At 37.4% G+C, this 115,343-nt stretch carries 113 protein-coding genes, 1 other RNA gene, 1 pseudogene, 2 riboswitches and 1 other annotated feature (2 of these 118 only partly in view); of the genes and pseudogenes, 26 read left to right on the top strand and 89 right to left on the bottom strand.

The window, feature by feature from the left end; translation table 11 throughout:
• The 3 genes from CBF30_RS07370 to CBF30_RS07360 form a co-directional block, all read right to left on the bottom strand.
• Window positions 1–853 carry the 5' portion of a heavy metal translocating P-type ATPase gene (locus CBF30_RS07370; RefSeq protein WP_126824513.1) on the bottom strand. The gene continues 1,037 nt to the left of window position 1, outside the view, so 853 of the gene's 1,890 nt are visible here — the first part of the coding sequence; it begins with the start codon at window positions 851–853; its stop codon lies beyond the left edge, outside the window.
• 168 nt (window positions 854–1,021) lie between these two features.
• Window positions 1,022–2,452: a 6-phospho-beta-glucosidase gene (locus CBF30_RS07365; RefSeq protein ID WP_126824510.1), complete on the bottom strand. Its 1,431-nt coding sequence runs from the start codon at window positions 2,450–2,452 to the stop codon at window positions 1,022–1,024.
• Between the two features lie 20 nt (window positions 2,453–2,472).
• Window positions 2,473–4,347 carry a beta-glucoside-specific PTS transporter subunit IIABC gene (locus CBF30_RS07360; RefSeq protein ID WP_126824507.1) on the bottom strand — a complete coding sequence of 625 codons (1,875 nt, stop codon included), beginning with the start codon at window positions 4,345–4,347 and terminating at the stop codon, window positions 2,473–2,475.
• A gap of 136 nt (window positions 4,348–4,483) precedes the next feature.
• On the opposite strand from CBF30_RS07360, the gene CBF30_RS07355 reads away from it, so the two are divergent.
• Window positions 4,484–5,191, top strand: a complete 708-nt coding sequence (locus tag CBF30_RS07355; RefSeq protein ID WP_126824504.1) for a GntR family transcriptional regulator — start codon at window positions 4,484–4,486, stop codon at window positions 5,189–5,191.
• Between the two features lie 74 nt (window positions 5,192–5,265).
• Here CBF30_RS07355 and CBF30_RS07350 read toward each other — a convergent pair whose 3' ends face one another.
• The 5 genes from CBF30_RS07350 to CBF30_RS07330 form a co-directional block, all read right to left on the bottom strand.
• Window positions 5,266–5,571 (bottom strand): hypothetical protein, encoded by a 306-nt coding sequence (locus tag CBF30_RS07350; protein ID WP_126824501.1) that lies wholly within the window; start codon window positions 5,569–5,571, stop codon window positions 5,266–5,268.
• A 37-nt stretch (window positions 5,572–5,608) separates the two neighbouring features.
• Window positions 5,609–6,130 carry a hypothetical protein gene (locus CBF30_RS07345; RefSeq protein WP_126824498.1) on the bottom strand — a complete coding sequence of 174 codons (522 nt, stop codon included), beginning with the start codon at window positions 6,128–6,130 and terminating at the stop codon, window positions 5,609–5,611.
• Between the two features lie 114 nt (window positions 6,131–6,244).
• Entirely contained in the window at window positions 6,245–7,312 is a 1,068-nt protein-coding gene (locus CBF30_RS07340; RefSeq protein WP_126824495.1) for a HAMP domain-containing sensor histidine kinase, read from the bottom strand.
• Entirely contained in the window at window positions 7,309–7,980 is a 672-nt protein-coding gene (locus CBF30_RS07335; RefSeq protein WP_126824491.1) for a response regulator transcription factor, read from the bottom strand. Before CBF30_RS07335 ends, CBF30_RS07340 begins: the two co-directional genes overlap by 4 nt.
• 219 nt (window positions 7,981–8,199) lie before the next feature.
• On the bottom strand, window positions 8,200–9,507 hold the full coding sequence (locus CBF30_RS07330; RefSeq protein WP_126824488.1) for a hypothetical protein: 1,308 nt from the start codon (window positions 9,505–9,507) through the stop codon (window positions 8,200–8,202).
• Window positions 9,508–10,058: 551 nt separating this feature from the next.
• Here CBF30_RS07330 and CBF30_RS07325 point away from each other — a divergent pair.
• Entirely contained in the window at window positions 10,059–10,937 is an 879-nt protein-coding gene (locus tag CBF30_RS07325; protein WP_126824485.1) for a CHAP domain-containing protein, read from the top strand.
• Window positions 10,938–11,358: 421 nt separating this feature from the next.
• Here CBF30_RS07325 and CBF30_RS07320 read toward each other — a convergent pair whose 3' ends face one another.
• From CBF30_RS07320 to CBF30_RS07290, 7 genes are all read right to left on the bottom strand, one after another.
• Window positions 11,359–12,003 (bottom strand): hypothetical protein, encoded by a 645-nt coding sequence (locus CBF30_RS07320; protein WP_126824482.1) that lies wholly within the window; start codon window positions 12,001–12,003, stop codon window positions 11,359–11,361.
• Between the two features lie 121 nt (window positions 12,004–12,124).
• Window positions 12,125–12,826 (bottom strand): hypothetical protein, encoded by a 702-nt coding sequence (locus CBF30_RS07315; protein WP_126824479.1) that lies wholly within the window; start codon window positions 12,824–12,826, stop codon window positions 12,125–12,127.
• Window positions 12,823–14,226, bottom strand: coding sequence for a HAMP domain-containing sensor histidine kinase (locus CBF30_RS07310; protein ID WP_126824476.1), 1,404 nt, complete (start codon window positions 14,224–14,226; stop codon window positions 12,823–12,825). Before CBF30_RS07310 ends, CBF30_RS07315 begins: the two co-directional genes overlap by 4 nt.
• On the bottom strand, window positions 14,223–14,882 hold the full coding sequence (locus CBF30_RS07305) for a response regulator transcription factor (protein ID WP_126824473.1): 660 nt from the start codon (window positions 14,880–14,882) through the stop codon (window positions 14,223–14,225). Before CBF30_RS07305 ends, CBF30_RS07310 begins: the two co-directional genes overlap by 4 nt.
• The gene (locus CBF30_RS07300) at window positions 14,882–15,985 is read right to left on the bottom strand and encodes an LCP family protein (RefSeq protein ID WP_126824470.1); all 1,104 of its coding nucleotides are present in this window, start codon (window positions 15,983–15,985) and stop codon (window positions 14,882–14,884) included. The genes CBF30_RS07305 and CBF30_RS07300 overlap by 1 nt, the downstream gene beginning before the upstream one ends.
• 27 nt (window positions 15,986–16,012) lie before the next feature.
• The gene (locus tag CBF30_RS07295; RefSeq protein WP_126824467.1) at window positions 16,013–16,666 is read right to left on the bottom strand and encodes an SGNH/GDSL hydrolase family protein; all 654 of its coding nucleotides are present in this window, start codon (window positions 16,664–16,666) and stop codon (window positions 16,013–16,015) included.
• The gene (locus CBF30_RS07290) at window positions 16,650–17,753 is read right to left on the bottom strand and encodes an acyltransferase family protein (RefSeq protein WP_170168973.1); all 1,104 of its coding nucleotides are present in this window, start codon (window positions 17,751–17,753) and stop codon (window positions 16,650–16,652) included. Before CBF30_RS07290 ends, CBF30_RS07295 begins: the two co-directional genes overlap by 17 nt.
• Window positions 17,754–17,980: 227 nt before the next feature.
• Between CBF30_RS07290 and CBF30_RS07285 the strand changes: the two genes are divergently transcribed.
• Window positions 17,981–18,502 carry a GNAT family N-acetyltransferase gene (locus CBF30_RS07285; protein WP_126824461.1) on the top strand — a complete coding sequence of 174 codons (522 nt, stop codon included), beginning with the start codon at window positions 17,981–17,983 and terminating at the stop codon, window positions 18,500–18,502.
• Between the two features lie 120 nt (window positions 18,503–18,622).
• Here CBF30_RS07285 and CBF30_RS07280 read toward each other — a convergent pair whose 3' ends face one another.
• From CBF30_RS07280 to CBF30_RS07245, 8 genes are all read right to left on the bottom strand, one after another.
• Window positions 18,623–20,959: an ABC transporter ATP-binding protein/permease gene (locus CBF30_RS07280; RefSeq protein WP_126824459.1), complete on the bottom strand. Its 2,337-nt coding sequence runs from the start codon at window positions 20,957–20,959 to the stop codon at window positions 18,623–18,625.
• A gap of 307 nt (window positions 20,960–21,266) precedes the next feature.
• The gene (locus CBF30_RS07275) at window positions 21,267–23,939 is read right to left on the bottom strand and encodes a SpaA isopeptide-forming pilin-related protein (RefSeq protein WP_126824455.1); all 2,673 of its coding nucleotides are present in this window, start codon (window positions 23,937–23,939) and stop codon (window positions 21,267–21,269) included.
• Between the two features lie 31 nt (window positions 23,940–23,970).
• A complete protein-coding gene (locus CBF30_RS07270; RefSeq protein ID WP_126824452.1) occupies window positions 23,971–24,336 on the bottom strand; it encodes a hypothetical protein in 366 nt (121 codons plus the stop codon).
• On the bottom strand, window positions 24,333–25,787 hold the full coding sequence (locus CBF30_RS07265; RefSeq protein ID WP_126824449.1) for a helix-turn-helix domain-containing protein: 1,455 nt from the start codon (window positions 25,785–25,787) through the stop codon (window positions 24,333–24,335). Before CBF30_RS07265 ends, CBF30_RS07270 begins: the two co-directional genes overlap by 4 nt.
• Window positions 25,788–25,808: 21 nt before the next feature.
• The gene (locus tag CBF30_RS07260) at window positions 25,809–26,042 is read right to left on the bottom strand and encodes a hypothetical protein (protein ID WP_126824446.1); all 234 of its coding nucleotides are present in this window, start codon (window positions 26,040–26,042) and stop codon (window positions 25,809–25,811) included.
• 215 nt (window positions 26,043–26,257) lie between these two features.
• Window positions 26,258–27,103, bottom strand: coding sequence for a VOC family protein (locus CBF30_RS07255; protein WP_126824443.1), 846 nt, complete (start codon window positions 27,101–27,103; stop codon window positions 26,258–26,260).
• A gap of 22 nt (window positions 27,104–27,125) precedes the next feature.
• Window positions 27,126–27,722: a nitroreductase family protein gene (locus CBF30_RS07250; protein WP_126824439.1), complete on the bottom strand. Its 597-nt coding sequence runs from the start codon at window positions 27,720–27,722 to the stop codon at window positions 27,126–27,128.
• 96 nt (window positions 27,723–27,818) lie between these two features.
• A complete protein-coding gene (locus tag CBF30_RS07245; protein WP_170168972.1) occupies window positions 27,819–29,003 on the bottom strand; it encodes an MFS transporter in 1,185 nt (394 codons plus the stop codon).
• Window positions 29,004–29,076: 73 nt separating this feature from the next.
• Between CBF30_RS07245 and CBF30_RS07240 the strand changes: the two genes are divergently transcribed.
• On the top strand, window positions 29,077–29,448 hold the full coding sequence (locus CBF30_RS07240; protein WP_126824433.1) for a MerR family transcriptional regulator: 372 nt from the start codon (window positions 29,077–29,079) through the stop codon (window positions 29,446–29,448).
• A gap of 44 nt (window positions 29,449–29,492) precedes the next feature.
• On the opposite strand, the gene CBF30_RS07235 is transcribed toward CBF30_RS07240, so the two are convergent.
• A complete protein-coding gene (locus CBF30_RS07235) occupies window positions 29,493–30,908 on the bottom strand; it encodes a cryptochrome/photolyase family protein (protein WP_126824430.1) in 1,416 nt (471 codons plus the stop codon).
• A 136-nt stretch (window positions 30,909–31,044) separates the two neighbouring features.
• Here CBF30_RS07235 and CBF30_RS07230 point away from each other — a divergent pair, with 136 nt between their 5' ends.
• Complete coding sequence (locus CBF30_RS07230) at window positions 31,045–31,416, top strand: YxeA family protein (protein ID WP_126824427.1); 372 nt, start codon at window positions 31,045–31,047, stop codon at window positions 31,414–31,416.
• 56 nt (window positions 31,417–31,472) lie between these two features.
• On the opposite strand, the gene CBF30_RS07225 is transcribed toward CBF30_RS07230, so the two are convergent.
• Genes CBF30_RS07225 through CBF30_RS07215 form a run of 3 tightly spaced genes read right to left on the bottom strand, consistent with a single transcriptional unit; the run spans window position 31,473 to window position 33,105 of the window.
• The gene (locus CBF30_RS07225) at window positions 31,473–31,835 is read right to left on the bottom strand and encodes a DUF6176 family protein (RefSeq protein ID WP_126824424.1); all 363 of its coding nucleotides are present in this window, start codon (window positions 31,833–31,835) and stop codon (window positions 31,473–31,475) included.
• A 3-nt stretch (window positions 31,836–31,838) separates the two neighbouring features.
• Window positions 31,839–32,576 (bottom strand): YebC/PmpR family DNA-binding transcriptional regulator, encoded by a 738-nt coding sequence (locus CBF30_RS07220; protein ID WP_126824421.1) that lies wholly within the window; start codon window positions 32,574–32,576, stop codon window positions 31,839–31,841.
• Between the two features lie 19 nt (window positions 32,577–32,595).
• Window positions 32,596–33,105: a VanZ family protein gene (locus CBF30_RS07215; protein WP_126824418.1), complete on the bottom strand. Its 510-nt coding sequence runs from the start codon at window positions 33,103–33,105 to the stop codon at window positions 32,596–32,598.
• 125 nt (window positions 33,106–33,230) lie between these two features.
• Between CBF30_RS07215 and CBF30_RS07210 the strand changes: the two genes are divergently transcribed.
• A complete protein-coding gene (locus CBF30_RS07210; RefSeq protein WP_126824415.1) occupies window positions 33,231–35,045 on the top strand; it encodes a M3 family oligoendopeptidase in 1,815 nt (604 codons plus the stop codon).
• A gap of 263 nt (window positions 35,046–35,308) precedes the next feature.
• Here CBF30_RS07210 and CBF30_RS07205 read toward each other — a convergent pair whose 3' ends face one another.
• From CBF30_RS07205 to hisS, 11 genes are all read right to left on the bottom strand, one after another.
• Window positions 35,309–36,667 (bottom strand): C40 family peptidase, encoded by a 1,359-nt coding sequence (locus CBF30_RS07205; RefSeq protein ID WP_126824412.1) that lies wholly within the window; start codon window positions 36,665–36,667, stop codon window positions 35,309–35,311.
• Window positions 36,668–36,845: 178 nt separating this feature from the next.
• On the bottom strand, window positions 36,846–37,355 hold the full coding sequence (gene mreD / locus CBF30_RS07200) for a rod shape-determining protein MreD (protein ID WP_126824409.1): 510 nt from the start codon (window positions 37,353–37,355) through the stop codon (window positions 36,846–36,848).
• A 3-nt stretch (window positions 37,356–37,358) separates the two neighbouring features.
• Complete coding sequence (gene mreC, locus CBF30_RS07195) at window positions 37,359–38,219, bottom strand: rod shape-determining protein MreC (RefSeq protein WP_126824405.1); 861 nt, start codon at window positions 38,217–38,219, stop codon at window positions 37,359–37,361.
• A 190-nt stretch (window positions 38,220–38,409) separates the two neighbouring features.
• Window positions 38,410–40,998, bottom strand: coding sequence for a bifunctional acetaldehyde-CoA/alcohol dehydrogenase (gene adhE / locus CBF30_RS07190; RefSeq protein WP_126824402.1), 2,589 nt, complete (start codon window positions 40,996–40,998; stop codon window positions 38,410–38,412).
• Between the two features lie 189 nt (window positions 40,999–41,187).
• Window positions 41,188–41,472 carry a post-transcriptional regulator gene (locus CBF30_RS07185; protein ID WP_126824399.1) on the bottom strand — a complete coding sequence of 95 codons (285 nt, stop codon included), beginning with the start codon at window positions 41,470–41,472 and terminating at the stop codon, window positions 41,188–41,190.
• Window positions 41,473–41,511: 39 nt separating this feature from the next.
• Window positions 41,512–41,835 carry a preprotein translocase subunit YajC gene (gene yajC / locus CBF30_RS07180; RefSeq protein WP_126824395.1) on the bottom strand — a complete coding sequence of 108 codons (324 nt, stop codon included), beginning with the start codon at window positions 41,833–41,835 and terminating at the stop codon, window positions 41,512–41,514.
• Window positions 41,836–41,905: 70 nt separating this feature from the next.
• Window positions 41,906–43,051: a tRNA guanosine(34) transglycosylase Tgt gene (gene tgt, locus CBF30_RS07175; RefSeq protein ID WP_126824392.1), complete on the bottom strand. Its 1,146-nt coding sequence runs from the start codon at window positions 43,049–43,051 to the stop codon at window positions 41,906–41,908.
• Window positions 43,052–43,139: 88 nt separating this feature from the next.
• The gene (locus CBF30_RS07170) at window positions 43,140–45,779 is read right to left on the bottom strand and encodes a calcium-translocating P-type ATPase, PMCA-type (RefSeq protein WP_126824389.1); all 2,640 of its coding nucleotides are present in this window, start codon (window positions 45,777–45,779) and stop codon (window positions 43,140–43,142) included.
• Window positions 45,780–45,985: 206 nt separating this feature from the next.
• On the bottom strand, window positions 45,986–46,861 hold the full coding sequence (locus CBF30_RS07165) for a YitT family protein (protein WP_126824385.1): 876 nt from the start codon (window positions 46,859–46,861) through the stop codon (window positions 45,986–45,988).
• Between the two features lie 382 nt (window positions 46,862–47,243).
• Window positions 47,244–49,013 (bottom strand): aspartate--tRNA ligase, encoded by a 1,770-nt coding sequence (gene aspS, locus CBF30_RS07160; protein WP_126824382.1) that lies wholly within the window; start codon window positions 49,011–49,013, stop codon window positions 47,244–47,246.
• 16 nt (window positions 49,014–49,029) lie between these two features.
• The gene (gene hisS, locus CBF30_RS07155; protein ID WP_126824380.1) at window positions 49,030–50,322 is read right to left on the bottom strand and encodes a histidine--tRNA ligase; all 1,293 of its coding nucleotides are present in this window, start codon (window positions 50,320–50,322) and stop codon (window positions 49,030–49,032) included.
• 46 nt (window positions 50,323–50,368) lie between these two features.
• Window positions 50,369–50,576 (bottom strand) — a binding site (T-box leader).
• A 134-nt stretch (window positions 50,577–50,710) separates the two neighbouring features.
• Here hisS and CBF30_RS07150 point away from each other — a divergent pair.
• Window positions 50,711–51,790 carry an N-acetylmuramoyl-L-alanine amidase family protein gene (locus CBF30_RS07150; protein ID WP_126824375.1) on the top strand — a complete coding sequence of 360 codons (1,080 nt, stop codon included), beginning with the start codon at window positions 50,711–50,713 and terminating at the stop codon, window positions 51,788–51,790.
• A gap of 45 nt (window positions 51,791–51,835) precedes the next feature.
• On the opposite strand, the gene CBF30_RS07145 is transcribed toward CBF30_RS07150, so the two are convergent.
• Entirely contained in the window at window positions 51,836–52,729 is an 894-nt protein-coding gene (locus CBF30_RS07145) for an alpha/beta hydrolase (protein WP_126824372.1), read from the bottom strand.
• Between the two features lie 135 nt (window positions 52,730–52,864).
• On the opposite strand from CBF30_RS07145, the gene CBF30_RS07140 reads away from it, so the two are divergent.
• Window positions 52,865–53,230 carry a winged helix-turn-helix transcriptional regulator gene (locus CBF30_RS07140; protein ID WP_126824369.1) on the top strand — a complete coding sequence of 122 codons (366 nt, stop codon included), beginning with the start codon at window positions 52,865–52,867 and terminating at the stop codon, window positions 53,228–53,230.
• A 157-nt stretch (window positions 53,231–53,387) separates the two neighbouring features.
• On the opposite strand, the gene dtd is transcribed toward CBF30_RS07140, so the two are convergent.
• The 5 genes from dtd to CBF30_RS07115 form a co-directional block, all read right to left on the bottom strand.
• The gene (gene dtd, locus CBF30_RS07135) at window positions 53,388–53,834 is read right to left on the bottom strand and encodes a D-aminoacyl-tRNA deacylase (RefSeq protein ID WP_126824366.1); all 447 of its coding nucleotides are present in this window, start codon (window positions 53,832–53,834) and stop codon (window positions 53,388–53,390) included.
• 4 nt (window positions 53,835–53,838) lie between these two features.
• Entirely contained in the window at window positions 53,839–56,061 is a 2,223-nt protein-coding gene (locus CBF30_RS07130) for a RelA/SpoT family protein (protein WP_126824363.1), read from the bottom strand.
• 123 nt (window positions 56,062–56,184) lie between these two features.
• Window positions 56,185–56,940 carry a 16S rRNA (uracil(1498)-N(3))-methyltransferase gene (locus CBF30_RS07125; protein WP_126824359.1) on the bottom strand — a complete coding sequence of 252 codons (756 nt, stop codon included), beginning with the start codon at window positions 56,938–56,940 and terminating at the stop codon, window positions 56,185–56,187.
• A gap of 7 nt (window positions 56,941–56,947) precedes the next feature.
• The gene (gene prmA, locus CBF30_RS07120; RefSeq protein ID WP_126824356.1) at window positions 56,948–57,898 is read right to left on the bottom strand and encodes a 50S ribosomal protein L11 methyltransferase; all 951 of its coding nucleotides are present in this window, start codon (window positions 57,896–57,898) and stop codon (window positions 56,948–56,950) included.
• Window positions 57,899–57,908: 10 nt separating this feature from the next.
• Window positions 57,909–58,391 (bottom strand): DUF3013 family protein, encoded by a 483-nt coding sequence (locus CBF30_RS07115; RefSeq protein ID WP_126824353.1) that lies wholly within the window; start codon window positions 58,389–58,391, stop codon window positions 57,909–57,911.
• A gap of 223 nt (window positions 58,392–58,614) precedes the next feature.
• On the opposite strand from CBF30_RS07115, the gene CBF30_RS07110 reads away from it, so the two are divergent.
• The 4 genes from CBF30_RS07110 to CBF30_RS07095 all read left to right on the top strand — a co-directional run bounded on the left by CBF30_RS07110 (window position 58,615) and on the right by CBF30_RS07095 (window position 60,937).
• Complete coding sequence (locus tag CBF30_RS07110) at window positions 58,615–59,889, top strand: replication-associated recombination protein A (protein ID WP_126824350.1); 1,275 nt, start codon at window positions 58,615–58,617, stop codon at window positions 59,887–59,889.
• 60 nt (window positions 59,890–59,949) lie between these two features.
• Window positions 59,950–60,137: non-coding RNA, 6S RNA (gene ssrS, locus CBF30_RS07105), on the top strand.
• Between the two features lie 33 nt (window positions 60,138–60,170).
• The gene (locus CBF30_RS07100) at window positions 60,171–60,449 is read left to right on the top strand and encodes a hypothetical protein (protein WP_126824347.1); all 279 of its coding nucleotides are present in this window, start codon (window positions 60,171–60,173) and stop codon (window positions 60,447–60,449) included.
• Between the two features lie 32 nt (window positions 60,450–60,481).
• Window positions 60,482–60,937 carry a universal stress protein gene (locus CBF30_RS07095; protein ID WP_126824344.1) on the top strand — a complete coding sequence of 152 codons (456 nt, stop codon included), beginning with the start codon at window positions 60,482–60,484 and terminating at the stop codon, window positions 60,935–60,937.
• 129 nt (window positions 60,938–61,066) lie between these two features.
• Here the strand turns inward: CBF30_RS07095 and CBF30_RS07090 are convergent, their stop codons facing one another.
• From CBF30_RS07090 to comGA, 9 genes are all read right to left on the bottom strand, one after another.
• Window positions 61,067–62,251 carry an acetate/propionate family kinase gene (locus CBF30_RS07090; protein ID WP_126824341.1) on the bottom strand — a complete coding sequence of 395 codons (1,185 nt, stop codon included), beginning with the start codon at window positions 62,249–62,251 and terminating at the stop codon, window positions 61,067–61,069.
• An 18-nt stretch (window positions 62,252–62,269) separates the two neighbouring features.
• A complete protein-coding gene (locus tag CBF30_RS07085) occupies window positions 62,270–63,280 on the bottom strand; it encodes a class I SAM-dependent methyltransferase (RefSeq protein WP_126824338.1) in 1,011 nt (336 codons plus the stop codon).
• A 96-nt stretch (window positions 63,281–63,376) separates the two neighbouring features.
• A complete protein-coding gene (locus CBF30_RS07080) occupies window positions 63,377–63,730 on the bottom strand; it encodes a hypothetical protein (protein ID WP_126824335.1) in 354 nt (117 codons plus the stop codon).
• Window positions 63,717–64,175 carry a competence type IV pilus minor pilin ComGF gene (comGF, locus tag CBF30_RS07075; protein ID WP_126825526.1) on the bottom strand — a complete coding sequence of 153 codons (459 nt, stop codon included), beginning with the start codon at window positions 64,173–64,175 and terminating at the stop codon, window positions 63,717–63,719. The genes CBF30_RS07080 and comGF overlap by 14 nt, the downstream gene beginning before the upstream one ends.
• Window positions 64,132–64,461 (bottom strand): hypothetical protein, encoded by a 330-nt coding sequence (locus tag CBF30_RS07070; RefSeq protein WP_126824332.1) that lies wholly within the window; start codon window positions 64,459–64,461, stop codon window positions 64,132–64,134. The genes comGF and CBF30_RS07070 overlap by 44 nt, the downstream gene beginning before the upstream one ends.
• Window positions 64,427–64,900 carry a competence type IV pilus minor pilin ComGD gene (gene comGD / locus CBF30_RS07065; RefSeq protein WP_126824329.1) on the bottom strand — a complete coding sequence of 158 codons (474 nt, stop codon included), beginning with the start codon at window positions 64,898–64,900 and terminating at the stop codon, window positions 64,427–64,429. The genes CBF30_RS07070 and comGD overlap by 35 nt, the downstream gene beginning before the upstream one ends.
• The gene (gene comGC / locus CBF30_RS07060; protein ID WP_126824326.1) at window positions 64,897–65,193 is read right to left on the bottom strand and encodes a competence type IV pilus major pilin ComGC; all 297 of its coding nucleotides are present in this window, start codon (window positions 65,191–65,193) and stop codon (window positions 64,897–64,899) included. Before comGC ends, comGD begins: the two co-directional genes overlap by 4 nt.
• Window positions 65,190–66,275: a competence type IV pilus assembly protein ComGB gene (gene comGB, locus CBF30_RS07055; protein WP_170168971.1), complete on the bottom strand. Its 1,086-nt coding sequence runs from the start codon at window positions 66,273–66,275 to the stop codon at window positions 65,190–65,192. Before comGB ends, comGC begins: the two co-directional genes overlap by 4 nt.
• Window positions 66,175–67,203 carry a competence type IV pilus ATPase ComGA gene (comGA, locus tag CBF30_RS07050; RefSeq protein WP_126824320.1) on the bottom strand — a complete coding sequence of 343 codons (1,029 nt, stop codon included), beginning with the start codon at window positions 67,201–67,203 and terminating at the stop codon, window positions 66,175–66,177. The genes comGB and comGA overlap by 101 nt, the downstream gene beginning before the upstream one ends.
• A 204-nt stretch (window positions 67,204–67,407) precedes the next feature.
• Between comGA and CBF30_RS07045 the strand changes: the two genes are divergently transcribed.
• A complete protein-coding gene (locus CBF30_RS07045) occupies window positions 67,408–67,980 on the top strand; it encodes a recombinase family protein (RefSeq protein WP_126824316.1) in 573 nt (190 codons plus the stop codon).
• An 84-nt stretch (window positions 67,981–68,064) separates the two neighbouring features.
• On the top strand, window positions 68,065–68,253 hold the full coding sequence (locus CBF30_RS07040; protein ID WP_126824313.1) for a hypothetical protein: 189 nt from the start codon (window positions 68,065–68,067) through the stop codon (window positions 68,251–68,253).
• An 808-nt stretch (window positions 68,254–69,061) separates the two neighbouring features.
• Here the strand turns inward: CBF30_RS07040 and thiT are convergent.
• Window positions 69,062–69,625 (bottom strand): energy-coupled thiamine transporter ThiT, encoded by a 564-nt coding sequence (gene thiT, locus CBF30_RS07035; RefSeq protein WP_390221185.1) that lies wholly within the window; start codon window positions 69,623–69,625, stop codon window positions 69,062–69,064.
• Between the two features lie 76 nt (window positions 69,626–69,701).
• Window positions 69,702–69,805: riboswitch (TPP riboswitch) on the bottom strand.
• A gap of 231 nt (window positions 69,806–70,036) precedes the next feature.
• On the opposite strand from thiT, the gene CBF30_RS07030 reads away from it, so the two are divergent.
• Window positions 70,037–70,693 carry a DUF2238 domain-containing protein gene (locus tag CBF30_RS07030; RefSeq protein ID WP_126824310.1) on the top strand — a complete coding sequence of 219 codons (657 nt, stop codon included), beginning with the start codon at window positions 70,037–70,039 and terminating at the stop codon, window positions 70,691–70,693.
• A gap of 63 nt (window positions 70,694–70,756) precedes the next feature.
• Here CBF30_RS07030 and CBF30_RS07025 read toward each other — a convergent pair whose 3' ends face one another.
• The 4 genes from CBF30_RS07025 to rpsN all read right to left on the bottom strand — a co-directional run bounded on the left by CBF30_RS07025 (window position 70,757) and on the right by rpsN (window position 74,384).
• Window positions 70,757–71,896: a 5-methyltetrahydropteroyltriglutamate--homocysteine S-methyltransferase gene (locus tag CBF30_RS07025; RefSeq protein ID WP_126824307.1), complete on the bottom strand. Its 1,140-nt coding sequence runs from the start codon at window positions 71,894–71,896 to the stop codon at window positions 70,757–70,759.
• A gap of 121 nt (window positions 71,897–72,017) precedes the next feature.
• Window positions 72,018–72,950: a LysR family transcriptional regulator gene (locus tag CBF30_RS07020; RefSeq protein ID WP_126824304.1), complete on the bottom strand. Its 933-nt coding sequence runs from the start codon at window positions 72,948–72,950 to the stop codon at window positions 72,018–72,020.
• 109 nt (window positions 72,951–73,059) lie between these two features.
• A complete protein-coding gene (trhO, locus tag CBF30_RS07015; RefSeq protein WP_126824301.1) occupies window positions 73,060–74,028 on the bottom strand; it encodes an oxygen-dependent tRNA uridine(34) hydroxylase TrhO in 969 nt (322 codons plus the stop codon).
• Window positions 74,029–74,114: 86 nt separating this feature from the next.
• On the bottom strand, window positions 74,115–74,384 hold the full coding sequence (rpsN, locus tag CBF30_RS07010) for a 30S ribosomal protein S14 (protein ID WP_126824298.1): 270 nt from the start codon (window positions 74,382–74,384) through the stop codon (window positions 74,115–74,117).
• A gap of 137 nt (window positions 74,385–74,521) precedes the next feature.
• Here rpsN and CBF30_RS11825 point away from each other — a divergent pair, with 137 nt between their 5' ends.
• Window positions 74,522–74,644, top strand: coding sequence for a putative metal homeostasis protein (locus CBF30_RS11825; RefSeq protein ID WP_170168970.1), 123 nt, complete (start codon window positions 74,522–74,524; stop codon window positions 74,642–74,644).
• 79 nt (window positions 74,645–74,723) lie between these two features.
• Here the strand turns inward: CBF30_RS11825 and trxA are convergent, their stop codons facing one another.
• From trxA to CBF30_RS06990, 4 genes are all read right to left on the bottom strand, one after another.
• Window positions 74,724–75,035, bottom strand: a complete 312-nt coding sequence (gene trxA, locus CBF30_RS07005; RefSeq protein ID WP_126824295.1) for a thioredoxin — start codon at window positions 75,033–75,035, stop codon at window positions 74,724–74,726.
• Window positions 75,036–75,116: 81 nt separating this feature from the next.
• Window positions 75,117–77,486 (bottom strand): endonuclease MutS2, encoded by a 2,370-nt coding sequence (locus tag CBF30_RS07000; RefSeq protein ID WP_126824293.1) that lies wholly within the window; start codon window positions 77,484–77,486, stop codon window positions 75,117–75,119.
• Between the two features lie 32 nt (window positions 77,487–77,518).
• Complete coding sequence (locus CBF30_RS06995) at window positions 77,519–78,067, bottom strand: CvpA family protein (RefSeq protein ID WP_126824290.1); 549 nt, start codon at window positions 78,065–78,067, stop codon at window positions 77,519–77,521.
• A gap of 19 nt (window positions 78,068–78,086) precedes the next feature.
• A complete protein-coding gene (locus tag CBF30_RS06990; protein ID WP_126824287.1) occupies window positions 78,087–78,527 on the bottom strand; it encodes a cell division protein ZapA in 441 nt (146 codons plus the stop codon).
• Between the two features lie 249 nt (window positions 78,528–78,776).
• On the opposite strand from CBF30_RS06990, the gene rnhC reads away from it, so the two are divergent.
• Window positions 78,777–79,703, top strand: coding sequence for a ribonuclease HIII (gene rnhC / locus CBF30_RS06985; RefSeq protein ID WP_126824284.1), 927 nt, complete (start codon window positions 78,777–78,779; stop codon window positions 79,701–79,703).
• 250 nt (window positions 79,704–79,953) lie between these two features.
• Here rnhC and CBF30_RS06980 read toward each other — a convergent pair whose 3' ends face one another.
• Window positions 79,954–80,496 carry an isochorismatase family protein gene (locus CBF30_RS06980; protein WP_126824281.1) on the bottom strand — a complete coding sequence of 181 codons (543 nt, stop codon included), beginning with the start codon at window positions 80,494–80,496 and terminating at the stop codon, window positions 79,954–79,956.
• A 119-nt stretch (window positions 80,497–80,615) separates the two neighbouring features.
• Between CBF30_RS06980 and CBF30_RS06975 the strand changes: the two genes are divergently transcribed.
• Window positions 80,616–81,023: an Lrp/AsnC family transcriptional regulator gene (locus CBF30_RS06975; RefSeq protein ID WP_126824278.1), complete on the top strand. Its 408-nt coding sequence runs from the start codon at window positions 80,616–80,618 to the stop codon at window positions 81,021–81,023.
• A 174-nt stretch (window positions 81,024–81,197) separates the two neighbouring features.
• Here CBF30_RS06975 and CBF30_RS06970 read toward each other — a convergent pair.
• The 5 genes and pseudogenes from CBF30_RS06970 to CBF30_RS06950 all read right to left on the bottom strand — a co-directional run bounded on the left by CBF30_RS06970 (window position 81,198) and on the right by CBF30_RS06950 (window position 85,369).
• Window positions 81,198–81,819, bottom strand: a pseudogene (locus tag CBF30_RS06970) (ABC transporter ATP-binding protein).
• A 10-nt stretch (window positions 81,820–81,829) separates the two neighbouring features.
• Window positions 81,830–83,989 (bottom strand): hypothetical protein, encoded by a 2,160-nt coding sequence (locus CBF30_RS06965; protein ID WP_126824275.1) that lies wholly within the window; start codon window positions 83,987–83,989, stop codon window positions 81,830–81,832.
• A 321-nt stretch (window positions 83,990–84,310) separates the two neighbouring features.
• Window positions 84,311–84,619 carry a DUF1292 domain-containing protein gene (locus tag CBF30_RS06960; RefSeq protein WP_126824272.1) on the bottom strand — a complete coding sequence of 103 codons (309 nt, stop codon included), beginning with the start codon at window positions 84,617–84,619 and terminating at the stop codon, window positions 84,311–84,313.
• A 61-nt stretch (window positions 84,620–84,680) separates the two neighbouring features.
• Window positions 84,681–85,103 carry a Holliday junction resolvase RuvX gene (gene ruvX, locus CBF30_RS06955; protein WP_126824268.1) on the bottom strand — a complete coding sequence of 141 codons (423 nt, stop codon included), beginning with the start codon at window positions 85,101–85,103 and terminating at the stop codon, window positions 84,681–84,683.
• The gene (locus tag CBF30_RS06950) at window positions 85,100–85,369 is read right to left on the bottom strand and encodes an IreB family regulatory phosphoprotein (RefSeq protein WP_126824265.1); all 270 of its coding nucleotides are present in this window, start codon (window positions 85,367–85,369) and stop codon (window positions 85,100–85,102) included. The genes ruvX and CBF30_RS06950 overlap by 4 nt, the downstream gene beginning before the upstream one ends.
• A 153-nt stretch (window positions 85,370–85,522) precedes the next feature.
• Here CBF30_RS06950 and treR point away from each other — a divergent pair, with 153 nt between their 5' ends.
• Window positions 85,523–86,239, top strand: a complete 717-nt coding sequence (gene treR / locus CBF30_RS06945) for a trehalose operon repressor (protein ID WP_126824262.1) — start codon at window positions 85,523–85,525, stop codon at window positions 86,237–86,239.
• Between the two features lie 38 nt (window positions 86,240–86,277).
• Here the strand turns inward: treR and treC are convergent, their stop codons facing one another.
• Window positions 86,278–87,927, bottom strand: a complete 1,650-nt coding sequence (gene treC / locus CBF30_RS06940; protein WP_126824259.1) for an alpha,alpha-phosphotrehalase — start codon at window positions 87,925–87,927, stop codon at window positions 86,278–86,280.
• 21 nt (window positions 87,928–87,948) lie between these two features.
• A complete protein-coding gene (gene treP, locus CBF30_RS06935; protein WP_126824256.1) occupies window positions 87,949–89,409 on the bottom strand; it encodes a PTS system trehalose-specific EIIBC component in 1,461 nt (486 codons plus the stop codon).
• 180 nt (window positions 89,410–89,589) lie between these two features.
• Here treP and CBF30_RS06930 point away from each other — a divergent pair, with 180 nt between their 5' ends.
• A complete protein-coding gene (locus CBF30_RS06930; RefSeq protein ID WP_126824253.1) occupies window positions 89,590–91,332 on the top strand; it encodes a YfhO family protein in 1,743 nt (580 codons plus the stop codon).
• 94 nt (window positions 91,333–91,426) lie between these two features.
• Here CBF30_RS06930 and CBF30_RS06925 read toward each other — a convergent pair whose 3' ends face one another.
• The 3 genes from CBF30_RS06925 to CBF30_RS11820 form a co-directional block, all read right to left on the bottom strand.
• Window positions 91,427–92,566, bottom strand: a complete 1,140-nt coding sequence (locus CBF30_RS06925) for a cystathionine gamma-synthase (RefSeq protein ID WP_126824250.1) — start codon at window positions 92,564–92,566, stop codon at window positions 91,427–91,429.
• Between the two features lie 22 nt (window positions 92,567–92,588).
• Window positions 92,589–93,500, bottom strand: a complete 912-nt coding sequence (locus CBF30_RS06920) for a cysteine synthase family protein (protein WP_126824246.1) — start codon at window positions 93,498–93,500, stop codon at window positions 92,589–92,591.
• A gap of 89 nt (window positions 93,501–93,589) precedes the next feature.
• The gene (locus CBF30_RS11820; RefSeq protein WP_170168969.1) at window positions 93,590–93,733 is read right to left on the bottom strand and encodes a hypothetical protein; all 144 of its coding nucleotides are present in this window, start codon (window positions 93,731–93,733) and stop codon (window positions 93,590–93,592) included.
• 354 nt (window positions 93,734–94,087) lie between these two features.
• On the opposite strand from CBF30_RS11820, the gene CBF30_RS06915 reads away from it, so the two are divergent.
• The 3 genes from CBF30_RS06915 to CBF30_RS06905 are packed head-to-tail and all read left to right on the top strand — an operon-like array spanning window position 94,088 to window position 97,049.
• Window positions 94,088–94,846 (top strand): (Fe-S)-binding protein, encoded by a 759-nt coding sequence (locus CBF30_RS06915; RefSeq protein WP_126824243.1) that lies wholly within the window; start codon window positions 94,088–94,090, stop codon window positions 94,844–94,846.
• An 18-nt stretch (window positions 94,847–94,864) separates the two neighbouring features.
• A complete protein-coding gene (locus tag CBF30_RS06910; protein ID WP_126824240.1) occupies window positions 94,865–96,340 on the top strand; it encodes a LutB/LldF family L-lactate oxidation iron-sulfur protein in 1,476 nt (491 codons plus the stop codon).
• A 1-nt stretch (window position 96,341) separates the two neighbouring features.
• On the top strand, window positions 96,342–97,049 hold the full coding sequence (locus CBF30_RS06905; protein WP_126824237.1) for a LutC/YkgG family protein: 708 nt from the start codon (window positions 96,342–96,344) through the stop codon (window positions 97,047–97,049).
• A gap of 308 nt (window positions 97,050–97,357) precedes the next feature.
• Here the strand turns inward: CBF30_RS06905 and CBF30_RS06900 are convergent, their stop codons facing one another.
• The 10 genes from CBF30_RS06900 to CBF30_RS06855 form a co-directional block, all read right to left on the bottom strand.
• Window positions 97,358–98,467 carry an ABC transporter ATP-binding protein gene (locus tag CBF30_RS06900; protein ID WP_126824234.1) on the bottom strand — a complete coding sequence of 370 codons (1,110 nt, stop codon included), beginning with the start codon at window positions 98,465–98,467 and terminating at the stop codon, window positions 97,358–97,360.
• A 104-nt stretch (window positions 98,468–98,571) separates the two neighbouring features.
• Window positions 98,572–99,435 carry a helix-turn-helix domain-containing protein gene (locus tag CBF30_RS06895; RefSeq protein ID WP_126824231.1) on the bottom strand — a complete coding sequence of 288 codons (864 nt, stop codon included), beginning with the start codon at window positions 99,433–99,435 and terminating at the stop codon, window positions 98,572–98,574.
• A 230-nt stretch (window positions 99,436–99,665) separates the two neighbouring features.
• Window positions 99,666–100,058: an effector binding domain-containing protein gene (locus tag CBF30_RS06890; RefSeq protein ID WP_126824228.1), complete on the bottom strand. Its 393-nt coding sequence runs from the start codon at window positions 100,056–100,058 to the stop codon at window positions 99,666–99,668.
• 63 nt (window positions 100,059–100,121) lie between these two features.
• Window positions 100,122–101,060 (bottom strand): ornithine carbamoyltransferase, encoded by a 939-nt coding sequence (gene argF / locus CBF30_RS06885; RefSeq protein WP_126824225.1) that lies wholly within the window; start codon window positions 101,058–101,060, stop codon window positions 100,122–100,124.
• On the bottom strand, window positions 101,057–102,211 hold the full coding sequence (locus CBF30_RS06880) for an acetylornithine transaminase (protein WP_126824222.1): 1,155 nt from the start codon (window positions 102,209–102,211) through the stop codon (window positions 101,057–101,059). The genes argF and CBF30_RS06880 overlap by 4 nt, the downstream gene beginning before the upstream one ends.
• The gene (argB, locus tag CBF30_RS06875) at window positions 102,208–102,960 is read right to left on the bottom strand and encodes an acetylglutamate kinase (RefSeq protein ID WP_126824219.1); all 753 of its coding nucleotides are present in this window, start codon (window positions 102,958–102,960) and stop codon (window positions 102,208–102,210) included. The genes CBF30_RS06880 and argB overlap by 4 nt, the downstream gene beginning before the upstream one ends.
• A gap of 14 nt (window positions 102,961–102,974) precedes the next feature.
• The gene (argJ, locus tag CBF30_RS06870; protein WP_126824217.1) at window positions 102,975–104,171 is read right to left on the bottom strand and encodes a bifunctional ornithine acetyltransferase/N-acetylglutamate synthase; all 1,197 of its coding nucleotides are present in this window, start codon (window positions 104,169–104,171) and stop codon (window positions 102,975–102,977) included.
• Window positions 104,172–104,190: 19 nt separating this feature from the next.
• On the bottom strand, window positions 104,191–105,222 hold the full coding sequence (argC, locus tag CBF30_RS06865) for an N-acetyl-gamma-glutamyl-phosphate reductase (RefSeq protein ID WP_126824214.1): 1,032 nt from the start codon (window positions 105,220–105,222) through the stop codon (window positions 104,191–104,193).
• Window positions 105,223–105,399: 177 nt separating this feature from the next.
• Complete coding sequence (locus tag CBF30_RS06860; RefSeq protein ID WP_170168968.1) at window positions 105,400–105,663, bottom strand: chorismate mutase; 264 nt, start codon at window positions 105,661–105,663, stop codon at window positions 105,400–105,402.
• Window positions 105,664–105,688: 25 nt separating this feature from the next.
• Window positions 105,689–106,399, bottom strand: a complete 711-nt coding sequence (locus tag CBF30_RS06855) for an NAD-dependent protein deacylase (protein ID WP_245975039.1) — start codon at window positions 106,397–106,399, stop codon at window positions 105,689–105,691.
• Between the two features lie 160 nt (window positions 106,400–106,559).
• A riboswitch (Lysine riboswitch) is annotated at window positions 106,560–106,734 on the top strand.
• 77 nt (window positions 106,735–106,811) lie between these two features.
• Between CBF30_RS06855 and CBF30_RS06850 the strand changes: the two genes are divergently transcribed.
• Entirely contained in the window at window positions 106,812–108,371 is a 1,560-nt protein-coding gene (locus CBF30_RS06850) for an ABC transporter permease subunit (RefSeq protein WP_390221186.1), read from the top strand.
• Between the two features lie 26 nt (window positions 108,372–108,397).
• Window positions 108,398–109,135 (top strand): amino acid ABC transporter ATP-binding protein, encoded by a 738-nt coding sequence (locus CBF30_RS06845; protein ID WP_126824202.1) that lies wholly within the window; start codon window positions 108,398–108,400, stop codon window positions 109,133–109,135.
• Between the two features lie 56 nt (window positions 109,136–109,191).
• Here CBF30_RS06845 and CBF30_RS06840 read toward each other — a convergent pair whose 3' ends face one another.
• The 3 genes from CBF30_RS06840 to CBF30_RS06830 form a co-directional block, all read right to left on the bottom strand.
• Entirely contained in the window at window positions 109,192–110,697 is a 1,506-nt protein-coding gene (locus tag CBF30_RS06840) for a peptide MFS transporter (RefSeq protein WP_126824199.1), read from the bottom strand.
• A gap of 424 nt (window positions 110,698–111,121) precedes the next feature.
• A complete protein-coding gene (locus CBF30_RS06835; RefSeq protein ID WP_126824197.1) occupies window positions 111,122–111,733 on the bottom strand; it encodes a 50S ribosomal protein L25/general stress protein Ctc in 612 nt (203 codons plus the stop codon).
• 216 nt (window positions 111,734–111,949) lie between these two features.
• A complete protein-coding gene (locus tag CBF30_RS06830) occupies window positions 111,950–112,834 on the bottom strand; it encodes a DUF3114 domain-containing protein (RefSeq protein ID WP_126824194.1) in 885 nt (294 codons plus the stop codon).
• A gap of 129 nt (window positions 112,835–112,963) precedes the next feature.
• Between CBF30_RS06830 and CBF30_RS06825 the strand changes: the two genes are divergently transcribed.
• Entirely contained in the window at window positions 112,964–113,260 is a 297-nt protein-coding gene (locus CBF30_RS06825; protein WP_126824192.1) for a Dabb family protein, read from the top strand.
• 38 nt (window positions 113,261–113,298) lie between these two features.
• On the opposite strand, the gene ytpR is transcribed toward CBF30_RS06825, so the two are convergent.
• The 3 genes in view from ytpR to pepA are tightly spaced (at most 48 nt apart) and all read right to left on the bottom strand, a layout consistent with a single transcriptional unit that may run on beyond the window.
• The gene (ytpR, locus tag CBF30_RS06820) at window positions 113,299–113,910 is read right to left on the bottom strand and encodes a YtpR family tRNA-binding protein (protein WP_126824189.1); all 612 of its coding nucleotides are present in this window, start codon (window positions 113,908–113,910) and stop codon (window positions 113,299–113,301) included.
• A gap of 48 nt (window positions 113,911–113,958) precedes the next feature.
• Window positions 113,959–114,270 carry a thioredoxin family protein gene (locus tag CBF30_RS06815; protein WP_126824186.1) on the bottom strand — a complete coding sequence of 104 codons (312 nt, stop codon included), beginning with the start codon at window positions 114,268–114,270 and terminating at the stop codon, window positions 113,959–113,961.
• Between the two features lie 7 nt (window positions 114,271–114,277).
• Window positions 114,278–115,343: the 3' portion of a glutamyl aminopeptidase gene (gene pepA, locus CBF30_RS06810; protein WP_126824183.1), read on the bottom strand. The gene runs 11 nt beyond the window's last position; only the last 1,066 of its 1,077 coding nucleotides appear in the window; its start codon lies beyond the right edge, outside the window — the gene reads right to left on this strand; the stop codon is at window positions 114,278–114,280.

Raw genomic sequence — 115,343 nt, 5'->3', positions numbered from 1 at the left:
TTGCTGCAAGCGCACATGGTGAAGCAGAAATCAAAAATACTAATCCTCGATAAAAACTTTGGGCAAGTGGCAATTGCGAAACAAAGAAACTAAATAAGACAACTAAAGGAAATGCTATTAAAACCGCTTTAACATATTTTGGTTCAAACCGTTTGATTTTACTTGCAATCTCTGATTGGTTTTCTTGAGACTGCTTAACTAATTGAATAATCTTGGCAAATACTGTTTCACTACTGTCTTTTGTTACTTCCACCACAATTGTTCCCGTACCATTGATCGTGCTACCAAAAACAAGATCCCCTTGTTTTTTTTCTTTAGGCACGCTTTCTCCGTTGATTGAAGACTCATCCACTGAGGTGCTTCCTTCTAATATTGCCCCATCAGTTGGAATTTGGTCCCCATTTAATACCTGAATCCGATCACCAATTTTAAGCTCTTCTACGGGGACAATCTTTATTTGGTTCCCTACTACCAAACGGGCTTGCGTTGGATTCAAATTTAGCAGTTTGGTAATTTCTCTTTGGCTTTTTCCTTGTGCATAATCTTCTAAAAAATGGGCAGCTGCAAATATTAAAATAAGTAACGCGGCCTCTTCAAAGCTTCCAATTAACGCCGAGCCCAATGCAGCTAAAGTCATTAGTAAGTGAATATTAGGCGTGAACTTTCGATTTCTTTTGGTATCTTGATAGGTATCCTCAAACCCTTCTCCAATAATATGATATCCAGCTAATAGACCGGAAATTACAAAGAAAATACTACTTATTAGTTGACTGTTCCCTTGTAAGATTCCCATTATAAAAAGTACAAACCCTGAAAAAAATAATACCACCGAAATATTTAGTTTTTTTTTCATTTTTCCTCGCCACCTGTCATTTATTCACCATTCATATGAATGTATGTTCATATTATAATATAAAGTGGAGTATTTGTAAACCGCTACTGGCTAAATCGTTTCTAAAAAAGATAAAAACCAACCTGTGTTAGCGTTGGTCTTTATCTTTTTGGTTATTTTCCTTCTTATTTATACCGATTCCCCATTACTCTCAATTACTTGTTGATACCAATCAAAGGAATCTTTTTTGTATCTCTTCATCGAACCTTTGCCTTCATTGTCTCGATCAACATAAATCATCCCATACCTTTTTTTCATTTCGCCAGTTGTAAAGGATACTAAATCAATAATCCCCCAAGGTGTGTACCCCATCAACTCTACACCGTCATAATCGACCGCTTTCATGAAGGATTCAATATGTTTGCTCAAATAATCGATCCGATTTTGATCGTGAATTTGATGATTTTCTTCTAAAACATCGATTGCACCAAACCCATTTTCAACAATAAACAAAGGAAGCTGATAGCGATCATACAAGCGATTCAGCGCATAACGCAAGCCTTCTGGATCAATCGCCCAACCCCAGTCACTTGTTTCAATGTAAGGATTGTCTACACTATTAGAAAGACCTCCATTTACCACATCTCCCAGGTTATCTTGCTCCTTATCTGCTTTGACAACCGTTGACATGTAGTAGCTAAACCCAATATAATCAACAGTACCTTGTTTTAAAATCTGTAAATCCTCCTCTTGAATCTCTAGTTGATATCCTTCGCGCTCAAATTCTTTGAGCGCATAATTCGGATAAACACCTCTCACGTGAATATCCGCAAAGAAAAAACGCTGATGCATAGCTTCTTCAGCTGCCATAATATCTTTAGGATTGCAAGAATAAGGATAAATTGGGACATGCGAAACCATACAACCAATTTGAAAATCAGGATTGATTTTCTTCCCAATGATGACTGCTTTAGCACTAGCCACCAACTCATTATGGGCAACTTGATACATGACTTCTTTAGGACGCTCTCCCTCTTTTACGAGCACGCCAGAGTTGGTCCACAAGAAAATGGGATTATTCGTATCCATTTGATTGTTGATTTCATTAAAAGTCATCCAATATTTCACTTTGTCCTTGTAACGCATAAAGCACGTTTCAGCAAACTTCGCAAAGAAATCAATGACTTTGCGATTTCTAAAACCTCCATACTCCTTTGCCAAGTGCAATGGCATCTCAAAGTGAGACAGGGTAATGACAGGTTCGATTCCATGCGTCAACAGTTCATCAAATAAATCATCATAAAACTGAAGTCCAGCTTCATTAGGTGTCGCCTCATCACCGTTTGGAAAGATGCGTGTCCAAGCAATTGATGTACGCAAACATTTAAGCCCCATTTCTGCAAACAAAGCAACATCTTCCTTGTAACGGTGATAAAAGTCAATTGCTTCTTGGTTGGGATAAAATTTATCTTTTTCGATAGTTTCTGTAATTTCTCTTGGAACCCCGTGCGCACCTGCGGTCATCACATCAATCACACTTGGTCCTTTTCCATCTGCATTCCATCCACCTTCAAATTGGTGAGCAGCTAATGCGCCTCCCCATAAAAAGTCCTTTTTCATCTTTTTTTCCTCCTTACATTTTAATTGATTTTGATAATCGGATTTCCTTGCATCACATGTCGACTTTCTACTGTTTTTACAGATGAGTACGCAGCGCTATTTAAGACAATAACGGGCGTATAAGTCGCACATCCTGCTTTTTTTATGGCCTCTAAATCAACTTCCATTAGCAAATCTCCTTGTTTTACGGTTTGTTCTTGCTCCACAAAGTAGGTAAAAGGTTCACCTGCTAATTTTACTGTGTCCAATCCAATATGGATCAAAAGTTCTACTCCCTTAGTAGATGTCAAACCAATCGCATGCTTCGACTCTACTAAAGTGGTCACTACACCATCGAAAGGCGCATAAACTTTATTAGCTTCCGGTAAGATAGCTAGCCCATTTCCCATCGCACCACTGGCAAATACTTCATCCGGCACTTCATTTAACGGCACAACTTCTCCTTGAATCGGTGCAACAATTTCTGTCGCTTCTTGACTGGGCGCAGAAATTTCTCCACCCAATTCTTTTTTAATTTCATGGTCTTCTGTTGGTGTTTCGCCAAATCCAAAAATTTGAACAAGAGTAACGGAGCCAATAATCGCAATCGCACAGCCAATGACTAGTCCGATAAAAGAAGTTGGAACTTTATCACTGATTCCGTTTACAATTGTAAGTAAACTTGGCAAACCTGCGTAAGCAAAATAATATGGTTGGAAAAAGCTAGCCACGACCGCTCCGATTGCACCTGAAATGCAGCCGAATATAAAAGGCTTTTTAAAGCGTAAAGTTACACCATAAATCGCTGGTTCTGTAATTCCAAAAATTCCCGTAATAAATGCCGACATGGAAACACCCTTGAGCTCTTTACTTTTCGCTTTTAAAAATACGCCTAGAACAGCTCCGACTTGTGCAACGACCGCGATTGTTTGAAAGGCTTGGAATGAATCACGACCATACATTTCAAAATTAGCAAGTACGACTGGCGTAATGCCCCAATGAACACCAAAGATAACCACTACTTGCCAAAATCCACCAATCAAAGCGCCTGCCAAAGGAGGTGCGACTTTCACTAGTGCATTGTATCCGTTTGCAATCGCACTCGCAGCGATAGATGAAACCGGTCCTAAAATAAGAATTGTCAACGGAACCATCACTACAATACAAATAAGTGGTGTAAGTAATGGTTTAATCACACCTGGTAGTCTTTTTGAGACAAATTTCTCTAGGTAAGAAAGGAGCCAAACCAAAATAAGTGGTGGCAACACTGTCGAAGTATACGTTGTTTGCGTCAACGGGATACCAAAAAAGTTCATGCCCTGGCCAGAGGCAATTTTTCCTGCCATCGTTGCCCAGTCTGGTGATACTAGTGCAGCACAACAGGCAACGGCGATATACGTATTAACCTTGAAATACTTCGAAGCAGTTATTGCAATAAAAATTGGTAAAAAAGTAAACGGAGCCCAAGAGATAAAGCTAAACACTTGATACGTGTCCGTCGCTGAAAAGGTTGGATTAACCAGATTAATTAAAATTAAAATTCCTTGTAGAATCCCAGAAGCTGCTAATATATAGACAAACGGAGCAAAAACCGCAGACATAGTCGCAATAATTCGATTTGCAATGCTCCCTTTTGGCTCTTTGTCTTCCCCATCTGTCCTTACATTTGCAAGTCCAATGAAAGACTCATACACTTCCCCAACATGTGGGCCAATCACAATTTGAAATTGTCCATTATTTTCCACAACTGTGATTACTCCGGCCATTGCAGAAATTTTTGTTTTCGCATCTTTTGGCGTTTCTTTTAACACTAAACGAAGCCTTGTGGCACATCGGGTAACGCTTACAATATTTTCCTCACCAATAACGGATAATATATCTTTTGATAATTGCGTGTAATCTCTTACTTTACTCATGCGAACCCTCCTAATTTTTCTAAATTATTTATTGTATACACTCATTATAATTGTGCATTCACAATTTGTCAATAGCGCTTACATTTTTATTTTTTTGTGCTACAATAGGGGTAACTTAAGCCTAGGAGGGATTAACGTGCTAAAATATAACGAAATTGCCACTGAAATCGAACAGGATATCCTTCAAAGAAATTTAAAACAAGGAACCAAACTCCCGAAATTTGAGGAGCTGATTGCACGCTATAAAGTTAGTAAAAGCACCATTGTTAAAGCTTTAGCCATTTTAGAAAGCCGTGGCGTTATTTATCAAGTACAAGGAAGCGGAGTATTTGTCCGTAGAAGAAAAAAATATGGTTACATTAATATGCTTGAAAATCAAGGATTCACTTCTGATTTAGAAGAATTCAAAATTACTACCAAAGTGCTTGGAGTGGAAAAAATCTTTCCCACAGAAGAAATTGCTGAATACCTCAATTGTGCGCCGGGCGATTCTCTCTTCCATGTTCAACGAATTCGGTATATCAATGCACAGGCCTTGTGCATCGAAGAATCTTTTTTTAAAAGTAGTATTGTCCCCTATTTAAATGAAGAAATTGCGAATGAATCGATTTTTAATTACTTGAAATCGGCCTTAAAATTAAAAATTGGTTTCTCTGACAAATACTTGCACGTCATAAAAATGAAAGAAGCTGAAAGCAAACTACTTGAAATTGAGACTGGCTCTCCTGGCCTTTTTGTTGAAGAACTTTTTTATTTAAATTCTGGAGAACCCTTTGATTTTTCTAAAACCACCTATCATCACGAACACTCACAGTTTTTCCTTCAAAGTAGCAATTTGAAATGAAAAAGCACACTAGCAGACGGCGACCAATACAAATTGGACAAACCTTTTTCTGCTAGGTGCTTTTATTTTTTACGTTAGACCATAAAGACCTCTTGAACAAGCAAACTGTGGGGGAGTTCTATCAGATAATGCTCCTTACCTTGTTTTGATATCAAGAAACGCTCCACCTGATGGGTCAAATTGCACCAGATATTCTTTTCTCCTGCTGCAAGGGTTTCGCGATCAATGAATGTATAGGAACGGCAGTACCGACTATCTTCTTGATCACCTAAGCGTAACAAAATTTTTTTACAACCTTGAGGAATTTTGATGACAAACTGGTTAAGTTTTTTGACTTTTTGAATGGCTTCTTTGCCCTCGATTTTTTTTAATAGCTGCATCCTTTATGTCCCCTTTCTTTTCGTCACACATTTTCGCTTAATCCGTTAGTAATCGATTCCCTTGTTCTGTAATTTCATACAATTCATCGTACTTTTGATCAATAAGCGGGGTGATTTGCTTCGTTTTGTCTGCTTCTACTTTTTTAAAAGTAAAATACGGAAGAATCCAGCCAATGAATCCCGGTATCGCAAGCAATACCATCAAAAAGTGATTACCTGCCTCTACAGCAAATACGGATCCAGCAATAAACGCGGTCCCTAAAACGCCAATTGAGAACGCCACAATCATCGCTAAACTTTGCTTCTTATTTTCCAGCTTTTGAATTTCTTCCACAATTGCATCAAATTGACGTTGTAATCTTGTTAATTCTGCCTTATTACGTATTTTCCGATTTCTTTTAAACTTCATTTCAACGGAATCTACTGGATGCGCAGGCGTATGACTGCTATCCAGTTTCCAGCCAAAATTTTCATATCCATCGATAATCATAGAGGACACTCTCTTTTGAACTTTCTTGTCCTTATATTCGTAACCGATAAATTGATCTTTTGGGGTCATTTCATTTCCTCCTCTATTTTATTTGTTTCAGTTTACTAAAATAATATTTTAAAATCTTTGCCAAAATGTTGCTACTCTATGAAAATTTTCGTCTCTCAGTTAGCAAACAAAAAATTAATTCAAATACGCATTCAAACAAACAGTAAAAGTTGTCCCTTGATCCAACTTACTTTCGACTTTTAGGGTTCCATCCATCATATCTACAACACGTGCTACCAACGCCATCCCTAATCCATTACCATCTTTGGAATGTGATGTATCTCCCTGGTAAAATTTTTCGAAAATTCTCTTTCTAGTTGCTTCGTCCATACCCATGCCGCTATCTTTGACTTCAACAATGATTTGGTTGTCCGTTGAGTACTGTTTTATGGCAATGCTTCCTTCCTCGGGGGTAAACTTCACCGCATTACTTAACAGATTGCGCCAGATGATTTCAATCAAGTGCTCATCCGCTCGAATAAATGCGCAATCCTCTATTTCAGCTTCAATAGTCAACTTTTTCTTAGTAAACAACGAGTCAAATGAGAGAATACATTCTGTCAATTGTTCACATACATTATATGGCTCAGCAGGTAAAATAATCCCTTGATTTTCAAGCTTATTTAAACTTAAAATGTTGGTGACTAGACTGCTTAAGTTTTGAGAAGCTTGAATAATGGTTTGAAGATATTCTTGTTTCATTTTTTCATCTACTTGAGTACTTTGTAAGGCAGTCGCATAATTTTGGATAATTGATAATGGCGTTTTAATTTCATGAGATACATTCGATACAAAATCTGTTTTCAGCGTTTCCAGTGAGCCCAATTCTTTGACCATCCGATTAAAATCAGCAAACATTTGATCGATATAATCTGCCTTGTCAATTGTATGAACAGGTTTTAAGTAAACTGAAAAATCGCCTTCTGCTACTTTTTTTGTTGCATCACTTAATTGGTTCAGTGGCTTGTCAAACGTACGATACTTCTCAAAAGCTGTATAAGCACAAAAAAGTGCTGTCATAATAGCCCAGTACAGCAAATACCACCCTAAATACTTGCCAGCAATCTCAAAAATGCCTGTATCGTAGCCATACATTATAGCTGGTAGTGCGGAAAAAATCACAAGACAGGTAAAAAATAAGATAAACTCTACCCAAGAAAAACGGCTAATTTTCCGGTTTTTCTTGCGCTTCTTAAGACTCACTGGATCACCGCCTTGTAGCCTAAACCATGCACAGTTACAATACTAAATTCTTCTACTTGAGAGAATTTATCTCTTAGTTTCGTAATGTAGACGTCTACTGCCCTCAAGCTTGCAGTACTATCTAAGTCCCAAAATTCATCCATCAACTGTGCTCTTGAAAAGGCATGATTGGGATGGGCTAATAATTTATACAAAATATTAAATTCTCGCACCGTAACAGATATGTCAGTTCCATTCCAAGTAGCAGATATGGCTTCTGCATCTAAAACCAATTTCCCAAGCTCAATCTTTTTTTCGTTCACAATATTCGCTCTACGAATGAGTGCTTCAATCCTTAATGTTAATTCTTCCAAATCTACTGGTTTTACCATGTAGTCATCAATCCCTGCTTGATAGCCTTTTTGTTTGGCAGAAATATCATCTCGAGCAGACATAAATAAAATGGGGATACTTGGGTTGATCTTCCGCACCGTTTTGGCAAATTCAAAACCGTCTATATTGGGCATCATGATATCTGAAATGATGAGATCGTAGTGTTCATTATACATTGCTTCATAAGCATCGTTAGCCTGTGTACATCCTTTAGACTGATAGCCTTGCATACTCAAGAATGCTGTCACAATTTGATTGAGCGCAATATCATCTTCTAAAACTAATAGTTTAATCATCTCGTATTCTCCTTTTAGGCTTTCACTTTCAAAAAACATCTAGTTTAATTGCCCATAGTGTAGCATCTTTCCGATGTTCGTTCAAACCTTAGTTGTCAGCATACTCGCCCAATATTGATAGAATACTTTCAAAGTATTGCTAAAATGTTAATAGATAAAAATGAAAGAGGGCTTTTTTAGTTTTGGACAGGAGGAATACTGCTAGTTGTTCGGTGCCTTTTACTCATTACTAGCTATTTTTTGAATGTCATCTTTAGGTGTTTTGACTTTTCTTGTTGATTCAATTGTATATTCAATGGCGTACTTTTCTAACTGATCAAAAAAAGCCTGTATGTACTCTTGCTGCTCAAAACTTTGCATAATGTCTAAATAAAATTCCTTTTCTACGGCAAGCATCTCGATGGAGACGCCTCTAGTTCCACTGCTATACGTATGAATACTCTCAATATATGGTTCTGCCTCTTTCAGTTCCATCCGTCCAACATAACTTAAGATAAAGGTATCTGTAAGTAAGGTATCAAAAAAAGATAGTGCTTCTTGCTTTTGCTTGAAGCTTGGCAATTTATCTAATTGATCACTCAAAGAACGAACTTTTTTTAATTCATTCCGCAAGTTTTCTGGCTGTTTAAATGCCTGTAATTTTTCTCTGCTTTTTTGTGCATACTGCTTAGGCGCACAATTTTTTCCATTATAGGGCAACTGTAAGCTGCTGACACAGTTGCGGTGCGTTCGTTCAAGTACCGGAGAGGCCCCTCTTAAGTCTGAAACCAAGTTACAAACTACCGCCAAATCTTCCTCATCGACTAACTTTTGTGCCCAAATTGCTTTTGAAAACAGATAACTCATACTAATCGCAGGTGTTGCCCCAATCTGTTTTCCAAATGACAATAGGGAATCGGCATTAATCCTTACTTTCGTCAAGCAACTCTCCTTAACACGCTCTTTTTGAGCACGTGCTTCTGGCAATGAATAGCCTTTTTTTGTAATCGTAGGTAATTGATTGTTCGTTGTTGCCAAAAGTTCGATATTTCCTGGCTCTAATGTTTCAAATTCTGCTTTTTGGTCGTTCGATCTTTCCCTTAAAATTTGCTCGACATCTTGCGTACAAAGACCGATGTAATAGCGGGTTAGTCCCCTAATAAACGGAAGAATTCCCCGTCCATCACACAAGCCATGATGAAAGTCGACATAAATCGTCTGCTCTTGGTAGTGTACATCTAATAAATGTCCCCCTGTAGCGGATCCACCAAGCGGTAAGCAAGCTGCACTATTTCGAATCCAAAACGGAACGGTATTTTCCACCAAATAAAAGTCTCCTTGCCTTTCGACAAATTTTTGGGTCAAATACGGATACCACGCTATCACTTGGGCAAAAGCTTGCTGAAGTAATACGCCACTAATTTTTTGCTTCAAATTAATCTCAAACACCATACTTTCAAACCCATCTTTTCGGTAAAGAAACGATTGTCCGGTTCTTATCTTTTCGCTTTTTATTTTTTCATTTGTTACTTTATTTAAATTGGCCATTTTCTCCACTCCATTTCGTTGTCTTTAGGACCTTATCTTATCCAATATCTGTTACTGAACTACTGTTAAAATGTTGCCATTTGATTAATAGTCACTATTATGCTTATAAGTCGAAAAATAAAGTTGGACAAGCAAAAAAACAGCAAACTTTCCTCTTAAGAATAAGTCATTCTCGCTTAAAGTGAAATGTTGCTGTTTTAATTTATTTAATACTCTATATGACTTTGAGATAGAGCTAGCTGGTTTGTCCAACTAACTTTCTCTTTTTTGAGCTTTTAAGAAGATTTCATCCACTATGAATCGCTCTGACACTTTTTTTTGGATAAAGACTATCTTTTGAATCTAAGGAGAAAAATTGCGTACTGATTGCTGTTAAATCGTACAACTTTGCAAAATGCATAAAAGGATTAGTAGCACAGAATCTAATCAAACATTTAACATTAAAAATAAAAGAGAAATTCATGTGGAATTAAATAAAACGCTTGTTTTGTATACGCTTTCAAGTATAATTAGGGTTGTTCACAATAATAAAAATCGAAGAGGTGTTCACTATGTTAAAGAGGAAATTATTACTATTTACCGCTTTTATCGTCACATTGTTCATTCCACTAGCATTTATTCACACAAATCAAGCTTTTGCCCAGTCTATTGATCCCCTCTCAAATAAAAAAATGAGTTTCATTTCAAGCAAACAAACCGCTCATATCAATGGGGTTTATAATGTGAGTAGTTTAGAGCAACAATCGAATGGAAATTGGTATGTGGTGGATAACAGCATTGCAATTGCACCAATCGACTATAATAATTATATCCCAGTGGGTCCGTTAACAACAACTGACAAAACGGGCAAACCGTTAGCTGATCAAACATTACATAAAGGTTCTTATTTTATTTTTGGGAAAAGCGAATTTGCAGTTACTTATCTTGATGATACTAACGTTTGCTTAACCATTGGTGGGGAACCAGTTTGGCTTAGTCGAAAAGCTTTGGGTAATAGATTGGTGATTTCTGATACTCCAACACCAGACCCAGATCCAGACTTAGCAAAAATCAAAGAAGCAGGTATTAATGGCTTTAATACTGGTGGTTGGAGCTATCCAGCACAGCAATGTACAAGTTTTGTTGCTGGAATTTTAGCTTACAAAGGCATTAGCATTGACCAATTCAACTATTTAGGAAACGGTTCAGATTGGGCTGCAAATGCTAAGGCACGGGGGATCAAAGTGGATATGACTCCGGTAGCTGGAGCTGTCGTTTCGTTCAAAGGAGTTCCTCCTTACTATACTCCTCCATATGGTCATGTCGCTTACATAACTGCTGTTAATTCAAATGGAACTTTCCATATTTATGAAGGAAACTGGTCAGGAACTTCATTCCACGAACGAGATGTTTCTATGGATGATGCGGTTGCTGGAATTGTTCATTTCTAACTATTAAACAAATTTTTTACTTAGATGGCATCCGCTAAAATTAAAGACAAAATTTCGTGTTATTGAAATTTTGTCTTTTTTATTGCTCAATTCATAGTATCTCTTCAACCTTCTAGATTCATAAAGAAGGCTTACGTTCATCATAATAAAAAGGAGCATTACTACTTGGTATACTTTCAATTATTCTACCTGGCCTCTTAAGACAAGTTGAAATAGACTCAGCTTTTTTCTTTTTCCCAGATAGCTTACCTCCTTATCATAACAAAATAGTTAAATTATAATGTTAACTATCATTTTCATCAATTTTTTTTGTACTTCATTTTACATAACAATGATGAGAAATAAAAAAAGCCGTGGCGATTCACGACTTTCTTCAAAGTTTATTTTTTATTACCAAAACCAGACTCCTGCCAGTCTAGTGCTATTGACTTTTGTGCTGTTGTTGGCTCGTTAGAGGTTTCGGTTCTGGCTTGTGTTCTGGTTCTTCTTTACGTTTTTCGCACATCATCCACAGTCCAATTCCTAGCGTTATTCCTCCAAATAAAAAGCCAGATATAGCGTTATATCCATTGTAAGGCTTCGTTTCTGCAAAAGAGAGAATAGCAGCTTGTGTTAAAACAAGTCCTACAAGTGCAGAGGACAAATTCAATAACTTAACAGCCTTCATTAGTAAATCATTCTTTTTTCGTGCTTTAATAATACCGTAAATGCTTACGCCAATTTCCCCAAATGTAATCGTGGCGATAGTGATGGCACTGATATTAGTGTAACGTACGGTTTGGTTGAGAAAAAACAATTTAAACGTGTATGCGAGGTATAGAAGACTCGCTAAAAATATCAGTCCACCAATCCTTTTATAATAATACTGTGCCCCATGTTTTTTTTTATCCATCATCCCAATAACGCTCTGATGCTTTCCTATTCCTACAACGACTGTATACAATGCATTAATCCCTAGAAAGATGGAAAAAGAAAAGAATGCCACACCCATTTTTACCGCTGCCATAGCGTAACTTCCGACAGATGACCATTTTAATCTTACCATTTGATTTCGGAAATCTAACAATTCTGCCTCCTCCTCGTTGCACATTGCTACAAACTGTTTGTACTAATTGTTCTTAGTCTAACCATACACTGTTTTATAGATGTTAGCACGATATTGCGAAATTGTTAATTTCAAATACGTTCTATTCGTCATTTTCTAGTTGAGCTGCTATGGAGGTATAGTTCGTATCCTTAATAATTTTATAGATGACAGCATGCTTTTTTTCTTTATAAAAATAAATATTTTGTAAATCAGTTTCCTCCCACTTCTGCTCAGTAGTTTGCTGATTTTTAAGCTTAAAACCCAAGTAGTTCCCAAAGTTTTCAGCAACTTGTTGTGCTGTCAAGCTAGAATGCTGAATGGTTTCATACTCACTCAACATAATAACTTTTTCAGAAGCGTCCTCAATCTCGACAACTCCTGTTATTCCTTCCGCTGAAAAATCAACTAACCAAAATAATGCAGTTTTATTAAATTTTCCATCTTCCATATAAAAAGCATTGCTCCAAGAATAGACATTGACTTTAATGTCTATTCCTTTTACTTCTTTTAAAAATTCATTCACTTTTCTTTCTAACTGTTCTTTTAAAACTTTGTCTTGTTTTTTTATGTTTTGTGAAACATTTGTATTGAGTGTATTTTTATATTTTAACTGAATGGAAATTTTCTCGCTTAGGCTCAACATTTGACTTTGATTTTCTTCATGAATGGTCATTTTCCCAACCGATACCTCATTGAGTTTTTTCCAGGAATACCACTTGAAAACTTCTGTTGGCAAAATTAACCCCACTACTATTACAACGACTAAAAATAAAAGAGCGAGCCCATAATAAATTTTCTTCATATTTTTTTTCCTTCAAAAAATCGAATCACAACCGTCGTTCCCTGCCCTTCTTGACTGATAATCTGCCACTTTGCTTGATGAATTTCTGTGATTTTTTGGACAATTGAAAGCCCCAATCCAACATTCTTCCCTTCCCGAGATTTTTCCACTCGATAAAATGGTTCTCTGATTTTTTCCAACTCAACTGCAGGAATGCCACAGCCATTGTCTATTATTTCTATTTCATATCCCTTTTCCAATACTTTTCCATTGATTGTGATGTTGCCCGTTTCAACAGGTAAGAATTTCAAACTATTTGAGAGAACATTGGTCAATAAAATCTTGAGCAAATCATGATCTGCATAGATTTTTCCAGCTTCTAACGCAATTTGATATGAAGCCTTTTGTTGAAACATTCCTTTTAAAAAATTTTCTATATCTTCTTGTATCACAGCTGTACTCAATTCTTCTAATACCAATTTATTTTTTTCAAGCAATATCAACTCCAATAGCTTGTTGGACAAGCGATTAATCCGTCTTCCTTCTGATAAAATATAAAATAAAGCTTTTTCTGATTCCGCTTTATTCATCTTATTAATTTGAAGCATTTGCGCATATCCAATGACAGACGTAAGCGGTGTTCTTACCTCATGGGCAAAGCTGGCCATAAATTCTTCTTGTCTTTCTTTTGCTTGCTTCACATCATCGATTTTTTGTTCGAGCTTATCCGTCATTTCGTTAAAATCTTTGGCGAGTTGCCCAATTTCATCATTTGTTTTTACCTCGACCCGCTCATGAAATTTCCCACTAATAATACTTCGTGAAGTTTTTGAAAGACTACTGATTGTTCTTGTAAGTATCATGGAGCTTAAACCAATCAAGATTGCCCCTAGGCAAATAATGACCAAAAGTAATCTGTAATATCCGTTTATCAGCACTGCTTTACTTTTGAAAGTTTCTTCAACCGGATGATAGTTTTCAATGTAAAGCGATTCCTCTCGAAACTTAATCCGTGAAGCAACTACTACATAATGCACGGTTTGAACAACTAATTTTATTTTTTGCTCATCATAATTTTTGTCATACAAGGCTTTTTGGTTAGGGATATTCCTCACTTCTGTTGAAGCATATAGTAATTGTCCATTTTCATCTACAATCTTAAAAAGATAACCTGAAGATTGATTGATTACTTTTGCTACTTCTTTTATATTTCCATCAAAATTAAAGGAACTAAAGAGCGTATTACTTTGAAACTGGTTATTGATGAGTGAAATCAATGCCTTATTTTCATCTTGTGCTTTTTTCTTTTCACTTTGATAATTTTGATTGAAGACATAGACTAGTGCAATTGAACAGCTAATTGAAAAAATTAGCAGAATAATTGTAAAGGTCGACAAAAAAATCTTAAATGATAACCTCACCCGTCCCACTCCATTCGGTACCCGTACTTCGAAATTGTCACAATATATTTTTCCAAATGTGCTTTTTTTCGAAGCCTTTGAACGTGTAAATCTACCGTTCTAGAATCATCCAACTCTTCTTTTCCCCAAATTTTTTGATACAGATACTCCCTAGACAAGGCTATATTTTTGTTAATCATTAATATTTCTAAGAGATTAAATTCTTTGGGAGACAACCTAATTCTCTCCCCTTTAACAAAAACGGTATGCGCGCTCGCACTTAGCTCAATCTCTCCAAAAATCAGATGTTTTCTCGTCCCCTTTAATCTTCTAAGGACTGCCTCCACTCTTGCAAGTAACTCTACAATTTCAAAAGGTTTCGCAATATAATCATCTGCTCCTAGTTGAAGCCCTTTCACTTTATCTTGTAAACTGTCTTTTGCAGTTAAGAAGATGACTGGCAACTGAAACTCCTGAAAGTAGCGAATTAATTCATACCCATCTATTTTCGGTAACATAATATCTACAATCGCTAGATCAAATGCTTCCTGCTCGACTAAATCAGCAGCAACTTCACCATCAGCAGCAGGAATACACGTATATCCTACTGCTTCCAAACTTGATTTTACCAAATAATTAATTGATTCATTATCCTCCACTAATAAAATCCGGTCCATCAATAATTCCCTCCCCAATTATTATCGATCTTCGGTGTTTTTTCTGAGACAGTCCCATCTTCATTCGGTTCATAATTTTTTTGATCACGCTGATCAGACTTTTCCAAATCCAAATTAACTAATAGTTTGTGTCGAACATAGTCTAAACTATTTTTGTATAAATAAACCACGCTTTCCTGTTGTCCAAACATGGTATCTGCATTGCCTCCTTCCCATTTAAAGACTAAAGGCTCTAAGCTAATTTTTTTGTCAAATGTCATTTTAAACAAACTCATGATTTCGTTTGTTTTAATATTTGTCTTAAAGTGTCCATTTAATGAACTAAGTATTCGATCCATCTTGGGAATATTTTTTATATTGGCTACTTTTGCAATAATAGCTTGAACGATTTGTTGCTGTCTTTCTCCTCTTTTGATATCATCATCAACTTTTCTGATTCTTGAAAATACCAAAGCTTGCGCACCATTTAAATGTTGCGAGCCTTTTGGAATCAACAAATCTCCAGAATTTGGATCCTCTGAGCTAGCATAATTCGCGTAAATATCAAACGGTACATCAACTGTTATTCCACCTAACTCATCTACTAATTTAACCAATACATGAAAATCAACGGTCAAAAAATAGTCAATTGGCGTGTCGAGTAACTGATTGACCGTTTTAACCGCTAATTCATTGCCTCCTAACATGTACGCACTATTAATTTTAGCATACCCTTCCTTTTTTGTACTGTTAATATGCAAATAGGTATCTCTTGGAATCGAAACCGTTGTAATATCCACTTTACCCTCAGATTTTGTTGGATTCACGGAAGCCAAAATCATTGAATCTGTTCGACTTGAGCCAAGTCCTCGTTCATCTTTTTCATCGTCATCCAATCCCATAATCAGAACAGAGAACGCTTTTTTTTGCATACTAGATGCTTCTTTTTGATTGATTTGTTTTCCTACATTTAACTTAGTATATGATTTTTTTAAAACCTTATCCATTTCCTGATACGTATGCATGGCATAGCCAGTCCCTGCAACAAGTAAGCTTAATAAAATGAACAAAAATACTTTTTTACCTCTTTTTCTTTTTCGTTTCTGGTTTACACGTCTTCCCATACTCTCACTCCTCAATCTACTAATCTTTTATTGATCGATACTTTTTTTGATAAATGCTGCATAGCCTTTTCGTCCTTCCATATTTAAATGAATTTGATCTTCATAAAACCACTTGGGGTGCTTGCTGCCTTCACTTTTCCAGTCAATAATCGTCAAATTGTTATATTTTTTTCCCATTTCACTGATTGTTTCGTTGATACTTGTTTCCCATGTAGTAGTAGGGGCACAAAGATTAATCCAATAAACTTTTTTATCTTTTAATAAATCCATTTCTTCTACAAAAGTATCTTCGTCAAAAACCCCATTGGTTCCAAGACCGATAATAACTTTTTCCCCAACTTTCCCCTTCTTTAAAATCGCCTCAATACTAAACAGCTGTCTGGACTCTTTCGCATCTACTGTAATGCCAGGCATTTGGTCCATCATATCTTTTGCGGCACCTAGCATGACAGAATCCCCGATTGCTACCAAATGCTTATAAGACTTAGTGGAGTCATGATCTCCCCCAGTTTTATCATTGATATACTTCTCGTTGTCGTTTAGCGCCTGTTGGATTTTTGCTTGATCTCCTCCAAGTATATTACGTGGCGCACCAAAAATACCGTATATAAAAACTCCTGCTATGAAAATAACGATCACAAAGAATAACCTATTTTTTTTTCTTTTATTTTTGTATCTCATCAAAAAAAACTTCCTTTCTATTGCCATACCACTTTACTTGGGTCAAAATAGGTTCTTCCATATACTTATATGAATATGCCGCGCTGACTAGAATCAAGCATACTAATGGAACCGCCTCTAAAACCGTAATCTTCATTCCAAAAAAAGCTTTCCACAAAATTAAAATAGGGAAATGATACATGTACACCCCATAACTTCTTTTTCCTATCCATTTTAAGAAAGACTGATTCAATAAGCGATATGTGAAACTTTTGACATCTACTGCAAACAAAATGACGACTGCAAACAAGATACTGGTCAAAAATAAACCAATTCTGTAGGTCCATGGTGAGTTCTCGTTTGTAAAGAAAAATGCGACTAGCCCCAAAAAGAGCAAGGCAACTTGAAGATATTTTTCTTCCTTACTTTCCTTTGAAAAGCCACCTGTGTATAATTGATAATTTTCACCCATTAAACAACCTAATAAAATCGAAAAAATACGGGTATCTGTCCCGTAATATACTCTACTGGGATCTTCCCCCGGCTGATAAAGCATGAATAATAACGCAGCAGAAATTCCAATACCAATCCATACAATTCGATTGAATAAAAATCTTTCTCCCAAAATTTTCTTATACCCTAAAAAAAATATGGGCCATAAACAATAAAATTGCACTTCAATCGACAACGACCACAAATGCTTAAACGGTGAACTCAAGCCATTCGTTTGAAAGTAGGATACATTGTGCATAATTTGCCACCAGTTATTATATCCTAGAAAAAAACTAATTCCCTCAGAGCGGATGCCACCTAATAACTGCTTATCCACAAAAGTAAAAATACATACATTTGCAACAAAGAGTACCACCAGAACCGGATAAATTCTGCGGATACGTTTGGAATAAAAATCAGTAATCGTAAATGTACTTCTCGTCCAAGAAGCTTCACTTGTTAATGTAATCAAAAAACCAGACAAAACAAAAAATAAAGAGACTCCCAAAAATCCTCCTTTCACAAACTCTGGGTATAAATGATAGCCAATCACCATCAAAACAGCGATTCCTCTTAGTGAATCCAACGCTTCTAATTTTTTCCTTTTTTCTTTCATTTCCTCTTTTAAGTTCCTTTCTTCGTTTGCTAAATGAAGTATAAAAAAAAAATGCATCAAAAATGTAACGTCAAACACAGTCTTTTGATGCAGAAATAGCTACACGCTTATTTGCTGTATGATTAATCAAAGTCTAGGAAAAGGCTCGACAAAATATTTTTAGCCCCTATTTCTTGCCACTTTTATTTTATCTATAGTAAACTATAAAAAATAAAGGAGGGATTGCTTTGACAACCATCTATTTTCGGCAAGCACAACCACAAGATATCCCCGCTATGATGCATATCATCGACGAAGCAAAAGTTTTACTTGCAAAAGACAACAGCCCCCAGTGGCAAAACGGCTATCCTAATGAACAGGTTCTCGCTCAGGATATTAAGCAGGGGTTCGGCTATGTCTTAATTGTAGACAAACAGATTGTCGCAACAGCGGCCTTACAACAAACACCTGATGAAAATTATCAACACATCGAAGAGGGAAGTTGGCTAAAAGAGGAACAACCCTTTACAACTATTCACCGCATTGCACTTTCTTCTAATTATCGTGGTATGAGTCTCGCCACATTTTTTCTCTCGCACTTGATTAGTGAAAGTTATCGATTGGGTTTTCGGCAAGTACGCGCAGATACACATAGGATTAATCAGCGTATGAAACATCTCTTGGAGAAGAATGGCTTTCAATATCGTGGCATTATCTATGTCAAAGACTATGTCGATAATGCACGTGATGCCTATCAACTCTGCTTATAAAAAAAAGCCTAGGACATAACTGTTTCGTTATGTCCTAGGCTTTTTTATCTGAATAAACGCAGTGAGAAGAGGCTACTTCTTATTTCTCGGAGCGAAACATTGCTCCCTCCAACCTCTGTTTTATTCTGCTCTTAGTGCAATTGCAGCATCTTTCTTTGCAGCCATTCTTGCTGGAATATGCCCACCAAGCATTGTCAGAACTGTACTAACAAGAATCAAAATGAGTGCACTTGATAGTTCCAAATGTGCTACATTTTTTAAGTTGGTCATACTGTATAATATACTGTTGATTGGGAACGTTGCAAGCCAAGCAATTACGACACCTAGTGTCCCTGAGCTAACACCCAAAATACATGTTTCGGCGTCAAACACACGTGTAATATCTTTTTTCCTTGCTCCAAGTGCTTTAAGTACACCTATTTCTTTAGTTCTCTCAATCACGGAAGTATACGTAATAATACTAATCATAATCATACTTGTTACCAATGAAATACCTGCAAAAGCAACCAGTACATACGTAATCGCACTCATCAAACCACCTGTTAATTCGGTCATTGTTCCTGCTAAATCCGTATAAATAATTTTATTTTCTTTCGATTTCCCTTTATTATATGCATCTAAATAATCTAAAATCTGATCTTTATCCTTAAAGTTATTAGGATAAATCATAATACTGTAAGGAATACTGCTCCCCCCAAGGTAAGCTAAGGTTGTTTCCTTGGTACTTGCATCTAGTTTTTCATTGGTCATGACATTTGTGTCAGAGCTTTCTTGTGCTTTTACAATATCTGAACCTTTATTCTCGTCTATAATCTTTTGAGAAAGCTCATCACTATACGCAATACCAGGTGACAGTAAATCCATTGTAGAATCTGATTTTACTCGAAGAACAGCCGTTATCGTCAGTTCATCTTGTGCCTTGTTATAAAGCTCTTGATAATTCGTATTTGGAATATAGTTCCCTGTTGGCAATTTCGTATAATAATCATTATTATTAACTAGTTTAATGCTCGTGCCAATAATTTTATCAAACGATAATTTTTCATCTTCTTTCACATCAAACCCTAAGTTTCTGAGTGAATTGATATTTGTCTCATTATTTTTATCAACAATCAGTACGATGTCAGTTGCTTTTGTTGGATACGATCCTTGAAGCAGCTTATAATTTTCTTTCAAAAAGTTCCCTTTTCCTTTTTCAAGCTCTTGAGGAAATGAAGATACACCTACGCCTGCCATGGTACTCATCGCAGATGACATTGATTGCCCTGACTTGCTACTTGAGTCATTAGAAAGTTTTACAGCCTGGGCTTTTCCGTCTACTTCTCTCAGCAAATTCATCCCGACCAATCGCGTATACCCAATGTTGTTGCTTAAATCCGGATTAATTTTATTAACATAATCTACAAATTTTTGATCAATTTTATTGGTATGTTGCGCCTTGTCACTCGCACTAGTTTTGACAGTCACCTCTGTACTTTTCGGAAAGGTCCCCTTGGAGGTTCCTGATTGTTTTCTAGCCTCGGTTTGATCTGTTGCCACTTTAGAAATCGTTACTGGAAACTTGGACAATGTTTCAGATTGTGTTTTATTAATTTGTGTTTGAAACCCACTTGAAAGCGATAAAACCACGGCAATTCCAATAATACCAATACTTGAAGCAAACGAGGTTAAAAACGTCCGACCTTTCTTCGTTCGGATATTATTGAAAGAAAGCTTCAATGCTGTCCAAAATTTCATCTTCGTATGTGTCAATTGAAATTGGTCTGGTTTTGGTTGCTCTTGATGCGGATTAGAATCTTTTTGGATTTTCCCATCAGCAAACTCAATAATTCGATCGGCATATTCATGAGCCAGTTCTGGATTGTGTGTAACCATAATCACTAATTTTTCTTTTGATAACTCACGAATCAACTCCATAATTTGAACACTTGTTTCCGTATCAAGTGCACCTGTCGGCTCATCACAAAGTAAAATATCCGGGTTATTCGCTAATGCTCTAGCAATTGCTACACGTTGCATTTGCCCACCAGAAAGCTGATTAGGTTTTTTGTCTAAATGATCTTTGAGTCCCACTCTTGTCAAAGCTTCTCGTGCTTTTTCTTCTCGCTCACGTTTGGAAACATTACTCAAAGTCATACCCAACTCAACATTATCCAAAATTCCTAAATGACCAATCAAGTTATAACTTTGAAAGATAAACCCAACTGAATTATTGCGATATGCATCCCAATCGGAGTCTTTAAAAGATTTCGTTTCCTTACCATTGATGACCATGTCGCCTGAATCATAATTATCCAGACCACCAATCACATTTAACATTGTTGTTTTACCCGAACCACTTGGGCCCAGAATGGCTACAAATTCTTGTTTACGAAAAGAAACTGAAACGCCATCTAATGCTTTGGTTGTAATTTCTCCAACCTTGTAATATTTTTTTATATTTTTTAATTCTAACATTCTATTCTCCTTACTCTTTTTTTCCTCACGAAACTCTTATTCCCAAGCTTTTCTTTTTATAGATTACTATGTTTAAAGCTATCAAACTCTTGGGGAAAAGTCAAAAATTAGTGTGTTATTTTATAACTTTTGGTTTTTTTTAAATAAACTACGCCTCTGTTGCTACATTGTCTAGCCTCACTGAAAAAAAGTCATTGTATACATCCTCTTATTAAATAAAGGAAATATGCAATGACTAGTGATGAGTCTTCACTTTCTTCTGAGTGTTCCTGAGTAGTACTTGATGGATAGTTACTGAATTTTTTTATTATTGTGTTGCTTTTTTCACTTCGAAAAAGATGGGTGTCTGATCTAGTTTGTAGCCTTTTGGTGCTTTCACTTCAACCAACTGGTACTCTCCTGGTACTAAATCTTCTATTGTAAGTGTTCCATTTTGATTCGTCACTAAGTTTTTCTGCACTATTTTACCCGCTTTTGTCTTTAACGAAAAGACTGCTTTTGCCAAATGCTGACCGGTTTTTTTGTCGACTTTTGTCAGTGACACACTTCCTTTTAATGGTTTATTAGTGATTTCTACGTTGATTTGCTCCGCTTCATTTCCCGTAATCGTAAAATCAATCGGATCAGCTGATTTTTCATATCCAGCTGGTGCTTTGCTCTCAATAAACTCGTAATCCCCAGGTAGTAAATCTTTGATAACTAATTGTCCATTGTTGTCTAATTTCAATTTTTTTTCTACCACTTCTCCACTTTTTTTCTTCAAGTAAAAAGCCCCTTCTACAAGTGGTAGTCCTGTTTCCCCGTCTCTTCCAGTCAGTCTGACACTCCCTTTAATCGCTTGATTGGTTTTTATCAACCTAATCGTTTCACTGCTTTTAGCTGTCACTTGAAAGGCAATAGGAGTGGAGTCTAGTTGATAGCCTTTTGGTGCCTTCACCTCACTCAACTCATACTTCCCACTTGAAAGATTATCTAGTATAATATGGCCATTTTGGTTGGTTTCAAGATGCTTTTGTATCACTTTCCCCATTGAGTCTTTCAAATTAAAAATAGCTCCCGGTAACCCTTTTCCTGTTTGTTTGTCTTTTTTTTCAAGAATGACACTTCTTTTGATTGGGCGATTGGTTTTGCTAAGCTTGGCATTCTTTTTTTTCGGCGTAATTGAAAAAGAAATTGGAGCTGCATCTAAAACGTAGCCAGAAGGAGCCAGCGTTTCAACAAATTGGTAGGTTCCAACCGCCAAATGCTGGATTTCTATCTTTCCAGTATCATTGGTGATTAGTCCTTCTTGCAAAGTGCCCCCCTTTTCATCTTCTAATCTAAAAATTGCTCCTGCTAATGGTTGGCCTGTTTGCTGATCTGTTTTCTCCAAATAAACACTTCCCGTTTGTGGTTCTGGTATTGGATTTGGTGTTGGTTTAGTGTCTGGTATCGGAGTTGGTGGAGTAACCTTGTCTTTTGGCTTATTCGTTTTAGTTAACTCAACTGTTTCACTTTTACTTGTTTCTATTTTAAAACTGAGCGGTGTAGGATCGATTTGATAATCTGCTGGTGCAGTTGTCTCCACGAATTGATAAGATCCATCAACTAAGTTGTGTACACTTAGTTGACCATTTTCATCCGTCTTCAAATTCTTTTTCAGTGTCTTCCCTTGACTATCTCTAAGTTCAAAAATTGCATTTGGTAACACTTTATGACTTTTTTCATCTCGCTTAGTTAAGCGAACGGAGCCGCTCTTCTTTTGATTACCTACAGGGACTTCTATTTCTTTTGGCTGATCTTGATTTATACTAACTGTTACCGGTTTTTGTGCTGATTGATAACCTTTTGGTGCAGCAGTTTCGATTAATTGATACTCCCCAGTTTCCAGATCCATTATTTCAGCATTTCCTTGCATATCTGTCACAACGTTTTTAGCAACCGTCCTTCCAGTAGCATCTACTAATTTAAACTCTGCTCCTTGCAACTTAATCCCAGTATTTGATTGGTCATACTTAATTATTTTTAATTGATATTCGTTCGTCTGCTCTCCGCTTCCTTCTCCCTGCCCTCCTTCCATAGAAGAATAACCTATTGTATCAAAGTAACAGTGATGGACCAATAGGTGGCCTTTAGTCCAGTAGCGCATATTGGAGCTATTTTCTTTTGAGACTCGCGTATCGTACCTCACAAGTATCCCACTTGTTAAAGAAGGGACTTCAATATCAAAATATTTTCGTTCGTCCTCTTCGTGAATAAATGTAGGATCGATTGCTTCTTGTGCTTGAAATGTCCCATATTGATCAAATTCACCTATATCAGCTTGAATAGACTTTGATACCAATTTCTGTTGATTCCCTATCTCATTGTGATAAAGTGCCTGACAAATATTTTCTCCCTTAAAATTTAGACGGGTCCTCCAATGAATTAATGTCGGGTCCTCTTGATCAAATTCTCCCCACTGTGCGATCATTTCATTAGAATCGATTGCTTTTATTGGCTCAATATACACATTTTGTTGAAACTTCTCAAAATCTACTGTGACCTCTGTTCCACCAACTATTACTGAATGATCCCAATTCGTATACAGCTTAAAACTCATATTTCTATTTTTTTTATGTGTTTCATAATAGTTGCTGAAGGTTACTAGTATTTTTTTAGTTGTCGCATCCGTTTTTACCTCGGCAATTTTTTCCCCAACAGAATCTTTTATTGAAAACGAACTTGCTTTTCCAATTTTCAATTGTGGCGGTAGAAACAACGTCATGGTATTGCCTGCCTTAATCATTACATTGTCTGGAAATTCAAATTCGTACTTATTTTGCATCTGCTCATCATAGCCATAACTATTTTTTACATTACCTATTTGGTCCTCTAACGTCGCTTGTTTTAAGTATTGATTCCCATAATCCGTGACCGCGACCACATGAACTTGCCACCCAATCACAAAAATCATCGACAACATAAAAGCTATATAAGCCCCAATTTTGACATGCTTCATAAAAAAATCCTTTCATATTTTAACTACTACATCAGACTTCTCTTTCTCCGTATAGCGAGACGCCAGATAACTTAGAAAACACTTTACCAAGCTCAGTACTTGGGGAACTTGAGGGTTCAATCATCATTGCCTGCAATGTAGTAGCTACGTTTTGTTCGACTTGTTCAAAATGAGTTTTCTTTTTCGTCTTTTCTTTTTCATTTTCTTTTACAAGTTTTAGTTGTCCCTCTCCTTGCACCACAACATTATTTGCTTTTTGCAAATGTTTTAGCTTCTCTGTTTGTGCCTGCTTTTTTTCTGCTAACTGGAAGATAATCGCATCACTTTTTTGTAAAAATACCAATGGACTAAAACAAATTCCTGCAACCAACAACCCAGAAACCCATTTCATTTTCATACTTTTTCCCCCTTAATTTTAATAATTATATTTCCTAATCGCTCCCAGTCTAGCGCAATCGGTGGATTTTTCCAGATGATTTGTTCACAGATAAGCGAAAAATCAAGAAAATCAGATATATAGATATCCGTATGACTCGTAACTTTCTTTTCAATCACAATATTTAAATTGGAAAAATAGCCCAACATCTTTTCAATATAGCGAACATACGCATAACCTTGAGAAAAATCGATACATATATACACTTTATCAGGTAAAATATCCACAGGTAATTGATCCAGAAAAACAAACATGTAATCATAGTACAAGTTCGTCTTCTTTTCATCGCTAAAATCATACCCATATTTTCGATGCATACTTTCTAAAAAGTGATAGATAATTTCATGAAAAATAGGATAACTTTCTTCAAAAAAAGTAATTTGTTCCTCCGAAATAAAAGTTGTCGGCTCTATGTAAAAAGTAAATAGCTTTTGATTGACTCTACGTAAAGCCATTTCCAGTTCTGGTAAATAGCTGTGTAAGTTTTCAACTGATTGAAGGTAATGACTTTCTTCTACAGCTTTCATAAGTCCCGCTGTCACCGCTTCTATTCTTTCATCAGAAGTCTCGATGTTTATCGCAATCTCTTTGGCCAAGTATTCTTGAATACCTAAAAATGAGAACAGAAAATCTACTTCCTTTCGCAAAAACTCTTCTGAAAGTTGAAAATTCCTTCTAAAAAATAGCGCGACACGATTCCATTGATCAAAGTATTTTTCTTGAAAGTTCGTTTGTAACTCCGTATTCAAAAAGTTTTGTGCTTTTAGTCGTACGACTTGAACAGATAAAAATAGATCTAGCTTACTTTTTTTAGTTGGTGCAAGTGACAGCCGAAACAGTTGAGACACGAATACACTAATTTCTTTGACCTCTGATTTATTTTCTTCGAGTGGCCATTCGATGCCGTTATAAAAATAATAATAAACTTCAAAAGCAAATAGGCGAATGTTTTCTTCTTTCCCTTGTAGTCGATTTTTGACTATTTTAATTTGTCGTTCCTCTAACAGTTTGATCAGCTCCGAACGATACTGATAAAACTTAGTCTGACCGACATATAATTTTGTCATCAAATATTCATTATTGACTTCACTTTTGGCGCATAAATAGGCTTCAAATATCTTAAATAAATTGGATTGTTTCAAATAATGAAGACGCAACAACCGAACTTCTCTTGGTAAAATATTCTCACAAATAATTTCGCCACTTTCGTATATTGTGAGCTGTACATCCATGTTTAACGTATGGCAATCTGCTTTAATTTCACGTAGATAATTACTTACTTTATACTTTGACAGGAATAAAATATCCATTAGCTTCCCAACCGACAAATATGAATTCCCTTTATTAGCCAACAATTCTAGAATGTAATATTTGAACCGTCCATCTTCTTCAAGAAAATCATTAAAATTCATTACACTACTCCTTTTGTTTTCTTAAATTTCTGTTCGCTCTTTCATTAAATATAGTACTATTTTCGCACATTTATTGATTTTGATATACTTTTTTGCGATTTTTTTATTATATTTTATTTGTGATAGTAAAATAAACTGTTCTCGTTTAGAAATTTTTTCGCCAAATTTTTCTTCAAAATATTGAACCAACTCCTCTAGTAGTGCTTCTTCACTATCTTTCGCCTTTAGATAATTATAAATTTCTTTTTCACACATATTAACACCTCTTATCCCGTTGTTATCTTTATTTTACCTATATTTCCTGACAAAAAAATAGGATTATCTTACTGTTTTTCCCCAATTATTCTGTAATCAAAAAAAATCAAGAAATCAAAAAATAGACTAAGCGTTGACCGATTCAGTCTCTTCTTAGTCTATTTTTTTCTTTATTTAATTTTCACATCATATTTTTTTAAATTTATCACTATCCATTACTTATAGATCAGTTTTAGTTTAATCCCATTCGGATCTGTCAACTTAACTTGTTCACCCTCTTTTTCAAAGCTTTTATTTCTAACAGTTAAATTTTTTAAAGTCTGATCAAACTGGGCTTTTTCTAAATATTCGATCACAAAATAATCTAAACCCGTTTGGTTTTGCGCAGTAGCTGGGAGGTCTTTTCCGCTCCATATATTGGTTCCAATTTGATGATGGTACATCCCTGTCGCAAAAAATTTGGCTTGTCTTCCAAAATTGGATTTTAAGTCAAACCCTAGAAGCTCTTTGTAAAACTCTTCTGTTTGCTCCAAATCGCTCACTTTTAAATGAATATGACCAATTTTAGATTTAGGAGCTAACCCTAGCCACTGACCGTCAGCTGCTTCAATCACTCCGTCAGCATCCATCTCTTCAGTGATCCCAATAATTTCACCATTATCACGAATATCCCACTCAGAAATCGGTTTATCTCGGTAGATTTCAATTCCATTTTGCTCAGGGTCAACGAGATAGATGGCTTCACTATATCCGTGATCAGACGCTCCTTCAAGAGGTACTTCATTTTTTAGTAACCATAGCAATGTGTTACCCAAGTCTTTTCTTGTTGGAAGTAAAAAAGCAATATGAAACAAACCCGTAGTCCCTTGTTTGCTATAGGCCGCCTCAACTTCTTCCAGTACTAATAGTGGTTCTGTGGATTGCTGTGCGCCTAAATAAGCTGTCTTTTCAACTTTGTTGATCAAAACAAGTCCTATCTTTTGTGTATAGAACAAAATCATATTGTCTAAATTTTTCACTTTAAGTTTAACTTGTTGAATCGCTGTCCCTTCTTTTTGCATCAATTTATCACTTCACTTTTCGTTATTTAATCACACGGAAACGATCTTCATCTCTCATGTATTCTTTTTCTCCTGGGCTGGTTTCAATCGAGCCAAAGACTAATTGAGAACGTAATACCCATGATTCAGGAATAGCCCATTCTTTAGCCACTGCTTCATCAATCACCGGATTATAATGTTGCAAACTTGCCCCGATTTTTTCTTGTGCTAGTGCCGTCCAGACGTTTACTGCTGAAATTCCTGTTGATTGTTCTGACCATGAAGGAAAATTGTCTGCATATAAGGGAAATTGTTCTTGTAATTTTTTTACTACACTATGCTCTTCAAAGAATAAAACGGTCCCTTTACCGCCAGCAAATCCTTTTAATTTCGCTTGTGTATTCTTGAATGCTTCTTCTGGTGTTAGTGGTTTTAACGCCTCTTCTGTTAATGACCAAAGTTTTTGATTCGCTTCACCAAATAAAATTACTACACGTTGTGTTTGAGAGTTGAATGCCGTAGGACTCTCTCTTACAACTTCTTTAATTAACGCAGTAATTTCTTCCTCAGATAATGAAACATCTTTCCCGATAGCATAAATTGAACGACGATTTTTTAATTGTTGAATAAAGTTTGACATATGAATTCCACCTTTTCTAATTGCAGTTTTAGTATTTCGTAAATTTAAATTATATACTCATTATAGCACTTACAATTAGTAAGTAAAGAATTTTGCTTACCTTTTTTCTTTCTTTTGTTTGTGAATTGTAACAAAAGTGAGGACTGCGATTATTTGACTAACCAATCCCATAATACACACCATACCCCAACCATAATTTTGGTAGACACTCGTTCCTAAAAAACTGCCTAGAGAGCCACCCAGAAAGAAACAGAACATGTAAATGGCTGTTACCCGTCCTTTAATAGCATTAGGAAACTGTTGAATCACAGATTGACAACTAACATTACAACTTTGTACCCCTAAATCAAGAACAATAATCCCCAGAATCAAGAAGACTAGTTCTTGTGCTCCACCCAAAAATAAAAGATAAGCCCCCACAACAAGACCCAAAGCAACTTTCATCGGTGAGTAAGGTCCATGTCTATCAATGCTGTTCCCTGTTATTTTAGAAGCAAATGCCCCGCTTAGGCCAATAAGACCAAATAAACCCGTTACCCCTGAACTAAAATGGTAAACATCCGCTAAGTAAAAAGTTAAACAGGTCCAAAAGGTGCTCATTGCAAAAAAACTCATACATCCAATCAAGGATATTTTTTGAACTAATTTTTCTTTTAGAAAGATTCTTGGCAACGAAGACATAGCAGCTTTATACGAAACATCTGCAGTAGCAAAACTATGGGGCAAATATTTCATTAAGCCAATCATCAAACTAAATAGCAAGACAAATGCTACTGCATAGATGGCTTTCCAACCAAAGTAGTTTCCTAGTATCCCGCTGGCTACTCTTGAAAGCAAGATCCCCATCAAAAGTCCACTAAGCAAAGAGCCGATATTTTTCCCACGTTTTTCTGGATCAGAATTTTGAATTGCTAGTGTCAGCAATAATTGCGGTGTCATCGAAGTCATCCCTAAAAGAAATGAACAAATACAAGTGAGGACAAAGCTGGTTGAAAAATATACTCCTGCAATCGCCAGCAAGCAAGGAATAAATAGTCTAACAATCAATTTCTTTTTATCCATAACATCCGCTAGAGGTAACAGGGTAATAATCCCCGTTGCATATCCCAGTTGCGTAAAGGTGGCTATCACGCTGGCATTTGTGGTTGAAATGCCAAAATAGCGACTGATCAAAATCAATAAGGGTTGTGCATAATATAGATTGGCAACAACAACCCCATTGGCAATACTCATTAGTAAAACTAGCCGAGAAGTTATCTCTGCTCCTTTTTTTTGTTCCATTTTCATCACTCCTATGCTAAGATGTGACCAGTATAAACCTTAAACTAGACTTGAAGGCAAGGGGCAATCATACATGCAAAAAACAACTTATACAATTAAAGAATTTAGTGAAAAGACAGGATTTAGTCCCTCTCGTTTGCGTTTTTATGAAAAAGAAGGGTTATTGAGTGGCGTCTCGCGCAATCAAAGCGGCTACCGGATTTATACCGAAGAAAATCTTGAATGGATTCTGTTTTTAACTAAGATTCAGCAAACTTCCATTTCATTAAATGATTTAAAAGAATATGTCACACTCCACCAAATAGGTTCTTCCACTCATCAAAAACGACTCCAGATCTTAAAAAATCATCGCAAAATCATTCGTCAAAAAAGAAAAGATATTGATGATACCTTAGAGTACTTAGATGACAAAATTGAACGTTATCAAAATGGTTCGATTAGCTGAAAAGAGTGTTCTTAAATTTGATAAGCAAATTTAAGAACACTCTTTTATTGTTTCCCAAACAGATCTAACGCCAACTGGCGCATCTCCTTATGATCTACTATAGGGGCAGGATAATCTTTGCCAATGATACAACCGCTATTTTCTTGTAACTGTCTTGTCATTTTAGCAGGCTCATGAATAAACTTACTTTCAACTTTCCTTAGTTCTGGCACATATTCTCGAACAAATGCTCCCTGCGTATCAAACTTTTTCCCTTGAGTAGTGGGATTAAAAATACGAAAATACGGTACCGCATCTGTCCCTGTTGAAGCGGCCCATTGCCAACCACCAATATTGGATGCTGGGTCATAATCTACTAATTGCTCTGAAAAATAACGCTCTCCTAATCGCCAATCTAGTAATAAATCTTTTGTTAAAAAAGAAGCAACAATCATCCGCAACCGGTTGTGCATCCATCCTGTTTGGTTCAGTTGGCGCATCGCTGCATCCACAATAGGAAAACCTGTCTCGCCCTTTTTCCAAGCCTCAAACAATTGCTTATTTTGATTCCACTGCATACCTCGATACTTTTCTTGAATCTCTACTGTTTGCTGATCAGGGTTTTCAGCATAAATCATATTATAAAAATCTCGCCAACATAACTCTTTGATAAAGGTCTCTTTTCCTTGTGAATCCTGTCCATCTTGGACAACACGATAATACAGTTCCCGAATGGATAGCTCTCCTGTTCTTAAAAAGCGTGACAGCTTGCTCGTACCATCAACTGCTGGAAAATCTCTTTTTGTAGCGTATTCTGCCAAATGGTGGTCTATAAAGTATTGACATCTTTGTCTTACTGGCTTGGCTCCGTATTCCTCCTCAGAAACATCAGAAAAATCTGCAATTAAATCATTAAACTGATTGTTTCTTTCCTCAAAAAATACTTTACTCGTTTCATCTACTGATTTTTCCGCTAGCTTTTGACTATCTATCTGCCGAAAAAGAGGTTTTTTTTGCTTAATCCAGACATTATAGTAAGGAGTAAACATCTTAAATGCACAACCATCTGCCTTTTTAATTTCGTTGGCTCCGTGCAAATGACTATCTTGATAATGATAAGCTTTGATTCCTTGTGCTGCGAATAACTGACACATTGCTTCATCACGACGCTTTCCAAAGCCTCGTTCACTCTGGTTAAAATAAATACTGGTTAGTTCTGGAAACAACTCTATCAGCTGTTTAAATTCTGCCTCAATTTCTCCGTACAATAAGTGGATTGGAAATCCTACTTCTTTGGAAACCTCAAAAAAATGACGACAGGCTTTGAAGAATGATTCATGATTTTTCGTTCCAATCTTAAATTGCTTAGGGTTTACATGGAAAATTCCAATTATCTGCTCGTTTTGATTCATTGCCTCTAATAACGCCGTATTATCCGTCAATCTTAAATCGTGTCGAAACCATACTCCAATCATACACATCCTCCTTATTTTTCTATTGTATCCTTTATTCTTACTTGTGACAAAAATGTTCGTTTCCTTTTCTAATTTGTAAGGATTTTCAATGTTCATATTTTATTCATTTTATTATAATTGTATTTAGTTAGGAGGAACTCACATGAAAAAATTTTTTGGTATTCTTGTAATTATATTACTTGTGTTCATCTCATATAAAGGATTTGTCTATTATCAAAATAGATATGTTGGGATAACTTACTATGCAAAAACTTCGGCGACACCAGCTAAAATCCAAGATTTACTTGATGATCAAGGAAAAAAAGTGAACACTGGCTACAGTTACTCGCTTATCGGAGTGAATGAAAAAGGTGAAACGAAAAGATTAGAATTTGAGATTACAGGCTCTGCTTATCCACCAAACGCATACTTAGAGGTTCGCTCTAGTAAAGAAATCGTGCTCAAACAGGCGACCATTAATGAGAGCAAAATTCCGAAGTCCATTAAAAAGATAGTTGATCAAAAAAATCCTTAATATAACGAATCGGCCAACAGATACTGAACTAGTCTAGTTATCTGTTTTGCCGATTTTTACTTATCTTCTTGAATAGCCTGGTGAATCTTTTCTGGTATCATCACTACTTTTGGTGTCAGCTTTTTACTGCGATATGCGGGGTCTATACACTCTTGCCAATACGCCATATGTTTTTTATCCACCTCGAAGTTAGACTCCTCTACTGCCACTGGATTTTCCCCCTGTACACTAAACCAATACAAATAGGTCACTCCTTGCTCTTCTTCTTGGAAGATTGCTTCCACATACATTTTTTCTTGTTCTAGCGTGAGCAAAACATCTGGTAAGTATTCATTCAAAAAGTCCATCCATTCTTTCACAACCGCTTCTTTTTCTGGCAATACTCTAAATCTTTCTAATTCCGTTACAACTCTCTTCATTCTTTATTCCTCTTCTTTCACTGCTAAAGATGTAAAAACTTCGGAAACATCTTCATCTTCTTCTAATTTTCCTACTAAGTTCTGAACCTTTTGGGCCTCTCGTTGATTCAGCGCGACAGTCGTTTGTGGAACCATTGTTAACTCTGAGTGTTCTAGATGAAAGCCTTGAGCCTCCAGCCCCCCTCTTACAGCGGTAAAAGAAGCCCCATCTGTATAGACACAAAACATATCATCTGATATTTCCAAATCTTCTGCGCCTAAATCAAGGACTAACAGCAAGAACGCCTCTTCTGTCATATCTAAGCTTTGACGGTTGATTTCTAAATAGCCTTTTCGTTCAAACAGATAGCTGACCGACCCAGTTTCGCCGAGTGCTCCTCCATTTTTATTGAATAGCACACGTACATTCGTAGCTGTTCGATTGCGATTATCTGTCAGTGCATGAACTAAAATTGCCACACCATTTGGTCCGTATCCTTCATAAGTCACTTCTTCATAATGCTCTGTATCCTCACTTGAGGTTGCTTTTTTGATGGCTCTTTGAATGTTAGCGTTAGGCATATTATTTCTTTTAGCCTTATCTAAAGCAAGTCTTAACGCAGGATTTGAGGTTGCATCATCCCCACCACTTTTCGCAGCCACAAAAATTTCCTTTGAAATTTTTTGGAAAGTTTTTCCTCGTTTTGTGTCTTGCGCATTTTTTCTTCCTTGGATGTTGCTCCATTTAGAATGTCCTGACATAAAAAGTCCTTCTTCCTTTTTATTTTCCTTTTCTAAAACGCCTCAACGCAATCAATAGTACACAGAAAGCAACTGCTGTTAGAGCGCCCATACTATCTAACATTACATCTTGAAACAGCGGGCTTCTTCCACCAGTTAGCATTTGGTGGAACTCATCAAGACCTGCATAGCCAGTTGCAGCCAGCCAGCTCACTAACGCGCTCCAACCAAGATTTTTGATCTTTGGGTGAAGTCCTAAAAACCAGCTGCCTCCCATAAGAAAATAAGTAAAAAAATGAGCGGCTTTGCGGATGAAAAATTCTACAAATTTGAAATACCCCAAATGCGCAATACTTACTTCGCTGTCCGCATATTGAAATCTGATGTTTGAGAATGCGCCTATAGCAGGCTGCCCGCTCAAGGTCTTCTCCAAAAATGGTACACTAGTCTGTTCTTGATACGTTTTAGAAGAAGACCAAAATAAAATAGCCATAATAGAAACGGCAATCCACAAATAAACATCTGGATTCTTTTTTAAATACTGTTTCACAAGTATCCCCCCTAATAATCTCTTTCATCGTACATAAAAAAACTTTTTTTCGCAATACTTTTCATTTGCTTTTGATTAATTGCCATTTTCAATTATAATAGAAACATGAAGAAAGGAGTGTCAGTATGACATATTCACTAATTTGGGATCTTGACTCTATTTTTGCAGGAGGTAGTGATTCTAATGATTTAAAAGTTCGCATGGAAAAATTAAACAAAGAAGTCCAAACATATGTAGAAAGCACACGTACTTGGATACCTGAAGAGGATGCCCCTAAATTTTCACACTTTGAAAAAATTTTTAACGAGCGTGATACAATTTCTAATGGATTTGAGCAAGTTGGTAGTTTTATTAATATGATTCAATCCGCTGATGTACATGATAAAAAGTGCATTGCTCTACAAGGAAATTTATACAATTACCTGACATTATTTAAAAATGCCGATACTCTTTTTGCTAAAAAATTAACTGCTATCGACGAAAAAAAATGGCAACAGCTTTCAGAGTTAGCACTTGTCCAAAAACAAGGTGTCTTATTTGCCCTCTCAGAGATGCGAGAAGATGGCAAACACTTATTAAGTGACCAAGAAGAAGCGATTATCAACGCACTCTCTGTGGATGGCTTTAGCGCATGGAGTGAGCATTATGATACACTGGTTGCCTCGATTTCGATTGAATTTGAAGAAAACGGAGCCATTCAAAAACTATCAGCTGGTCAAGCATTCAATAAAATGATGGGCGATCCAGATAAACATGTACGTGCACAACTTTTTGAAAAATGGGAAAAAGCCTGGTCGGAAAAAGCACCTTCATTCGCCGACACATTAAATCATCTAGCTGGCTTCCGCTTAAAAGATTATGAATTACATGGAACCACTGATTTTCTAGAAAAACCACTCCGTTACAATCGTATGAAACAAGAAACATTAGATGTAATGTGGGATACTATTTCAAAAAACAAACAACCATTTATTGATTTTCTAACAAGAAAAGCACAGTTATTTGGTAAAGAAAAAATGGACTGGTACGATCAAGATGCACCAATTATTTTAGGAGATTTGAAAGAAAAACGTTTTTCTTTTGATGATGCCGCTGCTTTTATTATTAAAAATTTCCATCAATTTAGTCCTAAAATGGCTAATTTTGCTCAACACGCTTTCGAAAACAATTGGATTGAAGCAGAAGATCGTCCAGGAAAACGTCCAGGAGGATATTGTACCAGCCTTCCAGAAAGTGAAGAGTCGCGTATTTTCATGACATACGGCGAATCAATCAATGAGGTCTCTACGCTTGCACACGAACTAGGACACGCATTCCACAGTAGTGTACTCTGGGATTTACCTACAGTAAGTCGCGATTACGCAATGAACGTAGCCGAAACTGCTAGTACTTTTGCAGAATTAATCGTGGCTGATGCTACATTAAAAGAAGCTGAAACACCTGAGGAAAAAATCAATTTAATTGATACAAAAATGCAAAATGCTATTGCAATGTTTTTAAATATTCATGCACGTTTCTTATTTGAAACCTCTTATTACAAAGAACGTCAACAAAAAGTTTTATCCGATAAAGAAATTTCTGACTTGATGGTTGCGGCACAAAAAGAATCTTATCTTGATTCGCTTGGTACCTATCATCCACATTTTTGGTCAAGTAAGCTCCATTTTTATATAGACAGCGTTCCTTTCTACAACTTCCCTTATACATTTGGATACCTATTTAGTATGGGAATCTATGCTTTTGCTCAAAAAACTGGAACCAATTTTGAAGATCAATACATTGCGCTTTTACGTGATACAGCCTCAATGACAACAGAAGAGTTGGCTCAAAAACATTTAGATGTTGATTTAACAAAACCTGATTTCTGGCAATCTGGTATTGATATTGTGAAAAAAGATGTTGAAGAATTTCTATCACTAACAGAAAGCTATTTGAAGTAATCAACGACTATTCTGATTTAAATTGAAGTTGGGACACAAGTGATTAACTCCGAAAAATCAGCAGAAATTCCCGTGAGTCTTGCTTCACGTTTTTGTTAATTTCAGCTTATTGCCGAAAGATTCACTTCTGCTCCCACCACCTATCATGAGAAAAAGAGTCTGAAACATAACTCAAAAATTATGTTTCAGACTCTTTTTTCAATGCTCCATTCTCTAAAACTAAAAAAAAAGAGATTCATCAGAATCTCTTTTTTGATTACTTTTTATAGGACACGAACAGCAAAGCTTGGTGCAAAATATGCAATGTTCGTAATCTTAACAACATCACCAGGTTCTGGTGCATGAATCATTTGACCATTCCCCATGTAAATTCCTACATGATAGGTTGAACCTCTAGAACCGTAGAATAACAGATCTCCAGGTTGTGCTGCACTGACAGAAATCATTGTTCCAGCATATTCTTGTTGTGTTGTTACACGTGGCATTGATACTCCTACAGCTGAATAAGCAAGTTGTACCAAACCTGAACAGTCCATTCCAGATGGGCTATTGCCTCCCCAGACATATGGTGTACCTAAATATTGTTTTGCCGCAGCTACAACTGCTGCACCATTACCAGTTGGTGTAGGTGCTGGTGTAGGCGTTGGAGTGGGTGTAGGTGCCGGTGTAGGCGTTACATTTCCACTATTGCTATCATTACTTGATGAGCTACTGCTTGAACTTGACGAATCAGTATTAGCAGTTGATGAACTACTGCTACTTGCAGGTGTTACTGTAGCTGTTGAGCTTGAAGCTGTTGCTGAAGACGCTTCGACACTTACTGCACTTGAACTTGATGTTGCTGCTTGTTGTGCTTGTCTAGCTGCAGCTTGTTTTGCTGCTGCTTCTTCTGCCACACGTTTTTGTTGTGCTTCAGCAGCTAAGCGTGCTTGTTCTTGACGAGCAGCTTCTGCTTCTTTTTGTTTTTGTACATATTCATCTTTTTTACTTTGCTCTGTCGCTTTAGAAGCTTCGATTTGGTTAACTAAAGATGTTTGTTGTAATTCTTGGTCTTGTAATTGTAACAATTGATTATCTAACTCAACTGCATTAGCACTTAATTCTTTCAATTTTGTTTCAGTTGAAGCCTGTTTTGTTTCAACTGCTTTTTTATCCGTTTCTTGTTGTTTCATCAAATCATTATTTGCACTAACAAGTGTAGATGCTGCCGTTACTTTCGTAATCGCATCTGAAACAGACTCAGAACTCAATAGAATGTTTAAATATCCAGAGTTCGCTTGGTTTGCTTGCATTGAACGTGCTTGTTTCTTAATTGTTTCGTTTCTCTTTTCAATGCGACTAGTCAGCTCAGTTACTTCTTCTTTTAATTTCGCAATTTGTTGATTTAAATTTATTTGTTCTTTTTGTAGTTTAGCAGCTTCTGCTTTTGTTGATGAAATGTTTGTACGAACCTCAGCTAATTGTGCTGTTACTGATTGTTGTTGGTTAGTTAGATTGTTAATTTTATTCGTTTGATCTTGTATTTTCTGGTCATATTCATCTGCTGATGCAACTAATGGTGTCGCGATTGCCGACAATGCCACAGTACATGTCATTAAAGTTGATAGAATTCTCTTTTTCAATATATTTTCCTCCGACATACTCGATTAGTTTCTCAAACTTTTCCTCTTTTATTAAGACAAATGTATTGTAGCATAGCAACATGACAGCCATATAAAGGGAATGTTACAAAAACATTTCAAGCTTAAACCAACATTAAAAAGACTGTCCTTATAGGATTCTTAAGCAAAAAAAAAGAAATTATTTTTCTAAAAATAATTTCTTTAATGGGTAAATGAGTATTATAAAAACAACACCGTTAAATATAAGGGTTGGTCCTAAGTTCTCTGTAATAAAAGATCCGGTATCTACTTTTACAACTTGAAATATTGTTTGGATGAACACTGTTGCACTTTGTACAAATGTCATCATAATAATAAAACACAGGAATAAGGAGGCAACTGTTGGTTTGACATAGTTGAATATGGTGAAAACCAAGTACACAGACAACGGCAAACACAATAAGTAAATCCCAATCACACCATAAAAATAACTGTCAAAAAGCAATCCGATAAAGGTTGCAGCAATCAGCATGTAGCGTTTACTATATCGAAAGGTACCAAACATTAAAATTAGTAATAATAAACTACTATTTATTGCAATATTATCAGAAAACCGTTGTTTTAAAAAGTTACTAATTTGAGCATCCACCAACATTAACAAAAACAATCCTAGTACCATCCAATAACGACTAACATCACTTTTCTTCATTTTTTAATCACTTCCTGCCAATCGTTTAATTACTGTTACCGCCGAAAAATCATACATGGATGCTGAAGGTTTGACATAAACTTGCTTATCTAAACCAAAACTATTCACTTTCACTTTTGTCACTTTTCCAATTAGTAATCCTTTTGGAGAGTTGCCGCCTAGGCCAGAAGTTGTCACGGTATCGCCTACTTTGACATTTTCACTTCCAGTTAATTGCGTCACAACAAACGCCTCTTCTTTAGAGTCATAGCTTTCTAGCAAGCCGTATGACATTTGCCCGCTCTGAGTCGCGACCATTGCTGGAAAGTGATTTGAATTTTGATTTGACGATGTCAGTAATTCTACTTTTGATGTCATTTTATTTGCTGAAAGAACCCGTCCAATTAGTCCTTTGCTTCCCATTACAGGCATATTAGGTTTGACGCCATCATTTGTCCCTTTATTAATAATAATAATATTTTGCCAACTATCGGGTGAACGATTAATAACACTAGCCGATACTTTTTCATAATTAGATAATGTTGCATTCAGTTCTAGCTGTTGCTTTAACTGTTCATTCTCGGCCTTATAATTTTTATTTTCACTTTGTAAAGCTTCCATCTCATCAATTTTCTTTTTTAATCGATCATTTTCTTGGTAAGTTGTAAATAGATTATTAATAGAAGAGACACTCCCTTCTACAAATTTAAGTGGGATGGACAGCCCTTTATCTACCATACCAATGATGTCATTTGTAAAAGACTGGATTAATCCTTCTTTTTTACTACTGTTCCTTTGAAATAAAGTCATACTTACTAAAAAAACGATAAGAATGGTAATAATTAATGCAATAATAATGTTTTTATTAGAGTTCGATTTCTTCACAAATGCCACCTCAAGTTTATTTCTCTTCCTTTTAAGACTCACCTTTTATTCTAACATTATACATGGACTTTTTCTATACGTCTTTTTATTTGACAGAAAGATTCAAAAAAATTTAAGATTTTAAAAAAATAAAATTAAAAAAAGACTTGGGATAAGTTTTCGCTTATATCCCAAGTCTTTGGTTAGCTTTTTAGTTTCCTTGATAGGCAGCTATAATGATTTGTTTTAATTCACTAATCAGTGGCTCTTTTGGATTTGCTGTTGTACATTGATCCTCATAGGCTAATTCTGCCATGTGATCTACTGTGCTTTCTAATACCTCAGGAGTTACTCCTTGGTCTTTTAGATTCATTTGAATGCCCACTCTTTTGCCTAAATCAGAAACAGCCTCAGCTAAAGAAGCGACTAGCTCTTCTGTATTTTTTCCTTTTAGTCCCAAGAATCGAGCAATTTCTGCATAGTCAGTATCTGCGCGGAAATAATCATACTTAGGGAACATGGCGTGTTTAGAAGGATCTTTTGCATTATATTTTATGATGTGAGGCAATAGGATGGCATTGGTACGACCATGTGGAATGCCATATTCTCCCCCTATCTTGTGTGCAATAGAATGACAAATTCCTAAAAAGGCATTTGCAAATGCCATTCCAGCTAAAGTAGAAGCATTATGCATTTTTTCACGATTTTCTAATGATGGATTGTTGACGGAATCTTCCAGGTATTCAAAGACCAATTTGATGGCCTGTAAGCTCAATCCTCGTGTATAGTCAGATGCCATCACTGATACGTAGGACTCAATGGCATGCGTTAGCACATCCATCCCTGTATCTGCAGTTACTGATTTGGGTACAGATAACACAAATTGCGGATCAATAATTGCCACATCTGGTGTCAATGCGTAATCAGCTAAGGGATATTTAACATGCGTTTCGCTATCCGTAATCACCGCAAAAGGCGTTACTTCCGAACCTGTTCCAGAAGTTGTCGGAATGCAGACAAAATTAGTTTGGTCTAATGACGGAATTTTGTAGGTACGTTTCCGGATATCTAAGAATTTTTGTTTTGCCCCGAAAAATTCTGTATCTGGTTTTTCATAAAATAACCACATTCCTTTGGCCGCATCCATTGCCGATCCACCTCCTAAAGCAATGATGGTGTCTGGCTTAAAGTTAATCATGGCTTCTGTGCCCGCATAGACTGTATCTGTTGATGGGTTAGGCTCGACATTGGAGAATACTTCAATTTGAACTGGATCTTTACGCTTACGCAATTCTGCCATAACTTTTTCAGCATAGCCAAATTGAACCATTCCTGGATCACATACTAAGAAAACACGTTCGATCTTTTCCATTTTTTGTAAGTATTGTAGAGAATTTTTTTCAAAATAAATTTTTGGCGGTAATTTAAACCATTGCATATTATTTCTCCGTTTCGCTACAGTTTTAATATTGATCAAATTTACAGCTGAAACATTTTTCGAAACTGAATTTTTTCCATATGAACCACAACCAAGGGTTAATGAAGGAATCATTTCATTATAAATATTGCCAATTCCTCCTTCGGCTGCTGGGGTATTTACAAGGATGCGGCAAGCTTTCATCCGTAAACCAAACAAGCTTTGTAATTCTTCGTTTTCAGAGTGAATTACCGCAGTATGTCCTAGTCCACCCAAATCAAGCATTGCTTCACACATCTCTAGCGCATGTTCGGTATTTTTTGCTTTCATCATAGCTAGCACTGGCGAAAGTTTCTCACGTGATAGGGGATAATTGGTACCGGCACCTTCGATTTCTGCAATTAAAATTTTAGTCCCTTCTGGAACTGTAATTCCTGCCATTTCTGCAATTTCATGCGCAGGATGGCCGACTATTGTGGGATTCACAGCTGTTTTCGCTTCATTCATAACCACATTTTCTAATTGTTTTAATTCATTAGCTTTTACAAAATATACTTGATGTGCTTGAAACTCTTTCTTTACCGAAGCATAAACCGCTTGATCCACAATCACTGCTTGCTCAGAAGCACAAATCATTCCATTGTCAAATGATTTAGAAATAATCAAATCATTGACTGCACGTTTAATCTTAGCTGTTTTTTCAATATAGGCCGGAGTGTTACCCGGACCTACCCCAAGAGCTGGTTTCCCAGTTGAGTATGCTGCCTTCACCATTGCAGATCCGCCTGTTGCAAGAACAATCGCAATCCCTGGATGATTCATAAGTGCATTTGTTGCTTCAATTGCAGGCTCTTCTATCCATTGGATACAATGCTTGGGTGCCCCCGCTTTTATTGCGGCATCAAGCACTACTTTCGCTGCCTGTACGGAGCATTTTTGAGCGCTGGGATGAAAAGCAAATACAATAGGGTTTCTTGTCTTCAACGCAATCATCGCCTTAAATATCGTTGTTGAAGTAGGATTAGTCGTTGGTACAATCCCGCATACAACACCTACAGGGTCTGCAATTTCCATCAAGCCAGTCTGATCATCTTCGCTGATAATCCCCACAGTTTTATCATGTTTGATGCTGTGCCAAATGTACTCTGAAGCATACATATTTTTGATGCACTTATCTTCATAAATCCCACGACCCGTTTCTTCAACTGCTAATTTAGCAAGCGGCATATGTTGATCTAACGCAGCCATTGCCATTTGGTGAACAATATGATCTACTTGTTCCTGTGTGAAGTTTTTCATTTTATCTAATGATTCATTTGCTTGAATTGCTAATTGATTAATTTTCTTTTCCACTACACTAGTCTTTTCAAGTGTTTTTTTCATAAAACCGCCTCCAATAATATTGTTAACTTTTTCACATACTCATTTTACAATACCCTAGTTTATTTGTAAATAGTTTTTTGTGATTTTTTTCACTTTCTCCCATAAAGACTATTCCTATAAGGTTCTACACATAAAAAGGGGACAAAACTCAATGAGTTCTGTCCCCTTTTATAAAATGGAGCCTATTCTTTAAAATAAATCTTCAATATTTTTCCAATCAAAATGACGACTATCTTCAACTTGTGCTTTGATTTGTTGATAATCAAAAAAATCATTTGCTGTCATATGTAAAATTTGTTGTTTCTTATCTAAAAACCTAGTTGGCTTTTCACGTTTCCATAAAAAACACGTCACATACTCCCACAAAGCTTCTTTTGTGATTGTGGTGTAGCCTGCTTTTAAAAACTCACGATATTTTCTTCTGATGCACCATCCAAGTAGTACGATTTCTGTTTTCGTTGCTTTTCCAGGCATAACTTTCACACTTCCATCTTGATTTTGAAATGCAGCATGTTATTCTTTTTCTTCTACTGTCTCATTTACTTCTGTCGTAGTGGTCGTTTCTTGCTCCACTGTTGGAACTTCTACACTTGGTTCTACTGTTGCGATTGCACTGCGATTAAACTCCAAATAAATCCCTTCACAATCTAAAGTCACTGTTTTTTTCTCTTCGTTTATCTCAGAGATAACCCCGTGTAATCCGCCGATAGTGACCACTTTGCTGCCCACTTTGGCATTGCTTAGAAGCTCTTGTCGTTTTTGCTGTTGTTTTTTCTGTGTGCGTGTCATAAAGAAAAGCATGACTGCCATTGCACCAATCAAAATAATAAATTGCATATTTCATCCACCTTTTTTCTTTTTACTTTACCAAAAAAAGTCCCCACTTACCACTTTCACTCTTATTTATTTAGAATTTCTTTGCATTCTTTTGATTAAATCCATATTCTTCAAAAAATGCTTCCCGAAATTCTAATAAATTGTCATCCATAATCGCTTGTCGAACTTGCTTCATCACATTTAACAAGAAGTATAAATTGTGATACGAAGTTAATCTTATCCCAAAGGTTTCATCACACTTAATTAAGTGGCGTATATACGCTCTGGAGTAATTGCGACAAGTATAACAGTCACATTTTTCATCAATTGGTCTAAAATCACGCGCATATTGTGCGTTTTTAACAACCAAACGCCCTTGACTCGTCATACAAGTTCCATTACGAGCAATTCTAGTTGGTAAAACACAGTCAAACATATCAATACCACGGATCACACCGTCAATCAAAGAATCTGGAGTACCAACCCCCATCAAGTAACGCGGCTTGTTTTCAGGAATGAACGGTGTCGTATATTCAAGCATTTCATTCATTTCTTCTTTCGTTTCACCTACTGATAATCCACCAATAGAGTAACCTGGGAAGTCCATGCTGACCAAATCCTTAGCACTTTGCTCTCTCAGGTCTTTAAAACCTGCTCCTTGAATAATGCCAAACAGTCCTTGACTATCAGGATTTGCATGTGCTTTTAAGCCTCTTTCTGCCCATCTAGAAGTTCGTTCAATCGATTTTTTCACATAGTCGTGTGACTCATAAAATGGCGCGCACTCATCAAAACTCATCATGATATCCGAACCAAGTTTGTTTTGAATGTCAATTGCCTTTTCAGGAGACAAAAACATTTTTGATCCATTTAAATGATTTCTAAAATGAACACCTTCTTCTTTGATGTCACGGATGTCACTTAAGGACCACACTTGAAAACCACCAGAATCAGTCAAAATTCCTTGGTCCCAATTCATAAATTTATGCAGTCCACCTGCCTCAGAAACCAAGTCTTCCCCTGGTCGCAACCACAGATGATAGGTATTGCTGAGAATAATCCCTGCCCCCATCTCTTTTAGTTCTTCTGGCGCCATAGTTTTCACTGTTGCAAGTGTCCCTACAGGCATAAACATTGGGGTTGGAAAGGTACCATGTGGGGTAATAATTTCGCCCAAACGAGCGCCTGTGTGTTTTTCTTTTTTTATCAATCGATAACGAATGGCTGGTTCCGTCATTCATTTTTACCTACTTTCATTCAGATTCTTTTCATACTGTACAATGATAACTCCGAATAATGTTTAACGCAAGCGTGTTCTGCCTGATTTAATCTTCTGTTTCCGTATCCGAATAGTGAAATTTGACTAGTTCTGTCGCTAAAACCGGCAGCAAAGAGAAACTGATGATAATCCGCCAATGATTCATACTAAGCGGTACAACTGAAAAAATAGTTTGAAGTGGTGGCAATAATGCGACCATCGTCATGATAAAGATGGCTAAAACAGCCATTTCTACTAGTTGCTTATTGGACGATAGACTCACTTTAAAGATTGATTGGCTACTTCTGCAGTTGAAAATATGAACGATTGAAGAATAACCAAGAATCAAGAATGCCATCGTCTGCCCTACCTCGTGACTTGCGCCAACCGTTGTAGAGACACCATCCACAAATGAACCGAGGTAGTAGCCAGTCAATGTTACAATCGTAAACAATATGCTATTAAATAAAATCCATTTCCACAACCCATCACCAAAAATACTTTGATTTTTGGCGATTGGTTTTTCTTTCATCGCCCCTTCTTCTGCCTTTTCACGACTGAGTGCAAACCCTGGTAATCCATCTGCTACTACGTTGACGAAAAGAAGCTGTAACGCGATAACCGGTGCCCCCCATCCAAGTAACATGGCAATTAATACAACAAAAATTTCAGAAATATTACAGCTTAACAAGAAATTAACTGCTTTACGAATATTTTTATATACGGTTCTTCCTTCTGCTACAGCATCCACAATAGTAGCAAAATTGTCATCCGTCAACACAATATCTGCTGCACTTTTTGCGACATCAGTTCCGGCAATTCCCATTGCACAGCCTACATCACTTGCTTTTAAAGCTGGTGCGTCATTGACACCGTCTCCTGTCATCGCAACAACTGCGCCAGTTTTTTGCCAAGCTTTTACAATTCTTATCTTATCTTCTGGTGTTACTCTCGCATATACTGAATATTCTTTCACACGCTTTGTTAGTTCTTCATCAGTAATTTGATGCAATTCCGCCCCTGACATTGCTTCTTTTGCATGCGTCAGAATTCCAAGCTCCTTCGCAATGGCACTTGCAGTAACTACATGATCCCCAGTAATCATGACTGTTTTGATTCCTGCTCTTTTGGCTCTTGCAATTGCCCCTTTACTCTCTGGTCTAGGCGGATCAATCATGCCAATTAATCCCATCAAATTCATTTCATTTTCTAAATATTCCGAAGTAAAAGCGCTTGGCTTCTCTTCAAAAATTCTAAATCCTACTGCAATAACCCTCAATGCTTTTTTTCCAAAACGGTCATTCACCACCGTTGCTTGCTCCAAATCACCAAAACGGAATTTTGGTAACATCACATCAAATGCGCCTTTTGTAATCGAAATATATTTTTTCCCCATCTTGTGTACTGTCGTCATCACTTTTCTGCTAGAGTCAAACGGCAATTCAGCAACTCTTGGATATTTTTCTTCTATTTCTTTTTTTGTATGATAATTATTCTCTACCGCTGATACAATTGCGACTTCTGTTGGATTTCCTACGACTTGTTGTGAGTCCTCTTCGACTTGCTCCACTTTGGCATTGGAACACAAGGCAGCCATTTTGAGTACTTCCATCGCCTCATCCGTCATTGCCTCTTCGACATCTACCACTGTGTCTCCACGAAACCATACTCGACGTACTTGCATTTTATTTTGAGTCAACGTCCCCGTTTTATCAGAACAAATAACATTTGCAGTTCCTAGCGTTTCAACCGCCGGAAGCTTGCGGATAATCGCATGCTTTTTCACCATTTTTTGAACCCCAAATGAGAGCGTCAGGGTTACAATGACCATCAAGGTTTCTGGAACTGCTGCAACCGCTAAAGATACTGCAGTCATAAACATTTCGAGTAAGGGTTCATTTTGATAGACTCCAATAATAAATACAATGGCTGCCGCAATTAGTGCCAACAGACTCACTCTTTTCCCTAAGGAGTCTAAACGATTTTGTAAAGGTGTCTTCTTAGAACCTTCTTGGTTTAGGAGCTTTGCGATTTTCCCCATCTCTGTTTTCATCCCAATCGCCGTCACAATGGCTCTGCCACGCCCATTTGCAACTAAACAGCCAGAAAACACCATATTCTGCTGGTCGCCTAGGGATAACTCTTCATCTGTAGTAAACTCTGCATGCTTTTCTACGGCTTCACTTTCACCAGTTAGTGCAGATTCTTCCACACGAAGCTGAATTGATTCTAATACTCTTGCATCCGCAGGTATCACACCGCCAGCTTCTAACAAAATCACATCTCCTACCACTAACTCTTCTGAGGGAATCATTTGCTCTTGCCCTTCACGCAATACCTTAGTGGTTTGTTGATTCATACTTTGTAAAGCCGCTAGCGATTTCTCTGCATTATTTTCTTGCACCAACGCTAATACTGCATTAATAATGACAATCGCAATAATCATCATTCCTTCTACATAGTCACCATGATCAGTAGTGATGGCCATATAGAAAGAAATAATTGCTGCAACCATCAAAATGATGGTTGTCACGTCCGTTAAATGATGGATAAACTTTTTAAAAATCGATTCTTTTTTAGCTTCATCAAACCGATTCATTCCTTCTTGCTTCTGCTTTTTTTGAACCTCTTCTAAATTCAAACCGCTTTCAATGTTTATTTTTAAACGGGCTATGACTGCTCCCACTTTTTCTTGATAAATCTTCATGCAATTCCCCCTAATTTTTTATGTTACTTTAACTATATCATTAAAAACATCCGAATTTCAATTTTTATGCTAACTAAAAATACGTAAACAACCTCTCAAGCTTCCACCATTATTGTCGTAACCGTGCTTTTTGAGCACAAAAAAACTTAGCATCATGCACAAGGCACTACACTAAGTTTTTACTTTTATCATATTAGTCGTGAATCTTACATTCCCGGATCATAGAAGTTACCCAAAATTTTAACATTATCTGAAATACTCACAAAGGCTTCTTTATCAGAAGCTTTCATCGCATCCTCTAAATCATGCATTTCATACCGAGTAATAACCGTGAGCAAGACCGTTTGCCCATCATGAGAAAATGCCCCTTCTGCTCCGTGTATAATGGTAATCCCTCTTCTTAAGCGATCTTGCACGCAAGAAACAACTTCTTCTGGCTTTTTCGTGATAATCATCACTTGCATTTTTTGTTGTTTTGTATAGACAACATCGGTAACTTTCCCACTAATAAAAATGGACAATGCGCTATAAAATGCATATTTCCAGCCAAACAAAAGAGCTGCCGCAAAGATAATGAACGCATTAAACAATATAGCAATCGAACCAATACTCTTACCAGTTGCTCTTCTGATTGTAATAGAAATAATATCTAACCCACCAGATGAAATCCCGCTTCTAAGTGCAAAGCCTGTCCCTAATCCATTAATCGCACCACCAAAAATCGCGCAAATGATGGGGTCTGGTGTCAAAACCGTTTCTGGAACAATTTGCATAAAAATCGAAGCGAGCGTTACCGAAATGATGGTAAAAACGGTAAATTTTTTGCTGATTTTTTTCCAGGCAAGACAAAACATCGGTACATTTAACACAAATAAGATAGCAGAAACCGGAACCGTAAAGAGACTTGTTTTACTAATCAATGTACTTAAAATTTGGGCGAGCCCTGTTAGCCCACTTGAATAAATATGGCCTGGCTGCCAAAAAAAGTTGAGCGCAATAGAGGCCAGCACTGCATAACACACTGAAACAGATAACTTTGTCGTATATTCATTTTTAGGAATCGCTCCTAAAATATTCTTCATTTCATTTCCCCACTTTTATCTTCATCCGCTTCAATCAGAATAAACGAAACTTTTCAACTATTCCTTTGGGCGTGTAAGCAAATTTTATCACTTTTCACAAATAAATCCAGATATTTATGATTTTTATTATAATTTTGTCACAAAAAAGTCATCTTCTCGGTCTATTATATAGACATACCAACAAAACAACCCAAAAAACACTTTTTCATTTTTACTCCTTTCAACAGGATGCTACTCGTTAGCATCCTGTTTTTTAATTTAAAAAAACTACAAGGCAGTAAACATGACGTCTTGCCTTATAGCTCGTAAATTCTATATGTGGAAACCAACAGAAATGACTGCTTTTTTAGTTAAATCCTTTGCAGTCACTCTTCAAAAAATTCTATTCTTCTACTGCTGTGACATCTAAGTTTAATTCAAACAATTGCAACGGTGCTACTGTACTTGGGGCTTCGGTCATTGGATCTGAAGCTTTCCCATTTTTAGGAAAAGCGATAACTTCACGAATATTATCTTTGCCCGCTAATAGCATCACTAAGCGATCCAATCCAAGCGCAATCCCTCCATGTGGTGGAAATCCATAGTCCAAAGCATCTAATAAAAAGCCAAATTGCTCTTGTGCAGATTCTTTAGTAAAACCAAGTGTTGCAAACATTTGCTCTTGTACCTTGCGCTCATGGATTCTCAGCGATCCTCCACCAACTTCATAACCATTTAGCACAATATCATACGCCTCGGCATAAACTTTTTCAGGTGCTGTTTCAAGCAAAGGAACATCATTCGCTTTGGGCATCGTAAATGGATGATGGGCTGAAACATAACGCTTGGCTTCTTCATCGTATTCAAGCAATGGCCAATCCACTACCCACAAGAAATTAAACTTAGATTCATCAATCAAACCTAACTCTTTTCCTAGACGATTACGAAGTGCCCCCAATGCATCTGCTACCACTTCTTTTTTATCCGCACAAAACATCAAAATATCTCCAACTTCTGCTTTTGTTGCCTGAATAAGCTCTGTTTCAACTTCTGTTAGGAATTTAGCGATTGGGCCTTTTAAGCCATCTGCTTCGACTTTCAGCCAAGCTAACCCTTTTGCTCCGTACTGTCCCACAAATTTTCCAAGCATATCCATATCCTTACGTGAATACTTGTCTGCTGCACCTTTGGCATTTAAAGCTTTCACTTGTCCACCATTTTCAAGTGCCATTTTAAACACTTTGAAATCAACATCTTTCACTACATCTTCAAGATCAATCAATTCCATATCAAAACGTGTATCTGGCTTATCGCTACCAAAACGGCTCATTGCTTCATCATACGAAATACGTGGGAATGGCAAGGAAAGCTCTAATCCCTTGGTCTCTTTCATAACTTTTGCCAACATTTGTTCTGTATATGTTTGAATTTCTTCTGGCGTCAAGAAAGTTGTCTCGATATCGACTTGAGTAAACTCAGGCTGACGGTCCCCTCTTAAATCTTCATCACGGAAGCAACGAACAATTTGATAATATCTATCAAACCCAGCACCCATGAGCAATTGTTTGATAATTTGTGGAGACTGCGGTAAAGCATAAAAATGGCCTGCGTGCACACGTGATGGCACCAAATAATCTCTTGCCCCTTCTGGTGTAGACTTAGCCAAATAAGGAGTTTCGACATCCATGAAGTCATGCTCATCTAGATAATGGCGGATTGTCTTAGTCACTTGATGGCGCAATTTAAAATTCGCAAGCATTTCTGGTCTACGTAAATCTAGGTAGCGGTATTTCATACGTAAATCGTCATTAACATTATTCTCATCTTCAATTAAAAATGGAGGAGTTTTCGCTTTGTTCAAAATTGTAATAGCAGTGGCCATCACTTCAAATTCTCCTGTCTTAATTTTCGGATTGATGGCTTCATCATCACGAAATACTACCTCTCCAGTGATTTCAATCACATATTCACTTCGACACTGATCCGCAATTTCCCAAGCTTCTTTTGAACGTTCTGGGTTAAACACTACTTGCACAAAGCCTTCTCTATCTCTTAAATCAATAAAAATAACCCCACCTAAGTCCCGACGCTTTTGTACCCAACCTTTTAATGTTACTGTTTTTCCGAGTGTTTCTTTCGCTACAGCTCCACAGTAAAGACTTCTTTTTGTCATCATACTTCCTCCTCTTTTATTCACTCACAAGCTTGTCATAGACTTGGTCGAACTTTTCGTAAACATCTTCCAAGTGGAGCGTTTCTTCTTTTCCAGTCTGCATTACTTTGATATTTGCGGTTTTCGTTTCCAACTCAGCCGTTCCCAAAGTTAAGACTAAACGCGCATTTTCCTTATTGGCAGATTTGAACTGCGCTTTGGCTTTACGATTCATAAAGTCTCGATCCGCAGAAAAACCAAATGAACGAATACTTTGAACAAGTTTTAAAGTTTCGACATTCGTTTCTTCTCCAAGCCCGACCACATAGACATCAATTGTATTTGGCACAGGAATCTCAATATTTTCTGCTTCCAAGGTAATCAGCAAGCGTTCCAGGCCCATCCCAAAACCAAAAGCCGGCGTTTCTGGACCGCCAAGTTCTTCTATCAAATGATCATACCGACCACCCGCACAAATAGTTGTGATTGCGCCACCAAAACCAGGAGCATTGCTCATGATTTCGAAGATTGTGTCATTGTAATAATCCAATCCTCGCACCATTGTGTGATCGATTGTATAGTCAATAGTTAACTCTTCCAACATTTGGCAAACCGTATCAAAATGTTGTTGTGACTCTTCATTTAGGTAGTCTAAAATAGAAGGTGCCGTTTCAACAAAAGGTTGATCTGCTTTTTCTTTACTATCCAATACCCGAAGTGGATTTTTGTGCAGACGAATTTGAGATTCTCGACTCAACTCGTCAAAATGAGGTTCCAAATGATCAATCAATGCTTGACGGTACGCTGCACGACTCTCTTTGTCACCTAGAGAATTAATCACAAGTTTGATGTGTTTAATTCCTAATTGTTCATAAAAAGCCATTGCCATTGCCATCGTTTCCACATCTGTCGCTGGATTTTTACTACCAAATACTTCTGCACCTAGTTGATGGAACTGTCTCATTCTCCCTGCTTGTGGACGTTCATATCGAAACATCGGCTCCATGTAATACGTTTTATATGGTTTGGAAAACTCTGGTCCAAACAATTTATTTTCCACAAATGCACGCGCAATAGGCGCTGTTCCTTCTGGACGCAAAGTCAAGTGGCGATTTCCTTTATCATAAAACTCATACATTTCTTTTGAAACAATATCGGTCGTATCCCCTACACTTCTTGAAATAACTTCGTGATGTTCAAAAATTGGTGTTCGGATTTCATCAAATTGGTAATCATGAAACAATAAACGCGCTGTTTCTTCGACAAATTGCCATTTATTTGAGACACCAGGTAGTATATCCGCAGTCCCTTTTGGTCTTTGATAGCTCATGTTCGTTCTCTCCTTTTTAATAAAATAAAAAAAGCCCTTGTTAAAAAACAAGGACGTAATATTTTTACGTGGTACCACCTAAAATTGGAAGAGACTCTCTTCCCACTCAATACGATTAACGCTCGTAACGAAATAGCTTTTCACTATTCATCTCCAGAGTGTCTTTCGTGCTTTACTTTTTAAATTGGTTTCAGCCTGTGCCAATTTTCTCTAATAAAAAAATAAATCACTACTCGCTCTTTCCCTGATTTTCACTTATATTATCTATAAAACTACTAGAAAGCTGAAAAAAAGTCAAGAATAATTATAGGTTCTAGGTAAAAATCTATTTTATTTTCAAAATTTTGGTATAATATGAATAAAAGTTACGATTAAGAGAGGAAAAAACGTGAAACAAAGCAGAAAACAGAAAAATTTTATGCAATTATTGATTTTAAATTTAATCATTATTTTGACCATTATTGCGTGTTTTATCTATTTAGGTCGCTACAAAGTTGTTGTCGTCGACAATATCGCAATTAATATTCGGTCAGGTCCTGGGGTTTCTTATGATGTACAAACACAAGCTAAAAAAGGAGACCACTTGACGGTTCTTTCCAAGAAAAATCAATGGTACAATGTTCGCTTGTCGGATAATTCTACTGGTTGGGTTGCGAGTTGGCTCGTAGAACAAGGAAATGCAAACTCCTCAACAAATGTTGACGCTACTGTAAATACAAATGGAACAAAGCTAAGAGAAAGTGGGTCTACTGATAGTCAAGTGCTCGCCACCTTAAAAAATGGGCAAAAAGTAACTGTAACTTTGGAACAAAACGGCTGGGCCCAAGTAGAAGTTGGTAAAAAAGAAGGATGGATCAATGCTAGTTTGTTAGATGTGACATCTAAAACTGGAACAAATACCGCCACTACAACCAAAGGTGCCACCTCTATCGCTGAGGCGACCATTGTTCTTGATCCTGGGCATGGTGGAGCTGACCCTGGTGCTGAAAGCACCGACGGGAAACTCTTTGAAAAGAATATGACTCTTAGTACCGTAAAAATTGTCAAAGAAAAACTGGAAAAACTAGGGGCCAATGTAGTTCTGACACGTAGTTCTGACACGTTTGTTTCTCTTTCAAATATTGCCGAAATCAGCAATAATGCAAAAGCCGATGCCTTTATTAGCTTCCACTTTGATTCGTCTGAAAATGCAAATGAAGCAAGTGGAACGACCACTTATTATTACAATGATGCAAATAAAAACTTAGCCGCGGATGTTAATAAATACCTAGCCGCGAATCTGCCACTACAAAATCGTGGCTACGAATTTGCAGATTACCAAGTCTTACGAGAAAATAAACGTCCTGCTTTACTGCTGGAGCTCGGATACATGAACAATGATTCGGATGTCGCAAGTATTAAAACCAAAGCGTATCAGAAGAAAATTGCTACCGCAGTCGTTGCAGGACTAAAAGATTATTTCAAATAAAAAAAGGTGCCCGATTGGGCACCTTTTTTATCTAACAACGGCTTGTCAATTCATGTATTGCAGATGTTTTTTTAGGAACATTAGCGCTAGGGGTGCCCATATTGAAATCCCATCTTCTGAGCCACTTGGAGTTGAATTATAGTTGGCAAGAGATTGCCCATGGGGGCCACTTTCAAAAATGTGTAATTCATAATTTAAATTATTTTCACTAAGCTTACGCGCAAAATTGAGCAATTGTGTGGTATACATCATCTCATCGTCAGCCGTTCCCCAGATAAAGACGGGGGGAACGTTGGACGTAACGTGACTAATCGGGCTTACCGATTCCAATTGCGCAATTGTCGCTCCTTTTCCAGCTCCTAACTCTAGGGCCTTATCCAAAAATAATCCTTTTGGTTGATTCACTAACTTCAAAATCTCGTCTCGATTTTTATCTACTGCTGCCATTTCTTTTTGATACACGAAATCAAGGATTGGATACCCTAGTACTACAGCATTCGGTCGTAACCTTTCAGCTGATACTCCTAATTTTTCTGCCAAAAATGGCTCCTGCCACTGAGTTGCCAGTGAGGCACAGACTGTCCCTCCAGCAGAAAAACCCATAATGGTAACTTTTTCTGGATCAATTTGCCACTTTGCGGCATTTTCTCTGACAATAAGCATCATTTTCGCTAAATCTAGGACAGGATTGGGAAAGGTTCCATCTCCTATTGAATGAGTCGTATAATTTAAAACTATCGCTTGATATCCTTGATTTAAAAAATAAAGTGCAACCGGTTCTTGTTCTCTAGCAGTAATTCGGGCAAACCCTCCACCACCACAAATAATCACAGCTGGATGCTTTCTTTCTAATTCAATATCCTTTGAATTTCCCATTAAATAAGCTTGATAATTCGCCTTAGATTCATGTCCCCATAACTGATTTGTTAAAATTTCCAAATTGTTAGCCTCCTATTATTTTTATCTTCTGTTGTTGCTTTTGTTTCTTAATCTCATTATACTAACTATGAATTATGCCTCAAGTACGCAGTTTTTTATAACTAAGTACGAATGAGCATACTAAGGAGGAAGCCGATGCAAAATAATACCCCGGAATATCAAAAATTTTTCTCAAGTTTAGCAGAATTTAAGGATGGGCAAGACTGCCCGATTATTCAAGCCTTGGTCTTTTTACAAGGAAAATGGCATTCTCGAATTATTTTTTTCTTACTCAAAAATGACACTTTGCGCTTTGGGGAGCTAAAAAAAAGGCTCCCTCCTATTACAAATACCGTCCTTGCTACTTCTTTAAAAGAACTGGAGCAACGGGAAATTATTGCCCGCAAACAATTTAATGAAGTTCCTCCCCATGTTGAATACTCATTAACCGAACGGGGAAAATCACTATTGCCTGTCTATGTAGAGCTTGGAAAATGGCAGCAAAATACGCAAACTCACTAATCTTAATCCAGCTATAAAACACACGGTAACGAGTGCCAAAGGACAATCTCCACAAAAAAGCACCCCCGTTTTCTTCATTTTACATGAATTTAACGGCGGTGCTTTTATCCTTGTCATGATGCACGAGGTAATCCCTAAAAATAGCTAATCAACTCGTCTATTTGTCATTCGTATCGAGTACTATTGTGACCGGTCCATTATTTACCAGCGAAACATCCATATCTGCACCAAATTCTCCTGTTGCCACCTTCACGCCATAATTTCTAAGCTGTTCGTTGAAGTAATCATACAAAGATTTGGCACGGACAGGTTTTTCTGCTTGCATAAAATTCGGTCGATTGCCTTTTTTTGTGCTACCTAACAAGGTAAACTGGGAAATGGATAGAACTTCTCCTTGCACTTGCAAAATATTTTTGTTCATCTTTTGCTCTTGATCTTCAAATACCCGCAAATGAGCAATTTTTTTAGCTAAATAATCTGCCTCGGCTTGTGTATCTCCCGTTTGAACCCCAACCAAAAGCACGAAACCGACGTTTATGCTTGCAGTCACTTGCTGTTCAATCGTAACACTTGCTTGACACACACGTTGTAAAACAACTTTCATTCTTTTATCCTTTCATTCGACGTACACTATAGACATCTGGAACATTTTTAATTTTATCAACAATCTTTTGCAAATGTGCTAAGTTTTGAATAGATAAAGTTAAACTAACCGTAGCCATCTTATTCTTGTTTGGTTTGGCTTCCACACTAACCAAATTTTTAGAAACAGAACTAACCGCCTGTAAGATATCGTTTAGTAGACCTGAGCGATTGTATCCATAAACTTCTAGGTCAGCATCGTATTCTTTTCCGACTTCTGCAGCATCTTCTTCCCAAGAAACATCAATCAGTCGTTGTTTAATTTCTTCAGAATTTTTCACATTCGGACAATCACTTCGATGGATTGAGACCCCTCTTCCTTTCGTAATATATCCAACGATGTCATCCCCAGGAACAGGATTACAGCAACGACTAAAACGAATGAGCAGATTGTCAACACCCTGAATAACGACGCCACCTTCATGACGGATTTTTAATTTTTCATTTTCTTTCTTTTGAACGGGTTGATTCATCAGCTCGTCTGCTACTTGTTTTTGGCGTTCTCGCTCTCGTTCACGTCTTTCCTTTTCGGTTAGACGATTGTAAACTACTTGAGCAGTTACCTCGCCGTAACCAACTGCTGCAAACAAGTCGTCTTCAGAATTAAAATTAAAACGCTCTAAAGCCTCACTTAGTTTTTGTTTACCCAGGAAAACTTTAGGTGGAAAATCATTTTCTAAAAGAAATGTCTCTACTTGCTCTCTTCCTTTGATAATATTTTCTTCGCGATCTTGGACTTTGAAAAAGCGTTTGATTTTATTTCTTGCTTTGCTAGTAGCCACCATCTTGACCCAATCACGGCTTGGTCCAAAAGAATTGGGCGAAGTTAAAACTTCGATAATGTCGCCATTTTTCAATTTATAATCTAATGGGACCATTTTCCCATTAATTTTGGCACCTGTCGTTTTGTTGCCAATCTCAGTATGAATATTGTAGGCAAAATCAAGTGGTCCTGAGCCTTTTGGCAACTCTGTAACATCCCCTTTGGGCGTGAAAACATAGACCTTATCACTAAAGATGTCCCCTTTGACACTTTCCATAAAATCTGAAGCATCATAACTTTCATCTTGCAGTTCGATAATTTCTCTAAACCAGCCAAGCTGACGGCTTACACCATCTTGTTGTTCCAGTTTATCTGTTTTCCCTTCTTTATAGGCCCAGTGTGCCGCAACCCCAAATTCAGCAATTTGGTGCATCTCATGAGTTCGAATTTGGACTTCAATAGGAGTACCTTGTGGACCTAATATCGTGGTATGCAAAGATTGGTACATATTTTCTTTTGGCATCGCAATATAGTCCTTAAATCTTCCTGGCATCGGTTTCCATTTTGTATGAATTGCCCCCAAAACGGCATAACAGTCTCGAATCGTATCCACCACAACACGAATTGCGAGCAAGTCATAAATCTCACTAAAGTCTTTTTTCTTATCTTTCATTTTGTGATAAATAGAATAAATATGTTTGGGGCGGCCATAGATTTCAGCATAGATTTCTAAATCTTCTGTCGCTTTACGTATTTCTTCCACCGCCTCATTTACATAGGCTTCACGTTCTTCACGTTTTGCTTGCATCAAGTGAACAATCCGGTAATACTGTCTTGGGTTTAAATAACGTAATGCCGTATCTTCTAACTCCCATTTAATCTGTCCAATCCCTAAGCGGTGCGCTAAAGGTGCATAGATTTCGATTGTTTCTTGTGCAATTCTGCGTTGTTTGTCTTCTCTCAAATGTTTCAAAGTACGCATATTGTGTAATCTATCCGCTAATTTCACCATAATCACACGCAAATCTTGTGCCATCGCAAGTAACATTTTTCGATGATTTTCCGCTAATTGTTCCTCATGTGAGCGGTACTCGATTTTCCCAAGCTTGGTTACTCCGTCGACAAGCATTGCCACATCTTTACCAAAATCACGCTTCAAATCATCCAACGTTACTTCGGTATCTTCGACAACATCATGTAAAAAACCCGTTGCAACCGTATGAGGATCCATTCTAAGCTCTGCCAAAATACCCGCTACTTGAATAGGGTGGATAATATAGGGTTCCCCCGACTTTCTCGTTTGTCCAGAGTGCGCATCTGTCGCATACTCACATGCTTTTTGAACAAACGCCACGTGTTCTTCGCTCATATATTGTCTTGTCATATTAATAACACTTTGTCCAGTTAAGATTTCCTCTCTAGGCATCCTTTTCACTCCCTTTATACAAAAGAAGCACTACTTGAAAGCAGTACTCCTTGATTCATCTTGCTCCATGCTTTTCTTTAGTATACTGTTTTTCAAGCTTTTTTTCAACGAATCACTATCTTATTATCCTAGCAATTCCCACTGATAGCTCATAGCACTCAACGCATAGATTGGGGCGGTCTCGGCTCGAAGAATTCTTGGACCTAAGCCACAAATGATTGCGCCATTTTGATAAAACAAGTCAATTTCTCCTTTAGAAAATCCACCTTCTGGTCCAAAAATAATCAATACCTTTTCTTGCTGCACACATTGAGTGATTGCCTGTACAAAAGCAGATTTTTCGCCTTTTTTTGCCGACTCTTCATATGCAACAAGAACCGTCTGATACTCTTTAAACTTCTGAACCAACTCATCCAGTTCACTGAGTAACGTAACCTGTGGCTGCATGGTTCTGTGCGCTTGTTCTGCTGCTTCTTTACATATTTTCTGCAAACGGATACTCTTTTTCACTCTTTTTTTGTCGTCCCATTTTGCTACAGCGTATTTGCTTGGAAAACCGACTAGCGCTTGCATACCAAGCTCTGTCCCTTTCTGTGCGATCCATTCTAACTTGTCCCCTTTTGGATACCCACAAGCAATCGTGACTGACACAGGCATTTCTTTTTCTGCCTGTTCTTTTTCAATTTCTTCCAAATAAACGCTGTCTGCTTCAATTCGTGTGATTTTCGCCTTAATCGAACACTGATTTTGAAACACTAAAAAGCAATCATCTCCAACTGCCATGCGCATCACTCGAACCGCATGGTGATAGTCTTCTTCTGTTAATGTAAAAGATTGATTTTGATTTACATACCTTTCGTTCAAAAAATAACGTTGCATCGCCCTACTACTCCTCAATCTCTGCTTTTTTCAAAATAATCGCAAACCAATCCCCTTGCTGTAACAATTGATCGACTACAAATCCTGCTTCCATCATCGCTGTAACCACTTCATCTTTTTTTTCTTTAATGATGCCTGAAACAATAAACGTTCCTTGCTCCTTCAATAATCGATGTGCATCCGCAATCAGTCGCAAGATAATATCTGCCAAGATATTGGCTACAATCACGTCCGCTTGTGTTGAAATTCCTTTTAATAGATCATTAGCGCTAACATGTACATCCTGCGCAATAGGATTTAAATCCATATTTTCTTTTGCAGCGTTCACCGCTACTTCATCTAAATCATAAGCAAAAACTTCTTTTGCGCCAAAACTTTTACTCGCAATACTCAAAACACCCGAACCCGTTCCAACATCTAAAACCGTTTCTCCTCCGCAAAGACTTGTTTCTAACGCTTGTAAAGTCAATCGAGTGGTCGGATGCGTACCCGTTCCAAAAGCCATACCAGGATCAAGTTTGATCACGCACTCATCTTGATTTTTAGGTTCATATTTTTCCCAGTTTGGTACAATTGTTAAAAAGCGGGAAATTCGTACCGGGTGATAATATTTTTTCCAGGCAGAAGACCAGTCGCTTTCTGCAACTTCACTAATCTCCAACCTATTTTCACCAATATTCAAGCCGTACTCTGGTAATTTTAGAATTCTTTCTTTCATTTCAGGTAAAATTTCAGGTAAAAACATCGTTTCTGGAAAATATGTTCGGATAATTGCCCCTTCTTTTACATGCTTGAAAGTCGACTTATCCAGTAATTCTCCAAAGGCATCCGACTTGAAATTTTCCACGTCCAACGCATCTTCTATCGATACCCCACTCGCGCCTGACTCAATCATAATGTTGGAGATAGCTTCCACTGCTTCACTCGTTGTTGTTATCTTTACTTCGGTCCACTTCATTTTTTTCCTCCTAATAACTTGGATAGGCCACATTGCCCGCATTTTTTTCTTTTTTCTTTGCATAAATCTCATCAAACTCTGCATCTTGCCACTTTAATTCAAAGACATCTGCATCCTGATCATTTAGAAAATCTAACAAATCACTTTCTCCTTCTGTTAAAACCTCAGGTAGGTACGTTGAAATTGCTAAGATCAAAGCTTTGTCAATTCCTTTTTTCCCTTCATATGGAAAAACTTTCAGATAATCTGATTCCTCAAATTGACTTTTCCCTGGAAGATAAAAAAGAAGGGCATCTTCAAATTCAATAATTTCTTCCTCAGATTTTGTCCCGTCAGTATCCTCAATCGCTAACCCAACCTTGTTTTGAGCAAACAATTGAAAAATCAATTCAATTGTGTGATTTCTTTTATCCCAGTCAATAGCAAAATCATAATTTCCCATTGTCTTAGTTAGCTCTGTTTCCAAACAGGTTAAAATAGTTTCTTTTTTCATCACGTTATTCCTCTCCGACTTTACTCATTCCTCTTTATCATACAAGAATAAGAGGTGACATGCCATATATTTTCTCGCTTTTGTAAGCATTCTATCTTCTGCTTTTATTTAAACCAATCGAGAAAGGTTCTCTGGCCATCAAAAGCAACATTTAAAACGAATGTATGTTCCACATTTTAGAAATATGCTATACTGATGGTAGAAATAAAAGGAGGTCTTTCGTATGCAAAAACCACTTGCTTACCGCATGCGTCCTCAAACGTTAGAAGATATTGTGGGACAGAAACACTTAGTTGGAGAAGGAAAAATTATTCGTCGGATGGTCGATGCTAAAATGCTTTCTTCGATGATTTTATACGGACCACCCGGAACAGGTAAAACAAGTATTGCAAGCGCCATTGCAGGATCTACTAAATATGCGTTTCGTGCGCTCAATGCCGCAACGGATACTAAAAAAGATTTACAAATTGTAGCCGAAGAAGCCAAGATGAGTGGGACCGTCATTTTACTACTTGATGAAGTACACCGATTAGATAAGGTCAAACAAGATTTTTTACTCCCACATTTAGAAAGTGGTCAAATTATTTTGATTGGTGCTACTACAGAGAATCCTTATATCAGCATCAATCCTGCTATCAGAAGTCGGACCCAAATTTTTGAGGTCACCCCCTTAGACGAGGAAGAAATAAAAGAAACCCTTCTACGAGCACTGAACGATTCAAACAACGGACTTGGCAATGAGTCCGTACAGATAGATGAACAAGCATTACAACATCTTTCACGTGTAACAAATGGCGATGTACGGAGTGCACTAAATGGGCTAGAGCTAGCTGTAAAATCCACTCCTTGTCAGAGCGATGGCACCATAAATCTTACCCTCCCTATTATCGAAGAGTGTGTACAAAGAAAGTCCTTGACTCATGATAAGGATGGCGATGCCCATTATGATGTGATTTCTGCACTGCAGAAATCTATTCGCGGAAGCGATGCGGATGCGGCCTTACACTATCTTGCACGTCTTGTAGAAGCTGGCGATCTACTTAGCATTAACAGACGGTTGATGGTCATAGCATACGAGGACATCGGACTAGCAAATCCCGCTGCTGCTGCCCGAACGGTTACCGCTGTTCAAGCGGCTGAAAAGCTCGGATTTCCAGAAGCACGCATCCCACTTGCCCAAGTAGTAATTGATCTTTGTCTTTCTCCAAAATCAAATTCCGCATGTGCTTCTATTGATGCAGCACTTGCCGATATTCGGATTGGAAAAGTAGGTGATGTGCCCCCTCATCTAAAGGACAGTCATTACCAAGGGGCCGAACAGCTGAATCGAGGGGTTGCCTATAAGTATCCTCATGATTTTCCAAATGGTTGGGTAAGCCAACAATATTTACCCAATAAGCTAACGAATGTTCACTATTACAAACCAAAAGAAACTGGAAAGTATGAACAAGCTTTGCTTCATCAATATTGTAAAATTCAGCAACAGAAAAAAAAATAACCCTCCATTCGTAGGCAGAATTCATTGATGTTTTTTTAAAATTATGCTACGATAATGGTGTAATATCTGTGGTGTGCGAGTTGTTCTACACTGTGTTGACCGAACATTTAGTGTTACTTTGGGATCGAACTAGCTCATTTGGAAAACAAGCCTTTTCACTTGGTAGTTTGAAGAATTGACAGTTGAGCCCACCTGCTTACTCGCGGGATCAACGCTACAGGACGATTAACGGCATCGACGGATATTATTTTTTTAATTTCTATACCTTATAGGAGCAACCGATGCTTACATTCTTATTACTTATTATTGCGATTTTTTTAATGATTATTGCATTTTATTTTACTAAAAAAAAAGAAAAATTAGCAAAGCTTTTTGGCAAAAAAAATTCAATAACCACAGTTACAAATTCGATTACACTGTTTAGTCGGATATATCTTGGACTCGGGTTGATTGGTATTGCACTTATTTTTGTACATAACCTAACTTTTACGTTAATCTACATCTTTATTGTCCTAGTATGTTCAATGATTTTTAGCTTTACGCTAGCTAAATGGTTGTAAAAAATACTTACTATTTGAAGGGATGATTAGTTATGACTCAAGATTACAAAAATATTCTGGTTGCAGTAGATGGATCAGATGAAGCGGAATTAGCTTTCCAAAAAGCTGTTAGTGTATGTTTAAGAAATAAGGCCCACTTACTAATCGCTCACATTATTGACACGCGTGCTTTTCAAAATATCGCATCTTTTGATGAAACAATGGTAGAACAAGCTACTAGTATGGCTAAGCAAACGATTGCAGAATATATTGATTTTGCAAAAAAACAAGGTCTTACAGATGTCAAAGAGCTGATTGAATACGGCGCTCCAAAACCGCTCATTGCAAAAGAAATTCCAACTGAAAACAACATTGACTTGATTATGCTCGGCGCTACAGGTCTAAATGCTGTTGAACGTTTGTTTATGGGGTCTGTTTCAGAATATGTTATCCGTCATGCTCCTTGTGATGTATTAATTGTTCGGACAAATCTAGATAATAAAAAATAAACATTTAAATTCTAAAAAATAAAACTCGACTAGAAATTCTAGTCGAGTTTTTATCTATCCAAAACACAAAAACCAAAAATGACTCAGTAACAGCCTTTCAAGTAATAAAATGATAGAATAACTTGTTAATTACTTGGTTAATTTTTCAACGTCACGTGCAATCATTAACTCTTCGTCTGTCGGTACCAACAATACCTTAACCTTTGAATCTTCTGTAGAAATGATGGTTTCAACAGCTTGTGCTTCGTTCCGCTGCGGATCAAGTTCACAACCAAACCAAGAGAGACCCGAAATGATTCTTTGACGCATCTTTCGGTCGTTTTCCCCAATTCCTGCTGTAAAAATAATAGCATCTGCTCCGTTTAGCGTTGCAAAATAAGAACCAATGTATTTACGAATACGATCAGCAAATATTTGAACCGCGAGTTGGGCTTTTGGATCTGGATTCTCTTCTAAGTCACGCATATCGCTAGAGATTTGGGAAATACCTAGCAAACCAGATTTTCTATTGAGCAAATCAATCATCTCATTCATATCCGTCATCTCTAGTTTTTCCATCAAATAGGCTAACAATGAAGGATCAATGTCTCCGGATCTTGTTCCCATAGTAGTACCGGCTAAAGGCGTGAAGCCCATTGAGGTGTCAATTGATTTTCCGTTTTCAATTGCAGTAATCGAAACCCCATTCCCGATGTGACATGTAATTAATTTTAACTCTTCAATTGGTTTACCTAACATTTTAGCAGCACGAAGCGCTACATAACGATGACTCGTTCCATGCGCTCCATATTTTCTAACTTTGTATTTGTCGTAATACTCGGTTGGAATACTATACAAATAATTCACTTCAGGCATTGTCGTATGAAAAGAAGTATCAAAAACAGCAACATTTGTCGTTTTTGGCAATAATCTTTCAAATACACGAATTACTTTTGCTTCTGCAGGATTGTGCAAGGGCGCAAATTCAGCTAGCGACTCTATTTTTTCTAAAACCGCTTGGTCGATTATAATAGAGTCTTGAAATGTTTCCCCACCAGCTACTACTCTGTGTCCCGCACCTTTAATCTCATCAAAGGAACGAATAATATTTAAAGCTATCAATTGTTCTAAAAGCATATTTACAGCAATATCGTGATCCAGAATATCCAACACTCGGTTATAGACTTCTCCGTTTCCATATTTGATTGTAAAGATAGACTCAGGTAGGCCAATTCTCTCTACAATCCCTTTTGCAATAATCGTTTCCTCAGGCATTGCAAAAATTTGCCATTTTAAACTTGAACTTCCCGCGTTAATCGCTATTGTTTTTGACATAGTCGTCTCCTTTATTCTTTAGTCTAAATACTGCTTTTTCCATGAAGAAAATTTAGCAAAAAATGCTTGTAAAGCTTTTGGATCTTGCAATGAAGGAAGCTCAGCTAACAATACTTCTTTAGCCTGACAGCTACCGGAACCTTGATTTTGTACGACCAAAATGCTCTTTCTAGACTGCTTTGTTTTAAATAAGTTATTGGGTAATTTCAAAACTGCTTGTACATAAACAGATGAACGTAACCATTTCTTCAAACTTTCCTCTTGACTTGTTTCAAAAAGATTTTCTGGGACTAAGAAAATTCCATAGCCTCCATCTTTTACATATTTCATACTTTGTTCCATCAACAAATGATGGGCATAGGTATTCTCCAGTTCTGAGAACACTTGAAAATTTGCGGCTTTATCTTGATTTGGATAGAAGCCAACTGGCAGATCAGAAATCGCAAAATCAACTGGATCGACCAGCAACGGCTGCAAACCATCTTGGTGAAACAACTGAACAGAGGCTTTTGTCCACTGCGTGTTAACAGCTGCAACAGATAGCAAAGTATCATCAATATCTACCCCAATGCCTTTAACTGTAGTGCCCGCAAGCTCAAGATTAAGTAACACAGTCAAGAGAAGATTCCCGGATCCAACTGCAATATCCAGTATAGAAAGCTCTGTTTGAGTTTTCTTTTTCAATTGTTCAATTAGATATACAAACAAAAAGCCCAGCGCATCAGGAGTTAACTGATGGTTAGGTTGAACATATTCTTGCTTCATCCCTTTCAATAAAACTAATTGAAAGACTTTTCTAAGCTCTTCTTTTGAAAATGATAGCGCTTGAAATTTTTTGTACGCACATTCTAGTTTTTGCACATGATCCTTGTTGGGTACTCCGTCAAGGACCCGGACTGTTTGTCCATCAAGAAAGTTCTCACCAGTTTCAATGTAACTATCTAAAAAAGAAACACCAATGGCCTTCTTTAATAGGTCAATCGCTTCATTCATAATTGTAAAACCTTGTTCTACTGTCTGTTGAGACATTTTCCCACCTCTTTTTAACAACTTTCATTCTCCCTAATTCTAACGAATCTATTACAAGAATTCAAGTATTGACTTCTATAAAAACGTTGTTTTTTTTTAATTTAAAAGTTGAGCAAGTGGAATCTCTTTTTTTAGCTGGTAAGACTTCCCTTTTGCTTTCGTACATAAATGAAAAATTTGATTATTATAGCTTACTTCTACCTCTCCATCAACAAAAATATATTTCTGATCATAACTACTTTTAGCTAAATCTTTGGCACTTTGTTCTCTTAGTTGTTGCACGGACATATTCTCCATAATGCGTAACTTGTAATACCAGATTGTCTGATATACAAATAAACTTTTTCGGTAATAATCTGCTGTTATTGCTAGAAACAATAAAAGCGTGATACAAAATATTCCCACAGTCGAAACGAGTAAACTGCCTTTGTGTTTTTTACAATCTGCCACTAATTGTCCACCTTCCGTTATTGGTAGTACCATCAATAAATTCAACCTCTAATTGAAAAACATGTGCATTGACTTTTTCAACTTTTACATGTTTAACCCCTAATAAAAGTGGCTCATGCCCGCCATTTTTTACTCGGCGAAGCATTTTTTTATAGTGCTCTATTTTTACTATTTTGTCTTTTTCATAATAAACCAACTTGCCATCAATAACTGTCATCTCTTGAGTATCAGCACGAGTCATCACGACATTCATCTGTGCAAGAAATACATGCCACTCTAGTTGATACTTAGAGCTATTTTGCTTTTCATATTTTCGAATCAACTGCACTGCTGGGGGTAATGTGCTCACTACCAAACTAAATAAGAAGAGACTGATTAAAGCTTCTAAAAGAGTGAAGCCTTTATTTAATTTGTAATAATTGTAGGGAAATTTTGTTTTTTCCATAGCAAACCTCAATTTCTCGTTGGGGCAAATATACACACCGAAACCTTTCTTTCTGAACTTTTTTTTCGTAGCTTTGTACTGCTTTATTCACTTTCATCTCTTCACTCATCTCATATGCTGCTCGATAAGCTTCTAAACGAGCAAATTTTTCGTGGGTCTGGTGGTTTATACGGATCATTCCCATCCCCAAAACGGACCACATAGTTCCCAGAATAATGACAGATAAATAGCTTTCAATGATCAAACTCCCCTTACTTTTTCGAATTTGATTCCTCTTTCTTTTCAAAACGTCCACTCCCCATCTGAAACTGATACGAATACTTTTTGTTAACGCTTAAACAAATAAAGCTCATCTTTTTCATCTTCCCCGTGTTGCCATTCCCTTTTTTGAACTGAATGGTCTGTGTATCCTGCACGATCAGCTTACTTGGAATTTTTAATTTGATCGTTACAATATTGCCATTGTAGTCCACTGTTTCATATTCAATCTTTTGGAACTGCTGATTTAAGCTTATTTTTGTAGTCTGATTTGTAAATAAAGCCGTTTGCTGTAGCTGATACAGAACTTTTTCAAACTCATATAAAAAAAATTGATTTTCTAATTTTTCTTGCCATCTAGAAGCCTGCGAAAACGAAAAACTAAAACAAATAGCAACGATACCTAAAACAAGCAACATCTCGAAAAAAGTCGAACCTAAATGTTTATCCACATGATATTTTGTCATTTTAATTGAATTTTCCGTTTTTTAGCATCTTCAATTTGTTTTTGAGTAAGATAGCCATTATTGAACAGTTTTTCCCACGTTACTTCGTGATCTTCCATTTCTAGCTTGAATAGTTCAGATTGTGTTTCTATTACTTTTGTCAAAGCTTCTGTTCCTTCTTTTTGGATCAGTTCACTTTTCTTGGATAGATTTGGGACAAATAATAATAGTAAAACCGCTATGATTGAGAGTACTAACAGCATTTCCAAAAGTGTGAATCCTGCGTATTTATTTGTCCGTTTTCTACATTTCATATCAATCGCTCCATTTCATTATAAATCGGCAACAACAACGAACCATATACACTTATAATCAGTATCGCTATTAATAAAAATAAAAAAGGTTGAAACAGATTAAAAAAATATTGAACTTTTTCAAGCAAATTTTTGCTTAGCTGTTCGGCATAAAAGACCATCTCTTTGCCTAAAATCCCCTTTACTTCCCCCTGCTCAATCACTTGCTTAAACCCTTTTAGTAAAAAAGGCCACTCTTGTATTTTGTCTGCTATCGATTTCCCCTCCTCAAACCCTTTTCGTAATTCGTTGGCCATTTCTTTCATCAAACGAGTTGTCCCTTCACCAGACATAATTTCGACAATTTCTTTTAATTCCAGACCTTGCAATAGTAATTTTCCCCATTCTAAAGCAAAAAAAGAAGTATAGTACATTTGGGCATACCCACCAATAAGAGGGACACTTACAAATAAATTTGCTTGATATAAAGCGGTCTTGTTTCTTAAATATATTTTTCCACTGGCCACGCCAAGAACAACAAGAATTACTAGGCCAAAGGTGACAATAGGCATATACCGTAAAAAATAAATGGCTGGGCTTTTTTGACCTGTAAGCCTTAACTGCGGAAGTAAAAAATAATTCATCCCCATAACTACAGACAATAAAATACAAAATAATGTAAGGGGATAAAGAAGGATCTTCCATAATTTTTTTCGTTGCTTTTGCCACATGTCTAGCTGCTTTGCAATATTCCCCAAAGTTCCTGAAAGATCCCCATGAACATCTGCTAGACTAATCTGGGCAATATAAATGGGGGACAGTTGAAGATGAGCAAATATCTGATAGACATACCTCCCCTCAGATAAATCTTGTTCCATTTTCTGGATACTGCAGTTATTTTTGATTTCAATCTTTATCAAAAAATGCAAACTGTCTTGAATACTTAATCCAAAAGCTAACAAGTCTGCTAAAAGTTGCACCAAACGTTGCTGCTCATTTAGCTTAATTCTCATAGAGAAGTTCATTTTGAAAAGTTTTTTGAGTAATCTGCCCCCTTGCCCAAGCTTTTCCCAACAACCGTTTCCATCTAGCTCCTGTTTCATTTTTTTTAAAAACCTCCTCAAAAAATAATGTGTCAAAAAGAACCGCATGATTGCGGCTTAAATATGGACAAAAAGGCTGGCACTTCTCACCACACCGTGAACAAACTAACGGAATCAGGCGTTGATAGATGACCCCTTTCAAACACTGTCTCAGCTCTTCTTTTGGTACCCCCAATTCTTTTAACCTTGGTATTGCTCCATGCGCATGCATCGCATGTAATGTAGAGAAGATCAAGTGTCCTGTAAGTGCCCCTCGAATGGCAATCTTTGCCGTTTCTGCATCTCGTATCTCACCAATAATCAATAAATCCGGTCGGCTTCTCAAACAAACCTTGACCAACTTTTCATAGGTTAACCCTATTTTGTCATTTACTTGCAGTTGTAAAAACGTCTCTTGCTCCAGCTCAACTGGATCTTCAATCGTTATGATCTGTCTATCGGAGTACTTTTGTGCTAAGTGATGCATCGTCGTTGACTTTCCTGCTCCCGTTGGCCCACAGAATAAGTACAAACCATGTGCCCGGACTTTTTCAGCAACTTTTATCATTTGGTTTGGAAATAAAAACTGCAGTCTTTCTGTTTGACTTGCTGAATGTAAAAAGCGCAAGACGAGGATTTCATGATTTCGATAGTCTGATACGCTCGACAACCGAATGCGACAGACGCCTGATTGATACTGAAAACTTGCAGCACCTATTTGAACTTTTCTTCTTTCAGAAACGTCCATTCCAGCCAAGTATTTAAATAATAGAATCAGCTTTTCTCCAGTAGTAAAACCTAATTGCTGTGCTACGATTTTTTTCTGGTGGACTCTATAAGAAATTTCGTATCCAAATTTACGGGGATAAATATAACAATCACTGGCTTTACGCACAGAAGCTTCACCAATAATTTGTTGCATGATTTCTTTTATCTCTATCTTTGCCATAGGACTTTCCTCCCTTCGTTCACACCTTACTATCAAAATACGCAAAAAAAAAATTTATTTTTTATTTAAAAAAAGGATTATAAATATATGAAATTTAGACCCCCTTTATTGTGAAAGCATTCAAGATATTGTATAATCTTACTTAGTTAAACCGTTTATTAAATAAATACTTAATATACATACAAAAAGATTGGAGTGTTTGATATGACCATTTATGGCTACGCAAGAATCGCAATGGATGAAACTTTTATTACGACTCAAATGAACGCTTTAAAAAATTATAAATACGATAAAATTTATATTGAAAGTCTTGTTCCGGACGAATCTAACTCAAAAGAGTTAAACCACTTACTAGAGTGCGTTGAAAAGGGCGATCAAATCGTCATTTATGACTTTTCAGTACTGGGTAAAAATTTGACAGGATTAGCTGAAATTATCACGTTTCTAGAGGAAAAAGAGGTTGAATTAACCCTTGCTGCTACCAATATAAACACTGACCAAAATCAATCTTTCTCTTTGAATGAAATGATTCATTATTTTTCTTCTATAGAAAAAGCTGTCATGCGTGAAAATACATTGCGAGGTTTAGACTATGCCAGAAAGCAAGGGAAAATTGGCGGGCGTCCAACCATTGATCAAGAGGTAATCGACCATATCATTCACTTACATAAAAACAAAGGCTACTCTTTAAAACGAATCTCCGAGGAATGCAATATCTCCATTGGTTCCGTACATAAATACGTTCAACAATATAAAAACAAACATCCACAAGAATAGTTCAGTCTTAAGTAGGACGAAAAGTTCGAATTGTTTTGGTATACTCTGTATATATTAATAACAAGAAAGAAAGAAGGAATTCACATGCGTTCGTATTCTTTATTCGATATATTTCGTTTCTCAATGATTGCGATCATTACCGTTCTTTGTATTACGTTTATTTTAAAAGTTGTTTCCGTCATCTTCGTAGTCGCCCTTACTTTTTTAGTGCCACTTGCGCTGATTATTTGGTTGATTCGTTATATCAAAAATAAAAATAATTATTATAGATAACCGTATCAAATAAAAAAGCACTTCCCCAACTCAATGAGTTGGGAATGAACCCAGAAAAAGGGACAGTAACAAAAACACCTATACAGTTGCTTATTTTCGGTAAATTACCGAGGATAAGTAACCATATAGGTGTTGCATTCTCTTTTCATTATAGGACTTGATAAAATTTTGTACAGCTTTCGATCTGTATGGAGTGTGTTTTAGATTTTAAAATAGAATAAAACAATTCTATATGAAGCATTATCAGCAGGCATTTCTTTAAGAAATATGCTTCTGATAATGTTTTTTTATCGCTTCATAATAAGCCTGTACGTTCTTGAAAAAAACAGATAAGGAATTTATTAAACCAACAAATAGAGAAAACTTCTGCTTTGCTTTTTTCTGAAAAAGCCCTAGCTTGTTCCTTTCAGAGTAAAAGAATTGATTATATATCCATATCATTAATAAGATATGGTCTTCTGTCTGATCAAAAAGGAAAACTTGATGATCGGTTAAAACTGTTAAAATTATTAAATGACGAGCCTTTATATAAGGTTATTAAAGAAGAGATTGACACTTTCGCTCTTTGAGTATTTTTTTCATTTATGGAGGTTATATAGCCTATCTGATACTTCATTCTATCATCATTTCTCCAGTCATTTTTTCTTTCAACCTCATTCATTAGCTACTACTTTAACTGCCAATAGTGCTGAAATTCGTTTGAGCAAAAAACATCTCCGTTTTCTTCATATAAAATGAAGAAAACGGAGATGTTTGTATAGTTGTCGCAACTCTATAATTCAATCCACAAGTTGTCGATCAGATCTTTTTATTTAGACGGTCGCAATAACTGTGGCCACTTTTTACTAATAACCAGTACTACAATCAGCGTTACTACCCCAGTTGCCAAACCACTCGCTCCATTCATGACCAGAGAGAAAATCCAAGGATTCATCCCCCATAGCGCATAGCTCCCCCAGAAAATAACTCCCGCAACAAAATGCCAAAAGTATCTCGCCAAGATTCCTGAAAAAGTGCCTTGGATAATCAATTTTGTTACTTGATGTCCATTATTTTGTGCTAATGCAACTTGAAGTTTTTCTGATACTACTCCCGCAAATCCAATACAGGTAAACGCAATGAGGTACTCTATTAATACCTGACTAACGGATAGATAATACACCTGCCCCGTCAAAAAGTGTAAAAGTCCCCAGACTAAGCCTGAAAATAGTGTTGGTTTTACGCCTCTTCTAAACGCGTAAACGGTCAAGGGAATACACCCTAAAGAAATGGAAAAACTACTGCCTATTGTTGTTGGAATGAAACTAAATGCCATAGCTAAAGCTGCCACAATCGTTCCTTCAATCCAAACATTCAATCGTATGTTGCTCAAAAAAACTCCTCCTTTGTTGTTTGAACTAGTCCATACAACAAAGGAGGAGCAAACAGATAACAAGATTGTCTATATCAGTCTACTCCATCACAATCCCTACGCTCATGTCAATGAAATCAGGTTCGAAGGGTCCGAGTCAAATGACTCAATCTCAGCCTACTGGCACCCCTTTGTGATGGTAAGTTCTATTTAGTTTTTTGAAACATATTTAATATAGCATTAAATATGCTGCATTTCAACAAGTATTACTTTTAAATGAGTTTTGCCAACTTAAATTCTACAAAAATGGCAAGCAATTTTTCTATGTCGAATGCTATCTAAATATCTACCAACGATACCTTGTATTTCTGTGATGAAAAGTGGGAATATGTTAAACTGAAAAGGAAAGTATTATTCGAAAGGGGTTTTTTGATGTTTGATTCAAAGAAAACTGAAAGTACTATTTTTATGGGAACTTTTATCATTGGAAGTTTAGTCACCGTTTATACTGCTTACCGGGCGTGTTTTTACACCCAAGATTATTTCTTATTTTTTGAAATGCTTTTAGGCATGGGGACTCTATTTGTACCGATTCTATTCACTAAGTTGACGCGAATTACCATTCCAACTTTTACTAAGTTTTTTTATTGGTTATTTCTCATTTTTTCCATTTTCATTGGCACCGGGCTACAAGTAATTGCTAAAGTCTCATTTTGGGATAAAATTTTACATCTTAGTAGTGCTATGTTGCTTGTCGCTGTTGGCTATGGGATTATTGGTTATCTTTTGCCTAAAAATTTGAAACCTGAGCTTAGTCCGCTATGTTATCTTCTTTTTGGTTTAACGTTTGGTCTAACTTGCGGTATTTTTTGGGAATTTTATGAGTTTGCTTGCGATGGATTACTTGGAATGAACTTGCAAAGATATGCTAACCATGGCAAAGAATTGATTGGTCGCGCTGCGCTCATGGATACTATGGGCGATTTAATTACAAATACATGTGGCGCCTTCTTATTTTCACTGTATAGCTATTTTAAATCTAAAAACAACGTCGCCTTTTTCCAACAATTTAAATTTGAGCGTCACTAACATAAAAAAGGTTGAGATAGAAGTACTCGACAAAAGCTACTTCTATCTCAACCTTTTTTTCAATTAAATTCCCCAAACTTCTGCTGCAATTTCCTTAATAAGCTCAATTTTCGCCCATTGTTCTGCGTCGCTTAAAATATTTCCTTCTTCGGTAGAAGCAAAGCCACATTGTGGGCTAAGGCACAAATCATCTAAGGGAATAACTTTTGCTGCTTCTGCAATTCTTTTTTTAATGACCTCTTTGTCTTCTAATTTTCCTGATTTACTTGTAACCAATCCTAAAACTACTTGTTTCCCCTCAGGTAAGTGGGATAAAGGTTCAAAACCTCCAGAACGATCATCATCATACTCTAAATAAAAGCCTTGAACATTTTCATTTCCAAACAAGGTTTCTGCAACTGGTGCATACCCTCCAGATGTAGCCCAGGTAGAGTGATAATTTCCACGGCAGACATGCGTGTTCACAACCAAGTCTTCTGGCAAATCCGCAATCGCATCATTGTTCAATTTCAAGTAGAGCTCTTGAAGTGCCTGAACATCATACTCGCCATTTGCCATATTTGACCAAAATTTCTCATCACAAAGCATTCCCCAAGTACAGTCATCTAGTTGAATATTGCGACATCCTAGCTCATAAAAAGCAAGGATAGACTCTCTATAAGCTTTTGAAATGTCTTCATATAGCTCTGCACGATCAGGATAAAATTCATTTACCTTCTCCTCATTTTCTGCACGAACCAGTTCTGCAAAAAATTGTGCTGGCGCTGGAATACTTTGTCTAGCCGTACCCTCTTTTCCAACAACTTCTTTTAAAAACTTATAATGTGCTAAGAAAGGATGATTCTCCGTAAACCGAATTTTGCCATTTAAACGAGCTGAATCCGCACGTGTTTCTTCGCCGTGAAACAAGTACCCTTGGCTCATAGTATTGTGTTCAACACCTGAGAAGCCCCAAAAATAGTCTAAATGCCAATAACTTCTTCTAAACTCACCATCTGTTATCCCTTGCAATCCTGCTGCTTTTTCTTTTGCAACTAGCCCACGAATCTCTTCGTCTTCTATCTTAGTTAGTGCTTCAAAATCAATTTTTCCAGCATCAAAGTCTGCTCGTGCTTGTTTTAGTTTTTCTGGGCGTAAGAAACTTCCTACTATGTCAAAACGAAAAGGGGCTGTCGTTCTTTTACTGAATGTTTTGTTCGTCATAAAAACTCCTCCTGTACTTTTTCTTTTCTGTTAAGTGGTAGTATAGCACATCTCTCTCTGCAATCTGTAACACAAAAAAAAGATATCTTATTATCTGTAAATCCGATAACAAGATACCTTTTCATTCAAACAAGGTGACAACATCATAGGCCTCCAATACTTTTTGTAACTCTTCAATATACAGTTTTCCTAAGCGTGAAAGTTGTCTGTTTGCCGAACTAATCCAACCCACACAGATTGTTTCCTCGACATTCAAAGGCAATGCCACAATGTCTGTTCCATTTAAATCCGTGCCAATTACACCGGTTGAAATGGTATAGCCATTCAGTCCAATCAACAGATTAAATAAAGTTGCTCGGTCACTGACATGGAGACTTTTTTTCCTCGCAACCGTACTCAAGATTTCTTCTGAGAAATAAAACGAATTAAACTCCCCTTGATCAAATAATAGATAGGGATATTCTTTTAACTCTTCCATATTCACACTGACTTTCGCCTGTTTGACTAAGGGGTGCTTTGTGCTGACAAACACATGAGGTTTTGCTTCAAACAACGGTGAAAACTTCAAGTGATTTTCTTTAACAAACTTATCTACCACTTTTTCATTGTAGCTATATTTATACAAAATGCCAATTTCACTTCGCTGCGTTTTTACATCTTCAAAAATTTCATGGGTTTTTGTCTCTCGTAATGCAAAATCGTACTCATCTGCATCCGTCTTACGAATCAGCGAAACAAACGCATCAACTGAAAAAGCATAATGCTGCGTTGAAACAGAAAATAGTTGCCTGGCAGGCTTTTTATTGAGATAACGCTGCTCCAAAAGTTCAGTTTGTTCAACCACTTGTCTAGCATACCCCAAAAATTCTGCACCATCAGTGGTCAGACTAATCCCTTTATTGGTTCGAATGAACAACTCAATTCCAGTTTCATTCTCTAATTCTTTAATCGCCGATGATAGAGACGACTGCGAAATAAATAACCGTTTTGCCGCTTGATTAAACGAACCCGACTGCACAACTGCAATCATATAGCGTAATTGTTGTAATTTCATCCTCTGCAACCTCCCAAGACTAACTTCTTACTTTTATTGTCTATGATTGATTCAAATTATACAAGCGCTAATTAAAAAAAGCATCCGGAAAAATCCGGATGCTTTCATTCTATTTAACACTTTCACTAAGCTTTTCACCAATTGCGCTTAATCTCTTTACAACCTCAGCAGTAGAAAGTTCTTGTTCTCTGACATAACGATTCTGAGAATGCACTCGACATTCATGCGAACAACCACGTAAATATTTTTCTTCATTTTGTTCAGAGCAAAGCATCTGACGGTTGCAATAAGGGTTTGCACAATTCACATAGCGCTCACAAGGTTTGCCATCAAACCAATCACGTCCAACAACTACATGCTCTTTGCGATTAATGGGAACACTAATCCTCTCGTCAAACACGTACATTGCACCATCCCACAAGTCCCCTTGAACTTCTGGATCTTTTCCATACGTTGCAATGCCACCATGTAATTGTCCCACGTCTTTAAACCCTTCTCGAACTAACCAACCAGAAAATTTTTCACAACGAATTCCCCCAGTACAGTAGGTAACGACACGCTTATCCATAAATTTTTCTTTATTTTCTTGAATCCACTGTGGCAACTCACGAAAACTTCGAATTTCTGGACGGATTGCTCCTCTAAAATGGCCTAGATCATATTCATAGTCATTTCGAGCATCGATTACGACTGTCTCTTCATCCAAGATTGCTTCTTTAAACTCTTTAGGGCTCAAATAGTCACCAGTTTGTTCTAGTGGATTGATGTCTTGTTCAAGATTTAAAGATACTAATTCTTTACGCGGGCGCACATGCATTTTTTTAAATGCGTGTTCTGGTGCTGGATCAAGCTTAAATAGCATTTCCTTAAAGCGTTCATCTTGATGCATTGCTTCCATATATCGTTTTGTATCTGCTACTCGTCCGGACAAAGTGCCATTAATTCCCTCATTTGCAACCAAAATACGTCCTCGAAGATTGAGCGACTCACAAAACGCCAAGTGCTGTTTTGCAAATAATTCTGGGTCTTCAATGGTGGTATATTGATAATAAAGTAAAACTTGATAATTCGCTGTCATCTGCTTCCTCCTAAAAATTCTGTTCAATTTTAATTATAGAGAAGTCAAATTCAAACAGCAAATTTAATGCTTTTTCACAAATTTTCTTACCAACTAGCTTTTTTGACCCCAGGTATTTTCCCTTGCAGTGCTAGCTCTCTAAAATGGATCCGTGACATCCCAAACTTGCGCATATAAGCTCTAGGACGTCCATCAATTAAATCGCGATTTTTATAATGAATAGGATTGGAATCCTTCGGTAATTTTCTCAATCCTTCATAATCTCCTTTTTCTTTTAATTCTCTTCTTTGTTCAGCATATTTTTCAATCATTATTCTTTGTTTTTGAGCTTTTACAACTTTCGATTTTTTCGCCATATGATCCTCCAATTTTTTCTTGACAAAGTGACAGTCCTTTATTATGATTAAAATACAAAACGTAATCATTACTATTTAAAAAGAATTATATACCTCTTTTGTATGGATTGCAATATTTTTTTAGAATGGAGAACACGATGCCTGAAAAAAATGATTTATCTAGCGCTAGAAGACGTCTAGCAAGCCCGAACATCAAGACACGAAAGCGTGCTCTAAAGATTATTCAAGACGACAAACGGAGAAAAAAAGGGATCCGTTAACGATAAAAAAGGAAGCTGCTACTCGATGTGAGCACTGGCTTCCTTTTTTTAGTTTAGTTAAACTATAGTATGCTAAACCTTATAAATATTTCGCAAATACTTTTTCAAGCTGTGCCTTTTGTTGAACACCAATTAATTTTTCCACTACTTCGCCATCTTTTTTAATTAGCAAGGTAGGGATGCTCATAATTCCAAATTGACTTGGTGTTTCTGGATTTTCATCCACGTCCATTTTATAAAAAGAAACTTGATCTTCGTATTCTTCTTCGACTTTGTCCAAGATTGGCGCTTGCATACGGCATGGTCCACACCATGTCGCCCAAAAATCGACCAGCACCAAACCTGAGTCTGTTTCTGTTGCAAATTCTTTATCTGTAAGTGGTTGTACCATCTTTCTTCCTCCTCATTCACGTCTTGTGTAGCTTCATTATAGCAATATTGTTGATTTTTCTCTAATATTCTGCTCTTTTCATCACTTTAGGTGAACAATCGTTGCGCCATTTCCACCTTGATTGGCCGGCGCAAACTCAAAAGAATCAACCCCACGATGTCCTTTTAAGAACTGCGTAATGCCTTCTCTTAGCGCCCCTGTTCCTTTACCGTGAACAATCGTCACTTGACCATAATTTGATAGTTGAGCCGCATCCAAATATTGATCGACCTCTGCAAGAGCTTCCTCATAGCGTTTGCCCCGAAGATCCAATTGCATCGATACATTCGTACTTTTTTGTCTTTTGATAGCAGCCACTTTATACGGTGTAACTGGCTCTTTCTCTGGAGCAACAGGTGTCATGTCACTCTCTGGAATGTTCATCTTTAAAATTCCCAATTGAACTTGCCAGATCTGATTTTTCATCTTTTTAATCAAGGTTCCCCGTTGCCCATAGGTTTGAACTAATACCTCATCGCCAACTTTTAATGTTTTCTGTTGCTTTGCTTTTTGTAGAATTTTATTTTTTTGTAACTGTTCTTCTTGATGTAACCCAGACAATTGTGCTTTTGCTTCAATCAATTGGTGTTCCTTGATTCCTCCAGCTTGACCACTTGCTTGTTGCATTTTACGAATGTCCTTGATAATTTTTTCTGCTTCGACTTCCGCTTCTGAAACTAGCTGGTTCGCTTGCTTTTTAGCTTTTGTCAGCTCTTTTTCCCGTTCTTCAAAGAATAACTGGTACATTTCTTTTAAATCACGATGCAGTGTCTGTGCTTCTTCTACAAAATGTCGAACCTCCAAGTACTCCGTTTCCGTCATTTTCCGTCTATTTTCTAAATCGGCAATCATCTCGTTTAAATCTTGACTTTCTCCGTCAATAATTTGACTGGCTTCCTGAATAATTGTTGTATCCAGCCCCAGCCTTTTCGAAATTTCAAAAGCATTACTTCGACCAGGAACTCCAATCAATAGACGATAGGTCGGACGCAAGGTTTCCACATCAAATTCCATACTGGCATTAATTGTCCCTACTCGGTTATATCCGTAAACTTTTAGCTCCGGATAATGAGTCGTTGCCATTACATATGCCCCTTTTGCTCCCACTGCGTCCAATATGGAGATTGCGAGTGCGGCTCCTTCCTGAGGATCTGTCCCAGCACCTAACTCATCAAATAAAAGTAAGCTATTCTCGTCCATCGAATCTAGAATCGTGACAATATTGGTCATATGTGAAGAGAACGTACTCAAGCTTTGCTCAATCGACTGTTCGTCCCCGATATCTGCAAATATTTCATTAAAAATCGCCACGCTACTTTCTTCTCCAGCAGGTATACCTAGACCTGATTGTGCCATCAATTGTAGCAGGCCCAACGTTTTCAGCGTAATTGTTTTCCCACCGGTATTCGGACCAGTAATGACAATCGCCTTATAATCCTTGCCCAAAAAGATATCATTAGCAACCACTATTTCTGGATCAATCAGTGGATGCCTTGCCTCATGAAGCGAGATTTCATTTTTAGCACTAATCTTTGGGATACTCGCATGCATTTGTTTTGCAAGAAGAGCCTTTGCCTGAATAAAATCCAAACGTCCTAATACAAACGCATTTTGGATAATTTCTTTTTCATAAGGAGCCAATTCATTGGAAAGTTCAGCCAAGATCCGTTCTACTTCTTGACGCTCTGAAATTTGATATTGGCGCAAACGATTATTCAGCTCTACTACCTGTTTGGGTTCGATAAACAGCGTTTGCCCTGAGGCACTTTGGTCATGCACCACCCCACCAAAAACCCCTCTATACTCTTGCTTGACTGGTATTACATAACGTTCATTTCTCATCGTGACAATCGCGTCACTTAAATATTTTGCATGTTTCCCTCGAACCAAACCATCCAGTTGAGAGCGAACATCTTGTTCGGTCCGGCGAATCTGCGTCCGAATACCTTTCAAAGTTGAGGAAGCCTCATCGGTAACTCGACCATCCTCATCGACCGATTGCCGAATTTTTTGATTTACAGTTGGCAAGGTAATTAACTTTTCGGCCCACTCGTACAAGTAGTGAAAACTTACTTCTAACTCTTTCAGCTCTTCAAAAAAGCGTTTAACCTCGGTTGTAGTTTGTAGAACCCGTCCGACTTGCGCAATTTCAAGCCCATTCAAAGATGCACCAATCTCTAAGCGGCGCATATGTGGTCGAATGTTCTCTAATTTAGGGACTGGCATACCTCCTCGTAATCGAACAATCTTTTGCCCATCTTCTGTTTCAAGTAACCAACGACTCATTTTTTCTTCATGATGAATCGGGGTTAATTCACGTGCTTCCTCCGCGCCTGCCGCAGTGACAGTCAGCGATTCCACTAAGGATTTTATTTTTTGGAACTCTAATGTTTTTAATATTTTGGTGTTCATTTATCTTCTTCACCTCAGGTTTCTGCTTTTGGTTAAGCAGTCATTTGTACAATCCACCATTCATAAATTGCCTTTGAGAAAAAAGGTGTTTTCTTCACAATAAATTGTGCTACGCCACTTGTTTCATATAATGACTGAATACTCTCCATTGGAACTAGGCTCAGCACGGACAAAATCAGAAAAATTCCAACATACATCACAAGCAAACTAATCAATCCGCCTCCTAGTGTATTCAATTGTTTTAGGATAGGGAAAAACATCAGTTTATGGAAAAACATTCCGATAAAACGGGTCAACAACCAGCCTGCAAATAAAATCAGCATAAAGGCAACTGCCCCGTAAAAAGCGCCATCTAAATCAAAAGAAAGTGGCTGACTAAAAAACACCATCTGTGTACTTTCTGTTGCGGATGGATACGGGATATATAATTCAATCTTTTTTGCCAGATCTGTATAATATAACTTGGCTATAGCAAAGGACAGAATGTACCCGACTGAATAAACAATTTGTAGGACTAAGCCTCTGCGTGCGCCTGTGTAAAAACCAATCAAAAGTAAAACTAAAATAATGATGGTTAGCATACCTTCACCTCTATTTCGCTCATTTAAGTTCACGTTGGTGCTTTTGAATTTTTTCTTTCATCTGTTGGTTCACAATCTGCTGTGCTTCGATATGTGTAATCGACTCACAGTCTTTTCCTGATTCTTGTAAAATTTGCTTCGCTTGTTCCTCTAAAATCTCAATTCGTTGAACGCGCCCTTCAAGCTCATCAACTTTCTTCGCCTTTTCACTTGCAACTTGATATTTTTCTTCTAATACAAGTAACTTTTCTTGCTTTTTCGCTTGATCTGACAAGGCATTAATGGCTAGCAAAATCGCTGCCTGTTCAGAATTTATTTCTTTGTTCAAAGATTTGATTTCTGCCAATTGATGATTCAAAAGCTCCATCACCAAGTCCATATGTTCTTTATTTTCATTTCCAATAATTGTATAATTATGTCCATCAATTGTTGCTTTATACCTGATTTTCTCTTGTGACATCAAGGTTCCTCCTAATTGGATGACGTGTACGTCCCTTTGTTACATGGATTTTAAAGCAAGCTCTTTCCCAAAAATCCTTTCCTTATTATATAGTATTTCAACTGATTTTACAAAGTTGTGCCGCAGGTTCTTGACGCAAAATGAACGACTTCTGCTCTCAATATTTACACTTTTTTGATAAATATGAAAAATTGCCTTTTTCACGCTTTTCTTTTATGATGGGAAAGAAGAAAAAACTGGAGGATACTCATGAGCCAAGCTATTGTATTACAAGTCAACAAATCCGTACTCGAAAAAATGAACAACCATTATAGTCCATTCAAAAAAGAGCAAGCTCCACCTTACACCCTTTTTGCAGCAAAAAAGGGCACAGTAACCATTACTGCCTATAAATCAGGAAAAGTGCTGTTTCAAGGACCCTCTGCTGAAAAAGAGGCAGGTAATTGGCAAGCAAGCTCTAGCACGCCTACCGCACATTCTACTGACCTTAAAAAGAAAACTACTTTGCCACCAAACTTTTCAAATTGGTCGGTAATTGGCAGTGATGAGGTTGGAAATGGTAGTTATTTTGGCCCAGTAACGGTTTGCGCAGCATTTGTTCCTAGAGAGAAAATTCACCCTCTAAAAAAATTAGGCGTGAAAGATTCCAAGTTGCTGACTGATAGCCAAATCCGCTTGCTTGCTCCTAAAATTGAAGCCTTGATTGACTTACGTTTATTGACTGTAACGCCAAGTAAATACAATCAAATTCAACCAAAATACAACGTCAATCATATGAAAGCGGTACTCCATAATCAGGCAATTTATCTTCTTTTGCAACAAATTGCCCCCACCCAACCAGAAGGGATTTTGATCGATCAATTCACTCCAGAGAAAAACTATCGACGCTACATTAAAACCGAAGTGCACCCTGTTACGGATAATCTGTACTTCACCACTAAAGGGGAACACTACCACATCGCTGTAGCAGCAGCTTCGATCATCTGCCGTGCCGCTTTTCTAGACAGCTTAGAGGCCCTTTCTTTGGAGGCAGAGTTCCCCCTGCCCTCTGGAGCTGGAAGTAAGTCTGATGCTATTGCGGCAAAAATATTAAAAAAAGGTGGACTCGAACTGTTGGGAAAATATGCAAAATTGCATTTTGCAAACACCGAAAAAGCGCACAAATTGAATAGATAATAAAAAAAGTCCTTTTACATAAATGTAAAAGGACTTTTTTAGAGGCGCTATCTCAAGGGGAAATAGCGCAAACTAAAATTTAAAGCCTTGGCTTGTGGAATTGAAGGCTACCGTAATAGTAGCACAAGTTCTATTTGTGAATATTATGTGAATTTTAACTTAAATTATTTTTAAGGAATTTGGAATAGTCCAATTTTCAATAAACCTACTGATTATAACTTAAAGAAGAAACCCTCTTCTCTTTCATCTCCTACTGACGCAAATAGTCACTTGTGGTGAGAACTTGAGCAAAAGTTTGCAGGGCGGCTATAAAAGCTCCTTGCACCTCATCTGCTAAAACTTCTCGCTCTTGGACCTTAAGCTTTCTAGTCGTAGTTGCATCTGAAATTAGGATAGGCTGGTACCCTCTCTCTGCACTTGCCCGAGTGGTCGAGTCAATACACATATGTGTCATCATTCCTGTAACAACCACTTGTTGGACCTGCAAAGACTGCAAGAGCTGAGCCAAATTGGTTTGCAAAAAAGAGTTAGGATACTGTTTTTCAATGATGATAGAAGAGGAATTTACCTTTAAATCCGAATGTAATTGCGCTCCTTTTGTCCCTCGTCCAAAAAAAGGAGCTTGCGGATCATCCTTGATGTGTTGGATGTAAATAATCGGTAGCTGATTCTTTAAAAAGTGCTCTTCTAGTTTATTAATTTGAGATAGCGCTCGCTCAGGCAAACTCAGCGGCATTTTACCACCAGTAAAATAATCATTCTGGACATCTACAACTATTAATGCTTGCTTCATAAATTCTCCACCTTACTTTTATTTGTTATAATTGAGTATAGAGCAAAAATGAAACTTACAAAATAGCCTACTGAAAAGGAAAACACACCCATACTTTCATCATGAAAAGGAGATTATCCATGGATAGCATCGATCAAGAAATTTTGACTATTTTAACGCAAAATAGCCAACTGACCAACAAAAAAATTGGGGAGAAAATCCATATGACTGGACAAGCCGTTGGAAATCGGATTCTTAAACTACAAGAAAAAGGTCTGATTCAACATTTTAGTATTAAAATCAACTATCCCTACACACAGTTTGTCAGAATCTTTATGGACACACCACAATTTAATCAATTCGAACAACTAGCGAACTCCTACAAAGAGGTAGAGGCAGTCTACAAAGTCTCAGGTCAGTCCTGTTATATGCTTATTTGCCATTTTTCACAAACTAGCTTATCTGAGTTTATAGAAGCAATTTCGAAATGGGCTAGGTATAGCGTAGAAACGGTTGTCGCCGATAAAACTCGCACACAGGAAAGCTAATCCTCGGATTCATTGATCAAAAAGGCAGGAACATAACTCAAAAGTTATGTTCCTGCCTCTTAGCTTTCGAATAAATAGTGGGCGTAACAGCCGTTTTTTCTTATTGCTCGAAGACAAACACTTCTGTCCCATTCTCTTTGATTGAGCCCATGCGTCCTTTTCCGTATGCTCATCCTACTCAAAATTCGGCGCTGTTTGGAGTTCAATTATTCGATCTGTTTGTTTGGCATGCTCCATGTTATGCGTGACCATGATAATTGTTTTTCCGCTCTCCTTTTGCATTTTTACAATTAAATCAAAAGATTGTTTGGCTAGTTTCGGATCTAAAGCACCCGTTGGCTCATCCGCTAAAATAATATTTCCTGGTTTAATGATTGCTCTAGCCAATGCCACTCGTTGCTTTTCTCCACCAGATAAAGTATTCACTACTGCCTGTAATTTATGGGTTAAGTGAACCTCGTTTACAATTTGATGAATGATTTGGTCTTTGTTTATCCCTTTAGAAAAATGCAGACTGAGTTTTAAATTGTCATAGACTGTTCGATCCTCAATCAAAGCGAATGATTGAAATAAATAATTGATTGTTTCTCTACGAATTTTTTCAGCACGGTTGCTCGTTGATGCAAACCTCTCCAGAATCAAACGAATCTAATAATCCCATAATATTGAGCACTGTTGTTTTACCCGAACCTGAGGGGCCTACAATCGAGACGAATTCGCCTTTTTTAATCACCAAATTTAAATTTCTTAAAACTACCTGATTGCCAAAATTTTTCGATACGTTTTTAAATGTCATGACGTCCATATCAATGCCCCTTTATCTTTTGAATCGTGTGCATTTGAGTAAATACACGAATCGTTATTAATTGTAAAATCAGAAGTACGAGAAGCAACAAAATACCTAGAGTGGATTTTAAAAAGAAGGCTAAAGCTAACTCAATTAGCCCCATAGCTAGGACAAATCGAATGATATTCTGATAAATCATCCTGCCTGAAAAACCTAATGTTTGCTTAACAAAAATCAGCCTCTCATTGACGATGGAAAAAATAAAGGATAGCGCGACTAGGATTAACAGAATGATACACATAATAAAAACAATAATACTTCCGAAGAAGAAAATGGTTTGCGTAAGCTTTTTTTGGAGTCCATCCACAAATTTTGTGACAGGTATAAAAGATAAGTCGTTGTCATCCAAATGGTAGTGGCTCAAGTACTTAGTGTTTTCTGTCATTACTTTTTTATTCTTAAACTTCAATGGACCGGTTAAGACATTCGCCCTAAGATTTCCTGCATCAAACGGCGTCATATTATTCGCCGTTACGACCGAAAGGACAGCTTCTGTTGTAAATGCGGGCTCTTCTTTTTGCGTAGCCCAGGTGAATATCTTTGGCGTCGTGTCATACTTTATCCATTCGATTTTTTTATTTTTATAAAAATCATTTTCAAATGAACTGCCGCTCAGTTCGTGAAGTACATTCTCAGATAAAAATTTTTTGGCAGTTTCAACTTGTTGATCCGACCAATGAGCCGGTAGCAAGAAGACACGAATGCCTTGATTCGCCTTTTTAATGCTTTGGTTTGGTACATTGATTGCATGATCGCTGAGGTAATTAGGTGAGACAGACATTAATGTAAAGGGCGCACTTGGTACTGGCTGGTTGCTCGCTCCTTGAAGGTTAGTTAGAATATCCTTGCTATAGTATTGACTGGCAATATAGTAAACACCCGCGTGATTTTCTATAGCTTGATACCAATTATACATCTCATGATCCAGTTGATCGCTAAGACCTGCAATAGAGCTCTGATTTTCTCCGGGAGAAACATTTTTGAGCGTCTCATATTCACCCACACTACTCCAAGCACTCAACAGCTTTTTATTTTGGGCAACTTGCTGTAATGGTCCATCTAACGCATAGCTCACGGCTAACAAGCCCATACTAGAGAGTAAATATAAAAATATTACAAAGGAATAAAGAATTTTTTTAGGCAAAATCCCCTTTAGGGCACTCAACGGTTTAATTGCATAGACAATCATACTAGAGATCCCTAAGATAAGCAGTACGAGTAAAGCGTTGAGAACGCCCGCTGTCAAACTATAGCGTAAAATGTTCAGGTTAAAGGAATAAAGAAACAAACTTACACCCATCATTACAGGGATAAGAGAGGCACTTAGCCGAAAAAACGGGCTAAATATTTGTTTCACTACTTCTGCTTTTCCAAAGCCAAGTAAGGTTAAACTGCCAATTTCTTTAATAGAAGCTAGCGTATAGCTTATGACTAGAATTCCTAGTATTAGCATCGTCAAAGCCAAGCCAATTCCGATTATAATCCCGACTAGACCGCTGTCAATCGTATAACCTGATTGAGGAGTCATCAAGTCTTTTTGGCTGATACCTGAAAGAGCCGAAAGCTTGCTTATAAACTTCGCTTGTTGCTCCGAGCTTAGCCCAACTAGAATATAGTTTCCTAGTATTGTATGCGCCAAACTGGTATCCAACTTTGAAAAATAGAGGTCCACTCCAAATAACGGAGTAGAAAGAGTTTTTATTGTATCCTCTGATCCCGTGTTGGTTCCGATTGTCGCATTTTTATTCTTTGATTGTAATAATCTTTGTAAGTCAGATGAATTAACAATTGTCTTCCCTAAAAAAATTAGCGACGGAGCTCTCTCAACTACCCCACCAATTTGAATATTGATACTATCATTACCTCCTGGATTAGATTGAGGGGTTTGACGGATCAAGGTTCCAGGCGCACGCTGTAGAAAATCACGTGTACGGTCTGTTTTGTCTTTTTCTAACGAATGAATACTAAATTGTAAAGAACTTGATGTTCCACTCCCGTAATTAGTGCATTCCTTTTTATAAACTTCCGATAAAAAAAAGGAAACTATTAAAAAGTACAATAGCGCTTGGATAATAATAGCTCCTTTAATCGGCACACGAATAATTTTTCTGCCACTCATCTTACGCTAGCCTCGAGTGTTCTAAAAGTATTGAGATTTACTAGCGCAACGACCAAACAATCCATCGCCAGATTATTCTTCCAATTGTACAAGGTCAATTCCTCCTTATCCTAAAAAAGTTCATGTAATAGTTAAACTCTATCATTTTTTCATTTCTGTTTCAATCCATATAATTAAAAAAAATTAATCAAAATAGATAAAAATATATATAGATAAGACAAAAAGAACTCACTTAGTTTCAAACCAAAACATGCTTCAATTTTTAGAAAAAAATGTGCAAAAAAAGGCGAAACCTTTTACAAAAGGTTTCGCCTTTAACTGTTATTCCGCTTCTTCTTCCGCCATAAACGTATTGAAAACTTCTTCAATCATGTCCCATTCTGCGTCCGTTTGGATTTCTTTTAATTCACCTTCAGAACCGTTTTCCGCTTCTTCGTATGCATAGGCTTGTAATTCTACTTCCTCATCATCCGATACACCTGTTGGATAGAGCAAGACATAGCTCTTGCCAAATTCTTCTTGTCCATCAATTGTCAGTAAAATCTCAAATAACGTTTCGTTTCCTTGGTCATCGACCAAAGTAATGTGTTCATGTTCGTGATCATGGTCGTGATGGTGTTCGTGTGCCATATTGTTTCCTCATTTCTCTTTTTATTTCTAGGTTTAGTATACCCTAGAATCTGTTATAATTCTATCTTGAATGTTGATCCAAATAATTCTGTAAAATCATTACTGCAGCCAACTTATCAATGACTTTTTTTCGCTTGGCTCTTGAGGCATTGGCTTGCTCGATTAGCATTCTTTCTGCTTGCACTGTTGTTAGGCGTTCGTCTTGATAGGCTACTGGCAAATGAAATAGCTCTTCGACTTTTTTTCCGTATGCAAGTGAAGCTTCTGCACGTGGTCCAATTGAATTATTCATATTTTTAGGTAACCCCAACACAAGCTTTGTGACTTCATATTCATCAATAAGCTCTTTTAAGCGATCAAACCCAAATTCTTCGTTTGCCTCATCAATGCGGATAATTTCTATGCCTTGTGCGGTCCAACCAAGTAAATCGCTCACAGCAATCCCAACTGTTTTTGAACCAACGTCTAATCCCATTGTTCTCATTTAAACTCAATTCCGTTGTTAGAAAGGTAATGTTTTACTAATTCTTCCATAATTTCGTCTCGTTCGTGTCGTCTAATCAAATTTCGAGCATCTTTGTAGCGAGGAATATACGCTGGATCTCCAGAGAGCAAGTACCCAACGATTTGATTAATTGGATTATAGCCTTTTTCTTCTAATGCATGATAGACCGTAGTTAATGTATCACTTACTTCTTTTTTTCTGCTATCGTCAAATTCAAATCGCACTGTATCATCTGTAAAACTCATCCATTCCACCTCAATTCTTCTTTTATACCAACCTCTATTCTACTAGAGATACGACAAAATCTCAAATATTATCGTCGCGCTCGAAGTACCTAATGACAAAATAAGTTTTTCATTGTATGGTAGTGATAGAATAACTAGAAAAGGAGCTTCCGCATGAATCGTTATCTGGAAATTTTTACGGATCTTAAACAGCAGATTATTGAAGAGCACTACCCTGCACACTCATTGTTGCCAAGCGAAAATCAGCTTGCTGCGCATTACAAAGTTTCACGCGAAACGATTCGTAAAGCGCTCGTGTTGCTACTTGAAAATGGCTATATCCAAAAAAAGCAAGGAAAAGGCTCGATTGTACTAGATATTCGTCGCTTTGATTTTCCCATTACTGGGCTGACTAGCTACAAAGAATTGCAGCACACCCAAAAGTTTCACAGTCGAACGATTGTTCAAAAACTTGAAAAAAAACGGCTCAAGCAAGAAGAAGCCTGTGCGTTTGAACTGCCTTCTGGTAGTGAAGTGTGGCAGCTAATTCGGCAACGAGAAATCGACCATGAAATAGTTATTTTGGATAAGGACTATTTACTAACTTCTATTGTCCCAGAACTCCCCCTAGAAGCGGCTGAGGACTCTATTTACCACTATCTCGAACATGAAAAGCATTTACTTATCAGCTATGCCCAAAAAGAAATTGTCGTTGAAGCAGCTACTAAAGAAGACCGCGAGTGGATGGACTTACACCAAACAGACACGCACGTGGTGGTAGTAAAGAGTCAAGTATTCCTAGAAGACACCCGACTCTTTCAGTATACCGAGTCTAGGCATCGACTAGACCGCTTTCGTTTTGTTGATTTTGCGAGACGCCGTCACCAATAAAAATAGGGGAAAAATTCTAAGAATTTTTCCCCTATTTTTTAGTCTAAATAAATTGCTAGCGTTTCATATGGTCGCAAGGTCATCACTGCCTCTAACTTTTTCTTTGCATAATTATGGATCAAAACGTTCCCTCGTACAAACTCTGTGGGGATTACTATTTCTGTTTGTTCCGCATAGAAATTATTAAGAACAAGCAATCGTTTGGTGCCAAGCCTTCTTAGATAGGCATATACGCTTGGATGATCCGACTCATACTTTTCATAGCTTCCATCTGAAATAACGGCGTATTTTTTTCTTAAAGCAATTAATTCTTGATAAAACGCATAAACCCCTGTACTTCCTTGTTCCATTTCTGCGTTCACTTCTAAATAATTTGGTGCTAACTTCATCCACGGCGTACCTGTTGTAAAGCCTGCATTTTTTTCTGCATTCCATTGCATCGGTGTCCGCGAATTATCACGTGATTTTGCACGAATTCGTCTCATCACTTGGTCTGCTCCTAAACCGCTCTTAATGAGTTCTTGATACATGTTTAGCGTTTCAACATCCTGATATTCCTCAATCGCTTCAAAATTGGGATTTGTCATCCCAATTTCTTCTCCTTGATAAATATACGGTGTGCCACGACTCAGGTGGATCGTAGCTGCAAGCATTTGGGCGCTTTGTATGCGGTACTGTTGATCTTCACCAAAACGTGACACTGCTCTAGGCTGGTCGTGATTGTTCCAAAAGAGCGCGTTCCAACCATTTTGTTCAGACATCGCTTCACCCCAAGAATGAAATAATTCTTTGAGCTGGCTAAAATCAAAGGGACTATCGCTCCATTTTTCGCCATTTAAATAATCTACTTTCAAATGATGAAAGTTGAAGACCATCGAAAGTTCCTTTCGCTGTGGCTGTGTATAGAGAACACAGTTTTCAATGGATGTGGCCGACATCTCTCCAACCGTCACACTGGTAGCATTCTTGCCAAACGTCGCTTCGTTTAACTCTTTTAAATACTCATGGACAAGCGGACGATCTGTATACATTGGTTTGCCATCACCACCCGTAGGATCATCTAAAAGCACCTCATCTTTCCCGATTAAGTTGATCACATCAAAGCGGAAGCCATGGACACCCTTTTCACGCCAAAAGTTAACCACCTGATACAGCTCTTTTCGTACCTCAGGATTACGCCAGTTAAGATCTGCTTGTGTAACATCGAATAGATGTAAGTAGTATAAATCTGTTTGTCCAAACCTTGCCCATGCAGGTCCTCCAAATTTGGAAACCCAGTTTGTTGGCAAACGACCATCTGCTTGAGCGGGTCGCAACAAGTAATAGTCCTGATACTTTTTGTCTCCTGCAAGTGCTTTTTTAAACCAAATATGTTCTGTTGAAGTATGATTGAGTACCATATCAAGCATAATTTCAATCCCCAACTTTTTAGCTTCAGTAACCAATTTTTCAAAGTCGTCCATCGTTCCAAAAATTGGGTCTACTTGACAATAATCTGAGATATCATAGCCATTATCTTTTTGCGGAGAAGCATAAATGGGACTTAGCCAGATCATCTCAATGCCTAACGCACTAAGGTAAGGTAATTTTTGCGTGATACCTGGCAAATCTCCAACTCCGTCCCCATTAGAGTCATTAAAAGACTTTGGATAAATTTGATAAATTACTTTTTTCTTAAAATCTGACACGACATTTCACCTCGGTTATAATTAGTTATTGAATAAATCTGAGATGCTGTCATCCACCACACCTGCTTTTGTTAAAATTCCTTTTTTCTCAAAGAAAATCGTTAAAACAATTGGAATCACGATGGCTACCGCCATGCACAATAAGAATGGCATCCAGAACTCAGGTTTGATGGAAAGAATCCCTGGCAGTCCTCCTACACCGATAGAATTCGCCATTACGCCAAAACTGGTAGAAAGTAAACCTGCACATGCAGATCCAATCATTGCCGCAACGAATGGATAGACATATTTCAAATTAATCCCAAAAATAGCGGGCTCTGTCACTCCTAAATAGCATGAAATTGTAGCTGGGATTGAGATTTGTTCTTCTTTTTTATTGCCTCTGTGTAAGAAAATAATCGCAAGCACAGCTGATCCTTGAGCAATATTGGATAATGCAATCATCGGCCACAAGTTTGTCCCACCAAAGTCAGCTGTAAGTTGTAAATCGATGGCATTGGTCATGTGATGTAGCCCCGTAATCACCAGGGGCGCATACAAGAACCCAAAGACACTTCCGAATAACCAACTAAAACTTCCTGTCAAGCCAGCATAAACCACGTTAGAAATCCAAGATCCAATGCTCCACCCAATTGGTCCTAAAATCAAATGAGCTGCTAAAACAGTTGGAATTAAGGCGAAGAATGGAACAAAAATCATTGAGATTGCTTGTGGAATCACTTTTCGTAACCCAATTTCTAAATAGGCAAGAAGAAAACCAGCAAGCATCGCAGGAATCACTTGAGCCTGATACCCAATCATCTCAATATGGAAAAAACCAAAATCCCAGTATGGAATTTTATTTGCTGCTGTTTCAGCGACACTATATGCATTTAGCAATTGTGGAGAGACTAACGTAATCCCTAACACAATCCCAAGTATCTGGGTCGTCCCCATTTTCTTTGCAATACTCCAAGTAATCCCAACAGGTAAGAAATGAAAAATTGCTTCTCCAATCAACCACAAGAAATCATACGTACCTTTCCAAAATTGTGAGACTTGGACAATAGTTTGCCCATCTAAACTGTCAAACTTGATTTCGCCAATAATATTTCTAAACCCTAGAATAAGTCCACCAACAACGATTGCAGGAATCAAAGGGGCGAAAACTTCCGCTAATATCCCAATTGCCTTTTGAATTGCATTTTGATTTTGCTTAGATGCTGATTTCACCGCATCTTTGGAAACGCCTTCAACTCCGGCGATTTTTGTAAACTCGTTGTAAAAAGTTGCTACATCATTCCCGATAATCACTTGAAACTGTCCAGCTTGTGTAAAGGTTCCTTTTACAACTGGAATATCATCGATTGCTTTTTCGTCTGCTATGCTTTGATCATTTAGCACAAAACGCATTCTCGTTGCACAATGAGTGACTGCAGAAATATTTCCTTTTCCGCCAATTGCTTTTAGTAACTGAGTTGCATCATCTTGATACTTTGCCATGTTATTTCCTCCTTTTAAACTTGTATATACAAGTTGCTTCGTTTTCATTATATGCAACTTCCTTCTTAAATGCAAGCGTTTTATTTTTTATTCACCTATCTTTTTTGTTTTCACTCTTTTATTCGTCAAGTAAACACTTTATAATAACATTATCTAATACATAAATGAGGTTAAACAATCATGCTTAAATATAAATACCCTACACTTTTTCACAAAAAAAACAGGTGGATTTGGATTGTAATTGGTTTGTTACTACTCAGTTTCATTAGTATTTTCCCCATTTCCTTGCAGTCTTTTATTTATAATCAAGATGATTTGCCTTTTCATAAGCTACGCTTGGAAGGATATTTTCAATCCGTTGCCTCAGGAAATTTGTTTCCCAAAATTTTTTACAACATGGCAAATGGATCAGGTTATGGCGCCGATTTATTTTATCCCTCTATTTTACTTTTGCCCTATGCGTTTCTAAGAATAATCGGACTGCCTTTTGTTCAAGCCTATTTTTCCTTTCAATTTTTTCTTAGTTTTCAAACGGCACTATTTGCCTACTTATTTATGCAAAAAGTCAGCCATAATCAAAAAAAATCTTGGCTTTTTACTACAATATATACCTTGTCGACTTATAGATTATTAGATCAATCTGTTCGAGGAGCATTAGGTGAAACGCAAGCCTTTGCCTACTTGCCGATTGCTATGTTGGGCTTATACTATATCTTCTTTACTGATCAAGAACGACGAGGAGTTGCTCCACTTGTAATTGGCATGAGCCTGCTTTTATGTTCTCATTTCATCACTTCATTTATGTTTGCTCTATTTATTCTTGGATATCTTATTTTTGCCAAAGATACTTTGCTTAAGAAAAAAATCCAGTTTTTTAATTTGGCCATCAGTGGTATTTGGACTTTCTTTTTAACAAGTTGGGTGCTACTACCTATCTTAGAACAAACGTTAGCTGTTCCTTTTAATTTTGGAAATGGTTCTCTCTGGTCAATTGGGTTGAACTTTAGCCTCGCTACACTGCTTCAAAATTCTCTTACTACCTTGAGTGGGGTTTGGAGTGACATTCAACCAAACATAGGCATTTTCTTACTAATTGTAGCTGCAATCAGTATTTTCTATTTTAAAAAAGTCTCTAAAAAAACCCAACATTTGATTTTCATTAGTTTTTTACTCCTGATCCTATCGACCAATTTGTTTCCCTGGAGTCTTTTCCAGCATTCTTTTTTAAAGTTCATTCAATTTCCGTGGCGTATTTTGCTTTTTGTTAGTTTCTTTTTTTCACTTGTCGCAGTCAGTATTTGGGAAGAAAAAATGAACAAATGGAAAAACAGCGTGCCTATTTTAACAGGAATTATCTGTTTACTGAGCATTAGTTTTACAAGTAATACTTTATATCAATTCCAAAGTATCCAAACAAACCAAATTACAAATGAAAACTATGGAACTTTTCAAACAACTGCCCTCGGGGGAGGTAAAGAGTACCTCATTGCTGGAACAAATTACGATCAAATCATGCAACTCGATCAAAAGAACATCACCCCAATAACCGCGCTTGAAGCCATTAAAACACTTCAAGTAGAACGGTATCAAAATGGGATGATTGTCACATTAGATACTCAGAAAACAACAACTTTCCAAACGCCATTTTTATATTATAAAGGATATCAAGCAAATGATAAAAACGGGACCGTCTATCAAGCTAGTGAAAAAGGGGGGCGTGTGACGTTCACTGTACCCAAGGGACAGCATTCTCTCACCATACGCTATCAAAAAACCTTGATACAGCAAGTTGCAGGCTGGCTTTCACTTATTGCTTGGATATTATTTTTACTCTGGGTGTTCACGATTTATCATAAGCAAGATCCGTGGAAAATGGCTCCTTTCGATACAAAAAGGAAACCCATAGCAACCTCTACTATATAAAAAGCGAACTCACTGTTCATTTTTTAACAACTAAAAAAGAGCTGAAATTTTTTCAGCTCTTTTTGTTTACACTTTATCTTTAGTCTTCACTTTTTCACAAACGTTCCAAAGCTTGATTGACGTCTTCTTTTAAGTCTTCTATGTCTTCTAGGCCAACCGATACGCGAATGAGCTCATCTTTAATCCCTGCTGCCTCCCTGACTTCTTTTGGAATAGAAGCGTGGGTCATCAGTGCTGGAATCTCCACCAAGCTCTCCACTGCTCCTAAGCTTTCTGCAAGTGTAATCCATTTTAAACTTTCGACAAAATCCTTTGACGACAGCCCCTCGCTCAGTTCAAACGACAACATCCCACCAAAACTAGTCATTTGCTGTTTCGCGAGTTCATGATTCCCGTGTGTCGATAAACCTGGATAATAGACACGCGCTACTTTTGGATGATTTTGTAGCAGATTGGCAAGTGTCTGTGCATTTTTTTCGTGTTCTTCCATACGAATCGCCAGTGTTTTCATTCCACGTTGCAATAACCAACTGTCTTGAGGACCTAAGACTCCTCCAATCGCGTTTTGTAAAAAGCCAATTTCTTCTGCCAATTTCTCACTATTTGTTGTCACAAGACCAGCTACCACATCGCTATGACCGCCTAAATATTTCGTTGCACTATGTAACACAATATCTGCACCAAGGTGCAAAGGTTGCTGTGCATAAGGCGTGGCAAACGTATTATCAACAATTGTCAACAAATGATGTTCTTTCGCTATTTTTGCCAAAATAGCCAAATCAGAAATTTTTAATAACGGATTACTTGGTGATTCTAAATAAATCGCTTTTGTGTTTGGTAAAATCGCTTTTTTTACTTGTACAGTATCACTCGTATCCACAACAGTGAACGTTAGATTTCCTCTTTTCATCACACTGTTTAACAAACGATATGTCCCCCCATATACGTCATCCCCAATCACCAAATGATCTCCTGCTTCAAACATAGAGAATACCGTATGAATTGCTGCCAAACCAGAAGCAAACGCAAACCCTCTTACGCCACCTTCAAGATCCGCAATTAATTCTTCAAGTGCAAAACGAGTAGGATTACCTGAACGCGAATATTCGTATCCTTTGTGCTTTCCTACCTTTTCTTGGGCATAGGTAGAGACTTGATAGATGGGGACACTCACCGCCCCTGTCTGTTCATCTCTACTGATACCACCGTGAATTAATTTTGTTTTCATTTTCATTTTTCTTTCCTCCATTTTCAAATTAGTCATAAATATGGTTGCTGAGATAACGTTCACTACTGTCTGGAAAAATTGTGACAATATGGCTACCATTTGGTAAGCTCTTGGCTTCTTTCAATGCGGCCGCAAACGCCGCTCCGCTAGAACTCCCTACAAAAATCCCTTGAGTTTTAGCCAGTTCTTTCACATAATAAAAGGCTTCATCATCAGATATCGTATAGATATGATCAAACAGATTTTGATCCACAAATTTGGGGATGAACTCCATCCCAATCCCTTCCGTTCTGTGAGAATGACTCGGACCACCATTTAAGATAGAACCACTGGGCTCCACAATCGTTGTCCGAATACTGGGTTGTTGCTCTTTTAAATAACTTGCCACACCAGTAAAGGTTCCGCCACTTCCAGCACCCGCAACAAAACTTGAAAACGGCTCTGGATGATCTTGAACAATTTCAGGTCCCAATGTTTCATAATAGGTCATAGGATTATCCATGTTCTCAAATTGTCGTGGACTATAGCTATTCGGGCGTTTTTGGAGCAATTCTTCAGTCTGATCAATTGCCCCTTTCATCCCTTTTTCTGTTGGTGTATGGATAATTTCAGCACCTAAAGCTTTCATTAGCATTTGTTTCTCAACACTAAATTTTTTGGGGACCACTACCGTAACTTTTAACTGGTAGGGCAGCGCTGCTAGCGCTAACCCGATGCCTGTGTTTCCAGCAGTCGGCTCAATGATATTTGTATTTTTGTCAATTATCCCCTGTTTCAAAGCTGTTTCAATAAATTTTTTACCTAGGCGATCTTTGATACTTCCGCCTGGATTAAACATTTCAAGCTTTGCAAAAATTTTACTATTTTCAGGCATTCCAAAGCCTGTGATTTCTAGTAATGGCGTTTGACCGATTAACTGGTGTACCGTTTGAACATACATCCTTCTTCCTCCTTTTTACATACAAAAACAGCGCATATGAATAATCATATGCGCTGTTGGCCGTTTCAACTTTAAGATACTTGCTGATGTCACAAATCGTCTATTTGTGTCTCAACTTCATCAATAGAAAGAAACATTCCGGTCCGTTTTTTTGCATACGAAAATTCACGATTAACTATTTTAATCGTGCAACAACAATTATTTTGTTGTGTTACTGTATGCGTCAAAAACATGGCATCCGTCTCCTCCAATTAATTTAATTGAATCATAGCGGAAATGGCTTTCAATGTCAACAATCTATACCTAAGATTTTTAAAAAACAGTTCGTTATTCGGTTTTTTAAAAAAAAGAAAAGAATTCCTAATAATTATTCTCTTTATTTATTTTTTCTTATTTATAAAAATTATCATTTGTAAATCAATAGATCTTCTTTGTTTCAGTAGTATCTGTAGGTGCTTATCTTTCTTACAATTAATTTTTATATATTGATAATAATTATCATTTAAGTTTATTTATAAAATTATCATTTAAATTTTAAAAAAGAGGTATATAATAGACGTATACAATCATAGTTTGGAGTGAAAAAAATGAAAGTTAGCATTTATACAAGTTGTGTCGTAGATTTATTATTTCCAAATGTAGCGATTGCCATGGTTGAAGTACTCGAACGTTTTGGTGTAGAAGTAGATGTTCCAGACAAACAAATTTGTTGCGGTCAACCCACTTATAACAGTGGTTACCGCGAAGAATCGCAAAAAACGTTGATCAATCAGTTAGAGTCTTTCAAAGATTCGGAATACGTTGTTGGCGCTGCGGGTAGTTGTGTAGCCATGCTTAAAGAATACGAAGAAATTTTTAAAGATGATCCTAAATATGCGCGGATGGCTAAAGAATTAAATGAAAAAACGTATGAATTCACGCAATTTCTAAACCGAGTTCTTGGATTAACGGATGTTGGTGCGACATTAGATGCCAAAGCAACTTACCACCGTTCTTGTCATATGACTCGTCTACTTAAAGAACGAGAAACGCCTTTCATTTTATTAGATCATGTCAAAGATTTAGAAATGATTCCCATCCCTCATATCGAAAACTGCTGTGGTTTTGGTGGTACTTTCTCTGTCAAAGAACCGGTTATCTCAAACCAAATGGTCACTGAAAAAATGAATGACATCATTGATACTGGTGCGGAAGTCTTGATTAGTGCAGACATGGCTTGTCTCATGAATATTGGTGGGAAATTCAATCGGGAAGGCAAACGCATCAAGATTATGCACATTGCTGAAGTATTAAATCACGGAATCGATGAAAGCCGTGTTCACATTCCAGATAGCGTACATGCCTAGAATAGGAGGAGTAATCACATGGGACTGAAAACAAGTACAAAAACCTTTGATGAACGTTTACAAGCAAGTATTGAAGATACATTTATGCAAAAAGCAGTAGCCAAAGCTCAAGATGATCAATGGGTCAAACGCGAAGGGGCTCGTGAAGAACTTGGCCATTGGGAAATGTGGCGTGAGCTCGGTGAACAAATTCGAAAGGAAACTATTGCTTATTTACCTGACTACTTAGAACAGTTTAGCGATAATGTCGAAAAAAATGGGGGCCACGTCTTTTTTGCTCAAACCGAGGAAGAAGCACGTGACTATGTTCGAAAAGTAACCCTAGAAAAACAAGCAAAAAAAATCGTAAAATCAAAATCGATGGTTACGACCGAGGTTGGGCTTGATCAGATGCTCCTCGAATTAGATGGGGTAAGCGTAATGGAAACAGACCTCGCCGAATTCATCTTACAAATGGACGATTGGGACGAACCCTCTCATATCGTGTTCCCAAATATCCACAAGAATCGGGAACAAATTCGGAAAGTTTTCGAGAAAAAGTTAGGCTATGATGGCGATAACGAACCGGTACACATGGCCAGGTTTGCGCGTAAGGTTTTGCGCGAGTTTTTCTTAGAAGCAGATATTGGGATTACCGGATGTAACTTTGCGATTGCAGACAGTGGCATCATCAATCTCGTCACAAATGAAGGAAATGCGGACCTATGCATCAGTATCCCCAAAACACAAATTGTTTTGATGGGCATGGAGCGGATTGTGCCAACTATGGAAGAAGCGGAAGTCGTTGATAACTTGCTGTCTAGAAGTGCAGTAGGTCAGAGTCTCACTAGTTATGTAACTTTTGCTGGCCGGACAAATTCTGATGAATCTGATGGTCCCGAAGATTTCCATGTTGTTATTATTGACAACGGACGTTCTAACGCTTTGGGAACTGTTTTTCAACCCATGCTTCAATGTATTCGCTGTGGTGCTTGTTTGAATGTTTGCCCCGTATACCGACATATAGGCGGACATGGCTATGGTTCGATTTATCCTGGACCAATGGGGGCTGTTCTTTCGCCAATATTAGGTGGCTATGAAGATTTTGGCGATTTACCTTATGCTTCTAGCCTATGTGGCGCCTGTACAGATACTTGTCCTGTTAAAATCCCTCTGCATCAGTTGCTCATTGAACACCGAGTGAAGATGACCGATGACCTAAAAATGACACACGGTTTAGACGATCTGACTTTACGTGTAATAGGCAAAGCAACTGCCTCTCCAATTCTTTTTAAAATGGCGATGAAAATGGATCATTTACCTTCGGGTGTTTTGTCTAAGCACAAGCAAACAAGCGTTGAAAATCTATACAATTATGATGGCTACCTAAATATGGGGCCTGGACTACTTGGTGGTTGGACCTCTATTAGAGACTTACCACGTCCACCTAAAGGAAAAGATGCCTTTAGAGAATGGTTCAAACATCATAAAAAAGAACAACAAGGGGGGCAATAAAATGAGTGATACCTTAGAAAAAAAAGAAAATTTTTTAAATCATTTGGCCGATAAATTGGGCACTCCTAGACACTCATTAAAAGACAAAAAAATTCAGCCCGTACACGACTTAGCACAGACCACTTTGGTAGACAAAACACCACAAGAGCTTTTAGCTATCTGTAAAGAAAAAGCTAAAACTATTCATACTCCTGTTCTTGAAACTACTCAAGAGACACTTCAAGAAACGCTCAATCAATTAATTGCGCAATCACAAGAAGAGCATCTCTTGCTACCAACAGATACGCGCTTTAAACAATTTGGCTTAACGGATCTTTTACAGCGACCAGAAGTTCATTTTTGGAAAAAAGGTAAAGACTTTCGGAAAGAAAACATCCAATCTGCTGCAAAGGCAGGTCTTGCAATTGCCTTTGCCGAATTTTTACTAGCAGAATCAGCCAGCATCGTTGTGGAAACTTCCGCAGGACAAGGTCGCTCTCTTCATTTTTTACCTAAAAAATATATTTCAATCATTCCAATGAGTAAAATTGTTCCTCGTTCCACTCAAGCAGCTGCTTTTTATACAGAACAAAGAGAACGTGGACATAACGTAGGATCTGCGGTTCACTTCATCTCTGGTCCTTCTAATTCTGGCGATATAGAAATGCAATTAGTAGTTGGAGTTCACGGTCCAATTGAAGTGACCTATGTGATCGTAACGGACTGTTAGATACTTTTTTCCAAAAATACAATCACGATAGTTCCCTAAAAGATTGAGCCCCAAAAGCGCTCAATCTTTTTTTCTTTTTATCAAAAAAACAAACATCCCTTAGTGCTGAAATCGTGACTTGTGTGGCAAATTCATCCCCTCTATTCAAACTCCAAGGATGATCCCGAATGGAATAAAAAAAGGGTAAAAAATCCGCTATGGATCTTCTACCCTCAAAGAGTAAAAATGAAAAAAAGTTAGGTTGTTGTGGTATATCAGTAGAATAACTCGCTTAACTTAAACCAAGCTTAAGCATTAGCTCCTTGACCTTATGCAAAGGTTATTACTTGTTCTGTTTTAGGATCGAAGAAATGGCCATCATTAATATTAAAAGCCAACTCAATTTCTTCGCCAGGCTTATGATAATCACGAGCATCAATTTTGGAAATAAACTCTGTATCACCAATTTTTGTATATAACATGGACTCTGCTCCGAGTAATTCTGAAACGACAACTTTGGCTTTGACCGTGGCTTCTGGTGACGCATCAATCACGATTTGTTCACTATAAATGTCTTCAGGACGGATGCCAAAAACAAGTGCTTGACCATTGTATCCTTTTTCTACCAATAACTTATTTTTTCCTTCTGGAATACGTAATCTAAGCCCTTGCCCATCCGTAATGATGCTGTCGTTTAGTGTTACATTGAAAAAATTCATTGCAGGTGAACCAATAAAGCTCGCAACAAACATGTTAACAGGGGTATCATAGACTTCTTTTGGTGTCCCCATTTGTTGAATAAATCCATCTTTCATAATCACGATCCGATCCGCCATCGTCATGGCTTCGGTTTGATCATGTGTGACATAAATCGTTGTCGTTTTTAAACGTTGATGTAGTTTCGCTATTTCTGCTCTCATCGCTACCCGTAGCTTCGCATCTAAGTTTGAAAGTGGCTCATCCATTAGAAAAACCTTGGCATCTCTGACAATTGCACGCCCAAGAGCTACCCTTTGCCGCTGACCGCCTGATAACGCTGCTGGTTTGCGCTCAAGGTACTCGGTTAAGCCTAAAATATCCGCAGCTTTTTGAACACGTTCCTTAATTTCCGCCTTATCATACTTACGTAATTTCAAACCAAAAGCCATGTTATCGTATACCGTAATGTGTGGATACAAGGCGTAGTTTTGAAAAACCATCGCAATGTCTCTATCTTTAGGGGCTACTTCATTCATTACCCGTTCCCCAATTCGAAGTTCGCCTTTGGTAATATCCTCTAATCCGGCAATCATTCTTAACGTAGTTGATTTCCCACAACCAGAAGGCCCTACAAAGACAATAAACTCACGATCTTTGACTTCCAGATTAAAATCTGTCACCGAAAAATTTTCGGCATTATCATATTTTTTATAAATATTTTTTAAAGCCAGTTCTACCATAGTCGTTTCCTCTTTTCTCCTAATTTATAGTTAAAGTATACATCAAGTCTGTCTCACTCTTATAGCCTCAACCTCAACAAAAAGAAAGCGTTTTCTTGTAACCTTTAACCAAAAAGCTGAATGAGAAAATGACATAAAAATACATCATCCATACATTTTAAATTCAAAAAAGTATGTTCTTGGAAACGCTCCATTCGATAGACAACGGTGTTCCGATGTAGAAATAGCTCTTTAGAAACCGAACTTATATTTCCTTGTTGCCTCCATAAGCTTTCTAATAGTTGATTCATATCTGGAGTAAACCACTGCTGATAGAGCGTTTGAAATAATCGTTTACGCCGTAAATCTTCCATAAATGATCCTTTTAATACGACCTCGCCTAATGTAAATCCTTTCGATTTTTTTGAAGTGCGACATACATGAGAAAAGAGAGTACGCTCGTTTTGAAAACACGGATACACCTCACTTGGTTCTTTCCAAAAAGACCCCAGAAAAAATTGCGTCTCATAAGAAAAGTCTCCATCTAACGCTTGAAAAAAGCCTTCAATTTCGGTGAGAGTTGCACTTTTTTTGTCTTTCTCCTCTACAATGATGGCTTCTGTTTCGTTTAAAAAAAATACATCCAAATAACTGGAAAAAAATTCTTTTATTGCTTGTATCCACTCTTTTTTCAAAAAATCATGATGATAGTTTAGCCGAACCTGAATGATCCGAACCGTTGATGGGATGGACAGTTTCTGGTTTTCAAAAAGAATTGGGTACCACTCATGCTCTTCCAGACCAGTTTTGGCTTTATTTATCTGCGTCAACAGCTTTAATAGCTTTTGCTCATTTTGAGTGAGTGCTGCTTTCCTTATTCCCGCAAAACCCTCTGTTACTTTTACATACAATAATTCTTGCTCTTTTGCATCATTTTCAGTAAGTAAAACCGCCGCTGGATAGATGCCTAATAATTCTTGAAATGTCATTTTTAACCCACTTCTTTCATTAAGAGTTTCGCCCTAAAAAGAAATCGCTTTCTTGCTATGTTAAAATTATACCATATCTATTTAATTCAATCAGAAAGAAACAGGAAAAAGAGTTTAGAAAACCGGTTTCGGTCTTTCTAAACTCACAGAGTAAAAATGAAAAAAAGTTAGGTTGTTGTGGTATGAAAACAGCATACTTCAATAAACTTAAACAAACCTTAAAAGCCGAACTATAAGGCTATATAAATTTCTACTCGTCCATCTAAGTAGTATTTTTCATAGTCTTGCGTATAAGCTCTTTTCAACTTGCCTTCCTCTTCCAGATTCCAGATTTGTTGCCAAGTCTGAAATATTCCCATTTTCTGGCGCGTATCTACTGGAAAAACTTGATAAAAATCATCAGCCAAAAGCATTAATTGCGCTCCTTCAACTTCCTTTTCAGAGGCAATGGTCAAGGTATAATCTTTTTGATAGTTCCCATCATATTCATGATAAATCCCATATTGAATGGTCTGAACTTCCCCGACTTTTTGTTTGGCCTCTTGCCAAGCCTGACCGATTTTATCCGGCATATCCAGTGCAAAATTATTTGTCCGTGTATGATTGAGTGCATAAACATCCATTAAAAATTCCTCCTCTTTATACTTACTGTTAGTATAGCAAAAAGGAACGTATGTTCGCAACTGTTAATTTTTCACTAAAATTTTCACTAATAAAGCTTTTTGAGCATGCAGCCGATTTTCAGCTTCTTGATAGATGACCGAGTGGCTCCCATCAATAATCTCTGCCGTTACTTCTTCCCCGCGATGTGCAGGTAAACAGTGTAAAAACTTATACTCCGCTTTACTATGTGCCACTAATTGAGCATTGACTTGATATTTTTGGGCAAATACTGATTCTCTTTTAGCTTGTTCTTCTTCCCATCCCATACTAGACCATACATCGGTATACACAAAGTCAGCTTGTTCAACGGCTTTTTTAGGCTCTTGCGTGATTTCAAGTGTTGCGCCACTTTTTTGGGCTATTTTTTTCGCACATGTCACATATTCTGCTTTCATCTCATAGCCTTTCGGACACGCTATACTTACGTCCATTCCAACAATTGCACCACCAATCAATAGCGAATGAGCCATATTATTTCCGTCCCCAACATAGGCTAATTTCACTTGTTCAAAGGTTCCTTTATGCTCGTAGATTGTCATGAGATCAGCTAGCACTTGACAGGGATGATGGTCATCTGTCAGACCGTTAATGACTGGAATCGAACCATATTTTACCAAATCTTGAACTTTTTTATCTTCAAAGGTTCGAATCATGAGTGCATCCAAATAACTGGATAGGATAGGTGCTGTATCTTTGATTGGCTCCCCTCGCCCAATTTGAGTTTCCTTACCATTCATCACAATTGCTTGTCCGCCAAGTTGGAGCATCCCCGCTTCAAAAGAAACCCGCGTGCGAGTAGAAGATTTCTCAAAGATCATGCCCAAAATTTTTCCATTTAGAACATTGGCATAATCTTGAGGCGCTTTTTTAAGTCGAATCGCTAAGTCAATCAAAGAAATAATTTCTTTTTTTGACAGCTCCGTCAAATCTAAAATACTTTTACCAAATGTTTGATTACTCATTCCATCTCCTCCGCTTCCTTTACTAGTACTTGATAAATCACATTCACTGCCTGATCCATTTCGGCATAAGTCAACGTAAGCGGTGGCAACAACCGTAAAACCTGATGCTTCGCCGTTAAAGCTAACACTCCATGTTCAGCTAATTTAGCGACAACATCCGCGACAGGAATCGTCAGTTCGATGCCAATCATAAAACCGAGACCACGAACTTCAAGCACTTGAGATAGAGGTAATAATTTGTCTTCTAAATTCCCCTTAAAGTATGTACCTTTAGTTTGGACCTCTTCCAAAAATCCGGTTGCTTGGATTTCTGAAAGAACTGCTTCTGCTGCAGCCATTGCAATTTTATTCCCGCCAAATGTTGAGCCATGTGAACCAGGACCAAAAGAGCTTGCGAGTGCTTTCTTACCCAACATCGCTCCTACAGGGATTCCTGAACCCAATGCTTTGGCCAGGGTAATAATATCAGGAGATAAGCCATAAGCTTCATAAGCATACAAAAAGCCAGTCCGCCCTATCCCACTTTGAATTTCATCCACAATCAAAAGCGCTCCTGTCTGCGCACATAATGCTTGTGCCTGTGCACACCATTCTTTGGAAAGAGGCAAGACGCCGCCTTCCCCTTGGATTACTTCAATCATCACTGCCGCTGTATTACTATCAACCGCTTGTTTTAATGCACTGATATCTTCAGCAGGAACCGTTTCAAATTCTGGTACAAGCGGTCCAAATCCTGCTTGGATACTTGATTGACCCGTCGCAGACATCGCACCATATGTACGTCCATGGAAAGAATTCTCAAGCGTAATGATTTTGGCTTTCCCACTCGCTTTTCTTGCTAGCTTAATCGCTGCCTCATTGGCTTCTGCACCACTGTTACAGAAGAAAGCCAGATAATCCCGGTCGCCAATCAGTTTCTTTGCAACCCGCTCTTGTAGCGCGCTTTCGTATAGATTTGGCGTATGCCACAACAAATTCAACTGTTTTTCTACAGCTTGTTTGACAGCTTTGTTGCTATAGCCCAGAGACATCACACCTATGCCACTGGTTAAATCCAAGTATTTTTTTCCATGATTATCCATCAAATAATTGGCTTCTCCCTCAACCATTTCCTTTGGTTGTCTTGCGTAATTCGAAAATAACTTGCTCATCCTGCTGTCACTCCTTTCATCCTAGTTCCTTGATTTTCAAGTTCGTTGGTGATGATTACCTGCTTGACCCCTGACAGTACAGCTTGCATCGCACTTTCTACTTTGGGTAACATGCCACCACTCAATGATTCCGCTTGTTTTAATCCCTCAATTTGATGGATAGATAACTCTTCCAACCATTTATTTTGATGTTGAATCCCGGGTACATCGGTTAACAAATACAAGGCTTCTGCTTTTAGTGCTGCTGCAACTTCACATGCCACAGCATCCGCATTGATATTCAACCATTGATCTTCCGTTTTTTCGAGCAAACCAAGTGGTGCAATAACCGGAATATAGTCTTTTTCTAATAGGTCATGAAGGACATCTGTTTGAACTGCTGCCACTTTTCCAACCAATCCGTATGTTTCTTTGCTTAGGAACTTGCCAGTTAATAAATGACCATCTGATGCATTCAAGCCAATTGCAGGTAGTTGATTGGCTTGTAAAAAACTTGTGATACACGGCTGAACTTGGCCAATCAAAACCATTTTTGTCACTTCAAGTGTTTCCTTTGTTGTCACTCGTAAGCCATCTTTTTTTTGAATAGGAATTTGCAATTTCTCCAACATTTCGGAGACATAACGACCCCCACCATGGATTAAAACAATCTTCTTTCCTGCTTGCCGCCAATTCTTCAATTGTTGAAAAAAAAATGCTGATAACTGATGACTTGCTACGCCACCAATTTTGATAACAATGATTCCCATAATCCTTCTCCTTTTTATGTATGATAGCAAGCATTGATTTCAACATATTTATAAGTTAAATCACAACCCCAGGCAACTCCCTGACTGGTTCCTACTTTCAAATCCACCTGAATGGAAACTGTATCCTGTGCGAGTATTTTTTGCATGTTTGTTTGATGAAAGTCACACGGTAAGCCATCTTGTAGCACTTGTTGTGTGCCAATAAAAATATCCAAAAGACTCGGATCAAACGTTCCTTCACTATATCCGATAGCACAGATAATCCTTCCCCAGTTGGGATCTTCCCCAAACATAGCCGATTTTACAAGCGAAGAACCCACAATTTTTTTTGCGATTTTTTTTGCATCACTTTCAGTTGCTGCATGATTTACGGATACTTCAATTAGTTTGGTTGCCCCTTCACCATCACGTGCGATTTTTTTTGCTAAGTCTTCCGTCACCATACGTAACATTTGAGAGAAAGTTTCATATTCAGGTGTATCTTCCACAATTTCTTTATTTTCAGCACAACCATTTGCTAGTACTACCACCATATCGTTTGTCGAAGTATCTCCATCCACTGTGATTTGGTTAAACGTCTCGTCAACCTTCTTTTTCAGTAGTTTTTCTAAGAGCTGATACGGAATGTTAGCATCCGTCGTAATAAAAGAGAGCATTGTCGCCATATTAGGATGAATCATGCCTGAACCTTTTGCAACTCCAGACATTGTCACCTTTTTCCCACCAATCATCGCTGATAAACAAATTTCTTTGGTCACTAAATCCGTCGTTAAGATTGCTTCATGAAAATTTTGAGCATTTCCAGATTTCATTGATAACGCTTCAATGCCCATTGTTACTTTTTCCATCGGTAAGTGCTTGCCAATGACCCCCGTCGAGGCAACGGCTACTTGATGATTCTCAAGTCCCAGCTTATCAGCTGCTAAACGCTGCATTTGATAGGCATCCTCTATCCCCGTTTCTCCAGTACAGGTATTAGCTACGGCAGAATTGACAAGAACGGCCTGTAACTGATGCGCCACACCCAAAGCCTCTTTGGTCACAAGCAACGGAGCTCCTTTGACTTGATTCGTCGTATAAACAGCTGCTGCTTGGGCTTTTTTTTCAGAATAAATCCACCCAATATCTTTTTTCTTTTTCTTCAAACCACAATGGACACCATCCGCATAAAATCCCTTTGGACTAGCGATTGTTCCGTCAATAATCTTCATATTCCTTACTCCCTCCGATTTACAGATAAACTGGACTTAACCTTAATCCTTCGCTTTGATTAAATTGATAAAACAAATTCATATTTTGAACAGCCTGTCCGGCAGCACCTTTCAGCAAATTGTCAATGACACTCACAATCATAATCATTCCCGTTTCTTCATTATAAGTTAGACCAATATCACAATAATTTGAGCCCACTACTTGTCTCAAATCAGGAAAACAATTCTTTGGTTGAACGCGAATAAAAGCCATTTTCTCATAGTAAAATTCATAGAGTTCAAATAACTCTTGCTGCGTGATTTTTTTGTTAGGCTTTGCATAAATAGTGGCCATAATTCCTCTCGTTACAGGAATCAATGATGTAGAAAACTGAATGGGTTGCATTTTTTTGTTCCATATTTTTAATTGTTGCATCACTTCAGGAATATGTTGATGTTGGTTCACTTTGTACACGCTCATATTCTCATTTGCCTCTACATAATGCGTGGCCTTAGTGTTCATCTTCCCTGCACCTGATAGCCCTGATTTGGCATCAACAATCACAGAATCTGGTTGCACCCAGTCGTTTTGAATAAGTGGTGCAAGTCCAAGCAGCGTCGCAGTTGCATAGCATCCTGGATTTGCAATCAAGTGGCTGGCATAATGAGGGCTTAAATCCGCTAATCCGTAAGTTGCCTGCTGTAGCCATTCTGATTTGGGTGCTGATTTTTGATACCATTTTTCATAAGTCTTGGGATTTTTCAGCCTAAAATCCCCTGACAAGTCAATCACAGGAAAATTGGCTTGTATAAACGGATTGGCTATTTCTTTGGATACACCAGAAGGAGTTGCCAGAAATACACAGTCACTTGTGGCCATTATTTTTTCTGCATGAAATCCTCGTAAATCCCCATTGTATATTTTTTGCATATACGGATACAATTCTCCGATATTTTCACCTTTGAAACTTTGGCTATATAGTCCTGCTATTTCAACTTCTCGATGCGTTGAAAGCAACCTAAAAAGCTCCAAACCACTGTATCCAGTTGCTCCCACAATCGAAACCTTCATTTTTTCCCCTCTTCTCATTTTGTTGTTATGTCACATTATAGGCTTTTTATTTATGCAAGTCAACGGTTTTTTATTAGTTTTGTAGCTGTTAAAAGGAATTTTTATTCAAAAACAAAAAGTCAGTGAAATCGAATTGATTCCACTGACTTTCCTTAAACTTTCAAATGGGCTAGCAATCTAGTCCATTTGCTTCTTCTGATAAGCTCTAGAACTCGACATCATCTCTTGGTAAATAGTTTGAATCGCCGACACATAAGATTTATTCGTTACATAGCTCGCTACTTTTTCTAAGATAATCTGTTCTCTTGATTCGTCTAATATCGGGATGCTTTGTTCTTTTTTTACTTTTGCAATCGTCTGTACCGTGTCAAAACGCTGCTCTAGTAATCGAATGATTTCTTGATCCAATTGATCAATTTTTCTACGTTCATTTTCTAACATACATTTTCCCCTTTTTATCTTTTCATTAATCAACCATGATTTCTTGAAAAAAGTCAGTGGCATCCCCTTTTATAAAAAAATGCGCCACTGGTAAAGAAATCGCCTCTTGGTTCACAACAATCACTTGCGCATTCGCCTTACGATAAAAAATCAAATCACAAAATGGATGCACCTGAAAACTCGTTCCGACAATCACAATTAAATCCGCATTTTCTACTGCTGATATAGCCTGCCCCAAGCTTTTTTCATGCAAAGCTTCTCCGTATAATACGACATTTGTCCGCAAGTGTCCACCACAGTTTTCATGATAGCTGGAAGAAAGATAGTCTGAAACAGATACTTGTTGCTTGCACTTAAGACAATAACACTCCATCAGGCTACCATGAAACTCCGTGAGATTTTGACTTCCAGCTTTTCGGTGCAACTGGTCAATATTTTGGGTGACCACTTCAATCTGTTTGTCTGTTGATAACTCTAACTGTGCTATTTTTTGATGAATATGATTCGGTTTTGCCTCTAAGTGATACAGCTTCTTGATAAATTGATCATGTTTTTCCGGCTCTTTCATCAAACATTCATGGCTTAATAAATATTCAGGATGTTCCAACTCATGATAGAGACCATTAATCGAACGATAATCTGGAATTCCAGATGGAACAGATACCCCAGCACCCGTTAAAAAGGTAATCTTTTGACTTTTTTTTATTAGTTCTAGTGCTTGCTTTCTTCTTTCCACCGATTTCACCTTCCTCTTTTTATTATAGTCAAAAATGTCTAATAACAAAAGTCCTACGTAAATCGCAAAAAAATTATGACAAGCTCACAGAATCATGTTACAATGACATTGTCTTTGATAAAAATACATTTTTTGTATAAAAACTGAATATAAGCCTCCAAGATGAGGTAGAGGTCGCATTGTTTATAAAGTATAGTGGAGTATGAGGATACTAGGAAACTATATGGTGGAAACATTGCCGAAATGTATATTTTCCCTCAAAAATATATGTTGGGCTAGCAATCAATAATTGTTAGACTGTCTCAGTGTCAAAACTGAGTTGCGCTATTTTTGTCTTAGGCAAAAACTTACGAAATGCAAACAACCTCTTTTTGATGTTGTTTGCATTTTTTTTATGGAAAGGAAGAGTGAAATGAAAAAATATTTAGCCATTTGTACGTTGATTCTCACCCTATTATTGGTTGGATCAAAACAAGCACACGCTACCCAACCGGAACTTCGCGTCGGAATGGAGGCGGGCTACCCACCTTTTAACTGGACACAAAATTCAAATAAAAATGGGGGCGTGCCAATTAGTGGTTCTCAAGAATATGCTGGGGGGTACGACGTCGAAATTGCAAAGAAAATGGCCAAAAAGTTAAATCGCAAATTAGTTATTGTCAAAACTGAGTGGGATGGATTAGCCCCCGCCCTTACCTCAGGCAAGATTGATGCCATCATTGCAGGTATGTCCCCTACCGCAGAACGCAAAAAAACGATTGATTTTACCGATAATTATTACACGTCTCACCTCGTTATACTCGTCAAAAAAGATGGGGTGTACCAAAATGCGACTTCACTGAAAGATTTTAAACAGGCAAAAATCACGGCCCAACTCAACACGTTCCACTATAGCGTCATTGAACAAATTTCTGGTGTTAAAAAACAAACTGCAATGGATAACTTTCCAGCAATGCGCGTGGCTCTCGAATCAGGCGTCATAGATGGTTACGTTACAGAACGACCAGAAGGACTTACCGCTCAAAAAATCAATCCTAATTTTAAAATGGTTGAATTTTCAGGAGAAAATGGTTTTAAAACGAGCAAAGAAGATACTGCCATCGCCATTGGGGTCAAGAAAAACAGTCCTTTGCGAGTCGAAATGAATCAAGCACTCGCAAGTCTATCGGAAAAAGAACAGCAAAAAATTATGCACAAAGCCATTGAGGCACAACCAAGCGAAACAAAAAAACAAAGTTGGGTTCTAAAAATAATCAAAGAAAATGGACCTATGTTAATGCGTGGAGCAGGAATGACCTTGTTAATCTCGTTAGTTGGAACGATTATTGGAACTGTTATTGGCTTAATCATCGGAGTCATAAGAACCGTTCCATTCCCTGAAACTCGTATCAAGAGAGTATTGTTAAAAGGGCTAAATCTTTTCTTTTCTGTCTACATCGAAATTTTCAGAGGAACACCTATGATTGTCCAGGCGATGGTCATCTACTATGGCTCCGCCCAAGCTTTTGGGATTGATATCAATCGAACCGCTGCAGCCATTTTTATTGTATCCATTAATACAGGTGCCTATATGTCTGAAATTGTTCGAGGTGGGATTTTCTCAGTAGATAAAGGGCAGTTCGAAGCGGCACAAGCAATCGGAATGACTCACTTTCAAACAATGCAAACTATCGTAATTCCACAGGTGATTCGCAATATTCTTCCTGCAACTGGCAATGAATTTGTGATTAACATTAAAGATACTTCGGTCCTGAATGTCATCGCTGTATCTGAGTTGTTCTTCCAAGCAAAAACAGTGGCTGGGGCTAATTTCCGGTTCTTTGATACCTTTTTCATCGCTTGTGTGATCTATTTTGTGATGACATTTGCCGTAACAAGAATTCTACGCTTTGTTGAGAAAAAAATGGATGGTCCAGATAACTACACCCCTTTTGCTAACCAAATGCAGGTACAAACACCTGAAGAACGTTGAGAAAAATAAACTAAGGAGGAAAAATGATGTCACAATTACTATCGATCGAACATCTACGCAAATCTTACGGACAAAATGAAGTGTTAAAAGATGTCAGTCTAGAAGTAAGCGCTGGAGAGGTGGTGACCATTATTGGTTCTTCCGGGTCTGGAAAATCAACCTTACTACGCTGCATCAACTTACTAGAAAAACCTACTGCGGGCAAAATAATTTTTGCTGGTAAAAATATTTTAGAAAAAAATTATTCTCTACCCAACTATCGAACTCATTTAGGCATGGTCTTTCAACAGTTTAATCTATTTGAAAATCACGATGTCTTAATGAACTGTGTTGTTGGACAATTAAAAGTGCTTCATCGTACAAAAGAAGAAGCGAGTACCATCGCCCGAAAAAATTTAGAACGTGTGGGCATGGACCGCTTTCTTCACGCAAAACCCAGTCAGTTATCCGGTGGTCAAAAACAACGAGTAGCTATTGCACGTGCATTGTCGATGGACCCTGACATGTTACTATTTGATGAACCGACATCGGCACTTGATCCGGAAATGGTTGGCGAAGTCCTCAAAATCATGAAGGAACTTGCACAAACTGGACTGACGATGGTGGTCGTGACACATGAGATGACCTTCGCTCGAGATGTATCTGACCGTGTGATTTTCATGGATAGAGGGGTGATTGCAGAAGAAGGAACTCCTGAACAAATCTTCCAATCCCCGAAAGAAGCACGCACAAAAACCTTTCTTAAACGTATATTAGAAAACTAAATAAAAGTGAGGCAACACGAACAACAGGTTGCCTCACTTTTATTTTTTATTAGATACTACAAAATCCCCTGCATTTTCTTTTGAATCCATGGAGAGTAAAACATCATGACTAATCCTAGTATCACTGCCAAAGCGCCTAAAAAGCCAAAATATTCTGCTTTCGTCATCACATCATAAACCTTTACAAGTTGAGAATTGATGGCTTGTGCCGTTGCATCTGTTAAAAACCATAAGCTTAGCATTTGCGATTCAAATGCTCTAGGCGCTAATTTTACTGAGACACTAGAACCAACTGGAGATAAGCACAACTCTCCAATCACACAAATAACAAACGAAATAACTAACCACGCTGGATTGATTAATGTTGTATCTGTCATACCACGCGTCGGTATCATCATTACTAAAAACGAGACGCCGGCAAAAAGTAGTCCCAATGAAAACTTGAGGCCTGTTGATGGATTTTTTTTCCCGAGTTTCACCCACAACATGGAAATAAGCGGGGCAAATAAAACAATAAAGATTGGATTAATCGATTGAAAAAATGACGCCGGAATCACAAAATTAATTCCTACCACATGCTTTAAGTCAAGTTGTGTGTTTGTATCCGCAAAAACACCTAAAATGGATGAGCCTTGTTCTTGAATCGACCAAAACATGACGCCGGCAATAAACAACGGAATATAAGCTAACACACGTGATTTTTCTATCGTCGTTGTTTTTTTACTGCGATACATCATTGTAAAATAATAAATAGGAATAGCAATCCCTAAAAAGGTCACAAAATAAGTAAAATTATTAAATGTTAGCATTCGGCTAAGATATAGTATGTATAATAAGACACCACAGATAATGAGCACAAGAATTAAATTACGTAAATAGGTTCTTTTCTCTGCTTCTGTCAACGGATTGGGTACACGTTTACCAATCCGACCCAAATTCTTTCTATTAAAAATCAGATAAATAATCAGTGCTAAAAACATCCCAAAAGCCGCTGCCCCAAACCCATAATGAAAGCCATAACTCGTTTGTAATTGACCAACTATAAAGGGTGAAATAAGAGCTCCCATATTAACTGAAAGATAAAAAATAACAAATCCAGCATCCATTCGTGCGTCTTCTTTATGATAAAGATCTCCCACTACACTCGAAATATTAGGTTTCATAAGACCTGAACCAATAATGATGAAGAACATAGATACTAAGAAAAATAAGCGACTCCCAGGCAGAGATAAAGCGATATGGCCAAACATAATAAGAACAGCACCTAAAAATAGTGACTTTCTTGAACCAAGCACACGATCTGCTAGCCATCCACCTATAATTCCTGTCATAAAAATTAAAGAGCCATAAACAGAAAACATAGAAGAAGCCATATCTTTACTAAAACCAAGTCCACCTTTTTCTACACTATAGTACATATAATATAATAAAATTGCACGCATTCCATAATAGCTAAATCTTTCCCAAAATTCTATAAAGAATAAGATTCCTAACCCCTTGGGATGACCAAAAAAACCAGTCTGAGGGACACTATCAACTAATTCTTCTCGAGAGTATTCCATTTTACCACTACTTTCTAAATTTTCAGATTTTATAAAATGTATATTTATAAAATCAAGAATAGCTAATTTTTAGAAAGAGTGCAACATGGTATAGTCCTTTATGAAAATAAACTAACCATTTAAACATTTTCCTATCACATGATTTTAACAAACAGTACTTATCCACAATTTTTTTTAACTTGTTTATAACTAAGTTGATTTTCCACATTGTTGTCATATTTTTGTTGATAGTTTACTGTTTTTTTTATTAACATGTGGATAAATAAGTAATTTTACAAACGCTTGTTTGTATTTATACACATTTTAACAGACTTATCCACAATTTTCTGTGGATAAAAAAAGGATACCTGCCTTTTGGCTTGTATCCTTTCAACTAACTAAAAAAGTAGAATCACGACTATTCAGCGATTCTACTTCGATTTGATTAATCTTCTACTAATTCAGGTTCCGCTTCTTCAGTTGTTGCAGAACTTTCTTCTTCCACTTCATTTTGTTCTACCACAACAGAAGCAACTTGTTCTTCTGGTGCATCTACAATTTCATAGCCTAACTCTGTGGATAAGTCTGCTACTGTAATAGAATCTCCAATTTCTAGATTTGCTACATCTACTTCAATTTTTTCTGGTAAATTATCTGGTGTTGCAGAAACTGTCAGCTCATACACGTTTTGAACTAATGTACCGCCAGATTTCGCACCTTTTGCATCATTTATTAGCACAACCTCAGCAGTTACTTCAATTTTTTCTTTCATATCGACTGCTACAAAGTCAACGTGCTTCCATTGTTTGGTAAACGTATCTACTTGTTGTTCACCCACAAGTGACTGTACTTTTTTACCTCCAACTGTCATGGTAATAACTGTATTTTTACCATGTGCACGTAATATTTTCAATAAGTCTTTTTCCGAAACAGTGAGTGCTGTGTTTGGCACATTGTTTCCATATAAAACTGCTGGTACTTCACCTTGTTTTCTTAACTTTTCCTTTGTGGAACGAGGTCTTACTTCTCTTTCTTTAACTGCTAATGTTACTGCCATAAATAAACTTCCTCCTTTAGATAATTCTTATCAAAATAAGTTCGCTATTTATCTCGTCTAACATATTTCAATGTCAAATACTTAGAGACTTTGAAGAATCAATTCCGAAAAATTGAGCTAAGTTATTTAGCTATTTTGGGAAAACGAACAGAGAATTTTTTTAACTCCCTATATTTAGCTTACGCTCATTTGACCTATTCGTCAAGAAATAGCCTTTTAATCACGATCAGCTTGGTAATTAAATTGTTTTACCGAAGGACTACGCCATTTTTGGTGAATAGCTTTTCTGAGATTATGATCGTATTTTCCTGGTGGCCAACTATCTAAACGAACATGTTCCTGATTATTTCGTTTTGCATAATTAAACGACTCTCCATTCATAATCTGAAACTCAAACTCTTGGGTTAACTCATATGCCTGAATATCACTCTCTATCCGCTTGTCTTCCCGCTCCTTCAGTACATTCCACTGACTCACAAAATTCCCTCTTTCATCCAAAATAAATTCTGCATGAAAGTCTGGGGTGACTCGTTTGCGATTTTCTTTGCCCAAAACAAAAACTTGGTAGCTACTTGTCTTAGGAAATTTGTTATGAAATCTAGCCGGTTCTTTGGGTAAACTCTTTCTCCCCAATTCTGTTTGCGCATATAAATTAAGTGCCGATTCATCCGTATCTGTCTTGCCACCATATTTCTTTCGTATATATGTAAGGTTGTGTCGATCAATGTACATTCGCAATTGGTGAACTGCCTGATTTCTTAACTTCTTTTTGTAAAAAGCTTTTCGGACCGTATCTGCAAATAGCTGAAAAAATTTCCCATGCGGAGCGAGAGTTGGATCCAATTGATAAGGTCCAATCAATTGCAACATCCCCTGTTGATCTATCGTGCCACCAAGTTGGGATAATACGAGCATTACTTTTTCACCTGCAGTTTTACGACTTTTTTTGAACATCTCCGTATAGATTGCTGAACCAACATACCGTGTTTCCTGCCCAATCTTTTCAACAAAAAATAGTTTCTGTTCGGTTGACAGTTTCTTGATGTTGCACATCAGATATCTTCGATACGCTTCTAGTGCTGCTTGATCCCATGTTTCCATCTATTCACCCCATTTGCTTTCCTTTTTTATTATATCACGGTATCTTAGAAAAGCTGCTACTTGCGCCTCACAAAATCCTCACTAACATGCTATACTGACACTATCAAACACTAAAGGAGCGTCCTACTTATGCGTTATATCCACAATGTTCTTTTTAATTTTGACTTAAAGCAAATGAACCCTGAACTCCTCGTTCCATTGGTTGAAAAATTCCATTCAATTCAAGGAATTCAACATGTATATTTTGGAAAGAATTCCACTCCGGAAACAGATAAGACGGCAGGATTTAATTATGGTCTCACTATTTTTTTTGATTCTTACGAAAACTTGGAAGCTTACGCAACTCATCCTCACCATGAATCCTTTAAAAATGCCATTCACAACTACACAGTGGCTGTCTGTGTGATGGACTTTCCAGTAACATAAAAAGAACGAAGCTTACCTAAAAGATAAGCTTCGTTCTTTTATACTGAATAAGCTTGCCCAATTTCTGTATCAAAAGGCAATTCCATTATTCCCTTTTTCGTAGGCGCATCAGGTACACCTAACTCTTTGGCAGAACAGATCATGCCATGGCTTTCTTCTCCTCGAAGTTTCCCAGGCCAAATTATCAATCCATTTGGCATCATTGCACCCACTCTTGCCACAACAACTTTTAAGCCAGCCTTAATATTCGGTGCCCCACATACAATCTGAAGTAGCTCTCCATTCCCTATATCGGTTTGGGTGATGGACAGATGATTAGAATCTGGGTGCTTTTTGCAGGACTTTACAAAACCTGTAACAAAGTCTGGCTGATTGTCTAGTTGAACCTTTTCACAAAAACCTTCTGCCGCTAATAATTCATTCAACTTTTGAACTTGCTCTTTATTTAAGTAAACTTGTCCTTGTCCGCTCAAATTTTCTAACAGATGACTAGCATTAAAGAAATTTATTCCGACAGTTTGATTGGTCTCTTTAATAAATACTCGGGCAATATTTCCTCTTCTTTCTGCCGTCACTTCTTGATTGGCTGCATCTGCTACTACAATCAGTAATACATCTCCCACTGCTTGTGGATTGTAACTAAAAATCATGATTTCGCTCCCTTATCTCTTTTTATTGCCTTAAATAGTTTCTACCTGCTAGATAGAATTCAAAAACTCTACAATCTGTGCCTTGGTTTTTCTCTCTTTATTTACATAGCGTCCAATTTCTTTGCCCTCACTCGTGACAATAAAACTCGGAATTCCCATAATTCCCCATTTTTGACAAAGTGGCAAAAATTGATCCCGATCAATTTGGATAAACCTATACTGGGAAAATTCTGCTTCAATCTCGGGCATCATTGGATAAATATATCTGCAATCCCCACACCAATCTGCCGTAAAGAATAAAACATTGTTGCCCGTTTCAATACTCACCGCAATTTCTTCTAATGTGCTAGGCAATCTCATCATATACCTACTTTCCGTAAACAATCGTATTGACTGTCGTTTTATCTAACGATTTTAATACGGTAATCAGCATCTCTTTTGCTGCATCATAATCGGTAATATTAAACATTGTTTGATGTGTATGGATATATCTCGCACAAACACCAATTACAGCACTAGGTACCCCGTCATTCATCAAATGCGCTTGACCAGCATCTGTTCCACCTTTTGAAACAAAATATTGATAAGGAATCTTGTTTGTTTCGGCAGTATCCAGTAAAAATTCGCGCATTCTTTTAAGTGTAATCATCCCTGGATCAAAAATACGGAGTAAAAATCCTTCTCCCAGATGTCCAAAAGTATCTTTTTTCCCATTGATATCGTCTGCTGCAGAACAGTCCACTGCAAAGAATAAATCTGGTTTAAACTTATGAACAGAAGGTCTTGTCCCTCTTAGTCCTACTTCTTCTTGAACATTTGCTCCTGCAATCAATGTATGTGCTAATTCTACTTCTTTCAGCGCTTCTAAAGCTTCTAGTACAACTGTACAACCGTAACGATTATCCCACGCTTTGCTAATAATATTTTTACCATTAGCCGTCTTGATGGTTTCAACTTTCGGCACAATACTGTCTCCAGGACGAACCCCGTAGCTTTCTGCCTCTTCTTTAGATTCAAACCCTGCATCAAATAAAATATCTGCGACATTGAGACTTGTTTGGCCACTTGTTCCTCTTAGTAAATGCGGTGGAATAGAAGAAGAAATAACAGGATATTCTGCATGTCTTGTCTTTAGTGTAAACCTTTGAGCCGAAACAACATACGGATTCCATCCACCCAATGGAACAACACGGAATAAGCCATTATCCATAATATGAGTAAGCATAAAGCCAACCTCATCCATATGGGCTGCTACCATGACACGCGGGGCATCTGCTACTTGATTTTCCCGAATCCCAAAAACGCCACCTAATCCATCATACTCGACACGATCAACAAGTGGTGTTAATTCTTTTGTCATTACTTGACGAATATCTTCTTCAAATCCACTTGTTCCTTGCAATTCTGTCATTGTCTTGATACGTTGAAATAAT

Origin of the sequence: Vagococcus entomophilus, assembly GCF_003987595.1 — a bacterium.
Lineage (GTDB): Bacteria > Bacillota > Bacilli > Lactobacillales > Vagococcaceae > Vagococcus_E > Vagococcus_E entomophilus.
This window is presented reverse-complemented; position numbering and strand designations above follow the sequence as displayed.

What these genes read in the sequence shown, in the direction of transcription:
- CBF30_RS07365 (WP_126824510.1), bottom strand. Translation starts at nt 2,452, where the DNA reads ATGAAAAAGGACTTTTTATGGGGAGGCGCATTAGCTGCTCACCAATTT.
- CBF30_RS07360 (WP_126824507.1), bottom strand. Translation starts at nt 4,347, where the DNA reads ATGAGTAAAGTAAGAGATTACACGCAATTATCAAAAGATATATTATCC.
- CBF30_RS07350 (WP_126824501.1), bottom strand. Translation starts at nt 5,571, where the DNA reads ATGCAGCTATTAAAAAAAATCGAGGGCAAAGAAGCCATTCAAAAAGTC.
- CBF30_RS07345 (WP_126824498.1), bottom strand. Translation starts at nt 6,130, where the DNA reads ATGACCCCAAAAGATCAATTTATCGGTTACGAATATAAGGACAAGAAA.
- CBF30_RS07335 (WP_126824491.1), bottom strand. Translation starts at nt 7,980, where the DNA reads ATGATTAAACTATTAGTTTTAGAAGATGATATTGCGCTCAATCAAATT.
- CBF30_RS07330 (WP_126824488.1), bottom strand. Translation starts at nt 9,507, where the DNA reads ATGGCCAATTTAAATAAAGTAACAAATGAAAAAATAAAAAGCGAAAAG.
- CBF30_RS07325 (WP_126824485.1), top strand. Translation starts at nt 10,059, where the DNA reads ATGTTAAAGAGGAAATTATTACTATTTACCGCTTTTATCGTCACATTG.
- CBF30_RS07315 (WP_126824479.1), bottom strand. Translation starts at nt 12,826, where the DNA reads ATGAAGAAAATTTATTATGGGCTCGCTCTTTTATTTTTAGTCGTTGTA.
- CBF30_RS07305 (WP_126824473.1), bottom strand. Translation starts at nt 14,882, where the DNA reads ATGGACCGGATTTTATTAGTGGAGGATAATGAATCAATTAATTATTTG.
- CBF30_RS07300 (WP_126824470.1), bottom strand. Translation starts at nt 15,985, where the DNA reads ATGGGAAGACGTGTAAACCAGAAACGAAAAAGAAAAAGAGGTAAAAAA.
- CBF30_RS07295 (WP_126824467.1), bottom strand. Translation starts at nt 16,666, where the DNA reads ATGAGATACAAAAATAAAAGAAAAAAAAATAGGTTATTCTTTGTGATC.
- CBF30_RS07290 (WP_170168973.1), bottom strand. Translation starts at nt 17,753, where the DNA reads ATGAAAGAAAAAAGGAAAAAATTAGAAGCGTTGGATTCACTAAGAGGA.
- CBF30_RS07280 (WP_126824459.1), bottom strand. Translation starts at nt 20,959, where the DNA reads ATGTTAGAATTAAAAAATATAAAAAAATATTACAAGGTTGGAGAAATT.
- CBF30_RS07275 (WP_126824455.1), bottom strand. Translation starts at nt 23,939, where the DNA reads ATGAAGCATGTCAAAATTGGGGCTTATATAGCTTTTATGTTGTCGATG.
- CBF30_RS07270 (WP_126824452.1), bottom strand. Translation starts at nt 24,336, where the DNA reads ATGAAAATGAAATGGGTTTCTGGGTTGTTGGTTGCAGGAATTTGTTTT.
- CBF30_RS07265 (WP_126824449.1), bottom strand. Translation starts at nt 25,787, where the DNA reads ATGAATTTTAATGATTTTCTTGAAGAAGATGGACGGTTCAAATATTAC.
- CBF30_RS07260 (WP_126824446.1), bottom strand. Translation starts at nt 26,042, where the DNA reads ATGTGTGAAAAAGAAATTTATAATTATCTAAAGGCGAAAGATAGTGAA.
- CBF30_RS07255 (WP_126824443.1), bottom strand. Translation starts at nt 27,103, where the DNA reads ATGCAAAAAGAAGGGACAGCGATTCAACAAGTTAAACTTAAAGTGAAA.
- CBF30_RS07250 (WP_126824439.1), bottom strand. Translation starts at nt 27,722, where the DNA reads ATGTCAAACTTTATTCAACAATTAAAAAATCGTCGTTCAATTTATGCT.
- CBF30_RS07245 (WP_170168972.1), bottom strand. Translation starts at nt 29,003, where the DNA reads ATGGAACAAAAAAAAGGAGCAGAGATAACTTCTCGGCTAGTTTTACTA.
- CBF30_RS07240 (WP_126824433.1), top strand. Translation starts at nt 29,077, where the DNA reads ATGCAAAAAACAACTTATACAATTAAAGAATTTAGTGAAAAGACAGGA.
- CBF30_RS07235 (WP_126824430.1), bottom strand. Translation starts at nt 30,908, where the DNA reads ATGTGTATGATTGGAGTATGGTTTCGACACGATTTAAGATTGACGGAT.
- CBF30_RS07230 (WP_126824427.1), top strand. Translation starts at nt 31,045, where the DNA reads ATGAAAAAATTTTTTGGTATTCTTGTAATTATATTACTTGTGTTCATC.
- CBF30_RS07225 (WP_126824424.1), bottom strand. Translation starts at nt 31,835, where the DNA reads ATGAAGAGAGTTGTAACGGAATTAGAAAGATTTAGAGTATTGCCAGAA.
- CBF30_RS07220 (WP_126824421.1), bottom strand. Translation starts at nt 32,576, where the DNA reads ATGTCAGGACATTCTAAATGGAGCAACATCCAAGGAAGAAAAAATGCG.
- CBF30_RS07210 (WP_126824415.1), top strand. Translation starts at nt 33,231, where the DNA reads ATGACATATTCACTAATTTGGGATCTTGACTCTATTTTTGCAGGAGGT.
- mreD (WP_126824409.1), bottom strand. Translation starts at nt 37,355, where the DNA reads ATGAAGAAAAGTGATGTTAGTCGTTATTGGATGGTACTAGGATTGTTT.
- adhE (WP_126824402.1), bottom strand. Translation starts at nt 40,998, where the DNA reads ATGAAAAAAACACTTGAAAAGACTAGTGTAGTGGAAAAGAAAATTAAT.
- CBF30_RS07185 (WP_126824399.1), bottom strand. Translation starts at nt 41,472, where the DNA reads ATGCCTGGAAAAGCAACGAAAACAGAAATCGTACTACTTGGATGGTGC.
- yajC (WP_126824395.1), bottom strand. Translation starts at nt 41,835, where the DNA reads ATGCAATTTATTATTTTGATTGGTGCAATGGCAGTCATGCTTTTCTTT.
- tgt (WP_126824392.1), bottom strand. Translation starts at nt 43,051, where the DNA reads ATGACGGAACCAGCCATTCGTTATCGATTGATAAAAAAAGAAAAACAC.
- CBF30_RS07170 (WP_126824389.1), bottom strand. Translation starts at nt 45,779, where the DNA reads ATGAAGATTTATCAAGAAAAAGTGGGAGCAGTCATAGCCCGTTTAAAA.
- CBF30_RS07165 (WP_126824385.1), bottom strand. Translation starts at nt 46,861, where the DNA reads ATGAAGAATATTTTAGGAGCGATTCCTAAAAATGAATATACGACAAAG.
- aspS (WP_126824382.1), bottom strand. Translation starts at nt 49,013, where the DNA reads ATGACAAAAAGAAGTCTTTACTGTGGAGCTGTAGCGAAAGAAACACTC.
- hisS (WP_126824380.1), bottom strand. Translation starts at nt 50,322, where the DNA reads ATGAGCTATCAAAGACCAAAAGGGACTGCGGATATACTACCTGGTGTC.
- CBF30_RS07140 (WP_126824369.1), top strand. Translation starts at nt 52,865, where the DNA reads ATGCAAAATAATACCCCGGAATATCAAAAATTTTTCTCAAGTTTAGCA.
- dtd (WP_126824366.1), bottom strand. Translation starts at nt 53,834, where the DNA reads ATGAAAGTTGTTTTACAACGTGTGTGTCAAGCAAGTGTTACGATTGAA.
- CBF30_RS07130 (WP_126824363.1), bottom strand. Translation starts at nt 56,061, where the DNA reads ATGCCTAGAGAGGAAATCTTAACTGGACAAAGTGTTATTAATATGACA.
- CBF30_RS07125 (WP_126824359.1), bottom strand. Translation starts at nt 56,940, where the DNA reads ATGCAACGTTATTTTTTGAACGAAAGGTATGTAAATCAAAATCAATCT.
- prmA (WP_126824356.1), bottom strand. Translation starts at nt 57,898, where the DNA reads ATGAAGTGGACCGAAGTAAAGATAACAACAACGAGTGAAGCAGTGGAA.
- CBF30_RS07115 (WP_126824353.1), bottom strand. Translation starts at nt 58,391, where the DNA reads ATGAAAAAAGAAACTATTTTAACCTGTTTGGAAACAGAGCTAACTAAG.
- CBF30_RS07110 (WP_126824350.1), top strand. Translation starts at nt 58,615, where the DNA reads ATGCAAAAACCACTTGCTTACCGCATGCGTCCTCAAACGTTAGAAGAT.
- CBF30_RS07100 (WP_126824347.1), top strand. Translation starts at nt 60,171, where the DNA reads ATGCTTACATTCTTATTACTTATTATTGCGATTTTTTTAATGATTATT.
- CBF30_RS07095 (WP_126824344.1), top strand. Translation starts at nt 60,482, where the DNA reads ATGACTCAAGATTACAAAAATATTCTGGTTGCAGTAGATGGATCAGAT.
- CBF30_RS07090 (WP_126824341.1), bottom strand. Translation starts at nt 62,251, where the DNA reads ATGTCAAAAACAATAGCGATTAACGCGGGAAGTTCAAGTTTAAAATGG.
- CBF30_RS07085 (WP_126824338.1), bottom strand. Translation starts at nt 63,280, where the DNA reads ATGTCTCAACAGACAGTAGAACAAGGTTTTACAATTATGAATGAAGCG.
- comGF (WP_126825526.1), bottom strand. Translation starts at nt 64,175, where the DNA reads ATGGAAAAAACAAAATTTCCCTACAATTATTACAAATTAAATAAAGGC.
- comGD (WP_126824329.1), bottom strand. Translation starts at nt 64,900, where the DNA reads ATGACAAAATATCATGTGGATAAACATTTAGGTTCGACTTTTTTCGAG.
- comGC (WP_126824326.1), bottom strand. Translation starts at nt 65,193, where the DNA reads ATGAAATGTAGAAAACGGACAAATAAATACGCAGGATTCACACTTTTG.
- comGB (WP_170168971.1), bottom strand. Translation starts at nt 66,275, where the DNA reads ATGAAACAGGAGCTAGATGGAAACGGTTGTTGGGAAAAGCTTGGGCAA.
- comGA (WP_126824320.1), bottom strand. Translation starts at nt 67,203, where the DNA reads ATGGCAAAGATAGAGATAAAAGAAATCATGCAACAAATTATTGGTGAA.
- CBF30_RS07045 (WP_126824316.1), top strand. Translation starts at nt 67,408, where the DNA reads ATGACCATTTATGGCTACGCAAGAATCGCAATGGATGAAACTTTTATT.
- CBF30_RS07040 (WP_126824313.1), top strand. Translation starts at nt 68,065, where the DNA reads ATGCGTTCGTATTCTTTATTCGATATATTTCGTTTCTCAATGATTGCG.
- CBF30_RS07030 (WP_126824310.1), top strand. Translation starts at nt 70,037, where the DNA reads ATGTTTGATTCAAAGAAAACTGAAAGTACTATTTTTATGGGAACTTTT.
- CBF30_RS07025 (WP_126824307.1), bottom strand. Translation starts at nt 71,896, where the DNA reads ATGACGAACAAAACATTCAGTAAAAGAACGACAGCCCCTTTTCGTTTT.
- CBF30_RS07020 (WP_126824304.1), bottom strand. Translation starts at nt 72,950, where the DNA reads ATGAAATTACAACAATTACGCTATATGATTGCAGTTGTGCAGTCGGGT.
- trhO (WP_126824301.1), bottom strand. Translation starts at nt 74,028, where the DNA reads ATGACAGCGAATTATCAAGTTTTACTTTATTATCAATATACCACCATT.
- rpsN (WP_126824298.1), bottom strand. Translation starts at nt 74,384, where the DNA reads ATGGCGAAAAAATCGAAAGTTGTAAAAGCTCAAAAACAAAGAATAATG.
- CBF30_RS11825 (WP_170168970.1), top strand. Translation starts at nt 74,522, where the DNA reads ATGCCTGAAAAAAATGATTTATCTAGCGCTAGAAGACGTCTAGCAAGC.
- trxA (WP_126824295.1), bottom strand. Translation starts at nt 75,035, where the DNA reads ATGGTACAACCACTTACAGATAAAGAATTTGCAACAGAAACAGACTCA.
- CBF30_RS07000 (WP_126824293.1), bottom strand. Translation starts at nt 77,486, where the DNA reads ATGAACACCAAAATATTAAAAACATTAGAGTTCCAAAAAATAAAATCC.
- CBF30_RS06995 (WP_126824290.1), bottom strand. Translation starts at nt 78,067, where the DNA reads ATGCTAACCATCATTATTTTAGTTTTACTTTTGATTGGTTTTTACACA.
- CBF30_RS06990 (WP_126824287.1), bottom strand. Translation starts at nt 78,527, where the DNA reads ATGTCACAAGAGAAAATCAGGTATAAAGCAACAATTGATGGACATAAT.
- rnhC (WP_126824284.1), top strand. Translation starts at nt 78,777, where the DNA reads ATGAGCCAAGCTATTGTATTACAAGTCAACAAATCCGTACTCGAAAAA.
- CBF30_RS06980 (WP_126824281.1), bottom strand. Translation starts at nt 80,496, where the DNA reads ATGAAGCAAGCATTAATAGTTGTAGATGTCCAGAATGATTATTTTACT.
- CBF30_RS06975 (WP_126824278.1), top strand. Translation starts at nt 80,616, where the DNA reads ATGGATAGCATCGATCAAGAAATTTTGACTATTTTAACGCAAAATAGC.
- CBF30_RS06965 (WP_126824275.1), bottom strand. Translation starts at nt 83,989, where the DNA reads ATGAGTGGCAGAAAAATTATTCGTGTGCCGATTAAAGGAGCTATTATT.
- CBF30_RS06960 (WP_126824272.1), bottom strand. Translation starts at nt 84,619, where the DNA reads ATGGCACACGAACACCATCACGACCATGATCACGAACATGAACACATT.
- ruvX (WP_126824268.1), bottom strand. Translation starts at nt 85,103, where the DNA reads ATGAGAACAATGGGATTAGACGTTGGTTCAAAAACAGTTGGGATTGCT.
- CBF30_RS06950 (WP_126824265.1), bottom strand. Translation starts at nt 85,369, where the DNA reads ATGAGTTTTACAGATGATACAGTGCGATTTGAATTTGACGATAGCAGA.
- treR (WP_126824262.1), top strand. Translation starts at nt 85,523, where the DNA reads ATGAATCGTTATCTGGAAATTTTTACGGATCTTAAACAGCAGATTATT.
- treP (WP_126824256.1), bottom strand. Translation starts at nt 89,409, where the DNA reads ATGGCAAAGTATCAAGATGATGCAACTCAGTTACTAAAAGCAATTGGC.
- CBF30_RS06930 (WP_126824253.1), top strand. Translation starts at nt 89,590, where the DNA reads ATGCTTAAATATAAATACCCTACACTTTTTCACAAAAAAAACAGGTGG.
- CBF30_RS06925 (WP_126824250.1), bottom strand. Translation starts at nt 92,566, where the DNA reads ATGAAAATGAAAACAAAATTAATTCACGGTGGTATCAGTAGAGATGAA.
- CBF30_RS06920 (WP_126824246.1), bottom strand. Translation starts at nt 93,500, where the DNA reads ATGTATGTTCAAACGGTACACCAGTTAATCGGTCAAACGCCATTACTA.
- CBF30_RS11820 (WP_170168969.1), bottom strand. Translation starts at nt 93,733, where the DNA reads ATGTTTTTGACGCATACAGTAACACAACAAAATAATTGTTGTTGCACG.
- CBF30_RS06915 (WP_126824243.1), top strand. Translation starts at nt 94,088, where the DNA reads ATGAAAGTTAGCATTTATACAAGTTGTGTCGTAGATTTATTATTTCCA.
- CBF30_RS06910 (WP_126824240.1), top strand. Translation starts at nt 94,865, where the DNA reads ATGGGACTGAAAACAAGTACAAAAACCTTTGATGAACGTTTACAAGCA.
- CBF30_RS06905 (WP_126824237.1), top strand. Translation starts at nt 96,342, where the DNA reads ATGAGTGATACCTTAGAAAAAAAAGAAAATTTTTTAAATCATTTGGCC.
- CBF30_RS06900 (WP_126824234.1), bottom strand. Translation starts at nt 98,467, where the DNA reads ATGGTAGAACTGGCTTTAAAAAATATTTATAAAAAATATGATAATGCC.
- CBF30_RS06895 (WP_126824231.1), bottom strand. Translation starts at nt 99,435, where the DNA reads ATGACATTTCAAGAATTATTAGGCATCTATCCAGCGGCGGTTTTACTT.
- CBF30_RS06890 (WP_126824228.1), bottom strand. Translation starts at nt 100,058, where the DNA reads ATGGATGTTTATGCACTCAATCATACACGGACAAATAATTTTGCACTG.
- argF (WP_126824225.1), bottom strand. Translation starts at nt 101,060, where the DNA reads ATGAGTAATCAAACATTTGGTAAAAGTATTTTAGATTTGACGGAGCTG.
- CBF30_RS06880 (WP_126824222.1), bottom strand. Translation starts at nt 102,211, where the DNA reads ATGAGCAAGTTATTTTCGAATTACGCAAGACAACCAAAGGAAATGGTT.
- argB (WP_126824219.1), bottom strand. Translation starts at nt 102,960, where the DNA reads ATGGGAATCATTGTTATCAAAATTGGTGGCGTAGCAAGTCATCAGTTA.
- argJ (WP_126824217.1), bottom strand. Translation starts at nt 104,171, where the DNA reads ATGAAGATTATTGACGGAACAATCGCTAGTCCAAAGGGATTTTATGCG.
- argC (WP_126824214.1), bottom strand. Translation starts at nt 105,222, where the DNA reads ATGAAGGTTTCGATTGTGGGAGCAACTGGATACAGTGGTTTGGAGCTT.
- CBF30_RS06860 (WP_170168968.1), bottom strand. Translation starts at nt 105,663, where the DNA reads ATGTTAGAAAATGAACGTAGAAAAATTGATCAATTGGATCAAGAAATC.
- CBF30_RS06850 (WP_390221186.1), top strand. Translation starts at nt 106,812, where the DNA reads ATGAAAAAATATTTAGCCATTTGTACGTTGATTCTCACCCTATTATTG.
- CBF30_RS06845 (WP_126824202.1), top strand. Translation starts at nt 108,398, where the DNA reads ATGTCACAATTACTATCGATCGAACATCTACGCAAATCTTACGGACAA.
- CBF30_RS06840 (WP_126824199.1), bottom strand. Translation starts at nt 110,697, where the DNA reads ATGGAATACTCTCGAGAAGAATTAGTTGATAGTGTCCCTCAGACTGGT.
- CBF30_RS06835 (WP_126824197.1), bottom strand. Translation starts at nt 111,733, where the DNA reads ATGGCAGTAACATTAGCAGTTAAAGAAAGAGAAGTAAGACCTCGTTCC.
- CBF30_RS06830 (WP_126824194.1), bottom strand. Translation starts at nt 112,834, where the DNA reads ATGGAAACATGGGATCAAGCAGCACTAGAAGCGTATCGAAGATATCTG.
- CBF30_RS06825 (WP_126824192.1), top strand. Translation starts at nt 112,964, where the DNA reads ATGCGTTATATCCACAATGTTCTTTTTAATTTTGACTTAAAGCAAATG.
- ytpR (WP_126824189.1), bottom strand. Translation starts at nt 113,910, where the DNA reads ATGATTTTTAGTTACAATCCACAAGCAGTGGGAGATGTATTACTGATT.
- CBF30_RS06815 (WP_126824186.1), bottom strand. Translation starts at nt 114,270, where the DNA reads ATGAGATTGCCTAGCACATTAGAAGAAATTGCGGTGAGTATTGAAACG.